Source organism: Bdellovibrio bacteriovorus (assembly GCF_025558485.1).
GTDB lineage: Bacteria > Bdellovibrionota > Bdellovibrionia > Bdellovibrionales > Bdellovibrionaceae > Bdellovibrio > Bdellovibrio bacteriovorus_G.
Genome location: NZ_CP102930.1, coordinates 2,980,840 through 3,095,536, shown reverse-complemented (window position 1 = coordinate 3,095,536; position 114,697 = coordinate 2,980,840). Strand labels below are relative to the sequence as shown.

The following is a 114,697-nucleotide window of genomic DNA, read 5'->3' as shown; positions in this document are numbered from 1 at the left end:
TCTTACCACGGCGGGACTTCATCTTCCGGCGAAGTGAAAGTGACTTTGGATCTGGCAAGCCCGATTGAAAACTGCCACGTGATTCTGGTGGAAGACATCGTGGACACCGGCCTGACCATGAACTATCTGAAAAATGCCATTCAGTCCCGCAAACCAAAAAGCCTGACAACAGTGTCCTTGCTGGAAAAGCCGGATGCTTTGAAAGTAAAATGCGACATAGACCACGTCGGCTTCAAAATCCAAAACGAGTTCGTGGTGGGTTACGGCTTGGATTATCAGGGTTACTACAGAAACCTGCCGTACATCGCGCAAGTTCAGAACTTCCAGTAATCCCCGTCCACACAGAAAATTAATAATAAAAAAACCCGCAAGTAAAACTGCGGTTTTTTTGTTTTAGAAATTACTTAGAGCCGCAGAAGACCGCAACAGTACACAGGTGCCCCCGCCAGCCCCGTCCATGTGTTCCCCTTCCGAGGTTCGCAGGCCCGTCTCCCAATCACTGGTCCATGGGCCTGATACACGCCGGAGGCCGCTTCAAAGATCTCTTAAAGTTGTTTCAACTGGAGAATGATCGTTAAAATCATAGCCAGAATAAGCAAAAGCTCTTTAGTAATCTTCAAAATGCGTCGATAACGCAAGTATTGGGGTTTGCGCATCGGACACCTCCTGTTATTTCGGACAGGAGATCCACCAAAAGCGAGATTGGCGAAGGCGAATCTCGCTTTTGCATTTTTAAAGCCACATCTAGAACGTACAGTTGATTTCGGCCAGGGCCTTTTCAGAGAAGATGCTTTTTACTGAATCCAAAGCGTAGCCCAAAGAAACCACTTTCAGATCCGGACTGACCTTCACCATCATCACCTGATAGTCCTGACCGGATGGTCCTTCAGACGGCAGCTTTTCTTTTTTGGTCAGGACACCTTTTTTATAAGTGATGCTTAAACCCGGGCGCACTTGCAGGACGCCCTCTTTCAAAGGCAGCTTGTCAGCAGGAATGCGGATCGAATCTGTGATGGATGTTTCCTTGTCCGAAGTCAAAGACACCACCACTTCATCGCGGCCTTTTAGATCTTTGCGGTTTTCAACAGAGTAATTACAGGAAGTGGCATCGGTTCCCAGAATATTGGAAAAGCCCAGAACTTCCGTGGTGGTTTTACTGACCACAGGTGCCGCCTGCACAATGATCGCAGAGAAAAGAACTGAGAAGAAAACGATGGCTGGCTTTTTCATAAAACTCCCACTGGCTCGTAAATCATAGAAACTGTGAGAGTATAGGGGCCCCGATTCCCCCTTTCCAGACGCAATAAACGGCCCTGCGGAAAGAGGGAAAGAGCTTTTGTTTTCGGCCACTTAGGCTTTTGCAAAACTTATCTGTCACCTTTTTATACAGCCTCTTAGCGCATCAGAATGCCGACTCCAAAAAGAACATACAAAGCCGACGACCCGTAATTGATCCACTTCATTGAAATCCTCTGCGTCAGCTTTTCACCAAAGACCACCGCCAAACCGTCCGCGAACATCATCCCCATTGTCGTGCCTAAAGTAACCAAAGTCAGACTTTGATATTTCGCCGCCAAAGCCACGGTGGAAAGCTGGGTTTTGTCGCCGATCTCTGCAAAGAAGAAAAGAACTGTCGTTGTCCAGAAAGCTCCCCACTTCATGTCGTTGGTGTCGGAATCATCTTTATCAGGAATTAAAATCCACAGAGCAAAACCAAAGAACGTCAGCGCCAGCGCCCAGCTAAGCCACTGACTGGGAACCGTGGCTGCGATCCATTCCCCCGCCCAGGCTGCCAAGGCATGATTCAACACGGTGGCAACGAAAATACCACCCATCACATGCCAGGGTTTTTTATATTTTGACGCCAAAACCAAAGCCAGTAATTGAGTCTTGTCGCCCATTTCCGTGGCGGCGACCAGTAAGAATGAATTGATGATTGCTTCCATGTGCCCTCGATACGGTTATGACCGCGGGGGCTGCTTCAAAAAAGAAAACGAGACCACACGGTGCTTGTTAAAAACACTCGTGTCAGTCTCGTCAACAGAGGATCTTGCGATCCTTTTGCGTTTAAACCGGAGCTCATCACTCAGTATGTCGGCCTAAACAAAATCCGGGAAGATTTTCGACTACTCCCTAACTACCCGGCCAACCTACGAAAGGCCCAAACGAAAGTCAAAAGATAACTTCCCCGCAGCATGATGTTGCAGTTGCCATGCTACAGCTTGGCGGCGGCGCCATTCGGCTTTATATAAAAACAATGAAGTCCTTTAAAAAACAAATGCTTATGGCTTTTCTTGCCGGTGTCCTGGCTTTGGCCGCCTTGGGAGCTGGCTTATGGTTTTCCCAACAAGGCCCCCGGATGGGTGGAGATTTTAGTTTAATTCACGAAGGTGCTGCGTGGACTTTTTCAGATCACGCCAAACCTTTGAATCTGCTGTACGTCGGCTATGCAAAGTGCCCGGATGTGTGCCCGATGGCTTTAAGTTTTTCCGCACAAGCCATCAAGCAACTTGATTCCAAGGACGCCGACCGCGTGCAGTTGATCTTTATCAGCGTCGATGCCAAAAACGACACCGCCGAATCCGTTTCCACTTACGCCAAACAGTTCAACCCTTCTTTTGTGGGCTTGACCGGAACCCAAGAGTCCATCGATCAGGCCATCAAGCTGTTCGGGGCCAGCTACATGGTGGAGCAAGATCCGAAATCCTATCTGGGATATTCCATTGCCCACACCGATCGCATTTTTATTTTAAATAAAAAAGGCATTGTCGTGGATTCCATTCCAAGTCCGCGCTCTGCTGATGAAATTGTTCAAAAAATTAAGGAGAACTTATGAAAATGACAGCACTGGCCGCTTTGGCCTTGGCCTTCAGTCCCGTGGCATTTGCCGCCAAAGAATCCAAAACCTCTTTGACCATCAATGAAGCCCGCATCTTTGCCCCCCTTAAAGGCAGCAACGCGACAGCAGGCTATGGCACATTCACCAACACCACAGACAAAGAAGTTTCTGTAGCCATTGAAAAAGTGGATCCGTTCAAAGCCGTGGAAATGCACGAGACTGTTGAAAAGGACGGTCGCATGGCTATGCAGAAAGTGGAAAAGCTGACCATCCCTGCAAAGGGATCTGTGGATCTAAAGCCGGGTGGAAACCACATCATGCTGTTTGACCCGAACCGTGAAGTGAAGGCTGAAGAAACTTTGAAAGTAACCTTTAAAGTAAACGGCAAAAGCGAGACTTATGATTTCAAAGTCATTCCTCGCGTAAAGCCGGAAGGGCATCATCATCACTAAATTCATGAAGTGATAAAATAAAGAAGGCGGAGCCGATACTCCGCCTTCTGTTTTTGGACTTAGCGCAGATCAAAGAGCAGGAACTCGGTTTCTTGCAACGCTTTCAGTTTTAGAACCTCTTCCTGTTCAACGGCCAGACCGTCACCGGATTTTAACACCTGACCATTGACCTCAAGTTCACCTTCCGCCAATTGCAGCCAGGCAGCGCGGCCTGGACGCAGCTTGAATTCCTGCGCATGACCTTCTGTGAATACGGAAGCGTACAGGTTCACGTCCTGATTGATCATTTGGCTGCCCTCACGACCGTCTTTGGAAACGATCAGCTTGAACTGATCCAGCTTCTGTTCACGGGTGAAGGACTGCTGGGTGTAGCCCGGTTTGGCCCCGGCCACGTCCGGCATGATCCAAATCTGGAACAACTGAAGTTCTTCGGTCGGGGACGGATTGTATTCACTGTGGCGCATGCCCGTTCCTGCGTGCATGGTCTGAATTTCCCCGGCCTTGATCTGACCGACATTGCCCAGACTGTCTTTATGTTCCACCGTTCCTTTCAGAACGTAGGTGATGATTTCCATATCACGGTGAGGATGCGTCGGGAATCCGGAGGCTTTCGCAATCCAGTCCTGATTGATCACACGCAAATCACGGAAACCCATAAATTTTGGATCGTAGTAGTCGGCAAACGAGAATGTGTGCATGGACTTCAGCCAGCCACCAAATTCCGCATAGCCTCTGTCGGCGGATTTACGTTGATACATCATAAAGAACTCCTCTCTTCGGGCGCTACGCCATTGTAGCTTTATTTTTGCGCCCGTACTGTTGCTTCTTTGCATAGTTGTTGGCGTCTGGAATAATCATACAAAATTAAATGATCTAAAAAAATTATAATTTTTCTATTAACATGATCTATTTTTTTGATATACTTTTCTGGTATGACGCTGGATCAACTGCAAGTCCTTAAAACTATTGTCTCTTCCGGAAGCTTCCGAGCCGCTTCCCAGGAATTGCATCGCGCGCAAAGTGCTGTCAGTTACTCCATGCGCACATTGGAAGACGAACTGGGTTTTAAATTGTTCAGCCGGGACCAGTATCGTCCGACATTGACCCCTCAGGGCCGGGCCTTCCTAAAGAAAGCCAGCGACCTGATCTTCCAGTTCGATGAACTGGGGGAAACTGCCGAATTTTTAAAAAGAGGACATGAACCGATCATCCGTCTGGCCGTCAGTGCGCTGTGGCCCCTCCCGAATTTGGTCGGCGCGCTGAAGGAATTCTCTTCACGCTTCCCCCAGACGGAGATCAAAATTATTCACGATGTTCTCAGTACAGATGAACAATTGCTGGAGGACCATGCCGATATTTCATTAGGCACGATCTTTAACGAAAAAGGACTCCTCATCACAGAGGAGCTTTTCACTGTGGACATGGTGATGGTCTGCGCTGCCAAACATCCTTTGGCAAAGCTGAAAAAACCCACCGCCGAGGATCTGAAGAAATATCCTCAAATTGTTCTTTCCAGCACGGTGAAAAGCTCCGACCGCTCGGGTGGAATCATCAATCCGGCAAACACGATCAGCGTTCAGGATTTACAGACCAAAAAGGTCTTTTTGGAAAGCGGACTGGGTTACGGCCGTATGCCGGATTTTGCAATTAAAGAGGAAATCAAGCGAAAATCCCTTGTGACGCTGGGACAAAAACCGATCACCCTGCACACAAGCATCGCCCGACACTCTGCAAAGGAGTTAGGCCCCTGCGGCAAATTCATCTGGAACTACTTTTCACGTGGACAAGGCAAGAAGCTAAAATAGAATGTCTAGCGACAAGGGACCGCCGCTTTTCCCAAAGCTGGCAACCGCAAGGAGGCAGAATGAAGCAGTATCACGATCTCATCAAAACAGTTCTTGAACAGGGTGTGAAAAAAGAAGACCGCACAGGCACAGGCACCATTTCCATGTTCGGCTACCAGATGCGCTACAATCTGCAGGAAGGCTTCCCTCTGCTAACCACCAAGAAACTTCATACACGCTCCATCTTCCACGAGCTGTTGTGGTTCCTTAAAGGTGAAACCAACATCAAATATCTTCACGACAACAAAGTGACTATCTGGGACGAGTGGGCCGATGAAAATGGCAATCTGGGTCCGGTGTACGGCAAACAATGGCGCTCATGGGAAACTGCCGACGGTCGCACGATTGACCAGATCACAAACGTGGTTGAACAGATCAAAAAGAATCCGAACTCCCGCCGTATGCTGGTGGTGGCGTTCAATCCCGGCGACGTGGATAAGATGGCGCTGCCACCTTGCCATGCTTTCTTCCAATTCTATGTAGCCAACGGAAAACTGTCCTGTCAGTTGTATCAGCGCAGTGCTGATATTTTCCTGGGTGTACCGTTCAATATCGCCAGCTATGCCCTGCTGACTCATATGATCGCGCAAGTTTGCGACCTTGAAGTGGGCGACTTTGTTCACACGCTGGGTGATGCACACTTGTACTTGAATCACTTGGAACAGGCCAAACTGCAAATCAGCCGCGACTTCCGCCCGCTGCCACAGTTGAAGCTGAATCCGGCAAAGAAAAATCTTTTCGATTTCACATATGAAGACATTGAAATCGTCGGCTACGATCCACACCCGGGCATCAAGGCCGAGGTGGCAGTATGATTCTGACTCATGTGGTGGCTTGCTCTGAAAACCGTGTTATCGGGACACAAGGGGGACTTCCCTGGAACTTACCCGAGGACATGAAGTTTTTCCGTGAGACCACCAAGGGTCACATCATGATCATGGGCAGAAAGACTTTTGATTCTTTCAACGGTCGCGCCCTGCCCAATCGTTATCACATTGTTATCACCCGCGATCCGTCCAAGCACAGTTTCCCTTCCACCGAATCAAGTCCGGTGGTGTTTGTTTCGTCGATCGAAGAAGCCGTCGAACATGCCAAACCCTTGACCGAAAAGTGGGGTGATGAAGTTTTCATTATCGGTGGTGGCGAGATCTACAAACAGGCCATGCCGATCACTGACAAAATCTATCTAACCCTGATCCATAAAGAGTTTCCGGGGGACACCTATTACCCTGAAATTGATCAAAAGGTTTTCACCCAGACACATCGTCGTGACGTGGAAACGCCCATTCCTTTTTCGTTTCTGACGTACTTGCGAAAGTAAGGTCCAGAATCAAGTCCCAATTTGAGAACGCACCATTTTGGACTCTACCAACACGATTTTTTCTCCGAGAATAAAGGTAAGCACTTTATCCCGGAGAGTGTCTGATGAGTTCAAAAACAGCCGCAAAACGCTATAGAACGAAAGAGATGGCCCACATCGAGGTCTATGGCCACATCGGGATCTTAGTGGCCAAGCTTCGCAATATCTCGCAAACCGGAGCTTTCCTGGAAGTGTCTCAAGGTGACTATGTCCCACAAAAAGGGGATTTGCTAAATCTCACAGTTAAGCTAGACACGGTCGAGCGCACCCACAATGTGGCCGCAGAAGTCATCTGGAGCAAGGGTTTGGGGCTTGGCATTTGCTTTATCCATAAAGACCAAATCCTCGAAAGAATGATGGCCAAAACCGGCAGCTTCTAATATGATCTCTGCTTAATGCAGATTCACACAAACCAAGATCTTAGCTCTGCCAACACTCTTCAGCTGCGCTCGCAGGCCGAGCACTATGTGGAGTTGCTTAAATCCGAAGATCTGCATTCTTTACTGAACGATTCCCAAATCAAAAGAATGAACTGGAAAATCCTGGGTGGCGGCAGCAACCTTGTTCTTCCGTTCAAAGTTCAGGGGTTGGTTTTAAAAGTCGCCAATCAGGGCTGGTCCTTGGTGAACGAAGACGCCGATCACTGGTTCGTCAAAGCACAAGCCGGAGATGTGTGGAATGACTTTGTCCAGTGGACCCTGACCCAAGGGTACTGGGGACTGGAAAATCTGTCGCTTATTCCGGGCACCGTGGGCGCAGCTCCGATTCAGAACATTGGCGCTTATGGTGTGGAAGTAAAAGACAGCCTGTGGGAAGTCACCTGTCTGGATCTGCAATCGGGCGAACAAAAAGTTTTCTCCAACAAAGAATGTCATTTTTCTTATCGTGATAGTTTCTTCAAGCAGGAAGGTGCAGGAAAATATCTGATCTGGGATGTGACCTTCCGCCTGCCAAAGAAAAACACTTTGCGGCTTGAATACGGGGACATCCGTAAAGAAGTCGAACGCCAGGGCTGGGAACTGGATGCTCGCAGTGTTTCCAAAGCTGTGATCAACATCCGCCAAAGCAAGCTCCCCGATCCAAAAGTGATCGGCAATGCCGGAAGCTTTTTCAAAAATCCCATCGTCACTGAAGAACTGCGTGATCGTTTGCTGACGACCTATCCAAATCTGGTCAGCTTCCCTTACGAACAAGGACGCTTTAAGCTGGCGGCAGGCTGGCTGATTGATCGCGCTGGCTGGAAGGGCAAAACCCTTGGCCCTGTGGGCATGTACGAAAAGCAGGCGCTGGTTCTGGTCAATCATGGCGGCGCCACCGCCGATGACGTATGGAAGCTTGCCCAGCAAGTCGCCCAGGATGTGAAAAGCCAGTTTGGCGTGGATATCGAGCCCGAGCCAATCCGCTGGTAGTCCCACTGGTGCCACTCTACGCCCATCAGTCAGGAACTAAGCATCCATTCCCCCTTAAAACAGCCTTAAATCCCGTTGCAGCTTTGGAATGCTTTTCGCAGTGAATTTCCGCGAATATCTTACCCGCCAAGAGGCGAAAGGAAGTTTCATGAAAAAACTGGTAATGACGACCTTGCTGTTGATCTCTGGAATTGCAAATGCCAAAAGCCTTTATGCCGTTAAAAGCATTGATTACGACGTCACTCGCGCACAAAAAGCCGGGGATGTTTTGTTCTGCGGTAATCTGGATAACGAACGCTCTGTGGTTTCCGGCTGCGTGAATTTAAATTTGATGGAAGACTACACAGTTCATGCCGCCAATGACGGCGCAGTGATTCTGACAGAAAAAGCCACGCAAATTGCAATCCCAGTGGGAAAAATCGTCGGTGGAAACTTCATTCTGGACGATATGGACAAGGGCTATCTGACTCGCGCTGAATCCAACGGCCGCTTGCGAGTGAATGTGCTGGTGCGCAACTCTGTTGTGTTCAATGATTCTTTCGGATGTTCCAGCCTGACGGACTGCAACTGGAATGTGCTACGCCAAAAAAGAAATCTGTCTTTGGAAGTGCGCATTGACGGCCGTCGTTTGGAGAAAATCAATCTGAACTAAGCCTGTTCCAACTTACAAAAACTCTTAAAAAAGGCTCCTCTTTACGATGGAGCCTTTTTTATTGCCTGAAGCTGGACCTAGGTCCGCCCGACTCTACCTAAGCCTTGTACCCTAACACTAAATCCTCTCACAATATGGTATCTGAGAATCTCAGACACCCAAGGAGGGGTTATGAAAATCACCAAGTGGCTGGGCCTTGTCGCCGTTGCAGCGATGGCACTTCTGCCAATTCAAAACGCACAATCCATCGACACGAACCAATACTGGATGAAAATTCGCGCCACCGATAAATTCCAACGCAGCCTGATCGCCAACACCGGCGCAACGATTGAAACCACACGCGAAGACTACGTGATTGCGATGGGCAGTCTGGAAGAAAAAAAGGCCGTTGAAGATCTGGGTCTTCTGGAGGTCAGCTTCCCTCTGACCGAAGCCATGGACTTCCCAGCCAAGGATTCTGCCTTTCATAACTATGCGGAAATGACGGATAAGCTAAGAACTCTGACGCAACAGCATTCCTCCATCGCGCAAATGAGTTCTATTGGCAAAACATTGGAAGGCCGGGACATCTGGGCCGTGCGCATTTCCGGTGACCTTACCAATGCCGACACCCTGCCAGCTGCCATCTTTATGGGTGGACACCACGCCCGCGAACATCTGTCCATCGAACTGCCACTTTATTATATCGAGTATCTGCTGACAGAATACACCAACGGCAACCCGCGCATCCAACGACTGGTGAATGGCCGTGACCTGCACTTTATCCCAATGGTGAACCCGGATGGTGCAGAATACGACATTTCCACTGGCAGCTATAAATCCTGGAGAAAAAATCGTCGTCAAAACAGCAATGGAACTTACGGCGTGGATTTGAACCGTAACTATGGTTACGGCTGGGGTGGCGGCGGTGCTAGCACAAGTCCAAACAGCGATACTTATCGTGGTCCGGCTGCGTTCAGCGAACTTGAAACTCAGGCGATCAAAAACTATGTGGAGGCGCACGAGAACATCACAAGTCTGCTTTCCTTCCACACATATTCTCAGTTGATTTTGTATCCTTGGGGTCATCAATATGAAGGCATTTCCAACACCCGTGACAAACAGGTTCACGAGGTGATGGCGCGCAAGATGGCGGAATGGAATGGCTACCACCCGCAACAGTCCTCCGAGCTGTATATTGCCAGTGGTGACACGACGGACTGGTCTTACGGTGAACACAAGATTATCTCTTTCACCTTTGAACTTGATCCGGCCAACAGCGGCTGGGGCGGTGGCGGCTTCTATCCGGGTGCCCAGGTGATTCCTGAAGTACAAAGAAAGAATCTGGAGCCCGTGCTTTACATGATCGAATATGCTGACAATCCTTACCGTGTACTGGATGGCAACGGACCGATCTTCAAGCCATAAGGACATCCAAAAAAGAATAAACTCTGAAAAGGACACTGGATGCAGTGTCCTTTTTTTGTATTTCAGCAAAACACCTCCAGCGAAGGTCCAAGTTCCGCAGAATTGGACTCTGTATTTTTACCGTACCGACTTCATGCTTGGTGTATGCCAAACATCAGTTATCAAATCATTCCGCTTCATCATGTGTGCGATTCCCAAAAAGAGCTTCTGAACGAAGTCTTCGGACTTTGGGAGGACACTTTCGGCAAAGTGCTAAATCGCGCCGGAGTCGAGCTGGATTACGACGACTTCTTTCGCTGCCATGCCGCCGGAGTTCTTTTATATAAAAATGAAGTGGTGGGATTTAATCTTTTCACCACTTTTGATCTGAATCTGCACGCCCACCGCAATCACAACTATTTCAAGGAACTAGATCCCCAGTTCGTGAAGTCCGTGACCAAACAAGGCAGCAAGATCATGACCATGGAATATTTCACGCTGTCGCCCTTGTGGCGCAAGCAATCACAGGAAATCCCCTGGGGCGAAATCTTAACCGGCCTGGGACTTTACTATATGGATCAGTCCCCGGCGGACATTGTTGTGGGAACCCCGCGTGTGGATCTGAAGGTGGATTCGATGTGTGAACGACTGGGGGCCAGCATTCAGGGGCATATTGAAAAAATGAACTACAAATGCGCCATTGCTGTCTTTGAGAAAAAAGATCAGCGCCATTTTACCAATCCCCTGACCCACCACTGGGTGAAGAAGCTCTGGGCCAAATATGCGCACAAGAAACAGGAACGAAGCCCTGCTTCACCTCCTCCATTCGAGATGACTCTTGCCGAAAGCCCGGCCTCCGCTTAAACTCTAGGCCACTTAACAAAATGCCGGAGGTATTTTCGTGGCCTATCACGTTCACAGCGACAAGCCGTTCTTTGACCTGATCATCGGTGATAAAACTTTTTCTTCTTGGTCCATGCGTGCGTGGCTGGTGGCCGTTCAATCCGGTTTGCCATTTAAGGAAATCAACATCACTCTGGATCAACCCGACACAGCAAAAAAAATTCTGAAGTATTCCCCGACGGGCAAAGTTCCGGCTTTGCGCAACGGTAAAATTGTGATCTGGGATTCCTTGGCGATTGCTGAATACATCAACGAACTTTCCCCGGAAGCACAGTTATGGCCTGAAGACATCGGTGCCCGTGCACTGGCGCGCAGCTATGCTGCAGAAATGCATTCCGGATTTGCATCCTTGCGCTCTCAACTTAGCATGGATCTGCAACACAAGGGCGACGTCAGACATCTGACCCCGGGAACCATCAAGGACATCGAACGCATTCTGGAAATGTGGAAGACGGCCCTGAAAGTCAGTGAGGGCCCTTACCTGTTTGGGGACTTCTGTATTGCCGATGCCTTCTTTGCCCCGGTGGTGTTCCGCTTCCTTTCCTACAATGTGCAGATCAAAGACAAAATGATCCGCCAGTATATGCGAAACATTCAGGACCACCATGGTGTTCAATTCTGGGTGGAAGACGCTTTAAAAGAAAAAGCCGCCCGTAAAGTCTTTTGACACTTACGTAAAGCTTTCAAAGCCCCCCGGCAGCCCCTTTACATAAAGACATGAAAAGGTGAACTTCTCAGACGATGAAGTTCACCTTTTTTGTTTTTCTGCTGACTGTTCTTTTGCTCCCGACCGCCCAGGCCGGACGTGCACTTGTGTTTATGAAGGATCGTAAGACCTTTGAAACAGCGCGATTGCCAGTTAAGATTCAAAAAAACCTTAACAACCTGAACACCTTCATCGTCGAAACCCAAAACGAATCCCAACTGCAAGCTCTTAAAAATCTGCCGGGCGTTTCCTATGTGGAAAAAGAGCACACCATTCCAGTCGCATTTAAACCTTTGCGGGCATCCCGGCTTGCCAATGTCGCCATCGAACGGCCCGAACGCACCTGGGGGCTGACCGCCATCAAAGCTCCGTATGCGTGGGAAAAGGCTGGCAAGGGCCAGAGCATTCGGGTGTTGGTGCTGGACACCGGCATTGATGCCAAACACCCTTCCTTGAAAGCAAACTTTGAAAAGGGCCGTGACTTTACCGGCCTCAGTAAGGGTGAGGACTTCACCGATCAAACAGGCCACGGAACTCATGTGGCAGGCACAGTGGCTGCGGCTGAAAATGCAGACGGTTTTTCCGGAGTGGCTCCACAGGCGAAAATTCTGGCCGGGCGGGTTTGCAGCGAAATGGGTTGTTCCAATGTCGGCATGGTCGAAGGCATCGACTGGGGCGTGAATGAAAAAGTTGATGTGATCAATATGTCCCTGGGTTCAATGGGGCCTCCGTCACCTGCGGAACAGGAGGCCATTCTGCGCGCGGATCGTGCGGGAATTTCCGTGGTGGCTGCCACAGGAAACTACGGCATTGATAAAGTTCTTTTCCCGGCGGCCTACCCTTCCGTGATTGCGGTTGGTGCCGTTGATCAGAACATGCAGATTGCAGGCTTTTCGCAATACGGTCCCGAGGTGTCTGTAGTGGCTCCGGGTGTCGAGGTGATTTCCACTTACCCCATGAACAAGGGCCGTAAAAGCACCCTGATCCTGACTGTCGGAAATGAACAACTGCGCAGTTCTATCGAGCTTTTTCAGGGCACCCCCCCCAACTGGCAGTCTGAAAACATGTCCGTCGTGGACTGTGGTTTGGGTCGCCCCGAAGATTTCACCGGCCGGGATTTAAGCGGAAAAATTGCACTGATTGCAAAAACTGACATGCCTTTCGCAGATCAGATCCGCTCGGCCATGAGAGCCGGTGCACGCCATGTCCTTATTCACAACGTGGATGACAAGTACGCAGACACCCGCCTGTTTGATCGCGAGAACACTTTGTTTGCCAGTGCTTATCTGATTGATCGCGCATTGGGCCTGCAGATTAAGACCTTGCTGACACAGAGAAAAAATCCCGCTGTGGCTTTACTGACAGTGACAACGAATTATTTTGAAACCTTTGGCACGTCGATGGCGTCCCCGCATGTTGCGGGTGTGGTTGCCCTGATTCGGGCCGCCAACAGGAACCTGACCCCGGCCCAAATCAAGGCGCTGCTGATGAAGACCGCCCTGCCCCTGACACCCAATCTTGAAAATAAGTTTGGTGCAGGACTGGTGGATGCCGAAGCCGCCGTGATTGAGGCGCAACGTCTTTTACCGTCCCCCTGAAGCTGGTGGATAGTAAGGCACTTCGACCACGGCTCTAAATCCATAACGGCCAGTGGCTGAAGTAACCAGATTTCGCAGGGCCGTAATCGTGCGTCCGCTTCTTCCAAGTACCATTGCCAGATTATCTCTTCCACATAAGACATGAAAAACGGTGGTTCGTTCTCCTTGCACAACTGAAACCGAAACATCGCTGGCATCATTCACGATCATCTTTAAAGTTTCTTCCAGCCAAATTTTTACAAGAGCATTCACTTCTTCCCTGCTGCCTTTTTTACAGGGAAAATCACTTGGCTTTTCTCCCATAAGCCCATCTCTACGCACTACAGGAATTTTGGGTACAGCCATGATCATCTCCTTCGGAAGGTTCCGGTTTCTTCAGCTTCAAACAGTTTCAGATTTTTTTTAAGACCGTCTGTTTGAAATCCAGACCCAAATTCAATTTTATCGTTCTGCCCAAAACAGCCCCTCGCTCCCCAAATGGGTCGCCAAGAATGTGCCTTCTGTCAATTTATGAGACAGTCACTTGCCTTCTTTATGCCCCTAATTGCATAAAGGCTTGGCGAGGGCCTTGCTAATCTGATGACAGGGTTCCTGAAGAGAGGTTTTGACGTATGTTGAAGTTCTTGTTGGCTGTTGCAGTGATGATTGGATTTGGAGTGTCCCAGGCTCAGGCTTCGGGTCTTTGCCAGGTTTCCAAGACCGCCAAGCTTGCCATGGACCAACGCGATGATTTGCGCTTAAAATGCCTAAAGCAAAAGAAACAACAGGTGTCTGTTACCCAGTGCCTTAACATCGCAGCAAACATGGAATATTCCACGAACGCTGAAGATGCACGGATGATTTGCCTTTATGACCTGCGCACGCGTCCTACTTTGAAGGAGTGCCACGCAATCACCAAGGCGATGGAGTTCCCGGATTCAGGGGATGAAGCTCGTTGGGAGTGCCTGCGTCACTTTAATAAGACGATCTCAAAGAAGCAGTGTAATAAGCTCGCCCAAAGTATGAGCTACCCGGCAAACGAGCAAAGGGCGCTCCAGTACTGCGATCAAGAGCTTCAGTAAAAATCTACGAATAAAGTCTCATATTTTTCTACAGTTTTTCTTTACAAACATTACGGGTTTGCAAAAAACCAGACTTGCCCACGCGTCCAGACGAACCTATTCTGTCCTCACGGGCCTCGGGTCCACAGAAAGGGTATTCGTTGATCATGATGTCATCTGAAGAAAAAACGAAGAAAACTAAGATTATTGTCAAAGCACCTACTCAAGAACGTTCTCGCCAAACAGTTGCGACTATCTTGGATGCCTGCTCTCGCCTGCTAGTTAGTGAAGGCTTTTATTCCATCACAACAGATAAAATCGCCAAAGAAGCCGGTGTCAGTATCGGGTCTTTGTATCAGTTCTTTGGCAACAAAGAATCCGTTGTTCAAGCTGTTGTTAAAAACATTCTTGAAGAAGACAAACGCATCTTCAGTGAAAAAATGCGCGCCATCTCTCCTCTTCCACCGGAACAACGCGTGAAAGGGATGATCGAGCTGGCTGTTGAAACCACTCGCCGTAACTCGGAACTTCGCTCTAAACTGACCACCATTCAGTACTATGTTGCCGAAGCTGCTTACATGTCCGAATCCATCCGCTTCTTCCAGGAGGTTGTCCGCTACAACCTTCCACAGATTCCGGGTCGTGATATGGAAAAGATCTCCTACATCATGGTTAATGCCTTTATCGGTCTGACCAATACCATGGCGATCGACAACCCGACAGCCATCCATGATGCTGCCATCGTTGAAGAGATCTATCAGCTCTTCCACAAGTATCTGGATATGGGTGCCACGGCACAAGCGCCTGCGGCGACTGTAAACCGCAGCAAAGGCGATTTCATCTAAGACCGTCTTTAGGAAAATAAAAAAGGGAGCTTGAAAGCTCCCTTTTTTTTATGTCCTGATTCCAATCCGGAACTTATTTTCGTTCCATCGCCACCATGCGGTCGCGACGAGCCAAAGAAATCAAAGCCACATTGTATTTGTCTTTAGGAACTGCAATCACGGTTTTCGCCGGGATTGGATGACCTTTGCGAGCCTTGAATGTCAGATGCGGATTGAAGATCTGTGCCTTGCGATCATCGCCATCAAACCAACTGACGATTTCCTTGTACTTTACAGCCACCGGTAATTTCAGGTCCTGAGCATCCAACGGCTTGGACCAGACCACAGAGCCGAAATACTTATTCGCATGTTTTTCCACTTCCAATGCCGCCAGGAAGCTGGCGTAGAAGTTACGGGATGCAAAACCAAAGCTCTTGCGCGAACGAACGTTGGCCACAAGCTCACCCAATTCACGGGTCTTGTAGTTTTCTGTCATCTTGCGCACACCTGTTGGGCCGTGATTGTAACCCGTCACTGCCAAAGGCCATGATTGCAACATGGAATAGTTCTGACGCAAAAGTTTTGCCGCCAGCTTAGTCGCTTCCATCGGATGGTTGCGCTTGTCCACAGTTGCAGAAATCATTTTATAAGGTTTTGCCGTGTAAGGCATGATCTGCCAAATACCGCTGGCCCCCACTTTAGAGCGTGCCATGATATTAAAGCTGCTTTCCACAAACGCCAGACGAGTCAGTTCCACCGGAACTTTGGCATCACGGAAGATTTTTTCCATGTCTTCAATATAGCGACCGGAATAGAAGATCGCATCCTGCATGCGGTCCTTTTGACCCAACTGAAAACGCAGACGGTCTTTTTCATCTTTGGAAAGTTTCAGACCGATGGCTTTTTTGACTTCATCAATCTTTTTCTGCTGGGCTCTTTCACCCACCAGACCTGTCAGGTCCACCACTTCATAAACGGTCTCCACATTTTCCGCATCGTGGATCACCCCCTGAGTGGTGGAATATTTTGTGTAGATATCAATCCAGAACTGAACCTGCTTTTCCATGCCCTTGGGAACGGAAAAAGCCTCGCCATGATAACCCAATGAAGCATCCTGATCGCTGAATACCGGCGCACGCCACGGACGGCTTTCCTCCGGATTCTTTCCCATAACCTGTGGAACGACCTTGGCGGCAAGATCCCCCTGAGCCATCGCCATCGGCGCACTCAAAAGAACTGCGTATAGAATTGAGACACTAAGTTTCGTCATGGAGGTCCACCTTCCACAGTTTTATTCGGCTTATTTTACAAGATAGATAAGTAAATTATCAAAAAACGAACGAATCTTCGTCTCATCCGTAGAACCATTGTAAACGAAAGAGAAAGTCACAACCCGGCCGTCCTCCAAACCCGCATAACCCGCCAATGAGACGACGCCAGTCAGGAATCCCGTTTTCGCACGCACCCAGCGTTCCGCCGGGGAATTTTTCATGCGTTTCTTGAGCGTGCCATCAACCCCCGCGATCGGCAAGGAGGTCAGGAACTCCGGCTGGACTCGGAAATCGTTGCGTAAATGCTGCAGGACCTTCCACATGGCAAATGATGACATCTTATTGTCCCGGGTCAGACCGGATGGTGACTGCAAATGATATTGATCAGCCGGAACGCCCAGACTTTGCATGTGCTCATTCAAAACCGCCACGCCATCCGCCAGTGCAGCACCTTTTGTTTTTTTCACGGCACCCAGATTCTTTGTCAGCATTTCTGCGACATAGTTGTTGGAAAACTTGTTCATGTCCGCCACGATCGACTCGATCGCCTTACTTTCCGATTCGGCGACCAGTTCGGCCTTCTCTGGTGTGACACCGTTCTTGATCTTTCCGGTGAGTGTGATTCCTCTCTGTGCCAGGAAAGATTTCAGATTGTATCCTGCCCAAAGGTCCGGCTGCGTGATGTTCTTAAAGACCACCACTTCCTTCAACCCCTGCCCAATACTGCCACCGACATGAATCACGTCACCGTCAAACTTCTTATCCTCCTGACGATCCGCCAGAAGCTTGTTCGCGGAACCGCTGACTGTTTTGGCCTTGTTCACCAGACGGATATAGTCATTTTCCGGATCAATCGACACATCCGCGCCATTGCCGACACCGTTGGGACGAACAAAAATATTCACAGAGTTCCAGTTAAAACTCATCGCCCCCACCGGCGCATCATAGGCACGGTCCACACGTTCTTTCTGGCGGCTCAGGTCATAGCGAACTTTGTCGAACAGGGAATCATCCACAATGATATCCCCTTCTATTTTCCTGATCTTCGCACGGATGAAGGCATTGACCAGAAACCACATATTCTCAGAGACAAACGACGGGTCCCCACCGCCTTTCAGGTAAAGGTTCCCCTTCAAGGTGCCATTCTTAACATCACCACTGGTCAGCAACTGAGTTTTGAATTTAAACCCCGGCGGAAAAGAAGCCAAAACAGCCGACGCTGTCGCCACCTTGGAAATAGAGGCCGGAATCATCACCTTCTGCCCGTTCACATCCAGAAGGGTCTTTAACTCCTCCCCTTCCCCAACCGTCGCATAAATCCCAACATCCTTCGTACTCACCCCAAACTTCTTAGCCAAAGCCTCAAACTCTTTCTGAACATCCGCAAACTTCTCATCCGCCTGAGCAGAAACTGCCACAAAAACAATCAAACAAACATTCAAAAAAAATCTCACGAAGCCTCCAAACCTCAAAGCAGGAAGAAAGCGCTTTTTCAACCGCTTTCTAGACGATGGTAATGAGAGGTTTTTTCGTTCGCAAGTCCTTGTGTGAATTGTTAGACTGAAGTGCATGAAAAAACGCGAATGGCTTATTGTAATTCTTCCTCTTCTGGCGACGTGGTCTTTGGACCGCCTCACAAAAATATGGGCCACCGGTATCACCCAGCTTAAATCTTTCGGTCCAGTGCACTTCGTTCTGCACCACAATCATGGTGCCATGTTGGGACTTTTTTCAGATCTTCCGTCAGTTTTGCGTATCGTGTCCCTGTCCACAGGGGGCGCGTTCCTTTTGGCGACCTATGCTTTGATTCAGTATCTGCTGCCTATCAAATCCCTGACCTTGCGTTCCGGACTGTCGATCCTGATCGGCGGGATCATCGGAAACGTCACCGATCGTATCGTCTGGGGCTATGTCGTCGATTTCATAGTTCTGGGTACACCGTCGCTGTCCAGTCCAGCCTTTAACGTCGCCGATGCTTTGCAGTGGCTGGGCTATGGTTTGATCGTCTATGCGATCATCCGCGAAGGCGAATTGCTGTGGCCGGAAAATAACGTGCGCAAGCAGTACTGGGTAAACATGCCCTTTCAGCTTAAGTATTGCTTCATCCTGATGGGCGTGGGTTTAAGTCTGACTTTGATCTGTTCGGTGTTTTCTTACACCTATATGCGCGTGACAATTCAGGAGTTGGTGGGGAACAACGCATTTTTATTGAATAAATTTCTGGTGCCGTTCATCATCACCTTCCTGATTATTTCAGTGGCCTTCTGTGCAATTCTGTTTGCAGTGGGACGCTTGATTTCCCACCGTATTGCCGGCCCTCTGTACGCCTTTGAAAGATTCCTGAATGAGGCATTGGAAGGAAAGAATAACGCCAACCTAAAATTGCGTGCCGGCGACGAATTCAAACATCTGGAAGAACTGGCAGAGGAAATCAACAAACGCCTGCACCAGATCAAGAAAGAACGCACCGTCAACGTTATCGAGTACTCTGAAGGCGAATAATCACATCACCCATGGCTTTGGCGCTGTCTTCGTCATGGGTCACCATCACGGTCGTTAAGTTGCGCGCCCGAATGACTTCCAGACACTGCTGCTGAACCTGTTCCCGCAAAGCCTTATCCAAACTGGAAAATGGTTCATCCATCAAAAGCACCTTGGGATCAGACGCAATCGCACGAGCAATGGCCACACGCTGCTGCTCTCCGCCAGAGATCTGATGCGGATAACGATTTTCATGCTGTTCAATACGGAAGTCCTGCAGAAGTTTTTTCAGCAACTGCTGTTTTTCGTCTTTGTTTTCACGGGTGCAGCCAAAAAGAATGTTCTTGGCAACAGTCAGATGAGGAAACAAAGCGTGTTGCTGAAATACCAACCCGATTTTTCGTTCTTGAGGAACCACAAAGGAAGCCCCTTCACCGGCAATCGCTTTTCCTCCGATCAGGATCTGACCGGATTGAGGTTCCAGGAAGCCTGCCATTAACTTCAACAATGTGGTCTTCCCACTGCCTGACGGCCCCAGCAAACAGGCGATCTTGCCCTCGGGAACTTCAAAAGAAACTCCGGCAACACCGCCGACCTTATAACGATAAGTTGCATTTTTAAGTTCAATGTTCGACATCACGCCACCTTAAACTGCGCTTTTGAATCCAGTGGAGCGCCACCACAGCCACGGTTGACATGGTAATCAGAACCAAAGAATACGGGGCCGCCTCGATATAGCGATCATCGCTGGAAAATTCAAACGCCGCCACCGCCAAAGTTTTCACATCAAAAGGACGAAGGATCAAAGTCGCCGGAAGCTCTTTGACCGTATCCAAAAACACCACAATAAATGCCGTACACAAAGACAGCATCATCAATGGGACATGCACACGAAAAATCGTGGCAAACTTGCCTTTCCCCAACGATGCCGCGGCCATGTCGATTTCTTCCGGAATGCGCAACATCCCGCTGTGTAAGGGACTGTAAGCCGTCGCCATAAAACGCACGGTGTAGGCAATCAAAAGACCAGCGATACTTCCGGTGATAATCCAAGTGGAACCGGTAAAATTACGAAGCCAGCCAAAAAGCATCATCAAACCCACCGCAACCACAGCTCCCGGAATGGCGTATCCCAGATTCGCCATCAGCGTCACCAGACGCAACCACTGGGCATGGAAACGTTCAGCACAAACCATGATAAACGCCACCAAGCAGGCCAGCACCCCTGTGAAAACACCCAGTCGAATGCTTTGCCACAGATAATCTGCCAAAGATTCCATGAAGGCCCAGGACGTGGAATAGAAGATCAGACGAATCAGGATAGCCACAGGCAAAACAAAGCCCGCAGTCACCGGCAGCAAACAGGCGATAAAGGCGGCAAAGTTGGAAACACCTTTTAAGGAAACTTTTTCCGCCGTCTGCTGTGCGCGCAAAGAACTGTAGCGCATTCCCCGGCGTCCCAGAGCTTCCACACCCATTAAAATAAAAACAAAAATCAAAAGCAACCCTGCCAGTCGCGCGGCGACCAGAGGCTCACTCATAAAGAACCAGCTGCGATAGATCCCGGCGCTGACGGTCTGTACTCCCAGCACGGACACCGTTCCAATGTCGGCGATGGCCTCCATCAAAGACAAAGCCACACCTGTGGCTATAAATGGTCGCGCCGCAGGCAAGGCGATTCTTCGGAAAATTTGCGCAGGATAAGCCCCCAAAGTCGCCGCCGCTTCCCACCACTCACGAGGTTGAGACAAGAAAGCCGTGCGCGCCAGAAGATAAACGTAAGGAGTCGTTGAAATACCCAGCACCCAGATGGCTCCCCCAAGACTGCGGAATTCCGGGAACCAGTAATCACCACGGGACCACTGCATCCATTCGCGCATCAGAGACTGCACAGGACCTGCGTATTCAAAAAGCCATCCATAAGAATAAGCGGAAATATAAGCCGGAACCGCCAAAGGAAGAATCATTCCCCATTCCAGCCAACGGCGGCCCGTGAATGAAAACTGTGACGTCAACCAAGCCGCCGTCACACCAAAAACAGAACAGATCGTGGCAACACCCAGACACAAACCAATGGTTTGCCACACATAGGAACTTAAAAGAGTTTCAATAACATGCTGCCAGCTTTCCGCCGTTTCAGGGGAAAAAGGCAACAGCCAGGCCGTTAGCACCAGCAACAGAGGTGCTATACACAAAGACGCAATAAGAACGGCCAGAAATCTCAGCACTGAAAATTACTTCCAGCCAGCCTTGTCTGCAATACGAGTCGCATCCTTGCTGTGAGTGGCCCAAACAGACAAGTTGGTGCCTTCATTTTTGAACGGCCCCCAGGCAGCCAGAACCGCATCAGCTTTCACCAGCGGATTCACCGGGAATTCTTTATTGGCAGCCGCATAGATGTTTTGCGCATGATCACCGCTTAGGAACTCAAGAAGCTTTTGTGCGTTCTTGACGTTTTTACTGGTTTTCAAAATACCACCACCGCTGATATTCACGTGCGCACCAGTCAAATCTCCTTTACCCGCTTTTTGATTCGGGAAGAAGATACCCACTTTCTGCGCCACCAATTTGTCTTCAGGAAGATCAGACGTCATCATACGACCATAGTAGTAGCTGTTCGCAATCGCCAGCTTCGCTTCGCCAGCCGCCACGGCCTTCAGCTGATCAGAATCCCCACCTTGCGGCTTACGAGCCAGATTCGCCACAAAACCATCCGCCCACTTCTGTGCATTCTTCGCACCGTGAACAGCCACGATATTTGCCAGCAAAGACTGATTGTAAGGGTGAGCTGAAGAGCGAGTCAGAATTTCACCTTTCCAGCGGGCGCTGGCAAGATCCTCGTAAGTGGAAAGATCTTCAGGCTTTACCTTTTCCTTGTTGTAGAAAATTGCGCGAACACGTTTGCTTAACGCAAACCATTGACTGTCCTTGTCGCGATAAATTGCGGGAACATTTTTTTCCAACACCGTGGATTTAACAGGAGCAAAAAGCCCCTTATCCTTGGCAATCGTCAAATTAGCGACATCCACCGTGATCAAAAGATCCGCCGGACTGGCAACGCCTTCAGATTCAAGACGCGCAATCAACTTCGGAGCATCATCAGAAAGAAATTTAACCGCGATCCCGGTTTCCTTGGTGAACTGGTCAAAGATCGGCTTGATAAGCTCTTCTTTACGCGCAGAATAAACAACGATCTCTTCCTTCACCGCATCCGCAGCCAAAGAAGAAGATGCAGAGAACACCCCTGCCAACAGCAAAATTGCATTCAAAATCAGTTTTGGTGACATGAAAGATCCTTTCAATTTTGAGGCAACCTATCCCAAGAGGCCCAGAGGCGCAAAAGAATGCCGGAAAATCAGGAAAATGAAAGGCTAAAGATAATCCCCAGATGGGTTTTATCCATCTCTCGGAAGCCTTCCTAAACCTCACATTATTTTCAGCCGCAATTCTTGGTATTTGTTACACCCTTCTTTGCTATCGCACCCGATCCTGACCGGGGTATTCAAGGGGTTTCGCTGGCTTTTCCAAAGGCCTGTGCTATACCGTTCGGCATGAATGAAACAAAACCTCTGAAGGCAGTCCTTGTCGGTATCCAAACATCCCGCACCACCTATGAAGAAACTCAGGAATCTTTGACGGAGCTTTCACGTCTGGTCACCACACTGGGCTATGAGGTCGTCGGGCAAATGTCCCAACGTCGTACTTCCACCAAAACGGCCACAGTCCTCGGGGACGGCAAGCTGATGGAACTGGCAGAGTGGACTGGTGGCACCGGAAAAGTTGCGCCTTCTTTCGTAAAGAAAAAACACAAGGCCGCCTTGAAATTTAGCAAAAACAAAGAGGATGAAGACGACGATCTTTTTGGTGACAACGTCGAGGAAATCTTTGACGAAGAACAAGGTGCTGAGGATCTGGATACTTCTGCTGACACGGCACCGAAGGAAACCGCCGAAGTGATTGTCTTTGACTGTGACCTGTCCCCTTCACAACTAAAACTTGTTGAAAGTGCCACAAGCGCCAAGGTTTTGGATCGCACGGGTGTGATCATTGAGATCTTCAGCCGCCATGCGCGCACGAAAGCTGCCCGTTCACAGGTCGAAATCGCCCGTCTTAAATACGTGGCCCCACGCATGCGCGAAGCCTTGGGGGATGATGATCGTCAGGGTGGTGGCGGTAAAGGTGCCGGGGAAACCAGCATCGAGCTGGATCGTCGTAAAATTCGTGACCGTATTAAAGAACTTAAGCAGGAACTGGCCGCTGTCTCCCAAGAACTTGACCAGCGCCGCGCCCGTCGTGATCAGGAAATCTCTGTCGCACTGGTGGGTTATACCAATGCCGGGAAGTCCTCTTTGATGCGTGCTTTGACAGGCAGTGAGGTCTTGGTGGCGGACAAACTATTTGCCACGCTGGATACCACCGTTCGTCTGTTGTATCCGGAAACTCGCCCCCGTATTCTGATTTCCGATACCGTTGGTTTCATCAAAAAACTTCCGCACGATCTGGTGGCTTCGTTTAAATCCACTTTGGATGAAGCAGCCAATGCTTCGCTGTTGCTTTACACCGTGGACTGCTCTGATCCCACCTTCAGGTCTCAGCTGGAGGTCACTCGCACAGTGTTGGCGGAAGTCGGCGCAGCTGATTTGCCAAGTCTATTGATTTTCAATAAACGCGACCGTCTAAGCACAGAACAGGAAGCTGAGCTGGCGAAAGAATTCCCAACAGCTCACTTTATGTCAGCAAAAAATCCTGACGACGTCACTGATCTGCGCGCCAAGCTGGTCAAACACTTTGAAGAGGAAATGATCGAGGAAGACGTTCTGATTCCTTACACCACTCAGGGTGCTATCGGGGAGATCCGCAGCAAAATGCGCGTGCTTTCAGAAAACTACGAAGGCAACGGTGTCGTGCTAAAAATCCGTGCACACAAACAGGATCTGGAACAGATGAAAGAACGCTTTGACCTGATCCCGGGCAAAAACAAAAAGAAAGCCAAACTAAGCTGGAATATCGACGAAGATTAAAGCCACAGGATCTGTGCGTCGCTGATTCTGTTTAAATAATATCTTTTGTGCGCCTGATCCTTGTGGCAGAAGGCGTACAGATAATCCCCGTCAGGATTACGAACAATGCCGATCGGCGTGACCCGGCGGGTTTCACCTTTGTTGGAACCACCTTCATAAGACATATCAACGTCTTTTTTGGTCTGAATAGCCTCAATCAAGGTTTTGATCTGAACAGAGGTCAGTGCGTTGATAGAATAATCTTTCCACATCAAGGACTTCCCCTGGCTTTTAATAGCACCAGCCAATGTCATCTGTGCGCCCATCTTTTCAAAACAAGCCAGCCCCACATGCAAACAAGCTTTGGCATCGTCATAGGCCCGGTGAGCCTGACCGCCGTCAATGCCCAGATGCTTCACCAAAGTTTGCAGCTTGTGATTGTCCACGCCGTGAATCCACTTTCTGGACAACAAGCTGGTGCATAATGCCGGTTCAGGCAAGGCCGGCAGAAATGCCTTTTCAAAATCAATTGCCATGAAACCCAAATCAAAAGGCGCATGGTGAGCCATGACGACGGCCCCTTTGAAAAACTCGTGGATTTCCTGAATCTTTTCAGAAATCAGTGGTGCTTCCTTAACCATGTCGTTGGTGATGCCATGAATGCCGATGATAAAATCACTCATCAGCTCGCGCGGTTTGAACAGGAACTGCAAACGGCCGACCTCTTCGCCCTTGTACCATTTCACGGCCCCGAACTCGACCACGTCAAATCCGACCGGATAAGCCCCGCTGGTTTCAGTATCAAAGGCAACGTATGTGTATTCATTTAATGGCAAATCAAGGTTCATAGCGGGCCAATCTACCCGTCCTTGGGCTTTTGGTCCAGTTCCCGTTGCAGGGTCCCTGCGAAAACTTTGTTTTTCCTGATTCTTTAAGTCACAATGAGACGAACTATCTATGCGAAGATACATTGCTTTTACCATTATTCTGTTGAGCACTTTGGGGGCCTTAACCTCCAAGGCAAGCACGTCCCCCACGTTCGATCTTTCCGGAGACGTGAGTCTGCTTTCCCATTATGTGGAATACGGCTTGTCGCAGTCAGATCACTCCCCGGCTCTGCAAGGGTCCTTCTGGTTTAACTTTGGTTCACAATTCCGTCTGGGTGTGTGGGGTTCCAACACCAACTACGAGCATGGTGACGATCATTTCAATCTGCGCCTGAATGCGGATATCAAAGTGGACTTTTCCCCCAATACCAATCTGGCTATTGGTTACAGTGAAAGCCAGTTTTACAATGGCGGCGATCACAACGGAAATATCCTAAGCCTGCACCTGCATTTGTGGAAATCTCGCATCATGTACGATGCCCTTTCCAATTGGGAAGCCAGCAAAGAACGCTCAGCGCGTTTTGCTTTTGGCAATACCATGGATGTTTTTGGCAACTGGAAATGGGATAACGAAGTCGGTTACAACACGCCGGAAGTGGATTCCATCAATCCTTACTTCGATGCCCGCACAGGGTTGGGACGAAAATGGGGTGTGATCTTCTTTGAAGGAGCTCTCACCGGAACCAGTGAAAGCTCTCAATTTGACGGTGCTGGGGATTACTTCTTTATTCTGTCTGCGAAGACGGAGCTGTAAAGCCCGCTTCCTCTTTCAGATCCTGATCCACTTGTTTTTGCAGATCCGGTTTTTCCGCTTTCTTGCGGTTGCTGATCTGATTTACAAAGCTATCATACACAGACATATCCACACGGGAAGGTCCAAATAGCGTATCCAGCTTACGGGGTTTTCTGCCGTCAGAAGTGATTTCCTTCTGGGCAATTTTCACACGGATAAAGCCCACCAGCTTGGCCGGGTCCACTTCACCGCGTTTTTCTTTGACGTTGATACCGCCGGAAACATTCACTGTGTTGCTTTCCAAAGAAGCCAGAATCTTGTTACGAACAATATCATAACGTTCCGCCGCCACTTTGTTGGCCGTCATCAGGCTGGCATCAGGAACCGCCTGCACAAACAAACCGGAGGTCAGTTTGATATTGGCATCCTTCAACCCGGTTGTAATGCCCTTGATTTTATCCATGACCTTCACAAAGTTTGCATTCGGAGTGGCCGAGCCACGTTCAAACAACATGTAATCAGGAATATCAAAGTCATAACCTTCCGGAGTTACCGTGACGTTCTTTGCAACATCATTCATCTGATCCGCCAGATATGCCGCCACCACTTTGGTGGAACCCATATCCAGCAAGTTCGGTGTCTTGTCTGCCGGCTCCATAAAACTTTGAAAAGCCTTCAAAGGTTCGTTCAGAATATCCAGAAAAAGTTTTTCAAGAGTGATTTCCGCACCGAAGTTCTGGAAGTTGTATTCAATAACAGACGGTGTGGAGAAATAATCAGAAACCGCTTTCTTGGTTTCTTCAGATTGCCCCACCAGCCACATAACCAGGAAGAACGCCATCAACGCCGTCATAAAGTCGGCCAAGGCCACCTTCCAGGAACCCCCGTGGTGACCGCCGCCCGATACGATAACTTTTTTGATGACTATCGTCTGTTTCTTTTCTGCCATAGTTTAGTTCCAGTCCAGTTGCGAGGGCCCCGCCCTCTCCGCATCCTCGGCGTGGCCGACCCAGCCGGTTACGCAGCTTTCTTAATTTCTTTTGTTGCCTTGTCGATCTCTTCAAAAGAAGGTCTTTCTTCCGGCATGATGGAACGACGTGCGTATTCCACACATACAATCGGTGGCGCACCTCTTTGCAAAGCCACCATCGCAGCTTTGATACACTGAAGGTATCGGCCTTCGGAATCGATATCAGCTCCCATCTTCGTTGCTGTCGGACCAATCAGACCGTAAGCTCCGAAAACCCCTAACATCGTTCCAACAAGGGCACCGGCAACCAAGGCACCGATCTTTTCAACCCCTTCAGTCAAGTGTCCCATCGTTTTTACGATACCCAAAACCGCGGCAACGATACCCAAACCCGGGAAACCGTCAGCCACTGTTTGCACGGCGTGAACCGCCATGTGTTCTTCGTGGTGAATCGCTTTAATATCCGCATCCAAAAGATCATCCACATCGTACGGTGACATCTCTGCTGACAAAGTGATTTTCATCGTGTCACACAGGAAGTGAACTGCGTGGTGATTGTGCATGAAGCTGGGATAAGCTTTAAAGATGTCGCTTTTATCCGGTTCCTCGATGTGTTTCTCAATCCCCTGCGGCCCTTCTTTTCTGAAGGCCTGGAAAAGCTGGAACATCATCTGCAACAGTTCCACATAATCCTGCTTCTGAGGTCCCTTGGCCGTCATGGCTTTGATACTCATCTTGAAACCGGCTTTGATAATCTTCATCGGGTTGGCAATGATGTACGCTCCCAATGCCGCGCCCCCGATAATCATTAATTCGAGCGGAGCCGCTTTGAGGATCACGGACATATGACCACCTGCTAACAGGAAGCCCCCGAAGACCATCACAAATACGACGATAATACCTACAAAACCCATAAGTTATGACCTCTCAGTTTCTCTATCGGAGCGAACTGTGTTAATATTGAGGCAGTCGCAAATAAACTTGCCCATGGTCCGGAGTCGGACTAAGACGGGTTTAGAGGAAAATCATGAGATTCAGCCTGTTTTACGTTGTAGTTCTAATTCTCTCTTTATTCGCAAGTCCTAAGTCCTGGGCCGCTGATCCAAACGACACCGATCCTTTGCTGGCAGAGACCAAAGTCCTTCCCTATGAATGGAGCCCCGGTCAGGGCGGCAGCATCGAAATCAAAATGAAACTGCCGGCTGGTTATCATGCTTACGAGGATAAGTTCAGCGTGGTGATTCTGGAACCGGACGGATTCAAGGTTGCACCGTTTAAGATCGAACCGCTGATCACATGGAATGATAAATTCTCGAAAAAAATGCGCTCTGGAATGGAAAACGAAGCGACCTTAACGGCGCATATTGAGGCACCTCACCGTTTTCTGAAACGTCATACAAAAATGAAAATGGAACTGACCTATCAGGCCTGCTCGGATCAGTTCTGTCTGTTTCCGACGGTAAAAGCTCTTGAGGTTCCCATTACCGTCACTCAAGTCGAAGGTGAATCGCAAATCATGGAAGCCGATGTGCAACCAACTGTTGCACCCACATCCTTCTTCGGCACCGATAATTTCCAGAAGTACCTAAGTTCCAGCATGTGGGCTGGATTGATCTTTGTATTCTTTGCGGGGATTTTCACCAGCTTCACTCCGTGCATCTTCCCGATGATTCCGATCACACTGGCGGTGCTGGGAAATCATTCCAACGAACGCACCCGTTTGCAAAATTTCTTCACCAGTTGCGTGTATGTTCTGGGTATCGCGACAACTTATTCCCTTCTGGGGCTGGTTGCGGCATCCAGTGGCGGCATCTTTGGTGCCAGCCTGGGGAATCCCTATGTGCTGTCTGTGATCTGCGTGATCTTCCTGGCGATGGCGCTTTCCATGTACGGTCTTTATGACCTGCAGGTCCCAGCATTCCTGCGCAACAAGTTCGGACGCGGCACTCAGAAAAAAGGCATCGTGGGTGTCTATCTGACCGGACTGTTCGCTGGTATCGTGGCCAGTCCCTGCGTAGGCCCGGTGCTTGTGGCGATTTTGACTTATGTAGCCTCCACTCAGAATAAAATGCTCGGATTCATTTACCTGTTCGTCTATGCCCTGGGCCTGGGATTGATCTTTATCGCCCTGGGACTTTTCAATCAGTTGGCGAAAGCTTTACCAAGATCCGGCGCTTGGATGAATGCTTTCAAATTTATTCTGGGCACACTGATGCTGTCAGCCTTCTATTATTATCTGGAACTGCTTCTGCCGGATCGTTGGTTTGATGGGGCTTTGGCAGTGGGTTTGATCGTTCTGGCCAGTGTATATGGAGCTTTCCTGACCACAAAAGGGAAGTCCACTTTACAGCACATCCAAAAAGGTCTGATGCAATCTGTTTTGGTTGTGGGTATCGGATACATGGTGATCGCTGCGTTTGATCTGCGCCCTTATATCCGCAGTCAGATGATGGGTACAGCCAGTATCAATCAGATTCAGAAACTGAACTGGCAGCCTTATTCGGAAGCCTTGCTGGCCCAGGCCGCAAAAGATCAAAAACCTGTTATCATCGACTTCTGGGCGGACTGGTGTGCCGCCTGCCACGAACTGGAAGAACAGACCTTCACCGATGCTCGCGTGCGCGCGCTGTCGGAAAAGTTCGTGATGCTGAAGTTCGACGCGACCAAGGATTCCGCTGAACTGAAAGAGCTGAAAAAGAAGTACAACATCCAGGGCCTGCCAACCGTGGTCTTTATCAATCCGCACGGCATGTGGATTGACGCTCTGACATTGACCCAGTTTGAAAAAGCTCCGGACTTTGTCAAGCGCATGGAAAAAGCAATTCAATAGACTTTCTACCGGGGTACTATGTCCTGGGTCATAATCGTAGCGGCCTCTTTGGGGTTATAATAAACCCATGTAAAGGAGGCCTTTATGTCTGTCTTTCAAAGAAACGAAGGCTCAATAGATCGAACTTTAAGAATTGTAGCGGGACTGATTCTGGTCAGTCTGGCTTTCATCGGCCCTGCGAATCCGTGGTTCCTGCTTGGTGCCATTCCTCTGGTGACAGGCTTGATCGGCTGGTGTCCTGCCTATCAAATCTTTGGCATGAACACCTGTCGTTATAAAAAGATCATGAAGATGTAGGCTGGGTTAAGCCCCCAGCACTTCATCACTTAAAATACGCACCTGGCTTTGCAGCTCTTGGGCACGATGCTCGATTTCCCCGGCAGTGGCGGCGATTTCTTCTGAAGACGCCGCATTGCTTTGGGATGCCTGATCCAGTTGATTCATGGCCTTGCTGATCTGAGAAATCCCCAACGACTGCTCGTTACTGGCCTGAGCAATTTCCTTATTCAGCGTCACCACTTTATTGACCGATGAAACAATACGCGACAACACCTGACCCGAGTTATCTGCAATCGTGCTGCCCTGTTCTGTGCGGGTGACACTTTCCTTGATAAGCCCGTTGATTTCCTTGGCAGCCGAGGCGGATCTTTGCGCCAGCGCACGCACGGCTTCAGCCACCACGGCAAAACCTTTCCCCTGCTCTCCGGCACGGGCAGCCTCCACAGCTGCGTTCAAGGCCAGCAAATTCGTCTGAAAGGCGATGTCATCAATGACATGAATGATCTCTTCAATTTTCTTGGAGTCCTGGGAAATCAAACGCATGCTTTGAATCAAGGCGCTGATTTCACCTTCACCCTCTTGCGCGACAGAAGAGGAATCATCAGCCAGATTGGATGCTTCCTTGGCATTTTCAGAGTTGCGACTGACCATGGAGGTCAGTTCCTCCAAAGAGGCCACGGTTTCTTCCAACGAAGCGGCCGCCTCGGTGGAGGACGTTGATAAAGCCTGTCCTGCCAAAGACAGCTGAGAAATCGCACCGGATACATTCTGACTGATAGAGGTCAGGGCCTCCACAACTCTGCCCACAGAGCCGGAAACACGATTGGCAATCAGGAACATGATCGCAAACAGAATCAACGAGGACCCCACAGCCATTCCCACAATCAAAGTGGCCTTTTGAGCCCGCTCTGTCTTTTGAATTTCATTGTTGGCTTTACTGACGGCCGTGTACATCTCGTAGATTTTTGTGATGGTGTGATCAATCTGAATCTGCAACACCTGCCAAGGGCCACCGTTATCCACCAGACTTAAAACGAAATCAAAATCCTGCGGAGTCCCCTTCAGCAAAGCCGCCCGAACCTGTGCGGTGTATTCCAGATACTTGGGATAATTGTCTTTCATCGCGCGAAAAGCCTCGGCCTCTCCATCGATGTAGCTTTGCTTCATGTATTCGTCCATCGCGGCCTTGTAGGATTCCACCGAGCGATCCAAAAGCCCCACGAAGTTCTGACGATTCTTTTCATTGTCTTTATTAGCCAAAGCCGCAAAGGTAAAGTACCCAATGTTGGCGCGGTTCAGATTGATCTGCCCCAGCAGGCGAATGTTCGGCACATACACTTCATAGGATTCATTCAGCATGTTTCCAATGCGCGAAAATCCCTGAAAGCTAATGACCGCTGTCAAAGACAACGCCACCAACGGCAAAAGTGAAACCCCCAGCAGCTTCCCGCGCAGTCCTTTAAATACAGAGCCGATATTCATGTGATTCCCTTTTAGAAGTTCCAAAGAAGTTTGGCCTGAGGCACATTTTCATTCAGACCGTCGATGCCGTACTTATTGCTCCAGTACTTGTATTCCAAACCGATTTTCAAAGGCACTTTCTGCGCTGTTTTCCGGCTCAGGTCATAAAGCACGTTCGCCTGAATATGGACGTTGTCTTTCAGGGTGTCCTCGGCCCCTGCCCAGTCCAAAAAACCCGAAAATTCAAACGGCACGGAATCCCCGCCAAAACGCTTCAGCCACACCACGGTGAACTGCCCGGTGTGACCATCAATGCCCATGGCATCGCGATACAGGAACTGCGTGGCCAGATAATCAAAACCGATGTCTTTCCATTCAAAAGTCACCCCCGCCAGATTCACCCGACGTGAGGGCCCTTGGGGGATTTCAAAATTCAATTGAAGCAAAACATCCTTAAGGAAGGATTCCGGTGGGGTAAAGACACCCATTTTTCCAAAACTGAAAGCGGGGGAAAACTCTCCGTAATAAGATGTGCTGCTTTCAGTATCCGGACTGGTGATATCGAAGAAAAAGAAATTGGTGCCATAGTCCCACTGGCTGAGATGCTCAAATGTCACCACGGTCGCAGAGTAGGAAATATCACCGGGCTTCTTATAAGAAGCCCCATGCAGGAACTGCATGTTGGTCTGGGACCAATTAGCGGCATAAGTTGTTGATGATAGAATCAGAACGCAAAATGTAATTATGTTTTTAAGCATGCCTAATTAGATTAGACATTCCATTGATTCCAAAACAACTCGCATTCACTTTTCCATTCGGAAGTACTGTTCGTAATTGGCAGGCCGGACAAAGGGCCTGTAATACAGACCCTTGTTTGCCGAAAGGACTAAAGACGCTTCAAGCGGGCGATTTCCATTTTGGCTTCATTCAAAGCAGCCTGGCTGGCGATCATCTGGGCTTCTTTTTCCGCCAGAAGTTTTTGCAGATGATTCATGCGAACTTCAAAACTTTTGATGACGTTGTTATGACGATCCACCATTTCCTGAACTTTCAGGTCAAAGCTTTTGCGTTCATTCACTCGCTGGTTCAGTTGCGTGATCTTTTGACCGGCTTCTGTGGCAAGGCCGTTATGGCTTTGCTCCAGACGGTTCAAAAGATGGTGCTGCTTTTCAAATTTAATGTTGGACGTTTTGATCAGCTCATTCACGGTCGCAACAACTTTGTTCAGTTGGTCCGCCAAAGCCTGGTTTTGAGCTTTCAGTTCAAAAATCTGGCGGTCTGTATTCAAGTAGCTGTTCGGAGCTGTCCCCATGGCAGAAACGCTGTCCATAGCGGAACTCTTGGCCACTTTCTTTTCCCCAAACAATTCTGGATTCAATTCTTTATGCATAATCGGGCCCCTCCGTAGGACTTAAAAAATTCTGCATTCCCAGTATATTTTCTCTGGACTAAAAATTCAAATGTTCATACTTTAGGGCCGACATACAGAGAGGGGAAAAATGCTAAAAGTTGGACAGCTTTTGAAGTTTGTTTCTGATTTAAATCCGCAGAACACTCCGACGCGTCTGTCTTTTTTCAATTTCCTTCGTGGTTTTCCTCATCCCGAAGACGTTCTGACTCCAGAATTGATCGAAATGTTCTTCAATTACTGCATGGATTACCCGCACTGGGCTTCCAATAAGCAGCAATTGGGACACGAAGTTCAGTTCCTTCTGGAAAACTTCAACGGTTTTTACCAGCAAAAATTCGACCTCTCCCCGATCCGCTTCCCGCAAACAATGCAGCTCATCGAGATCGAACATTTCTCCGACCTCGTTGACGCAGTGAGTTCATACATTAAGACCCAATGCGCCGAAGGTGAGAAGTTCCGCATCCTTCCGGACCAGAACAAACGGGCGGTGGCGATCGTCCTTCGTGATGACAAGTCCCTGGAAGTGCGCACTTTTGATCGCAAGTTCACAATCCGCAACGGTCTTTTGGAGCCTTTGCGCAAAGATCTGGTGCTTTATTACTCTCCGGAACTGGAACTAAGTTCCCAGCATACTCATAAAATTGAGGTGGCTCCTTACATCACGGCCCAGTTCCGTGTTCAAAACGACAAGGTCACGGGCTCCCTTTTAAGAGGTTATGTCTTCCAAAAGCTGCTTGAAATGAAGAACGAGCCGCTACAGGAACAAACCCGTCTTTTGTTCCCGATCAAGCGCCTGGAGCAGTTCTTTGTCGATCGTCGTACCGACCCTTACTATCAGGATCTGGTCAGCCAGTTGGAACGAACCTGCGCTTTAATTCAACAGGGTGATTCTGAAGCCCTGAAATGGTCGTCTATTGTCCTTTCCAAGGCGGAAACGGCCGTGGATAACGTGTTTTTGGGAGACAAGCTCATGACTCTGCTGGCTCGCGACCTTCGCCATGCCATTGCCGAGTACAACCGCAAGAATATCTCCTCTTCCGGCCTCAGTAGTGATATATTGATCGCTCAACAATTACCTGAGGCTGATGAAGAATGTCTGAAAATAACTCCGCTGAAAGAGTTCGACTTAATAAACTAATTGCTGACAGTGGCCTGGCATCCCGTCGTCATGCAGACCGCATGATCGAAGAGGGGCAAGTGACTGTAAACGGTAAACGCGTTTACGAGTTGGGTGTCAAAGTAGATCCTCAAAACGACCGTATTTTGGTTGACGGCAAGCCTTTGCGCAAACCTCTGACTCAGAAAATCTATGCCATTCTGAACAAACCCACAGGCGTGTTGACCACGATGGAAGATCCTTTGGATCGTCCGACCGTGGCCGAATACCTGGCAGATATTCCCGTGCGCGTATTCCCAGTGGGTCGTCTGGACTGGGATTCCGAAGGCATGCTGCTTTTGACCAATGATGGTGATTTCGCCAACAAGGTCATGCATCCGAAAGCGGAAGTAACCAAAACATATCTTGTAAAACTTAGCGGCAAACCGGAACCCGTGCAGCTGGATAAACTGCGCAAGGGTGTTTCCATCGTGGGCGGCCGCGTGTCTGCCCGTCACATTGAAAAAGTCAAAAAAACCGGCGAGAACAAATCTGAAAAATACGAATGGTACAAGATCGTGATCACGGAAGGTAAAAACCGTCAGATCCGCCAGATGTTCGCGAAGATCGGTTTTGATGTGATGAGACTTCAGCGCGTGGCAATCGGTCGCCTGCGTATGGGTGCCATCAAAACCGGTGAGCTGGCTTACCTGAATGAAGCCGCTGCTCAACGTGTGTTCCTTGCTGACGATCCGGAAGAAGTAAAAACAAAGCGCACCTACAAGGGGCGCACAGCTTCCATCAAAAAGACGGCAAAACCGGCTTCCAAAGTGAAGACTACCAAAAAACCAAGCAAATATAAAAACGGCCAAAGAGTTAAATAAGCCTTACTTATGAAAAATATAAACCCACGTCTTCGCGGAACTATTGAAATATCCCTGGCGAGCGTGGGTTTTGGCTTTTTAGGGGTCTTCGGAAAATGGGGCTTTGATTCCGGCTTGTCAGTCGGCGAGGTGCTTTCCTATCGCTTCACTCTGGCCGCGGTGTTGATGTGGATCGGCTTGCTGCTGTTCCGCCCCTCCTGGGTGCGCCTGAATCTGCGCCAGACCGTAATAGCGGCATTGCTGGGAATCTTTGGTTATGCCTTCTTTTCCACTTTGTACTTCACGGCCGTTCAGGGCCTCAGCGTCACCTTGGCGGCTCTGCTACTTTACACTTACCCGTTCTGGGTGAATATCTTTTCGCACTTCTTTACTGAAGACAAAATTTCCCGTCGCGAGGCTTTGTGTCTGCTCGCAGCCTCCGGTGGTTTGGTTCTGCTTTTATGGGGACATATCGAAGTTAAAAACATCTGGGCCATCGGTGCCGGGCTGGCTTCCGCCATCAGCTATGCGATCTATGTTTTACTTTCCGGACGCCTACAAAAAAATGTTCGGCCGATTTCCTCGTCCCTGTATGTAATTACCTTCGGTGCACTGGCGTTGTCGTTGTTTCATCATCCGCACTTTTCAGCGATTCAAAACCTTTCCAACATTCAGGCTTCCAGCATTTTAGGTCTGGCCTTGGTCTGCACGATCATCCCCCTGACCTTTGAACTGGCAGCACTGCAAAAACTAAAAAGCACCGAAGTCGCCTTACTGATGATGATTGAACCCATCACCGCAGCAATCATGGGAGCCGTCATCTTTAAAGAATCCCTAAGCCCCATTCAAATCCTGGGGGCACTGGTGATCGGTGCGGCTCTGGTCATCAACACGACTTCTCTCAAAACGAGACAAAGCTAAGTTTCAAACCGTTTTAAATACGCAATCTAGACCTTGTAAGCTCATGTTTTCTGTTAAAAATCCGACAAGATAAGCATGAGAGTCGGAACGTACCTGCTTAAAATTCTCGTACTCCTATGGACTGGAGTCGCCATCGCGGCTCCAAATTCTCTGACTTATCAAGGGCGCATCGTCAACAGTGACGGCAAAGGCCTTGAATACAGCAACGTCAGCTTCCTTTTTGAAATCACCAGCCCCAACGGGACCTGTGTCATCTATCGTGAACAGAAAAATGGTGTGAATCTGCAAAACTCCGGCGGGGTCTTTGATGTCCCTATCGGTTCCGGAACAAAAATGTTCCCGACAGACCCGCTGTTTACCTTGCTGGACGCCTTCAACAACACTCTGGAACACAACTGTGCCGGGGGCTCCAAGTATCAAGCCGTCTCTGGCGACATTCGTTTTCTGAAAGTTCAGTTCCATGATGGTTCCGGATGGAAAGTAATTTCTCCAGCGAATGAAATTCGCACTGTGCCTTACGCAGCTTATGCTAAATCCGCAGAAATGCTGGGTGCTAATGTCATTGATGATTTCTTCCTGAAAACTGATTTCCCAGTTTGCCCAGCCAACACGTTCCTGACCCGCACGGGCAGCACACTTTCCTGCGCCGGGATTTCAGGGGCCAATGGCGGCACTGTCACCAATGTCAGCTCTGCCAATCCCGCCCTGACCGTCACTGATGGCGCCACCACTCCTGTTTTAACCCTCAATGTAGGTCAAACGGCTGGTACCGTCGCGGCGGGGAATGATCCACGCTTCACGGATGCGCGGGCTCCGACAGGCGGTGCCAGTGGAGATTTATCCGGCAACTACCCTTCCCCCACTGTTGAAAAAATTCAAGGCGTGGCCGTTTCCGCCACACCTCCCACGGGAAATCAATTCCTGAAATATGTCGGTACAGAGTGGACCGCCTCTGCCATCAGCCAAAGTGATGTCAGTGGACTGTCTGCCACTTTGAACACCTACATGACTGATGCGGAGTTTAGCACGGCCGTAGCCAATGCGGGCTGTGCTGCTCACCAGACAATGTACTGGAATGCTGTAGGTGGCTTTACCTGTCAGTCCATCAATGTTTCTGTCGCAGGTGATATCGGTGGCACGATTGGCGCCACTTCTTTGAATAAAATCAAAGGTGTTCCTGTCGATACAACCGGTCTGAGCACAGGGCAGGTGCTGAAATATGACGGTAACAAATGGGCTCCGGCTGCGGACGAAGATGCCAATTCTGGCGGGACTGTCACTAACATCGCCACGGGCACCGGTTTAAGTGGAGGTCCGATCAACACCACCGGAACCATCTCGCTGGCCAACACGGCCGTGACTCCAAATTCTTACGGATCAACAACTCAAGTTGCGACCTTCACAGTGGATGCCCAAGGTCGTCTGACTGCTGCAGGGAACGCGGCCATTGCTTTCCCGGTAACAAGTGTTGCAGGGCGCACGGGTGCAATCACTTTGGATGCCAGCGACATTGCCAGTGCCGCTGGAAAGTATCTGACTTATCGTCCTAACAATTCCGCCTGCGGTGACGGGCAAGTTCTAAAATGGATTGGCGCGAACAACCGTTGGGAATGTGCCAACGATACTGACACTTCCTCTGGCGGGACTGTCACAAGTATCACCACAGGCACAGGTCTGACTGGTGGCACGATCAACACAACAGGAACCATTGCTCTGGCCAACACTGCTGTGACCCCCGGAACTTACACTCGCGCCACCATCACCGTGGATGCGCAAGGCCGCTTGACCTCCGCTGCCAGTGGCGCTGCCATCAACCTGGCTTCGGATATTACAGGCACCCTGCCAATTGCAAACGGAGGCACCGGTGCAACGACTGCACTGGGAGCGATCAATGCTCTTTCCCCTCTGACAGCAAAAGGGGACATTCTGGTTCGTGATGCGACTAACAACATCCGTCTGCCCGCAGGGGGCAACGGACAGGTTCTGACCGCCGACAGCGCAGTGACCGCGGGTGTGAAATGGGCCACACTGGGTGCCGACCCTGCCAACTTCACCGCCACTGTTCCTGTCAGTAAAGGGGGCACCGGTGTGACCTCCATAGTTGGGGATCGCCTGCTGGTGTCGAACACAACAGGTTCTGCGGTGATTCCATTCACGTGCGGTGCCACGCAGATGATCACATTTAATGCCTCGGGTGTGATGGGTTGTACGAATTTTGCTTCGGCAGGATTCTTTGCCAATGGTGGAAATTCGTTGTCCGCCAATGCCACACTGGGTACGAACGATGCCTACTCTTTAGGTTTTGAAACCACCGCCACCACCCGCATGACAATTCATAAAGACGGATACGTGGGGATTGGTCAGGCTCCGGACAATACCGCCGCACTGGCAGTCATGGCTCCTGCGACCACCAAGTCTGCCCTGGTACTGAATTCTCCGGCAGCGGGGAAGGTTGAAATGGACTTCCTTAGAAACGGCACTTGGATGGGTACATTCGGTTACGCCAATACTGCGACCTCAGATCTTTATCTGTCCAATGGCGCGGATGCGCATATTATTTTTGATACAAACAACCTCGAAAAAATGCGCATCACGAATGACGGTAAGGTCGGCATTGATGCCGAAAGCCCCGGCGCCCGTCTGCAAGTCGGCGAATGGAATGCCACTGCCAACTACAACGCGGTCTTCGTCGGCTCTTATCACAACACTTTAGGTCAGGCCCAATTCGTCGGAAACTGGAACAGCACTGGCTACTGGGGACTTGGTCCTGCCGCTAATCCGGCAAACAGCACGGTTATGATCGGCAATGCCAACACCCAAGGAGACTGGCGATCCACGCAGGACCTGAAACTGGTGGTGCCCGGTGGAATTGCCATCGGCAGCACTCTGCTGACCGGCCCCGAACGCGGATTCCACATGAAGGGAAATGGCGGCGGAAATGACGATCTGTACATTCAATCGCAAACCAGCTCCACCGGTGAAGGGGCTGTAATTGTGACCCGTGCCCGCGACAACGCAGGTGCCGCGGCGGCCGTACAAACAAATGACAGCTTGGGCTTCCTGTCCTTCCGGGGGCATGACGGAAGCACTTTTGCAGATAGCGCGAAAATTCACGCTTATGCTGCCAGTGATTTTGCGACTACCAAGTCATCAGTGATGACTTTCAACACTCTGGCAAGCAATAGCTTTGCAGAGCGCATGCGTATTCACTCCAATGGTTACATCGGTATTGGCTTGTCCAACCCAACATCTCGTTTGGAAATCGCCTCCACAGGTTATCTGTATTCCAGCGCTCCCCTTTCCATCGATAACGGCGTGGCAGGCGAAGCCTTCAGATTGGGGAACTCTACCGGAGGCAGTGGACGTGGTGATGCCTATATGCACATCTGCGATGCCTCCAGTTCCTCCACCTGTAATCTGTATATCATGCAAAAAAATGTGCATCGTATTTCGATCAACCCGTCTGGACAAGTCGGTATCAACACAGCTTCTGCTGCGCGCACCTTCTATGTGAATGGAACTTCCGGCGGTACGAATGCCTGGGAAAACTTGTCGGATGAACGCTTGAAGACTCATATCGAAGTCATTCCTGAATCCCTGCAAAAAATTCTTTCTTTGCGCGGGGTCACCTTCGACTGGCGTCATGAGGTTCGTCCCGATCTTAAATTCACAGAAAGAAAAGACATGGGTGTGATCGCTCAGGATGTTGAAAAGGTCTTCCCTGAAGCCGTCGATAAAGATGAGAAGGGTTTCCGTGCCGTGGCCTACACCAAACTGATTGGTCCCATGATTGAAGCCTTTAAAGAGCTTTATAAATCCATTGCAGGTGTAACAGCGGAAGTCGCTGCGCAAAAACGAGAAATCGCCTCTTTGAAGCAGGAAAATCAGGAACTGCGCGAAGCAGTTTGCGAAGTGAATCCCAAAGCCAAAGTCTGTCAGAAAAAGAAGTAAAATTCATTAAATCCCCGTAGGATTTCGGGGATTTAGCTCTATTTAATTCCCCAAACAACCGATAAGTAACACATGAGAAACGGAACGTGTCTTTTTGTATTACTCTCATGGCTTTGTGCTTTTATTGCACAGGCTTCTCCAAATTCCCTGACCTATCAGGGACGGATTATTAAATCCAATGGCCAGCCTTTGGAAAATAGCAGTGTCAGCTTCTTATTTGAAATCACCAGCCCCACTGGTGGTTGTGTTATTTATCGCGAACAAAAAGATGGCATCAACATGCTGAATTCATCCGGAGTTTTTGACGTACCTATTGGCTCCGGAACAAAACTTTTCCCAACCGATCCACTGTTCACTTTGCTGGATGCCTTTAGCAACAGTAAAACACACAACTGCTATGGCAATTCCACGTATCCGGCTCAGGCCGGTGACACCCGTCTATTGAAAGTGCAATTCCATGATGGCTCTGGCTGGAAAGTCATTTCTCCTTCCAATGAAATCCGCACGGTTCCCTACGCCGCCTACGCCCTTTCATCAGAAAAACTGGGACAGAATAAAGCGGAAGACTTCCTGTTACTGGACAATCTGCCACCTTGTGCGGATGGAACTTTTCTAAAATGGAATGGTACGGCCATGACCTGTGTCGGAGTTTCCGGCGCCAATGGTGGAACCGTTTCCAATGTCACTTCCGCCAATAACTACCTCACCATTGTGAATGGCACAACCACGCCACAACTGACTTTGCATGTCGGAAACACCGCCGATACGGTCGCTTCCGGAAATGATCCACGCCTTAGCGATCCCCGCACCCCTTCCGGTGGAGCCGCCGGTGATCTGGGTGGCACTTATCCCAATCCCACTGTGACCGCCCTGCAAGGGGTGGCCATTTCTGTGACCCCGCCCACCAATAATCATTTCTTAAAATTTACTGGTGCCGAATGGACCTCAGCGGCAATCAGCACCAGTGACGTCAGCGGACTTAGTGCCGCTTTGAATAGCTACATGAGCGATACGGAGTTTAACGCCGCCATTGCAAATGCAAATTGCTCTCCTCATCAGACGATGTACTGGAATACTGTCAGTGGATTTACCTGTCAGTCCATCAATGTTTCTGTCGCAGGTGATGTCAGCGGGACCATTGGTGCCGTGACGGTCAATAAAATCAAAGGCATCGCTGTGGACACCACTGGCTTAACTTCCGGTCAGGTCTTAAAGTACGACGGTGATAAATGGATTCCCGCTGTCGATAACGACGCCAACTCCGGAGGCACTGTCACCAACATCGCCACAGGTACAGGTCTTAGTGGTGGGCCCATCAACACCACGGGCACTATTTCACTGGCAAATACCACTGTCGCGGCTGGTGCTTATACGCGTGCGAATATCACCGTCGATGCGCAAGGTCGCCTGACAGCGGCATCCAATGGTTCTGCAATCAATCTGGCGTCTGATATAACTGGCACCCTGCCGGTCAGCAGCGGTGGCACAGGTGTGACTTCAATTACCGGAAATCGACTATTGGCTTCTGACGGGACTGGAGCAACTATTGTCCCGTTCACCTGTGCTGTTGGCCAGCTTGTGACCTTCAATGCCTCGGGAGTGATGGGCTGCACGACCTATTCTTCATCGGGTCTCTTCGCCAATGGTGGGAACTCGTTTGGTGCCGCCGCAGTTCTTGGAACCAACGATGCGCAATCTTTGACTTTTGAAACAGATGCCAATCCACGCATGACTATTCTGGCCGACGGAAAAGTGGGTATCAATACCGATGCGCCGGCAACCAATTTCCAGGTCAAAGGCGGTGCTGTTATTGGGGACCTGGCTCCATTCCCCGCCAACTTCAGTATCATCACAACCGAAGCGCTCAATGCAACGTTGCGCAACCATACCGAAACCACTGGTAATTATGTGGCAGCAGGTGCTTATCAACGCTTCAGTCCCGCGGCGAATTCAAATTTGTCCACGCACTCTCTTGTCACCATTGTCGTGCCAAATGTGCCTTCCGGCGTGACTGTTACCAGCACCAATGAAGCTTTACATTCCAATGCCACCCGCAACCGCTACATCGGCAATGTGGACTCAGGAACGGTGTCTTCTCTGACTTCCGGTCAGTTCGTCTATGGGCATGAAAACTATGTCGTCGGAAACACCCCGGCAACCACAGATGCATTCGGTATTCGCATTGTCCCGCATCTACAATCAGGCACTATTACCAGCATGTATGATCTGTTCCTGCAAGCCCCGACAACTGGTGGAGCTGTGAGCAATCGCTACAGTATCTATCAACAAAGTGGCACAGCTAAAAACTATCTCGCAGGGCCAACAGGTTTTAACACCCCAAGCCCTCTGGCAAATGTTCATATTGGCAGTTCCGGTACCGGTAACGCGGCTTATTCTTCATTCCAAATGGGCAGTGATGCAACCGTCACCAACAACTTCCATATTGTAAATGAATTCGGGGCCACTCGTCGCCTGAATTTCTATAAAGGCAATCTGGGTTCCGGACAGATGTTGATGTCTTTGGATGCCTCGGGCTTATTAACTCTGGGGGAATCCGGATCCAATGGCATGGGGATTTTAAGTCTGAAGCCCGGGACCGGGGATCATACTTACATTCAATTCTTTGCCCGCACCTCGGCGCCCACCGTGCGCAGTGGATACATTGGCGTTCCCACAGGGGGCAGTATTCTTATGAATATCGCCAATGAAATGGAAGGCGGCAGCCTTGAGTTCCTGACTAAAAATGGTGGCAACGTTTCATCAAAGATGAGTCTGTCGGCTGCCGGAAATCTGACAACGGTGGGCACCGTGAACGGAGCCTCGGACATTCGTTTGAAAAAAGACATTCAGGTGCTGGAAGGCAGTCTGGAAAAAATTCTGCAACTTAAGCCGTCTTCGTACCACTGGAAAGATCCCTATGCCGATCCCCGCCTGCAAATGGGTTTTATCGCGCAGGAACTGGAACAGGTTTATCCGCACGTGGTTGATCAAAATCAAAAGGGCATCAAGTCCGTTTCATATATGAATATGATCGCCCCGATCACCAGCGCCGTGCAGCAGCTTTACCATCAGTTCAAAGCACTGCTCACAAATCATGAAGAACGGATTTCCACTCTGGAAAAGCAGATGACCGTCTTACAAAAACAAAATGAGGATCTGCGCCAACAGAATGCAGATCTAATGAAATATATCCGGTCTCAGAATGAGAAAACTCAAAGAACTCCGGCTTCAAGCCGATAAGTACAGTGTGCGGAGGTTGCACATGAAATGGATCGTTCTGGCTTCACTATTGATTCTTGCCTCAGGATGCTCGATGGATGCATCGCTGGAGCAGATTTCTGAAAACTCCCCGATCAAGTTTCAAGATCCTGCTAAAACAACAGGTCTTGTTTCTGGTTCCACCCAGACAGGGACCGCCACAGGCGGTGGCGTGACCTACCATGTGCAAAGCACTGTGGGTAACTATATGTCCGGTATCGAACAAACCACTGCGGATAAAACCTACAAGGTCTATAGCTCTGTTCAGGGCGCCATTGTTTCCAACTAAGGACCTTTGGTATTACCAAGGTCCAGAACCCTTAAGTTTCAAAATAAGACAGCCGATAAAGAGTTCAGACAAACCATGGAAGGGTTTTCTTATGAAGTTCTTAATTGCATGCCTATTAGGATTTTCGACGTCATCATTTGCTGCAGACATGTCAGTAGTGGATGTGCGTAGAAATATCACGCTGTCCGAAGACGACACCGTTTACAAAGACTTCTACATCAATGTCACTGCGGGCTCTGGTTTAAAAAAGAATCTGGTCGTCACTGCGGTCAGAAAAATCAACGTGCGCGATGCCAGTGGCGCCAATGCCGTGGGCGAAATCATGGTTCCGGTGGGTCAGCTTAAAATTATTGCAGTTTATGACCGCGTGGCTGTGGCTCGCGAATTTACTCTGCTATCCCGTGACGAATTACCCATGCTAGAACAAATCGGCATTATGACCGGCGATCGCATTGATCTGGGCGGTTCCTTTATCGACAACTCCAAGCCCAAACGCCGCAAGGTTTCTGAGGCGGACACTCCCGCGGCGGCAACCTCCCCGACGGTGACGGTGGTTCAGACGCAAATTATCACGACCCCAAGCCCGACAGAGACTGCCAACCCTGTAGTTTCTGCAAACCCTGCGGCAACGGCTTCGACGGTGGTTCAGGCCTCCCTGCAAACCGCAGAAAAGCTTGAAAAATCGGTGGTTTCTGATAACACCACTCGGAATGAGTGACACAAATTCTTACTTCCGTATCCGCCTAAGTCAGGTTCCTGCTGAACTTGAAGACATTATCACAACACATTGCTTTGAATGTGGCGCCTCGGGCGTCACTGAAGCCTTGCCGTTCACACAGCCTGATCTGACTTATGATCCACAAATTCTGCATGTGCGCGCCCATGAACTGGATGTATTCTTCCCTGAACGCCCGGGTTGCAATTTCTTTGATGGCTTGATCGAACTTAACGAAGGCATCAAATGGAATATCTTTGAGGAAGAAACCAAAGACTGGCTGGAAGAATGGAAAAAAGGCTTTAAGCCTTTCAAACTTGTCGGGGACTTCTGGGTTGTTCCTTCCTGGCTGACTCCTCCGCCGGAATGCAAGCACCCGATTTATATTGATCCAGGCATGGCGTTTGGAACAGGAACTCATGCGACAACCCAGATGATGGCGTTCTTCATTCACAAGCTGGCTGAAAAGTACAAAGGCCAAATTGGTGATTGGACCATGCTGGATGTCGGCACTGGCACCGCGATCCTGGCAATGCTGGCTGAAATGGCCGGTATGGGGCTGGTCACAGGGATCGAGATTGATCCCGAGGCCCGCCGTGTAGCGCGTGAAAATATCAAGCTGAACAAAGTTGAACAAATCTCCATTCCGGAATCTTTGATTGAAGACATCCGTGAACAATTTGACGTTGTTGTTGCCAACATCATCGACGGCGTTCTGATCAATATCAAAAAAGACCTTATGCGCGTTCTGAAACCGGGTGGCCACATGCTGCTGACAGGTATTCTGGAAGAGCGCGACAATCATTTCTTTGAAAAATTCCTGGAAGGCTCCGGCCTGACTGTCATCCGTCGCCTGGAAAAAGATGAATGGGTTGGCTACTGGGTACAACAGTCATGAGACGTTACTGGATCGACAAAAAGGATCTCTTTCAAGATCAGGTGAACTTCACCGGAGACGTGTTTCATCATATCTTCGATGTTTGCCGTCAGGAAGTGGGTTCCAAATTTGAAGTGCTCACGGAAGACAGCAAGGCCTACTTCGTTGAAGTAACACAAGTTGGAAAAAAAACTGCCGCCGCACAGATTCTTGAAACCCGGGATATCCCGGCCCTGAAAGAACCTCACCTGCACTTGGTGCTTTCCCTGTCCCGTTTTCCAGTGATGGATGCGATTATGGAGAAAGCTGTGGAAATGGGCGTTTCCAGCATCCACCCGTTCTTTTCGGAATTTAGCTTCCTGAGAAAGGGCGAAAAGCTGTCCGACAATAAAACCGACCGCTGGGATAAAATCGTCAAATCCGCAACCCAACAAAGTGGCCGTGGCGATCTGATGAAAATTCATCCCGCCATCCCGTTTGAAAAGATCTCGGATTTAATTAACCAAAATGAGTCCGGTGTGGGTCTATTTGCTTATGAGGGTCCGGCGACTCTAAGCATCAAAGATTATGTCACCAAAGTTAAATCCGACCGTCCTCAAGGGATCAAAGACATCTGGATTATCGTGGGCAGCGAAGGCGGCTTCTCTCACCGCGAGGTTGAGGAATTCCAAAAACTAGGCCTTCATCCAGTGACCTTAGGGCCCCAAGTTTTGCGAGTTGAAACGGCTTGCATGACCTTGGTCTCCGTCCTAAAGTATGACTTTGATTTGATGTGTTGATTTAAGGAGAAGGCATGGATCCTTTTGAGGAATTTGAGTTTAAGCCCCTCACGGACGGTTTGGGTTTTCACAAGAAAAAACAATCCGGGTCCGCATCCACTCAGGATAAAACTGAGTCATTCTCTATCAGCCCGGTTCTTAAGGACCAAGGTCTGGAACTTATCGAAGAAGCTTCCACAGATCCTTTGCGTCCGCCTCTTCCACGCAAAAAAGCTTCTGCAATCCCGGCAGCTCCGGGTGCACTGACTGAAGTGGGGGGCGACGGGGCAGTCTCATCCACAGCTGTGGATGAAATCCTGAAAACCCTGCAAAAGAACCGTCGTTTGGATCTGGACAAAGCCCCGCAAAAAATCACGGGCACAGCAACCAAAGAAGAATTCAAAAAAACAACCTGGAGCTTCTCTGCAGCTTTGTTGGATGGAATGTTGGTTATCGCAGCCAGCCTTCTTTGTATGATTATTTTGCTGGTCATTACGAAAGTGGACCTGATTGGCAATCTGACAAATCCGGACGCTCAGGGTATGATTTATCTTTCCACATTCTGCCTGTTCGCTGGTGTGGCGTTTATCTATCTGACAGTGAACCGTATCTTTGTGGGCTGCACTCCGGGTGAGTGGGCTTTCGATCAAAGAATCGGCAAGCCGGAAGAACTGAACAAAGCCGCTTACTCCTTGAAAGTGGTTGCACGCAGCCTGCTGGTGATTGCAACTGGCTTCATCCTGATGCCGCTTTTGTCCGCTCTGTTTAATAAAGACTTCAACAAACATGTTCACATTTTTAAAGACTTCGCCGGTTCCGTGACTGGCGCCCAGTTGTTCAAGAAAGCTTAAAAGTTATGGGTCAGGTTTGCACATTCGACAACATCGAGGAAACTCTGGCCCCGGTTCGCGCTCAAGGCGGAAAAATCGTCTTCACAAATGGCTGCTTCGATCTTCTGCACGTAGGACACGTTCGCTACTTGCAAGAGGCGCAACGTCTGGGTGATGTTCTGGTTGTGGGGGTTAACTCCGACGCCAGTGTGAAGCGCCTTAAAGGCCCTACCCGTCCGGTGCAAATCGAAAACGACCGCGCAGAAATCCTGGCCGCTTTAGGCGCCGTGAATTTCGCAGTGATCTTCACCGAAGACACTCCGGAAAATCTGATCCATAAAGTAAAGCCAGACATCCTGGTCAAAGGCGGCGACTGGAAAATTGAATCCATCGTCGGCGCCCCGTTCGTCATGTCCTATGGTGGAAAGGTCATGTCCCTGCAATTCGTGGACGGAAAATCCACCACCAAACTAATAGAAAAAGCCCAAAAATAACTTCGTATAAATCTAGAAGCGGATTCCGATTTTCGTGCTATAGACGGAATCTGCATATCGATCGATTTGCATCGCCAGGAACATCTTGGCAATGTCGATGTTGATACCAAAGACCGCGTGATCTTCGATGATATCCTGAGTGACGGTATTCTGGTCAGCCGTAATGCCGTCTGCTCCACCAATGAAAGTTCCTGTGGCACGCACACGTCCTGCGCCGACATAAATAGCCAGACGATCCATTGCCACAGTGGCAATCAGATCCATTCCCATTGTGCTGACATTGATCAGATTGGAAAAGCTTGCGCCACCACCGTAAATCATGGCCGTCAGACTCAGTGGGAAAAAGCTGGCCTCATAAAAGCCCCAGCGCACTTGCGCACCATAGTTCTGCATCTTTTCACCCTGAATAGAGGGCGTGAAGTAAAACAGCGTATCAATGTTATAGTAAAGACCTTTACCCACGGTCAGGGTGTGAAAGTTAAACTCGCCTTTGTCTCCGGTTTTGCTTCCCAGACTGGCCAAATCTTCCACCGGAATAAATTCAGAGGAAACGCCGACTTCGATACCCGTATAACCACCCAATGGATAGGGATTATCCAAAATCTTGGAGGCCGAACCAAATCCTAAAATTTGCAAAGCGCGGGTCTGATCTTTGGCATCCAAGTTTCGTGGCAAATCCGTAGCCGCAAAGACCTGAGAGGTCGCCGCCACAAGAAGAATCAAAAGAATGTTTCGCCAGAAATGAAGAAAGCCCATAAATATGGGCTTATTCTCGTCGAAAACAGGCGGGCATGTCCAGTTTTAAAGAGCTGCCACTGCCGCAGTTTGGATTTGACTCAAAGCTGCAGAAGCCATGCCTGCGATTTCACTGTCCTGACTTTGTGCCAACTGTTGGAAGACCGGGATGAATTTCGCATAACCATCCACAGAGTTGATGACCACGTCACCACGGGAACCGCGGGGATCGTTCAAGTTTGTACCGGCTTTGGCTGCCACATAACCTTCCATCACCACTTGAGTTGCCGCAGTCACCAGTTCTGCATTATCACTTTTCAGAACTGACATCAGAATACCCATACGACCGGAAACCGCGTAGCTCAACATATAAGTATGCAGCTTGGTCTGAACTTCCGGAGCAAACTGATCGTAATACTGAGCCACCACCGCGAAGCTCTTTTCACTGTAAGTACCTTTCAGCGCTGCCAGTCCCAAATCCTGAGTTTCTGTTTTATTACTGCGAAGAAGCTCTGTCACAATCGTATAGAAAGTCTGATCGTCCACTTCTTTCGCGCTGTAGGCTGCAACCAGCTTATCCACGTTTTCTTTGCTTGGCTGAGCCTGCAACAACGCTCTCCACTGATCACCGGAAAGAGTGTTCTTGGTTTCTGTGTTTTCCGCTGTCTTTTTATTATTTGTTTCCTGTTGATAGTTCTGCTGACCGTTGCCATCACCCACAGTGATGTCGTCAGAATTCAAACCGGAAGCCGGAGCCGCGCCAACCACATTCACCTCCACAGAAGGCTTTTTGATTGGTGTCGGGGTTTTCTTGGAATCCGCTTTCTTTGCCACAGCTTTAGCCGGAGCCTGTTGTGGAGCCGCCGTTTTAGCGTCCACTTTTTTCGCATCGTCTTTCTTCTTCGCAAATGGATTCTTATAATCGCGGGAGATCTCACGGTCACCCAGATCAAACAACGCCGCCAAAATGGATTTCGGACGAGGCATCTCGTAAATCACTTCCATTTCACTGATGGCGTTTTGAACAGGGGACTTCAGCAGATAACCCATCCCGCCAATCATAAGAAGGGCAAAGCCTGCGATCGCGATTTCGAGTTTTTTATCTGTGAAGCTCATAAGGGCCTCCTGTTCTTACAAGGTGTAAGAGCAGTGCTTGTGCCACTTCATAACGAATATAAGGACCTTGGCATGCCCCAGCCTGAGACAGGGCCGAACAAGAGCACACCCCTGTCAGAATTTTCGACAATCAGCCCGGGCAGAACCCCGGACGGGGCCCAATGGAAGGGAACTGGCGGCAGGTGTCGGGGCGCTTCTCATAGACCGTGCACAAGCGTGTCTTAGAATCCAGATACAGGCAGTCCCTATTGGCCTTCTGGGAAAGCATAAAGAACTCTGTCCCGGAACGATACGAGACAATGATGCCCTCTTTCATCAAGCGCTTTGCTAATTTTTTTATGGAGGTTTGGGCCTCATCCTCGGTGGCAACACCAAGACGGATGAGGTCCGAAAGCTTGATTTCAACCGGCATTGTGCAGCAGCCACCGAAGCAGCCGTTGCACATGCCCGTTTTATAGGGCTTCCAGGTTGAGGGACGATCGATATCCGTTTTTCTCATGAACTTTTAAACTATGGCAGTCTTTTCTTAACCAGCTTACTGTTGTATCGCGCAGACATATCTGCGGGCTGAAGTAGTACAACACTGTAGCCACGGTTGTAAAGCTCACGCAGGAACTGAGGCATGATTTCCGCTGTTTTTCTTTGGATATCATGGAACAGAACCTGGCCACGGCCACGTTTTTCAAGCTCTGCGATTGTTGTGCGCAGAAGATTTTCATTCGTCTGGGCTCTCCAGTCATTACTGTCGATTGACCAGAAGAATTCGCCAGTGGAGTTCGTTTTCAGGAAGTTTTTAAGTTCCGGAGAAGCCTCACCATACGGGAATCGGAAGAAGGGATCGACCCAGCCGATAGCATCATAAACAGCCTGATGGCCGCCTTTGATTTCCGCCACCGCTTCATCAAACGTCAGGTTACGACCGTTGGTTTTGCGGCACGCCGAGCTGCTACCCAAACAAGCATGCGTTGTGGAATGCGTTCCGATGGAGTGACCATCTGCCGCCACACGCTTCACAATGTCCGGGTTGGCGCGAGCGGCCTTACCCATGTGGAAGAAGATCGCTTTGGCGTTCACTTCTTTGAAAGCGCGCAGGATCGCATCTGTGTACTGACCGTTTGGACCATCATCGAAAGTGATGATCACTTCTTTACGAACCACATCCCCGGTCACCGCAAAGTAACCCTTGGACGTGTCACGTTTTTGAATATTCGTCGGGAACTGGAAGTTATTGCTGGAAGAAACCGCCTTCAGGGCATGCCCCTGAACATCCAGGGTCTCACGCTCTTTATCGAAGTGAGCATCCACCTTCTGTAAAAGCTCCTCTTTACAAGAGCTGACCAGCGCACGGTTGTTTTCATCACGGATTTCATTTTCAAAGATGGTCAAAGACTGACCGTCCAGTTCGTTCAGCTCTTTGCACAGCTCTTCCTTCATGGATTCACGCTTGGTGGAATCAACCATGAAGTCGTGGCGCCAGTTGGCGAACAATGCCTCCGGGTTGGCTTCAGAGTTTTCCCATTCAACCAGAGACTTCGCCTCTTGGTTGACCGTCACTGCCTGACGAACACTGCTGCCAATCTGACTTCCACACCCCACCAGGGAAGTCGCAGATAAAAGAATCATGCCCCCGAAAACAAATTTCTTCATAGTCACCTACTGAGAAACGTCGGTCCCTTGACCGACATTAAGAACGTTCCAAGCCATCTTCTGCTGTTCGTCCTCGTTAACTTCATCCTTCTTGGTTTCCGGTTTCTTCAAACTAAACTTAATTTTTGAATTTTCGATAATCACCCGTGGGTCCACAGAATGATTGTCGAAAATAACCAGATTGCGGGACGCCTGCGCGGTCACCACATGTGGATTCCACAGGTAACGGAAATAGATCACCAGTGACCCGATAAACTGGCTCAATAGCAATGACAACAAGCCCAGACTTAAAAGTCCGATCTGTGGCAAAGTCGTTTCCCAACGCGCGCGCTCCAACACTTCAAAACGAGTGTCGATGGAAATTTTCATCGCATCCAATTTAGTCAAAGCCGTGCTTAATTCCTTATAACGGTTGAACTCCAGTTCTGACTTCTTCTTCAGGTCCTCCACCATTTGTGCGGCGAACGGAAGATCCTTCACTTCCTTTTTCAAACGCGCAATAGAAGCCTGCACCTGACCAAGTTTCCCCGCCAGGATGTTGTTTTCAATTTTCAATGCTTCGATACGACCGCCAACACCATAAAGGGCACTTTCCCTTTGCTTGCCACGTCCTGCCTGAAGGTAGTCGATCATTTTTTTATTTTCTGCCATTTTCAGTTTGATCTCGTTGGATCGAACCAAAAGGTCAGACACGTAATCACCCATTTTGTCTTTGGAAGCCAAAGGCAAAAGGTTTTCATCTTTATTCTGCATCTCAGCCAGCTGTTTCCCAAAGATCACCAGCTTTTGATCGGCATCGACCTTTTGTTTGGACATGAAATCCTCCACACGGTTGATTTCAGCCAGTTCCCGTTTTTTCAGCATGTCTGCTGCCAGCTCCGAAGCCGTGTTCGACAGGAACAACGACATGGATTTTACGGGGGTCACCGCGGCCACACGGATCTCGAAATCTGAATCCAGATTGATGCGAGTCCAAGCATTAAGCACTTGCAATAATTGAACCTTGTTTTCAGGATTTGCTTCCAGGTCCTTCAGATACTTCTCGCGGAAGATCTCAAATCCTTTACGTTCTTCCAGAGTGATTTCCTGGCTGTTTCCGCGCTCTTGAACCCGCTTTAAAAGGGTCTCATAGAACTCGCGGGTCTTCAGATATTCAATGTGCTTGGATAAGACACTGCTGCCCTTTTTTGACTCTTGCACAGACTTTGAAAGCCCATAGAACTGATTGGAAAACGCCTGCAGGGACGAGTTCTGAGAATCGTGAATAACAATCGTGGAATTGGCTACGAACGGAATTTTGATAACGTAAACAAGAACACTGATAGCAAACAGCACGGCCGTAAAGACGGCAAACATCCGCCAATGAGATAAGTACAGTTTGATAATTTCGCCTACCGTGAGTTCCGGTTCCATATGCTGATCACTCATATTTCCCCACCTTTTCATCTAACAGTCCGTAAGCATTCGTTGTGCCACCGATTTTAGGGCTTGGCCTGTGTTTAATGTGCAATGAGGATTAAGAGTTTGAAATTACTTCACGGCAGGGCGCCCAATTGACAACTTCCAAAGCAGTAAAACCGCCAGAATAAAAAGGCTGCCCACCAGAGGACCGAACGCGAGACTCATTCGAAAATGAGTGGTTTCGACCTTGTCCGTCAGGGCCCAGGTCAGAAGCTGTCCTGTAACAGCTAACGCCAGACCCCGAGAGATCTTGCCGACCATTTTCCACACACCGAAATACAGCCCCAGCTCGTCATGACCTGTGCGCTCTTCTTCGGCTTTCACAATATCAGTCAATAAGGACTCTAAAAGCACGGCAGAGCCCACCAGCATGCCGCCAACCAATGAGGCCCACAACAACGCCCACCCGACCTGAGCGACCGGCAGAATCGGGTATATGAAGCTGCTGACCATTCCCAGTAAAAACACCCCCCACATCAGGGCTCTGCGCTTGGGCACATAGCGGATCAGATACAGCCAGCCGGGAATTGACAGGGTGAAGGCCAGCAAAAACAGCAACAACACGGCGGTGATTTCCGTCTCGGAAAACTCCAGGGCCTCTCGATAAAAGTACAACGCCACTGATGAGTTGAAGGTCAGGCCGATATTTGCCACAAAGTACGCCAGCAAAAGAGGCGCAAAGTTTTTATTCCGCAAAGGTTGCCACATCGAAAACTTCGCCGCGGTTTTCCCCTCTGTCAAAGGACGATTGTATTTCAAAGCCGTCAGCCATGACACCAGGGTCCCAATTCCCAGCAGACCCACAATCATCCAGGCGGTTTGTGCGTAGGGCTTGGAGTCCCGGGCAATCAGAAAATATCCGGGCACAGCAATACCGAAGATGGCCCCTAAATTACCAAAGGCCAAACGCCAGCCAATCAGTCGGGAACGTTCCTCAGAATCCCGTGCAAGATCCCCCACCAAGGCGGAATACGGCACGCTTAAACAGGTGTAAGCCGTGTTCACCAAAAGAGAGAAAATCAGAAGATAAAAAAACTTCGACGTCATCGAAGCCATCGGAGGAGGATTCAAAAGTCCCATGATCGACACCGACAGAAACACCAGCCCCCAGGGCAGAAATGAATAGCGCTCTCCGCGGCGGGACCGCACCCGGTCTGAATAATAACCAATTAAAGGATCAATCAGTGCATCCCAGAAAATAGAAAGCCCCAAGGCCAAACCGGCCCACGAGGAACTAAGTCCCACTTCCTGAGTATAGAAAACCAGCAAATGCAGACGCAGGAAAATCTCAACGCAGTTGATTCCCAACTCTGCAAAGCCGTATCCAAAACCTTTCATTTCTTCCCTGTCCGGGAGACTGATGCCGCAATAAAACCAAAGACCATCCAATAAAGACGGTCGGCCATGCCTCCTATGGACAAGTGTATGTGATAGATGATCAGGATAGGAATATGGGACAGCAAATAGATCGCCACTTGCCGTTTGGAAATGTCAAAACTCAAAAGTGCCTTGAAAGAACCGACAACCATCAAAATCAGGGAAATGCCTGCCAACACAAGAAGTGGCCAGCCCCCGATCACCCCGGCAGAAATGAAGATATTGTGCGGGTCTTTCATGGCGTTGTAGTTGGAAACATCGACCTCATTGCCCGCTGCAAATTTGGAAAGCAGCCCATGCCCCAGCCAGGGTTCTTCCAAAAAGATCTGACTGCCCCGCTCGACTTCTTCCCAACGGGAGGCAATCCCATCCTGTGCTTCGCGATTACCCAAAGAACTTTGCCCCGTCGCAATTCCCCGCGCAAAATCATAGACCTGATTTCCGAAGAATAAAGTGAAGGTCACCAGCAAAGACAGAAATGCAAACTTAAAGATCCGGCCCTGATTAGTTGCGGTTTTATGCAGAACCATTGTCACAACAAAAGCCATCAAAGCAGCGGCTGCAGAAGAACGCGTTCCGGTCAGAATGATCGCCAGAAAACTTCCACCCAGCACCAGTGCGTCCCAAACCTTATGTTTCATTTTGCTGTCGTCAAGCAAGGTTCCCAATGAAAAAACAAAGGCCACAGTCGCACAAGTCACCATGTGGGGAATATGCTTAAAGACGCCGACAAAGCGTCCTCCCTTAAAAACAGCGCCCCCGGCCACCACCCACAAGACGAGTGATAGCAGCACCAAAACTCCGGACCACTTTTGCACAAAACGCAGAAAATCCCTGACATCCCAAAGACTGGGGATCAAAACACCGTAAACCACCACCATAAACAGCGACACGACCAAAGCGCCCACCTGCATAATGGGTGATTCTTCTGTGTTCACATAGCTGATCTGCAAAAGGGTCTGAATGATCAAAGTCAACATCAGCAAAAACACGAACAGTTTATAGAAGCCGCTTAAATGATGCCGATCCCGCACCTTCAGCCACAATAATGACAAAGGCAACCCTAACAACAGGCAAAGAAAGACATTCACATAAGGGTGAATCCCCTGCTGAAAGATCAGATAAGAAAAACTGTAGGGAACGGGAAGCAGAAAGCTTCCCAGGGAAATCTTGGAAATAAAAAGCAGGGCCACAAGGGCTTTGATCAGAAATAAAATTCGACCGTCGCGGGCCCCCACCATTTTTTACTTCCCGCTGTTTTTATCGATAAGAAGACCCGTTAGTACAATCCCCAAAACCACCGACACAATTGTGATCCCACGAGAAGCCTCATTGCTGATCCAAGGTGTGCGAGGAGGAACATAGACAAAGTCATCCTGTCCCAGCTTCAGATTTTTACCACCGCCGTATTTGATGATTTTTTCAGCATCGACTTCGTAAGCACCCTGATATTCGTTGATCGCTTTCATCTTAAGATCCGACCAGGATTTAGGCTCTGACTTGCGAACCAAAACTTCGGAAAGATCCCCACCATTAGTGGTCCCACCGGCCAGAGTCAGAAGCTTCAGCAGTTCAGTGTTTGCCGGAATGTAATAGATCCCTGGCTTATAGACAGCTCCCAGCAACTGCACACTGATCAGGGATTCTTTAGGGGAAGAGCGGAAGATATATTCAGAAGACTGTTGTGGTGGCTTGATGTCACTTAGCAAGCCCATGTCCTGTTGACCATAAGCAGGCCCCACGCAAGTCATCGTCATTAAAACAGCCATCGCAAATTGCAAAGACTTTTGGATACTCATTCTTACTCCCCCACATATCATGACTATTCAACACTGGACCTAAATCGAGAGGCTAGACTGATGTCAATAAATTTCGATGACTTGACTTCCGTCTGTGCCTCACAATGAAGTCTATGACGAACTCCGTTCCTGAGCACGAAAAACTTTTTGATGAGATCTGCAGCAAACTTAACGAGCTGGGCACCAATCCTGAAGAGGGTCTAGTCCCACCTCCACCAAAGTATGAACAAATGCAGGTTCAAATGAAAAAATTCCATTCAGACCTGAAAGGCAGCCAGGAAGAGCTTCGCGAGAAGATCAAATCCCTGGAGAACGTGTCTTACGGGGCTGAAACGTTGGACGCACAACTGCAACAATTGGCAAACCAACTGATTGCAGAGCGCTCGAACAACACCAAGCTGAGCGGTGATCTGGCGAAGTCTTTGGAATTAAGTCTTCAGCTGCAACTGGAGATTCAAGGCCTGAAAGCGCGCGCCTTGCAAATGCAAAGCGAAGAAAAGAAATACAGCCAGGCTTTGTTTGAAAAGAACAAACAACTGCAAAGAGACCTGGAACTGAATCAGGCCCTGAAAGACGAAACCGCGATGGAACTTATGAAAGCCAAAAGTGCTTTCGCCAAAGAACAAGAGCTTTGGGAAGAACAACGCGAACAGTTTGAAAAAGAAATCCACGGCCTGAAGGAAGAACGTCAGAACCTGCAAGAAAACGTCGAGGAATTGCAGGCCACAGTGGCTGAAAGAGACACAACGATTGCCTCCCTGAACGAAGAGATCGAAAAAATCTCCACCTCTTTCAGCGAAGTGGAAGCCTCTGCCCAGCAACAGAACGATGTTCTGAAAAACCTGATGTCCGTAGCCGAAACCAAGATCGTGGAAATGAAGCTGGCTTTGGATAAAAAAGCTCTGGAAGCCCAGGACTATTACAGTCACCTGCAACAGGCACTGACTCAGTTGGGTGTACTGAAGCAGGAAAATGGGGCTCTGAAAGAGTACGTGGCCAAGCTCAACTACTATCATCAACAGGCCCAGCAGGCTCAAATGACCGTGGCGCAAATGGCTCAGGTCGCGGCCGCTCAGGTTCAGGGTGGCAACTCGGTCCAGATGCAGGCGCAGCAACAAACAAGTGTCTAAATAAAAAAAGCCCGGTAAAAACCGGGCTTTTTTTTATTCTGTCACCGCATGAGGTGGCAGGCTTGGGAAGGCGCGGGAAGCCTGAACTTTCTTCGCCGCCTCACCCTTGATTCTGTAGTAAGGGATGTTGGTATTCACATCACCCAACCCGACTTTCTTAAACGGGTTTTCGGAATCATACCAGCTGTAATGGCCGGAGAAAAAGTCAAAGCGACCCAATCCCTTGATGCCACGGCCCTTGTCACGAATAACAAAGTAACCATTGTGCTTGCTGCCATCGGGAAGCTCCAGGCCCACAACCGCAGGGACGAAGATCACTTCGCCCGGTTTGTAGATCGTCAAATCCGCAGCCAGTGTATAGAATGGATCAAGACAACTGCTGTTCACTCCGTAGCCAAAGCGGCAGCCATCATCAGGAATTTCAAAGTAGCGATCCTGACCATCAAAGCGGCCAATGATATTGAAGGTGTGTGTTTTGCCTTTTTGAATGATCCCGCAAGAGCCTTGCAGAGCGCAGGCCGCCGCTGTTTTAGGGCATACTTTCAGAAGCGGCTTGCTGCCAGCACCATACAGTGTTCTTTTCGTGTCGGCTTTGCAGCCGTTCTTGTCTTCGTTAAGAATCACAAAGAAATAAACTGTCGGCTTCAAAACACCCGGGCCCACGATTTCACTGCGAGGCGCATTGGGGGTTTTGGATAGAACAGGTTCTTCCTTCTTCGGAGCTGGCTGTTCTGCTTTTTTGGGTTCTGCTTTGGGTTCTGTTTTTTCTTCAGCAACTTCGGAGGATTTCTCCGGGACTTTTTCCTCTGTCTCTTTGACAGGTTCGGCCTCTGTCTTTGCCGTACTGGACTTTGCCGGAGCCAAAACCCCTACCGGAGCAGTTGGTTTCGTGGCATTGGCGTCTTTCTTTTCCTTTACGGGCGCGATGGCCTCTTGCACGACTTCTTCATAAGTATCCATGGCCTCTTCATAGCCATAGTAACCGTTGCTGCCCATTTCGGCTTGTTGTGCAGGCCCTTGATTAACCTGCTGCCCGTAAGGCGAGCCCTGAGAATTCGCTTCAAATGAAGTCACACCAACATTCATATTTCCACAGGCAGCAAGCGCCAGCAGAGCGAAAATTAGTGTAGGTATTTTAATATGTTTCCCTGTCATATTTAAACTCCTAACCTAAAGACAAGGCCGACAATATCAATTCCATGGGAACTTGCGGGATAATTACGGAACGCTTGAAAAGATGAAAAATCCAGTGCCGAAAATAGTTACCTGTGAAATATGGTGCCATGCTACACTTGTAAGCCTATGAGCACAGACACTTATCTTTCCATCGACTTTGGGACCAGCAACTCTTTGGTCGGCGCCTATCATCAGGGAAAACGTTACGAAGCCCTCACGTTGGATAAAAAAGCCAGCGATCCCACCATGATGCGCACCCTGCTGTACTTCCCCAACCCGGATCTGTGTTACTACGGTTCAGAAGCCATCGAGCAATATATCGAACAGGACATGGAAGGCCGTCTGTTCAGATCTTTCAAATCGCATCTGCCGAATCAGAACTATCTGGGAACGGTTCTCGACAATCGCATCCTGACTTTGGAAAGCATGATCGGAACCTTCCTGCTGGAACTGAAAAAAAGAGCTGAACAAACTTTAGACACCTCGGTGGAAAAAGCCGTGATCGGCCGCCCGGCCCGCTATTCCATGGACTCGGTCGCTGATGGATTTGCTCTTCATCGCATGCAGAAGGCCGCGGCCTTTGCAGGATTTAAAGAAGTTCATTTTGTTCCAGAACCTTTGGCTGCCGCCTTTGACTATCGCCGTGAACTGACATCAGAAAAAATCGTCCTGATCGGTGACTTTGGCGGAGGAACTTCGGATTTCACACTGATCAAACTGCGCCCTTCTGGTTTTTCCAAAGAAGATGTTCTGGCGATTGATGGCTGCCCTTTGGCAGGCGATGCCCTGGACAGTGTGTTTATGAGTCACAAGCTGAACGAATACTTCGGCGCCAAGTCCCGCTATCGCCTGCCGATGGGAAGCAACGTGATGACCATGCCCAAGGGCGTGACCTTGCGTCTGAATCATCCGGCGCACATTGTTCACTTGAAAGAAAAGGACACCTACGAATTTATTCGCGAAGTAAAGAAGTGCTCTTTGACGGCGAAAGATGCCTCGGCAGTGGAAAGATTGTTTATTCTGATTGAAGATCAGCAGATCTTCCCATTCTTTGAAAACATCGAAAAGACCAAAAGAGCCCTGTCAAATTCTGAGGAAACTGACTTTGCCTTTGATTATCCGGGCCTGGAAATTCAAGAACGCTTTACCAGCCAGTTGTTTGTCGAATGGGCCGAGGATACACGTCAGAATATCTTTAGCTCTCTGGAGCAGTGCCTGAAAGATGCCAACGTGACAGCGGATCAAGTGGACTTAGTGTGCCTGACCGGAGGCACCGCCAAGGTTCCGTTTATCCAGAAAGAATTTGAAAAACGCTTCGGCACCCAACGATTGCAGACGCAGTCCCATTTCCACTCGGTTCTTTCTGGACTGACGGAGGCTGCTGGATTCGTCGCCAATGGGCAGCAAGTCGTTTAAAAGATTGGCTTCTTACCAGACGCAGTAATATGTTGCGCCCAAGAACTCACTTTTAGGCTGCATAATAGAACAAAAGTGAGTATTTCAACCCCGTGTTGAGAGGTGAAAAATGATTCAAGCATTCCGTATTCTAGGCTGGCTCGAAGGACTTTCTTTCCTGGCTCTTCTTTTGATCGCCATGCCGGTCAAATACATGGCTGGCAATCCCGCCATGGTCAAAGCCCTAGGCCCCATTCACGGCTTCCTGTTCATCGGCTACGTGCTGATGGCCAACTTCCTTGCCGGTGAATTGAACTGGCCAATGAAAACCAGACTTCTGGCTTTCGTGTCCTCTGTTCTGCCAGCAGGCACATTCTGGTTTGAACGCAAGTATCTGGATAAAAAAGAAGTCGCTTAATTAGGGATTAATATCTTCGCCTGTTAAAACAAATTGCAGCGGCGCCAGGAAGTCCAATCCCGTCTGTTCATAGGCCACTTTGATCAGTCGCGCGGATTGCAGACAGTTCAACTTCTTGAGCGCAGTTTTAGCAGGCTGGGAACAGTCATATTGCTCCACCGAGGCCATGTTGGATTCCAGGCCTGTCGCCTCATAGATTGCTTGAGACAATGAAATAACAGGTTTGTGACTCTTCTCCTGAAGATGAGCCAAGCCGATATAGATCAAAGAGCGCTGGCAACGACCACCGTACGCCTTGATCACCTGAGCAAACTGTCTGTTTCTTTCAGAAAGAATAATATCATCGCCCTTCAACAGAAGATCACGAGAGTCGCTTTCAGCCATCTGACGCTGCAGTTTCTGACTGAGCTTTCCTAATGGGCCGGAAAAATCCAAATCCGCCGCAATAATCTGAATGCCGGCTTCTTTCGCCTTTTGCATCAGCCCCGCTGTCAGTGACATATGTTTTTCAGAACCCGGATAGTACATGGACCCCAGATCTCTTTTCAGCAAAGACGCCTTGTAACTTAAGACAGCGTCAAAACCAACTCGGCCATCCTGGAAGTATCGATCCACCGCAGGCTGCATTCTGCGATCTTCTTCCAGGAAAAGGCAGTCAAAGCGCCCGTCAGCCGCTTTTAAGGTACTGAGCTTAAGACCCAGAGTGTCCCGCAACTCGGGACTATTATGATTCGTATCCGCAAGAATCAAAACCTTAGAATCGTTTCCGATAATCTCACGAATCTGCGACACCGTAGGACCGACAACAGCCTGAGCACGAGCCCCCACAGGGCTCAAAACAAGCCCCATAAGCACCGTCGAAATCAGCAAAGCCGTCCTCATCGCCATAGATCCACACCTCAAATAAGGCCTAGATTTGCAACATCCCTACCAACCCCAACAAGCCCTAATACTCCATAACCCAAAATCAGTGCTCAAAACCCAACCCAGTGCCATTTATCGGCGACACTCCCCCCCCTCAACCCAAAAAACAAGGCCGCTCAAAACGGCCCATATGCAAGGCGGAGGGGTCTGGCTGCCACGGAGGCGTGCTCCTAGCACGTCGGAGAGCAAGACAGTCCCCGACAACGCAGTCAGATGGGCCGTTTTCAGCGGCCGCTTAGTGGATATAGTGGACGTACATTTTTAGGTAGAAACCTTCTGGGAACTGCATCAACGTCGGATGATCCGCCGCATGTCCTCCGCGCAGAACGCTGCGAAGTTCGGCATAGTTTCTTAAAGAAGCCTTGCGAATGGCATCGCGGAATTCTTCTTCTTCCAACAAGCCAGAACATGAACAAGACGCCACAAAGCCGTTCTTTTTCACCAGACGGAAAGCGTGGGTGTTCATTTTCAAGTAAGCATGTTTTCCGATAGGAATGTCTTTTTTGGATTTAATAAACGCCGGTGGGTCTGCAATCACAATGTCGTAATGCGTGCTTGCCAGTTGAGTCAGCCCTTCGGACACATCCATTTCATGAACGACGACTTCAGCGCCTTCACGCTCGGCATTCTTTTTCGCAAATGCCAGAGCTGTTTTGGAAATATCCGCCAATGACACTTCCACTTCAAAGCCCAGAGACTTCAAGGCACGAGTGATCTGCGTGGACCAGTGACCGACATAGCAGCACAGATCCAAAACACGAATTTTACGCGGGGTTTGAGTTTTCGCCCAGTTTTTGAAAAGTCCCACAGCCAGGAAAATGTTATGAGTCTGATCCAGGAAGAATCCGGTTTTTTGACCTTCCACCAGATCACAGCTCATTTTCACAAGACCTTCATCGCCTGCGGCGTTCAGCAGGATTTCAACATCACGAAGATTCATTTCCGGAAGATCTTTGATCAGTCGCGGTTCTTCCACTTGCAGACCTTCCAATTTACGAACGCCCACGTCGTTGCGGATGACAACAGCGGTTTGTTCCCAGGAAAACTCGGACAGCCCCAAGGAATGAGCCTTTTCTGCCAAACCTTTAAAGAAGCCGTCCGCATCCTTCAAAGCCTCGTTCATTCCGGCAGTCACAAGCTGAGCCGCAAACAGTTGCGCCTTCTTGCCGTTTTGTTCAATGACGTAATAATCCAGAACCAATCCCGGGATAAAATCAGATTCACCGAAAGCCAAACGGAAACTGCCACGGAAGCCCGCCGCCTTGCGCACGCGCCAAGAGTTAAAGATCTTTTCATGCAGGAAATCAAAACTGGTGGGCTCTTTATCCTGACTGTTGAAACTTAAAGCACGGAAGGCGATCAAAGAATGAGGATTGCCGTAACCACGAGCCAGAAACTGTCCTTTGGAATCTTGAAGTTCCACCGGAGTCCCGGCGGGAAGACCTTTGGGGCTTGCGGAAAGTTCGTTGGAAAAAACCCAAGGATGTCCGCTGCGAATTCTTTTATCAGCACCCGGACGAAGACGCCACACTGTCATCATAAACTACTCACCCTCAACTGCGAAAACCACTAACTCGGTGATTTCTTTTTTTGAAAAATTATTATCGGACATCACCAGCAAACTGCGACGTCCATCGGAAAGCTTTGGCCCCCAGGACAAGGTTTCAAAGTTCTGCACTTTTTTATCCTTGCGCTTTTTCAGGTCCACTTCAAAATCCACCAGCAACTTTTTACTGACGCCAGTGAACTTGCCACCTTCCAGCTTAAGCAAACCCGAAACATCAGTGCCCTTGCTTAAATCCACTTCATACAAAGCCACGGTGTTGGCCCAGATCTTCTTTGGAAAAAGACGAACGCCTCTTTCCAAAACCAGCAGCTTTGTTTCACTGACGGCCAGAACTTCTGAAACCCCACGGAAGACTTCCTTGCCACCATGAGCGTCCGTCAAGGGCTCTACACGATAAGCATACTCATAAACGGGCTGGTAACCTTTTTCCGATTTCTCTTCGTACTTGAGAATTCGAATCCAGTCGCCTTTTTCCTCTTCGCCGATCACATAATCCTGAAAAAGAGAAGTTTCTACACTCGTAAAGGCATACTTACCATCCGCCGTGACAGACAGTCCTTCAAAAGCGGCATTGTTCTGAACACCCTTTTTCTGCTGCCCTGTGGATTCTGGCAGAAACTTGTCCGGCACAGGCAGATCTGCTTTCCACGCTCCCACGGCTGAGACCTGAAAAACTCTTGGCATTTCACGGGGTTTGGAATCGTTATTACCTTCAGAAGAAACCAGCAGATCCCCGGAAGGAAGGCCCGCCAGCCCCTCGGGATCTAAAGAAACCTTGCGCTCCCCTGTCACCGGAAGACCGGAAATAAAATGAACCTTCAAAGGTTTTAGTGTCACTGAAGAAGACGTCACTTTTAAATCGAACTCATAAAAACGCGGCTCGCCGATACGACCCTTGTCATCAGAAAGCGCCAGCAGCCTGCCGTCACGCCAGACGATACCGGAAAGACCACCGATGGTGGTCTTTTGAAATTCCGCGCCTGTTTTTATGGAAGTTTCCCCCACATAGCTCAGACTGAGAGCCTGAGCCTGTCCGCCCATGAATAAAATCAGCAGAGCGTGGGGCAGAAAAGACATACTAACTTCTCCAGCGAAGCTCAGTTTCTTTAACCGGATGGTTGAAGTCGCGCTTTTCCTGAAGATGATCATGATACTCTGTTTTCAAAGCGTAATACCACTTCGCCTGGGTATCGGCGTCCTTGATCAGCATCAAACTTGGATCATAGCGCAGACCATCTTGCTGTTTGGTCACAGCGTCCATGTCCTGTCCCAGGAAAGCCTTAGAGAAACTGTTAATCGCAGGCTTCAGAAGACTCAACCAAGGAATATCCCAATACGCCAACTGGGTCACACGCGTGTTGTTTTCATCCACCGGAGTCAGCGCCGTGTAAGAATAGAAATTACGAGGCCCCACTTCAATGTGCTCAACGCGAACACACGGCAAAGTGAATGTGATCTCAGTTGTTGGGGCTCCACCTAAAATCTTATAAGCCTTGGAATTTTTAGAAGGCTGATGGCGCACCATCTGGAAACCATAGTTCACCGGAGCAAACTTCTTTTTCTTTTCCAGCATGGTTTTTTCCGAACGCCAGAACCAGCTTTTGTGCACATAAGGCCCGTGCGCCGGGTCCATCAAACCAATCACCGCATGATCGACGTGACATGGGAAATTCACCACGTAAGTCAGCTTCGGCTTCACATCCGCCGGGAAGGCTTTCATCACCGGAATCGCGGGCGCTTTGGAAACATCATAGTCTTTATCCCCCACGAACACCCAGATCAGACCTTGAGCTTCGTGAACTGGATAAGAACGCACTTTGATTTTATTAGGATTTAAATCCTGATCCGGACACAGGGAAGGAATCTCTGTGCACATGCCTGTGCCGTCGAACTTCCAACCATGATAAGGACACTCGATTTGATCGTTCACAACACGGCCATAGCTTAAAGGAATGCCACGGTGAGGACAGATGTCGCGCATGGCGGAAGCTTTTCCTTTAGAGTCACGATAGAACACAACCGGCTCACCCATGATCTTGCGAGAAACGGCCTTATTTACAGCCAGCTCTGCACTTGGAAGTCCCACATACCAAACATTTTTTAAGAAACCACTGAACATAAAATCCTCACGTACAAACTAAAATCCGGCGCGTTTTTCCGCCAGCAGACAGGTGTTCTGCAAAAGCATCGCGATTGTCATCGGGCCGACTCCGCCCGGAACTGGCGTTGCGGCCTTCACCCAGCCATCCAATTCTTCAAAGCGAACATCGCCGCACAGCTTGCCACCCTGACCTGTGCCATGCATTCCCACGTCGATCACGATCGCCTCTTTTTTGAAGTCCTCTTTCCCCATAAAACGAGCTTTGCCCGCGGCCACGACAACGATGTCCGCCTGCCGAGTCATCTCTGACAGGTTCTGGGTTTTTGAGTGGCACAATGTGACTGTCGCATGAGCCTCTGTCAACATGTGCGCCATCGGTTTGCCAACAATATTGCTGCGCCCGACGACGACGGCATTGAGCCCTTGAACAGAAATTTGATAGTGCTTCAGAATCTGCATAACCCCAGCCGGGGTGCAGGGACTGACAAAGGGCTTTCCAGCAAAGAAGTACCCCAAAGAAACATAGGTCAGACCATCGGCATCTTTTTCCGGAGACACCAACTTCAAGACCTCATCGGAACTAAGATGTTTTGGCAGAGGAAACTGAACCAGAATCCCGTCCACTTCGGGGTCCGCATTGAGCTTTTTCAAGGCCTCATTCAACTGCGCCTGAGTCGTTGTCACTGGCATCATGTGAATCGTGGAGGTCATCCCCACTTTTTCGCAGGCGATTTTTTTGTTTTTTACATAGGTATGGCTGGCAGGGTCGTCACCAACAATGACCACCGACAAATGCGGGGCCCGGCCCGTTTTTTCTTTGAAGTTTGCAACCCTGGGAACGAGGGCAGAACGCACTTCCTTTGCGACTTCTTTTCCGTTAAGAATCAGCACCGAAAGACCTCCCCGTTTTTGGAGTCTTAAATCTCCGCTATTTCCCAAAGAAATTCAATAGTTATTCCCTATTTTCAAAGATCCTAACCAAGCCCTTACAATGCTCCTATCCATGGAAAATATCGCAATCTCCCCACTCCTCGGCAGCAGCGCTACGGCCGCAGGCTTTTTTTCTTGCTTCGGAGGCCCTCACCGTTGTACAAACCCTTTAAAACACTAGGGGATTTTCGAATGGCTGAAAAAGTTAAGCTCTCAAAAGACGGTAGTTCCATTGACTTCGTTCAATCTGACAGCCTTCCAACGTCTCTAAAAAAGTTCCGTCAAAGTCCTGAGATCGAGGGTTTCTATCGTTTTATCTTTGAAAACGACCTGCAAAAAGAAGCTTTCGATATTTTGGATCGTATTATCTTCCAGCGTAAGGCGAAAAAAGCCGGCGCGAAGAAAGAAGCTGCGGCCGCCGCTAAAGAAGAAAAAGCTGCTGCTAAAAAAGCCGAAGCTAAAGGTAAAAAGAAATAAGCTGCCAAAGTCCGGACCTTCCGGACTTTCTTTTTTGTTTTAAACGCTTTCAGACAACAACACATCTTTTGCTAAGGCCTCCTTCCCGGAGGTCTTATGAAAACCAAATCACTTCTTAAAAATAAAAAAGGTCAGGGACTGGTCGAATATCTGATCATCGTGGCCATCGTTGCTATTGGCAGCATTTCCGTCATCAAAGTTGTGGGCGCTAATATCGACGTGCAATTCGCCAATGTCGCACAGGCCCTGGGCGGCACTGACAGCCGCAAAAAGAACGCTCACGCCGTCACAGACAGCATGTACAAAAAACGTGATTTCAGTGATTTCTTCGAAGGCTCCGTTAACGATTCCAAAGCCAAAAAGTAGTTCGTATGAATCTGCTTAAAACCAATCAGGGGCAGGGACTGCTGGAATCCGTACTGATCCTGCCAGTTCTGTTTTTACTAGGAAGTATTCTGACACTCTTGCTGTACCGATCACTGGTTTTTTATGTGGCGGACTATCATCTGCATGAAGCTCTGCTTTGCGGTGCTTCGGAAAAAATTCATTTCTGTGAAGATCACTTCTTAAAACAAATGCACCAGATTCTTCCCTCTCAAACAGATGTATCCATTCAAATACAGACCTATCGGCCTTCCGGAAAAGTTGTCATTCAGTTAAATCCAACAATAAAGATCAGCAAAGAGCTGGCTCTGCCCCATTAGGAAACTTACAATGAGGCACTTCACATCCGAAAAAGGCTTTGCCGCAATTCTGGTGGTTTCCTTACTGCCCTGTCTGCTGGCCGGACTGTTTCTGGTCGCTGTCCTGATGAGCTTTATGCAAACCGATCTGGAGCTAAAACACCACTGCCGTTCAGGGGGACTGAGCGGGCAGGCCTCCGTTCGTCCGCTTTTGATGTCTCTGCTTGCGCTGAACCCCGTAGCCACAACTCTAAAAATCCAGGAAACAGCCGTGCTGGCAAAGCTGGCCGTCGCAGTCAGTTCTGGGAATGTCCCGGCTATCACCACATTAAAAGCTCAACTCGCCAAGATCAGACAAAAACGGCAGGAACTGGATCTACGCCAAAAACAACTGATTCAGCAAAGCAATCTGCTATTGGCCCGCAATCATGGCTCCACCGCTTTTGATATTCGCAGTCGCGCCCAGAATCTCAAGACACAGTTCTTCTTTCTGAATTTATCGCTGCGGGTGCTTCATGAAGAAGCTCCCCGTCTGGCTGTCCATCCGGACTCATCGGACGTGGCTCCGACTTACAGTCCCGAAGAGAGTTTTGAAACCCGTCAGGCTTTGGCGCATCGTTGGCAATACCGGCTCACACCGCGCGGGCCTTTGGCTTATTTTCTGGCTGGTTCATTTCAGTTTGATAAAGCCTGCGCAGTCACTTTAACCAAGGATGCTCGGGGATGGAAAACACTGATAACAAAGGGCAAATACTCATTGAAGTCTGTCTGGTGATGAGTCTGATTTTTTTAGTTTTCTTCGCAGCTCTTTCTCAGATCTCGGAACTCAAATCCGCACAACGCAAACACCAGTTCATCAAGGAGAAGTCTTATGTTTCAAAGGGCACTTTCCCAAATAAAAAATAATTGGCCTCTGACCGGGTTTATTGTCGTCGGACTGGTCGCATTTATCGCCGGTCCCAAATCTGAAAAAGAAGATGTTCTGCAAGCCCTTCCCTCTCCAGCATCTGTGGATACATATATTCCCCGAGGTTTCGTGTTAGTTCCTTTGGAAATCAGCAACGCCGAATCTTTGGCCTCGCTGGTGGGTGATATGGGCGGCGTGGTGGATCTTTACCTGGCCTCCAATGACCGTCAAAAAGGCGGACTGAAGGTGGGAAGTAAACTAAAACTTCTGCGAGCTCCGCTGAACCCGGAACAGTACGCCGTTCTGGTAAAAGACACCGAAAGCTCCCGGTTGCTTGGCTTTAATGGCCCGTTTTTAGCCGTTGTGCAGAACCCCGACGAAAAAGGCACCGAGGTCACCTCGTCAGCCTCGGCCCCGCGTTTAAAAGTGGACTATCAAAACTAAGGATGTGCCTGTGAAAAATCTTATTTTCTTTCTAAGTGTACTGTGGCCTGTCTTGGGGCAAGCTCAGGTTCTGATTCAGGGACCGGGTTCTTCCCCAAAAGAATTTGAAAGCTTTCTTAGTCTGAATCCCCGCGCCCAGTCGTTTCAAAGATTCGTTATCGAGGAAATGCAAAGTCAGCCGCAGCAGGAACAAAAAATCTTCGCTCTGGCTGATCTAATAGATATCGAAATTTCCTCCGGCTTGGAACAGCTGGATAAAATCAACCGCGAGGCGGCCCTGTCCACTCTTAGCCTGCAATTTCTTAAAGACCTTCTGGCACGCTGGCAGTCCGTCACCTCAGCAAACAAAGCCATGAAGACGGCCATCCATCAGCTTTCATGCAAAATGAATTTCTTATCCGGAGAAAACACAGCCTCTTCCGAATGCCCTCTGGAACCCGCGTCCTTAAGCGAACTGCGCACAAAAAATTCGTGGGCGGAAACACTGCTGGTGGAAAGCTCTGCTTACTCGTTGGAAGCTGGCAGTCGGCTGTTGCTTGTGGCCTCGGCACGCTATCATTTCACTTTGCTGTCGAATACTCACAACCCCGTCAGCTTCTATGGGACCTATGCGGAGCTCCTGTCACAAAATCTGAAAGCAGAACCCCTGGTATCAGGCTCCTGCAAAGGCTTTCATGCAGATATCGACAGTATGAATCTTTTAAATCAGGGTTCTGTTTTTTGGAACGCACAATGCGTGCGACGTTTGAACGAAGGACAGGATTCTGATCTGACAGGAAAAAGCTGGCTTCAGCGCAACAAAACCTGGCTGTACCCCACGGCGGCCCTGCTGTTTGGTGGTGGTATCTATGTCATGCGTGGCAAAAAGCTGGTGATTGATGCTTCGTCATTCCAGTGACAACGGACGTCCGTTGAAATTGATTTCCTTCACAACGCCATCTTCGATGATGGTGTAGGAATCTGCAAAGCTCTTATCCGGATGAGCATGAGCCACCGTCAAATCCCCCGTAAACTTGCGGATTCTGAAGTTCGGGCTTTCATCCAATGCAATCTTATTGCGCCAGAACGACGATGGTTCCACAGGACTGTCACAGCCAAAGGAAATCGGAATCTGCGCTGCTCGCAAGGCCTCCCACGGGAATGCATACGGATAAAGTTCTTTCAGCTTGTCCTGCAACCATACCCGGTCGCTAAGCCAGTGACAGGGTTGCAAATGACAGCGCACATGCAGGGGCTTCATCATCTGAATTGTTTCCGGGCGCAGTACTTGCGCATGTTCCATATTCAAACGGCCAACAGCACCTTGAGCAGAAATTTTGCGCGCTGTTTGCACGATGTGATGGGACGCTTCATCCCCGATGGCATGAACTGAAAATTCCAGTCCCGCAGCCCAGGTTTGCTTCATGATATTTTCAATATCTGCGATATCCCACAAAACCCGCCCCTGATTGCCTCCACGGATTCCATTATAGGGTTTGGACAGCAACGCTGTCTCTGATCCCAGTGATCCATCATAGAACACCTTGATACCTTTAGCGCGAAGCAAAGGACGCTCGTTCTGACGGGCATATTTCGCCAGATTTAGCATGGCTTCAAAATCATTCATGTCATGTGAGGTGAAGTTTTCCTCAATCGCCAATGTCAAATCACCGGCATCGGCCACTTCGCACAGCATGTTCCACAGGGATTCTGTGCAGCTCATGTCACGCACATGCGTGAATCCGGCCTTATTAAAAGTCCGGCAGGCTTGCAGAATGTGAGTGCGTTCTTGTTCCTTGGTAAACCCCGGAAGCTGGTCCCATGCACGCAGATGGTCTTTTTCCGTCAGGATGCCCGTTTCTGAAGTCAGATTCATTTCTTGCAATGCCAGTGAGTTCAACCAGCAACTGTGTCCATCCATACGTGCAAAGAAAACCGGAATGTCGGGAAAGACTTCATCAAGAAGATTCTTATGAGGCTGTTCATCCGCAGGCCATTTACGCTCGTCCCAGCCAAACCCCAGCAGCCAATGACGGCGGTAGTATCCGGGATTGGTGCGGGCAATATTCTGCAAAGCCTGCCTGGAGTTGATTTCCTCCAAACGCAGACCCGAGGCAAATTCGCCGGTGGCCAGAAAGTGAGTGTGACTGTCATACAGACGCGGAATTCTGAAAAGCATAAGGCCCTCTGTTTTAGCAGAGGGCCTTCGTTTATTTAACTGTTTTATTGAAATTATCGTGCAGAAGGGATTGGCGCAGTGCCTGTCCCCGTGCCATTTCCAATTGGCATTGGGATCGGGCTTGTTCCTGTACCACCACCGATTGGTGTTGGCACAATTCCGCCACCGATACCACCGATGCCGCCGCCGATTCCGATAGAGCCGCCTACGCCGCCCACACCGTATTGAACCTGCTGGATTCTATACAACAGACCGTAAAGTTCCTGCTGCAATCCTGCCACAACCTGCTGTCTTTGCATTTGTTGTTGCATGTAAGACTGCTGTTGCTGGATGTACTGTTGGTATTGCTGCATCTGCATTTGCATCATTTGCTGTTGCATTTGCATCATGCCCAAGCTGCCGGCCATGCCACCAGTCATGCCGGCCATACCACCCATCATTGCGCCCGGATAAGCGCCCATCATACCACCAGCAAGACCGCCCATTCCGACCATCGCGCCAGGGTAAGCACCCATCATACCAGCCATACTGCCGATCATGGAGCCAGGATATGCTCCCATCATGCCGCCGCCGATTCCACCAATCATTGAGCCTGGATAGCCGCCCATCATTCCGGCCATGCCACCCATCATTGAACCCGGATAAGCGCCCATCATGCCGCCCATTCCGGCCATACCGCCCATCATTGAACCCGGATAAGCGCCCATCATGCCACCCATTCCAGCCATACCGCCCATCATAGAGCCAGGGTATCCACCCATCATTGCTCCAGGATATGCTCCGATAATTCCGCTAGCCAATGCGCCCATGCCCATCATTCCACCTGGGTATGCGCCCATCATTCCGGCCATGCCACCCATCATTGAACCCGGATAAGCACCCATCATGGAGCCAGGATATGCTCCCATCATGCCGCCGCCGAAACCACCGATCATCGCGCCTGGGTAAGCACCCATCATGCCACCCATACCGCCCATAGGTCCGCCCATGCCCCAAGGACCGGCCATACCCCAAGGACCCATACCAGGCATGAAGATACCACCGCCCATGCCGCCCATACCAAGGCCAGCCATCGCATAAGGGTTCCCCCACATGCCATTGCCGTTCATACCTCCGTAAGGACCCATCATACCGTAAGCACCACCATTGTTACCCGCGCAACCGAATGCACCCGCACCGATACCACCGCCGATAGAGCCGTAGATACCGCTACCGCCGTTGATCATTTGACCAACACCAGTACCGATCGCACCCAAACCGTAACCATAGCCCATGGAAGCCCACGGGTCTGTCGGCCAACCGATGTTGGAGTTTGCGTCAGCAACCATTTGATTTGTTTTGTAACCCAGGAAAATAGAACCCAGCCCCAGAGCAACGTTACCAACAACAGAACCCCAGTTTGTTTCTGGCTTCTGATACTGATAGCCGGAACCGCTGGCGATACAGTCGATACAAACGCCACCTTCCAGCTGCTCACGACGTCTTTCACGTTGTTCGTCGGCATAGTCTTCTTTGGCAATTTTGATGTCTTCTTTTCTGTTTTCGATCAAAGCTTTCAAAGCGTCGATTTCACGAGTCACTTTGTTGCGATCCGCATAGCCTTTTCTAACGTCAGTCAGACCTTTTTTACAGTCTGCTGTTGTATGACGGCCTTTTTCACTTTGACGATAACGTGGGTTTTCGCAGACAGCCCCGGAAACGGAACCGTTTTTATTTGCGTCACACAGACGTGCCCATTCCTGAATTTGGAATCCGTACACTTCACGTGTTGCCGGAGCCTGAATGGAAGCATCGCCTTCCTGCCCTTGCGCGATGAACTCATCACCGCCGCCCAGGCCTTTATACTCTTTACAGTTCACGTTGTTGGAGATGTGTTCAAACATGAACTCTGTATAGTCGGAAGAAACAACTCCGTTCACAGCATCGCTGGATCGTTTAATTGCCCTGTCGATCTTCTTGAGTTCAGACTGTTTGGAGCGAAGCTGTTTTTGTGCCTCGCTGATTTCAGCCTGAGCTTCTTTGATTTCATCAAGATAGCTGGAGGACCCGGCGCCCGCGGAATAGTTATAAGGACATGCTTGCATGCCTCCGTACATTCCCGTACCCCACATTTGAGCTTGAGCACCACCTGCAATACTCATCACCAGTGTGACGGGAGCTGCAATGCGCATCCAAAACTTCATACACGATCTCCTGAAAAGGATAAAAAACTTCTATCGTCTCTATTATCGTCAGGAGTGGACTTGAACTTGACTCATTCTTGAGCAAAAGTATTGAAAGATTGTGAAACTAGACTGATGGCCAGCATAGTTTTCTGCAATTTTTCCGCATCGTCATCCATGACAACAAACCCGTACAAAATACTTTGCACAGATCTTTCCACAATCCTACACTAGCTTCTATGACTAAGCACACAATTCTTTGTGTAGATGATGAAATAGATAATGTGGATGCGCTTGAGAGGCTCTTTAGGAAGAAGTACACAGTACTAAAGGCCACCTCGGGAAAGGAAGCTCTTGCTGTTCTCGACGAACATCGAGGTCCTGTTGCACTTATCATCACGGATCAAAGAATGCCGGAGATGACCGGGGTGGAATTTTTGGAGAAAACTCTGGAGTCTCATCCTGAAACAGTTCGTATCCTGCTGACAGGATACACGGATCTTGAATCCGTCATCATGGCCGTGAACAAGGGGCAGATCTTCCGCTATCTGACAAAACCCTGGGACCCGACAGATCTTTCCAACACCGTGGAACATGCGATTGATCGCTTCGCCCTGGGACAGGAATTAAAACAAAAAAATCAGGAACTGGCGCGCGCACTGGATGACTTAAAAAGTTTGGATGTGGCGAAATCCAATTTCATGATTCTGATCAATCATGAATTAAAAACCCCACTGACTTCCATCTTAAGTTTTTCCTCCCTGTTGGCGGAATCCAAACTGAATGATGAAGACAAACTGATGGTGAATCGAATCACCAAAAGTGCCGACCGCCTGAAAACCCTGGTCGATGATGTCCTACTGGTGGTTCGCGCGGAAACCAACCAGCTTAAAATCGATATGCAGCAAGTGGCCTTCACGCAATTCGATGAATCACTTAACAAAGAAGTCACCGACCTGCTTGCAAAAAAACAGCAGAAGCTTGTCAGCAAGCTTGAACCGCTGTCTGTGAATGCCGACGTCCGCCTGATCAAACAGGTGATGTTGCGCCTGATTCACAATGCCGCAAAATTTGGAACCGATGGCAGCGAAATCCATGTTGAAAGCATGAAAAGCGGCAGTCACCTGCGCTTTGTGGTTTCCAATCTGGGGCCACAACTGCCCTCCTCTGTCGCCGACAAGATCCTGAAACCTTTTTATATCGATGAAGATGTCATGCACCATTCCACAGGCACGGGTCTGGGGCTGACAATCTGCCAATCCATTCTGAAATCTCACAAATCCACATTGCAGTTTAAAAACACTGCGCAAGGGGTGATGGTCTTCTTTGAACTGCCGCTGGCCTGATTGTCCGAACGGCGTCTTTCGTTTCCAAAACTGATGCAGTGATCACCTGCACGGGGTTTGCTGTAAAGCCCCGTGATGAAAACAGCTCTTCTTTTACTGACATTTTTATATGCTTCCCTGGCGTGGTCACAGACGGAACTGACCCTGGGCCTGGGCGAACAGGTTACGTTGACTGTCAAATCCACAGACCGAATTTGGATTCAGGATAGAAATATCCTGACCGCAGAAGGCCAGGGACACCGTCTGCAAATTCGCGGACGTCAGGAAGGTCAAACCACCTTCAAAATCGGAGCCGAGCTGTATTCGGTGCAAGTTCTGCATCCTTCCAAGAAGGCCTCATTCAGTGCGTTGCTGGCGCAATTAAAAAATCACATCGGCCTGAAAGCTTCCTTGAACGAGGGGGACTTACTAATTCAGGGACAGTTGTATCGCCTGCAAGACTGGGTGCGCCTGGCGGAATTCATGCAAAAAAGAAATCTGTCCTATCAGATGCGCGCGCGCATGAGCGCCTCCCTGCAACAGGAGGCTCAGGGATACTTTGAACAGCTCTTTCAGAAAGCCAAGCTGCCGCCGCAGACATTAATCTTTGACCCCTCACTGGAAATCCGGGTCAGCGCCAGCGATCTGGCCGTTAAGAAATACACGAAGCTTTTGACTTCCTACGGAGTGCAGGTTCTGCACGATGAAAGCAGTCTGGATATCGCCCCCACTATCAAAGTGCAAATCACCGTGGCGGAAATCAGAAAGAATCTGGCCATGAAATACGGACTGCAATGGCCCGAAGCCTATTCAGCACGACTGCTGCCCACAGGGGGATTTTCGCAGGACGAACTGCCCTTTAACTTCCGCGCCATGGAACAACAAGGACTGGGAAAAATTCTGGCAAGCCCCAACATTCTTTGCCGCAGCGGCAAAGAGGCCGAATTTCTGGCCGGTGGTGAGTTTCCCATCAAAATCATGAACTATAAAATTCAGGACATTGTCTGGAAGCGCTACGGGATTTTACTGCGCGTAAAACCCAAGGCCGATGCTGCAGGCCGGATGAGTCTGTCGATAGAAACCGAGGTTTCCACCATGGACAAAGCCACTGCCGTGGGCGATATTCCGGGCATCCTGACCAACCGGGTTTCCAGTCACTTTGACCTGACCCGTCCCCAGACAATTGCTCTTTCAGGTTTAATAAAAAACGAGGATGCCAAGGGGCATGAAGGCCTGCCGTTTCTGTCACGGTTGCCGGTGCTGGGCGCCCTGTTTTCCAGTAATGATTTCTTGGAAAATCGCACGGAATTGGTCATATTTGTCCGCCCGTCCATCGTACACGAGGGCGACGAACAAGCGGAAAGTCCGCAGCACTTGAAGTCCTACCGCGGAGGCCGCTTATGACTGCGGAGGCACGAAGTATTTATCAGCGCATTTATGAGGATATTCAACGCCTGCCTTTGAATGAGTTTTTGCTGGGAAATGACGACGACAACCTGCTGCGCTCTGAGCGGGTGGAAAACCTTGTAAAATCTCATACGCAAAATGCACCGGAAAAAATTCGTCAGCGTGTGCTTTCAGAATTTCACTCCTGGGGGCCTGTGGAGGATTTGTTGGCCGACGACAGTATCACGGAAGTTCTGATCAACGGTCCAACGGCCATATGGTTTGAACGACAGGGTCGTCTGCATCACCATCCTGACCATTTCTTTTCGGAACTGAGCTATCGTAATTTTCTGGATCGCATCAGTCATGCCGCCAATGCCCACATCACCACCGAATTTCCCTGTGCCGATGGCCGTTTTGGCGATTTTCGCCTTAGCCTTGTCGGGGCCGAACTGACGCAGACTCACCCCCATTTGACTTTACGCCGCCATCCGAAGAACCCGTGGACTTTTGCACGCTTGGCCGACCATCAATGGTGCACTCCGGATCAACTGAAGGCTTTCAGTAAACTGATTCTGGAGCGCCGGAATTTTCTGGTGGTCGGACCGACAGGTTCGGGAAAAACCTCGGTGCTGAATGCATTTTTAAATTTGCTGCCGGACTGTGAACGAGTCGTGGTGATCGAAGACACATCTGAGATCTCACTTCCCAACAAGGCCAGCATGAAGCTTTTAACCCGCGAAGATCCTCAGGGGGTTCTGCCTTCCGTGGAGCAGGGGCAGCTTGTACGCCGGTCCCTGCGTCTGCGACCGGATCGCTTGGTTATGGGTGAAGTGCGCGGTCCCGAAGCCAAGGATTTTTTAATGGCGCTGGCGACAGGTCACAGTGGCAGCTTTGGAACTCTTCATGCACAGGACGCGTCCCAAGCTTTGATCCGTCTGGAAATGCTGATCCAAATGGGAGCCCCCCAGTGGAGTCTGACCGCGATTCGCAGACTTATTCAGATGTCTTTGGACTATGTTGTGGTGGCTGAACGAAGCTCAACAGGACAGCGTCAATTGAAAGGTCTCTATCGCCTGTGTTCTTTGGAAGAAAATGGTTTTCTGCTGGAGAAAGAAATTTAAAAGCAAAAACCCGGACAGCGAGGGGCGCCGTCCGGGTTTCTTTTTAAGTCACTTTTGTGTTGTCCGATTGCGGGGTCAGAGGTGCCGGTTCCGCCCTTAAGTCTTTTTCAACAAAGAAAAGACCTTCGTTTTCGGTGGCCTTTGTGAAGGCTTCTTCAGACTTGGTCTGATCACCTTCGCGCGCCACTGATTTTGGATTGTTGAAGAATTTCTGATTCAAATCATCTATCACTTTCAGCTTTTTCACTTCCGCCGGATTCTTATAAACGGGAGAGGCTTCCGGCTCCGGAAGCTGACCGGTCGCCCGCAGTTCTTCCATCTGTTTGCTTAAGGTGATGCGATCCCCTAGAGAATTTTTCCCCATCGGACGCCCTAATGCCAAAGCACCGGGACGCGCAGGCTGGGATGCCGAAGTATCAATCGCTCTGGTCCGGGCCGTTGCCGGCAGGATTCCGCTGATTTTTTCCATTTCACACCTCCGTGTGTGCGTGCTTGAAGGCCATCCTGGTCTTCACTTCACAGGAAACGTATCGGAATCGAACGTTTAAACTTGAGACGCCAAAAGAATTTCTGGACCTACGTCCATGCAATAAAGTGCCAAGGGCTTGCCGGATGTCCCAGAAGCTTTTCACAGATGTTCTTCACACGAGGGTCATCCGCCCCTGACCAGAAAGTGCGGCCGATTAAAAAGCTTTGGGAAAAATCCATCCAGTTTTCAAACTTGCCTTCCACGATGGGAGCCAGCTTCAGGATCTCTGACCATGCCTGAATATCAGAAAGATAACCGGCCACAAAACTTAAACGCACCAGATGAATATAACGAGAAGCATCCCAGGCCAGAATGCCGGAGTCTTTTAGATATTTATTTGTACGCTGAACCCACAGAGCCAGTTTGCTGTAGTCGGCCTCGCTCATCTGCAAGTCCTGCCCGTCTTCCAAATCAAAGTTAAATATCTGGCGGAATTTTTCCATGGACACAGCATCAATACTGCCGTCCACGGGCAGCGAGGTTCTTAGAACATTAAACTTGGTACGATGACCTTGGGTGCGGATGTTTTCCAAAGTTCTTTGGCAGCTTTCGCGATCCACCACACTCCAGAACTCTTCAAGAATCCCAATGCAGTCGGCTTTGATCTCGGGACCGTAGTTCATATCCAAACGGAAGAAGTACTCACCGATCTCGTCCAAAACCTGCTCTTTCGTTTCCGGGGACATTTCCTGATCCTCTGCAAGATCATGTCCCAAAACCTGAAACAGCTCATCAAGAACTTGATTTTCTTCAATAAAAGGAGCCCCTAGCGACATCAACCTTCTTTCAAGATCAGTTTCGGGCAATATACGCTGCATAAGCTCCTCCTTCTTTTCAAAACCCAGCTCACCCTTTCATTCAATTACGTTTTCAATGCCTTTTCAATGTGTTAGTTTCTTCGCATGTTAAAGAAGCTTCTGATGGCTGCTGTGGCCCTTTTCTTTATTCTTGCCGGCTCTTTGATGCTGCTGATGGGTTATGTCTTTAATAACCCCGGCACAGTCTTTAACGCTTTCAATTCTGTGGCAGATCGTTTTCTGCAAGGCGAAGCTCACGAAGAAAATGAGGAATTTTTCCTGCAAGGCATGGATGAACTGCAACTTTCGTCACGCCGTGTGGAAATGGAAGTGCGAACCTACAAAGGCAGCACCCTCAAAGTCCGCCTGTCCGGGAAAGTTCCTCGTTTTGAAGAGGGGAAATACATCCTGCAAACAACGGAAAAAAATCGCCTGCAAATCACATTTCTGGAGCCACTGGCCAGTCACTGGATTCACATGAACGTCAATGGCCAGGAACTTAGCAAAACAACTGATTCACAGTTGAAAGCGGAAATCTATCTGCCGGAATCCTACAAGAATCAGATCAGTATTGAATCTCAAGAAGGGGCCGTGACTTTGCATCTTCCCAAGGACGCTCTGTATGAGATGGATTTGCAATCTGTACAGGGGGCGATCTCCAACAATCTGGAGCAGGCGGCCTCGGAAAAGGTGGAACCGCAGAATGTCGGACATATTCAAGTCCGCACCACGGTGGGCCCGATCACTGTTCAGCCTCAGGAATAAAAAAACCCGCTTTGATCTGCGGGTTTTTCTTTTTAGCTCTTCTTTGAATCTTCCAGATGTTTTTCGGCCATCGGACTTAAGCGAATTCCCACTTCCGCCAGCTGTTCACGGCTGACATCACTTGGACACTCGGACATCAAGTCTGTGGCTTTGGCTGTTTTCGGGAAGGCGATCACTTCACGAATCGCATCGGTTTCACACAAAAGCATAACCAGACGGTCCATGCCCCAGGCGATACCACCGTGCGGAGGCGTGCCGTACTTCAGCGCTTCCAGGAAGTAACCGAACTTATGCTGAGTTTCCGCTTCGCTCATACCCAACAAACGGAACATGCCCTGTTGGATTTCGTTACGATAAATACGGATACTTCCGCCGCCCATTTCGTAACCGTTACAAACAAGGTCATACGCTTTTGCCAGCATTTTGCCGTAAGCCGCTTCGTTGTTGTTGATCAGATCCTGAGCGAACTCATCCTTCGGGGATGTGAACGGATGGTGACGAGCCACCCAACGCTTTTCATCCGGAGAGTACTCAAGCAATGGGAAGTCCACAACCCACAGGAATTTGTACTTGCTGTTGTCGATCAGATTCAACTCACGACCCAAGTGCAGACGCAACGTGGATAGAGCCGCACAGGCCGTATCGAAATCATCCGCTACGATCAAAGCACAGTCCCCCGGTTCGCCACCGCAAGTTTTGAACATCTCTGCCAGCTTTTCAGGACTGAAGAATTTGGAAACCGAAGACGACAATGTGCCATCCGCTTCAGACTTGATCCACACAAGGCCCTTAGCGCCTGCGCGCTTTGCCATGTCTGTCAGCTTGTCCAGTTGACCACGGGAATAGCTGCCGCCTTTCGGAGCCGCGATACCACGAACGATCCCACCGCGAGCCAGAACATCGTCGAAGACTTTGAAACCAGAACCTGTCACTACAGATTTCAGATCCTTGATCTCCACACCGAAACGTGTGTCCGGTTTGTCGATACCGTATCTGTCCATGGCTTCCTGATATGTCATACGGGGAATGGCGCCGACATCCATGCCTTTGATCTCTTTCCAGATCATGCGCAACATCTTTTCGTTCATCTCCATGATGTCTTCCTGATCGATGTAAGACATCTCCATATCGATCTGGGAAAACTCGGGTTGACGGTCCGCGCGCAAATCTTCGTCGCGGAAGCAGCGGGCGATCTGGAAGTATCTGTCGTAACCGGAAATCATCAAAAGCTGCTTCAAAGTCTGCGGAGACTGGGGAAGCGCATAGAAATGCCCCGGATTCACGCGGGACGGAACAAGATAGTCACGCGCGCCTTCCGGAGTGGACTTGTAAAGAATCGGAGTTTCCACTTCAAGAAAACCATTGTCAGAAAGGAAACGACGAACCAACTGCGCCACTTTGTGACGGGTCATCAAGTGACCTGCCAGACGCGGAGAGCGCAAATCAAGATAGCGATATTTCAAACGCAGCATTTCGTTAACGTTGGTGTCGCTGACCTGGAATGGCGGAACGGCGGATTCATTCAGAATCTCGCAACGAACAGCTTCAACTTCAACTTCCCCGGTTTTGATTTTGGCATTTTTCATCCCGTCCGGGCGAGCGCGCACAACACCTTCGACAGCCAGAACAAATTCACCGCGCAGATTTTTTGCAGAAGCTGTTTCAGGTTTATTTGGGTCCAATACCACCTGAACGATGCCTTCACGGTCGCGCAAGTCGATGAAGACCAAACTTCCGTGGTCACGTCGAACGTCAACCCAACCCATCAATACAACTTTTTGTCCTGCCTGAGAAACGCTCAGACTTCCGCAATAATGTGTTCTTTTTAGCTCTTTAACAAACTTCATACATCTACCTTGTTCGTGGGCCCAGATTTACATATTGTGCCATTCCAGTCAAAAACCATATTCTTATAGCACCCATAACAAAATGAAAGTCCATCCGCCTCGACCCCCGGCATTCTGCTTCATTTGCAGTAAATTTCCCCTTATAATTTCATCACTGCAACCCATCCTTATGGCGGCTGCTCAAAGCGGCTCAGCTGCAAGGCAACGCAGTCGGATGGGCCGTTTTCAACAGCCGAGGAGAAGAAATGCCAAAGTTTACCATCGACCACCAAAGCAACCATTCCGCCGAAGAGGCTTACAAAAAAATTAAAGAATTCCTCTCGAACGATCAGGATATTCGACGCTTTGACCCAAAGATTCAGTGTTCTTTCGACGATGGAAGCAAATGCGCCAATCTCAAAGGGTCCCAATTTAAAGCTGATATGTCCGTTGCAGCAACTGGCGCAGGGAGCAAAGTCTCTGTCACGGTGGATCTCCCGTTGATGCTGACCCCCTTCAAAGGTAAAGTCACCGAGACCTTGCAAAGGAAACTGGCTAAATATCTTGGCTAAGCATTCATAATGGCAAAAACGAAGGCAAAAACCTCTTCCTCCAGCAAAACCGCAGCGGCGAAAAAAACAGCCTCCCCAAAGAAGGCTGCCAAGGCCCCTGCGCGCAAATCCGCCAAAGTGACAGTGGAATCCAAACCTGTCGTTGCGGAACTAGTTGAGGACGTTCAAGCCGACGATATTCGCCCTACTGAAGAAGCTGAAAAAGCCTACACCGTCCCCACGCCGGAAGAAGATATTCCCGAAGCCGAGGAAGACAGCAAAGCCCTGGCCGTGACGGATTCATCCAAAGCTCTGACTTCGGCAGACCCTTTGGTCATGTACCTGAACGAAATTCGCCGATACAAAGTCCTGACCCGCGAAGAGGAAATGGCTTTGGCGAAAAAATACTTTGAAAGCAAAGATCCCGAGGCGGCCCAGGCCCTGGTGAAAGCCAACCTGCGCTTCGTGGTGAAGATCGCGGCAGAATATTCCAAATTCGGGTCCAAAATGATTGATCTGATTCAGGAAGGCAATGTCGGCCTGATGCATGCGGTTCGCGAATTCAATCCCTACAAAGGCGCGCGCTTGATCACTTACGCGGTCTGGTGGATTCGCGGCTATATCCAGGAATTCCTAATGCGTCAGTATTCCATGGTGCGCATCGGAACAACCCAGAATCAGCGCAAGCTTTTCTATCAGCTGCAAAAAGAAAAAGACGCTCTGGACGCCATGGGTATTGAACCCAACGCCGCTTTGATCAGCAGCCGTTTGGGGATTCCCGAAGACGAAGTCCGCGACATGACCATGAGAATGTCCGGTCGCGATGTCAGTCTGGACCGCCCGGTCGATGAAGATTCCGGTACCAGCCTCGGGGATCTGCAACGCAATCAATCCGATCAGCCTTTGGATGAAGCATTGGCTCACAACGAGCAGTTGGAAATTTTAAAACAAAAGATCGAAGAAATCCGTCCCGAACTTTCTGAACGGGAAAAGATCATTCTGGATGAACGTATTTTGAATGACGATCCCCTGACTTTACAGGAGATCGGCGAAAAGCACGGCATCACCCGCGAGGCCGTCCGTCAGATGGAGGCCCGCCTGATGAAAAAAATCAAAGCCAAGATGGAAGAAGACTCCGAGGACTAATTAACGGAGCACTCCACGTCCTCGTAAATGCAGGACGACGTCTTCCTGCGGAGTCAGCTCAATTTCCAAGTCAGCACGATGTTGTCCCAGATTGCGGGGTTGGAAAAAGACCCGAATACGACATTGCTGGCCCCGGAACAGGATGCGCGGGCAATTGTCCCGGAAGCTGAAAGCACTGCTGCCAACCAGATCAAGATCATTGATATAAATGGGGATGTTTGTGTTATTGCGCAGATAGAAGTTGGCGCGGGCTTCCCGGAACAGTCGAACTCCACCGAAATTATAGTAATAATCCCGATCCTGAGTTTGCACCCCGTCACTCAGGATAATTTCGTGGTTTTCTTCATGGATACCTTCAAAAGACTCCTCTTGTGCCTGAACGGGTGAAGCGAGGAGAAGACCTAAGAAAAGACATGGCAGGATTTTCATAAGCACCTCCTAGAGACTCAAGTTTGAATCGGTGCTCGATAGACCGCAAAGGCATTTCCATCCATGAAACAAATTTCACCTGAAGACGTGGCGACAAACTGCCCCTGCGCCTGAGGCACAAAGCCCCTTATATTTTTTTGAGACGTGCACATAAAAAAAGACCCCTTCCTGCGAAGAGATCCTTTCTTGATCGAAGATAACCTTAGCCGCAATTAACGGCTTGTGTTTCTTCTATCGTTTCTATCTGCTTGAGGTCTTTGAGAATCTTTTGAACCCCTTTCAGATGAAGAAGAGCGGTCAGATCTTTCACTTCTGCTGCTTTCTTCTCTTTGGGATCTGTCTCGGGATGTGTCTGGTTGTTGTGGCCTGTTAGTTCTTTCTGTGCCCATTGGGTCCTCCTTGGCTTAATTATTATAAGCTTGGTTGCTTATATTCTCTTCCTAAAGCAAAGACCCTGCCATGAGTTGTTTGACATAACTGCCAGAAACGAAAAAACCTCCTGAGATATACATCTTCAGGAGGCCTCTGTTTAAAATCAAACTGTGTTAATTAAGCGATTTCCAATTCGCCTGCGCCAATGGTGGCTGCCAGCTTCGCCCGCAGACGGGCCACGGCTTGAGCATGCAACTGGGACACGCGGGATTCTGTCACACGCAGAACCTGACCGATCTCTTTCAAATTCAGGTCTTCGTAATAATACAAAGAAAGAACCAGACGCTGTCTTTCCGGCAATTCCTCAATCGCCTGAGCCACAACCTCTTTGATGTTCTTTACGTTCAATTGATTAAACGGACTGTTCGTGCGGGAACCTTCCAAAATATCCATGATGGATTTTTTGTCGGTGTTACTGAAGCTGGTCGCCTGATCAATCGGAAGCAGGCTGACCGGACGAACCTGATTTACCAGATCATGGAATTCATCAATGCTGACATTCAGGGCTTTTGCCACTTCTTCATCAGAAGGGGTGCGGCCCAGATCCGCTTCCAGTTGAACCATGGTCTTATCCAGCAATTTTGCTTTGTCACGAATAGAACGCGGCACCCAGTCCTGGGCACGCAATTCATCCAGAATCGCACCACGAATACGGAATTCCGCATAGGTTTTAAATTTATTGTCACGGGTGGAATCGTATTTCTCAATGGCATCCATCAAGCCAATAACGCCTGCGGAAATCAAATCATCCAGTTCGATGTTAGAGGGAAGTCTTACGGCAATTTTTTGAGCGATGAATTTAATCAACGGCGCATATTCTCTTATAAGGTCATCTTTCTGAGTGGGAGCGAGCTTACGTGGCTCTTCCTTATATTTCTTCAACAATGCCGCATTTTTCCCCATATTTTTCCCTCTTGAAGTCTATGTTATCAAACAGGCCGGTGCCCTAAAAGTCCAATTCTCACATAACTGTGGAGTCAGACCTTAAGCACTTCCTACAACCTGGTCCCAGAACATCTGCATGCCACCGGCGCTCTCAATCTGCTTGCAGGACTGTTCCACCTGATAACAGATTTGACGGATCGCCTTGGATGATTCGGCACCGATTTCATGTCTCACAATGAGACGCTGCATTTGATTTGCCTTACGCAGAACCACATCATTGGGAACTGAGCCCCAATAATCCAGACCTATGTAGAGGAATTTATTAACCACATCATTGAAGCGCTGATACAGGCCCAACCCCTCCTGTTCATCGCGCACTTGATTGCAGATGATCGAGAAGTGATTGACCTTGTACTGCTTGTGCAGAACTTTGATCAGCGCATAAGCATCGGCGAAACTTGCAGGGTCCGGCGTGATCACCACCGACACCGTTTGCGCCGCTGAATTCAGGAATAATACATTTTCGGCAATTCCCGGAGCAGTATCGATCAGCAAATAATCAAAGCCCAATGGCAGTGCGCTAACCGCCTCGACCATGGCTCTTCTTTCAAAATGATTCAGATGATTGAATTCCACGATGCCACTGCCACCCGGAATCAGGAAGACATCCTTGGACACTTCCATCAGAATATCGCGCATTTCCTTGCGACCGGCGATAATGTCGTGCAGATTTCCTGTCGGGCGAACACCGAACAGAATATCCACATTGGCCATGCCCAAATCCCCGTCCAGAATCAGAACTCTTTTGCCTTTTTGCGCCAGGGTCAGTGCCATATTCGCAACCAGAGTTGTTTTGCCCACCCCGCCTTTGCCGGAGGTGATGCTGATTGTACGGGTCCGCTGCATATTGAAAGAATTCATTTTACTCATACAGCTTCAGAATCCTGTTGTTTAAGTTGCGTGATACGGAAAATCAGATCCAACAAACGCTCTTTGGTCGCGAACTCAAAGTCTTCCGGAACCCGCGGACCAATGCCAAAGGAATGCAGTGGCACATCAAAGCGTTTCATAAAGTTGTAAATCGTTCCATGCTGGGTGGATTCATCCAAAGATGTGAAGATCACGTCTTTGTAACCCAGAACAGAATAGCGACGGCCCAGTTCCGTGCAGTCGCCGTCCTTGGCATTTGTGGAAAGGGTCAGGTGAATGTTCGGATTCAAAGCCGCAGGTGGCAGAAGGCTCTTAAGCATTTGAATCTCTTCATTGCTCTTTAAGCTCAGACCCGTGTAATCCACCAGTACGCAATCAACATTCGCCAGATAACGCATCAGATTTGTCCAATCCTGCTGCGTGCGAATCACAGAGAACGGCACATTCAGAATCTGTGCATAAATTTTCATTTGATCAGCCGCACCCACTTTGAAAGTGTCGGTCGTGAACAAGGCAATCTTTTTACCTTCACGCACCACCATGTTGCTGGCCATCTTGATCAACGCGGATGTTTTACCGCTGCCCGCCGGACCCACGAAACAGTGGATCTTACCCTGGCTTGGATTGGCTGCAATTTTCGTTGCATCCAAAACATGGCGAGCCACCCAGGCTTCAACCAAAGAGCGGTTCTTCAGTTTCAAAGCCGGCAATGTTTCCTGCGCCTGAGTCAGAATTTCTGCCGCAATTTCCGGCGCCATTCCTGCACCGGTCAGCTTGGAATAGACAAAGCTTAGATCGTAATTGATGCCATAATCCGCCCCGGGATGTGAGCCTGTAAAGGTCTGTGGCATCTGCTGGAATTGACTGATCACTTGTTTCAAGCTGGCAATTTCGCTCTTCAGAGCCTGAATTTCCGGGCTTTCAGGAGCCGGTACGACTTTGGCTGGTACCGCCACTTTCTTTGCCGTATTCCCACCGCGAGAGAAGATTTCATCCTGCTCCTGGAAGGCATTCAAAGCTCTTTGTGCAGCGGAACGCACTCGCTCCTCAGACACGCGGTTTTGACGATTCAATTCCTGCTCGTCTTCGATATCAATATAACGTCTTTGCGTGATCGGTTGTGCCTGCTGGGTCGGAGCTGCTTTTTGCACGTGCTTCGTGACCATCTTTTGGATCAGCTCTTTTTGCTGTCTTGCGGAGCTATTATTGAATTTAACCCGGTCCTGCTCACGCAGACGGGATTCGGCAAATTTCTTCTTTTGCAGAGTCTCCTCGGAAACGGCGGCGGTAATTTCCACGCTGCCTTCTCCGACCAGACCGAAGCTTTTATTATTGTCACGCGCCGAAAGGATGATGGCATCAGGACCCAACTGGGTCTTCACCATCTCCAGAGCTTCTTTCATGGTACGTGCTTCAAATTTCTTAACCTGCATGGCTCATCTCCACGAGTGCAACAGAGTTCACATCCGCATCCGAAGACAACTCATTGTGCGAAAGCACAACCAGTTGCGGGATAAAGCGGGACGTTAATTTATATAAATGACGACGTGAGGTCGGGCTGGTCAGCAGAATCGGCTGACTGGCCACTTCCGGATGGTTTTCCACGGTACGTGCAATTTCGTTGATCAAACGATGTGCCGTATTCGGGTCCATCACCAATTGCACCCCTTGCTCTGTTTGCAGCAAAGAGTTCGCAATCAATTCCTCAATATGAGGATGCAGGGTCATAACCGGGATATTGCCCATGTCGGTGGTGTACTTTGCAGTAATACCGCGAGCCAGAGCACGGCGAACCTGCTCTGTCAGCACTTCGATGTCTTTCGTGCGAGGAGCATCATCCGCCAAGGTCTCAAAGATCGTCAGAAGGTCACGAATGGACACTTGTTCCTTCAACAGGTTCTGAAGGACGCGCACGACAGATCCCAATGGCAGAAGGTCCGGAATAAGCTCTTCGACCACCTTGGGATGGGACTTCTTGAAGTTCTCAATAAGCGAGGACGCTTCCTGACGGCCTAGCAGTTCATGCGCATGAGTGCGAATAATTTCTGTCAAGTGCGTCGCCATAACTGTTGGCAGATCCACCACTGTGTATCCAGCCAGCTCAGCATCTTCTTTGCGTGCAGGCGAAATCCACAATGCATCCAAGCCAAATGCAGGTTCTTTCGTTGGAATACCTTCGATTCTTTCCGCCACATTGCCCGGGTCCATCGCCAGCAATGCTTCCGGACGAAGCGTGCCACCACCCACACGATTGCCTTTGATCATCAGGCGGTATTCGCCCGGCGAAAGCTGCAAGTTGTCGCGGATGTGAATGCTTGGAACCAAAATCCCCAGATCCAGCGCAAACTGTTTGCGGATACTGACGATGCGTTCAAGCAAGTCACCACTTTGGTCGGACTCAACAATATTGATAAGTCCATAGCCCACTTCCAGCTCGACCATGTCCAGCGGAAGCATCGTTTCGATATTTTCTTTTTTCGGCGCCGACAAAGCCGCATCGGATTGCCTCTTCGCGACTTCCGCCTGTTCCGCGCGGGCCTTTTTGATAATCCACGCAGTTGCACACAAAGCCCCACCCATAAACAGGAATGGCAATGTTGGAAGCCCCGGCACCAAACCCATCAGAATCAGAACGCCACCGGAAATCATGACTGCGCGAGGTTTTACGAACAACTGACCAGTGACTTCCTCACCGACGTCTTTGTCAGAATTGGAAGTACGAGTCACGATGATACCGGCCGCGGTAGAGATCACCAACGCCGGGATCTGGGAAAGCAAACCGTCACCAATCGTCAACATCGTGTAGTATTTGGCAGCCGTGCCAACATCCAGACCTTTTTGAATCACCCCAATGGCCAAGCCGCCGATAATATTGATCATCGTGATGATGATACCGGCAATGGCATCACCGCGAACGAACTTGGAGGCACCATCCATCGCACCGTAGAAGTCCGCTTCACCTTCAACCTGCTTACGACGCTTGCGCGCCTCGGCTTCAGTGATATGACCGGAGTTCAACTCCGCATCGATGGACATTTGCTTACCAGGCATCGCATCCAAGGTGAAGCGCGCTGCGACTTCCGCCACGCGCCCGGAACCCTTGGTGATAACCATGAAGTTGATGACCATCAGGATCAGGAACATCACAAAACCGATGACATAATTTCCACCGACCACGAAATTCGCAAAGGATGCGATCACATGACCCGCAGCCTGTTCACCTTCGTGTCCGTGAGTCAGGATCAAACGTGTTGTCGCCACGTTCAGGGCCAGACGGAACAAGGTCGTCATCAAAAGCAATGACGGGAAGGATGTGAAATCCAGGGCTCTGTCAGTATAGATACTGACCAAAAGGATCAGGATGCTGATTGCCAAAGAGAACGTCAGTGTCAAATCCAGCATCACCGCAGGCAGAGGAATGATCATCACCGCAAGGACTGCCAGCAGGCCCACGGCAATGAAAAGATCCGTATTCTTCGTGATCTTATCGAATCGTTTTAAGAACTGAAACAATTGATCCATCTATTATCTTCTCTTCCTACGCAAACGGTAAACGTACGAAAGCACTTCAGCCACAGCGACAAAAAGCTCCCGAGGAATAACTTGTCCAATTTTCAAGGTCTTAAAGATCGTGCGCGCCAGTGGTTTGTTTTCCACGATAGGCACGTTGTTCTCGCGCGCGATCTCTTTGATTTTTTCTGCAATGTGATCCGCCCCCATAGCCACGATTTGTGGAGCTGGCAGGTTATCAGAATACTTCAATACCACGGCGATATGCGTGGGATTGGTGATGACCACATCGGCTTTCGGGATTTCCGACATCATCCTCTTGCTCGCCATTTCACGCTGGATACGGCGAATGCGGGATTTGATCATCGGATCACCCTCACGTTGCTTGTGCTCTTCCTTGACCTCTTGCTTGGTCATCATCATTTTCTTTTCAAGATCATAGCGCTGATAGAAGTAGTCCGCACCGGCAATAACCAGCATCACACCACCGACACCACCCAGCAGCTTCACCACCACGACGCCCAGGTACGCGATGATCTGTTCGATGGAATAAGTCAGCATGTACGGCACCTGATTCACTTCACTGCGCAGAAGGAAATAAAGGATCAGAGCCACTGTGCCCATTTTTAAAATGGATTTCAAAGCTTCCACAACGGCACGCAGGCTGAAGATACGTTTAAAGCCTTCAGCCGGATTCAATTTTTCAAAATTAGGGGAAACCGCATCTTCGACCTGCAGGAAGCCAATTTGCACAATAGAGGAGGCCGCACCAATGATACCGGTGAACAGCAAAACGGGCGCGATCAGAATCATGGCCTTGATCCCGCAGTATTTGAAAGCTTCTGCAAAATTTCCTTCTCGCACCATCTTCACCATGTCATCCCCGAAGGAATGCTGGAAGATCTCAAAGATGTTCTGAAAGAAAAAGCGACCCAAAGCATACACGCCACCAGCCGCGGCCAGTAAAATTACTGCCGACGCCAGTTCCTTTGTATGTGCAACGTTCCCTTTTTTGCGAAACTCTTCCCGTCTCGCGTCCGTTGCTTCTTCGGACTTTTCGCCGTTATCCTCAGCCATCTCGTTCCTTCCTAGAACTTAAAAGCCTTACCCTATAAGTGTTTCATCACATCAAACAGTTTGCTAGCTGTGATTTCAACAACTCCATTCATTTCCATAATCAACAGAGGAAGACAGATGAAAACCACTGTCATTCCCATCATAATCGTCACTGGCATACTTGTGACCAGGACGTTGATCTGGGGCACGGCCCTGCCCAGAATACCCATCGCCAGATTCACGATCAAAATGGCCACCAGAACCGGGGCACACATCTTGATTGCCATTATCAAAACCGCCTGTCCAAAAACGGCGATTTCCGCAAACGGTCCAACATTTAAAGCCAAAGAACTTACCGGCACCAGTTCATAGCTTTGCGCGATTGCGGTCAAAAGCATGTGGTGGCCGTTGATCGCCAGAAACACCAGGGTGGCCATAGCGGAATAGAATTGCTCGACAACGCCCCCTTGAGAACCCATCATCGGATTGTAAATCTGAGCCGCGCTCAAACCCACGCTCATGGAAACCAGATCCCCTGTCATACTGACCACAAAGAAGAACAGTCGGGTTAAAAAACCCAGCGCCAATCCCACAATCAATTCCCGAACCGCCAAGCTGATGGTTTCACTGGAGATTAACGAGTAATCCACGCTCCCCACCTTGACCACCGGGAAGAGCACCATCGCCAGAATCAAGGACAGCAGAATCTTGATCGGCGCATTCACTAATGGGGAACCAAAGAACGAAGAGGACACGACATAGGCGATCATGCGCAGAAGAACCAGCGCAAAAAGAAGAATTTGAGCCTCTGTCAATGCACTCCAGTTCAGCACTCTATTCCCTCACCATCACGGCAATATTCTCAAACAAATTCACAGTATAAGTACTCATCACGTCCATCATCCAAGGGCCGGCCAGGATAAACACAGCCGCCACCACGATCATTTTCGGGATGAACGTCAAAGTCGCCTCATTGATCTGAGTCAGCGCCTGAAACACGCTCACGGCCAGACCCACAACCAATGTGCTGATCAAAAGCGGCGCCGCCAGCATGGCTGTGGTACGAAGCGCGTCCTGTCCCAGTCGAATCACCAATTCATCTGTCACTTTTCACCTCACCCGAAACTCTTAACCATGGAACCAATGAGCAATCCCCATCCATCCACAAGAACAAAGAGCATAATTTTAAACGGCAACGAAATGACCACCGGCGGAAGCATCATCATACCCATCGCCATCAACACGCTGGCTGCGACAATGTCGATCACCAGGAAAGGCAGGAAGATGATAAAGCCGATCTGGAACGCGGTTTTAAGTTCTGAAACCACAAAAGCCGGAACCAAAACCATCGTCGGAACATCCGCGCGGGTTTTAGGTTTGTCCACTTTGGAAAGCTTCAGGAACAACGCCAGATCTGAATCACGGGTTTGATGGAACATAAACTTGCGCAGTGGAGCCAGAGTGTTTTCCAACGCCTGTTCCTGCGAAATTTTTCCGGCCATATAAGGCTGGATGCCGTTGGTGTTCATTTCATTGAACGCCGGTTGCATCACGAAGAAAGTCAAAAACAAAGCCAGCCCCACCAGAAGCTGATTCGGTGGCATCTGCTGAACCCCCATCGCCTGTCTTAGGAAAGACAGCACGATGATAATGCGGGTGAAACCTGTCATCATGATCAGGATCGCCGGTGCCAAAGTCAGCACCGTCATAACCATGATCAATTTAACTGCATTCACAACTTCATTTGGGTTGTCTGTGGTTTTAAACCCCAGATTCATTGTTGGCAAAGTCACCTGAGCCAATGCACTTGAACTTGCGAAGAAGATCAAAGGCAAAAGAAGCAGACTCCAAAGAGTCCATTTATTCTTAATCACTGAAGAGACCTCATGCCTTTCAGGCGTTTGGAAACAATGTCCTTGATCCCACTGATCGCGAACTCTTCATCCAGATCCAGGTCTTTCGCAGCACGTTTGCGCGGCGCTGGCGCTTCTTCCGATTCGGACTCGTCAAAATCAGCATCCTTGGCGGACTGACCCAGCACCTTACCAAAACTTTGTGGGGCTTCTTCAGGAACCTCATCATCCAAAAGGGACAAGGACTTGATCATGGAGATATTATGATCCGTCACCCCGATCAGGATGGATTCACCTGCCACACGCACGATCGCCAGACTTTTCTTTGGCCCCAGATAATGCTGTTGCAAAACCTTGATCTGTGTCTGATGTTTCATCGCACGGGGAACTCTGTATTTTTTCAGGAAGAAGTAAGCCCCCGTACCCACGATACCCAACAAGGACAACGTGAACAGAATGCGAAACACTCCGCTGCCTTCGCTGGAAGCTGTCTTTTTATTATCCAGATTCAGAAGAATTTCGGACTCTTTGCGATTATCCGCCTTCGGCAGATCCTTGGCTTCCGCAGTCACTGTGGCGGAAAGCTCCTGAGATTCGGATTCTGTCGCTGCCACTGCTGTTTCCACAGCAGAAGCCTCACCCGCTGTTTCTGCGGCCTGAGCTGAAACTGACACAACAAAGACTAAAGATAGCAACCAACGCATTTTCATACCTCTTATCTGAGCTGTTCCACACGCTCAGCAGGGGAAATAATATCTGTCAAACGCACACCGAACTTTTCATTCACCACCACGGCTTCACCGCGGGCAATCAATTTATCGTTCACGTAAACTTCCATTGGCTCACCCGCCAATTTGCTCAGTTCGATCACGGAACCTTGAGTCAGGTTCAGCAGTTCACTGACCGGCATTTTGGTGCGCCCCAGTTCCACGGATACTTTCAATGGAATATCCAGAATCAAATTCAGATTTCTGTCTTTGTGTGCCGGCATCTCGCTGGAGGCTTTTTTACTGCCAGCCTCAGCCATTCCCGCGGCTTCGGCCACCAGCTGATCTGCCAGATTGTCCAATGTATCGTCGCTCATTCATCCCCCTACTTTTCCACCGGTCTGGTCACTTGGACAGCCACGGTTCCATGATGTATTCCGTAATAACCTTTAAACTTTCTAACACCTTCGACGGCCACGTCGAATTCCCCTGACGCATCCTGATCCAACGGAAGCACATCGCCCACCTTCAGGTTCATCAGATCACGCAATTTGATCTCGGTTTCCCCAAGGTTCACTTTGATTTCCATGTCTGTTTCCAAAAGCTGCTCCTGAATGATTGCCGTCCACAATTTTTTGTCGGTCTGATCTGTTTCAACCTGGAAGCCAGTTTGCAATTTTTGTTTGATCGGCTCGATCGTCGCGTAAGGAATCACGATTGAAATTGTGCCTGTCGCGTTTTCAAGCTCCACGTCAAAAGTGGAGGCAATCACCACATCTGTCGGAGGCACAATCCCCACGAACTGCGGATTCACCTCAGTACGCACAAAAGAGCAGCCGATCTTTTCAATGGAGGCCCAGGCCATTTCCATGTCATTGATCGCCAGCCCCACCACCTTTTGGACAATGGAAAGCTCAATTGGGGTGAAGTCTTTTCCGTCAATTTTTGTATAAGGACGATCCGCCCCACCAAAGAAGCTGTCCACCAGTGCGTAAGCGAGCTTACTCTCTATAACAAACAAAGCAGAACCGCGCAGATTACCGAAACGCAGGACACTCATGCAAGTTGGCATCGGCAGCGTATTGATGAACTCACCGAATTTTAAGAACTCTGTGGAGGTCAGAGTGATAGATGCAATCTTGCGAAGTGCCGAAGACAGGGACACGCGGAAGGCCCGCATGAATTTTTCGTAGATAACTTCCAACTGGGGAAGACGGCCACGAATAATACGGTCCTGACTGGTCAGGTCGTAAGATACGATCTTGCGCTCGTCCACCTTGCCGACATTCTGCGCTTCGGGCTTGGATGTTTCTGAAGAGGCCACATCCCCATCGGAGACCGCCGCCAACAGAGCATCCACTTCACTTTGTGAAAGAACCTGATTCATAGTCCTGCCTTAGTTATAGATAAACTCTGTGAAGAACACGTTTGAAATCTTCCCCTGCACCAGGAAAGAGTTGATGGTGTCCTTGATTTCACTTCTTAAACTGTCTTTACCTTCACGCGAGGAAACTTCCGCATAGGTCTTGCTGGAAAGGATAATAATAATGATATCGCGGATCTGGGCTTTACGCTTTTCCAGCTCTTCCATGACATGGGTGCCGGTCACTTCCAGTTCCATGTTCACCTTGGCCACCTGACGGCCCTTGGAGCCTGCCAGATTCACGATAAAGGTTTCAAGAGGGATCACCTTGCCGATGACTTCTTTTTCTTCAGTAGCCTCTTTATGTTGAGCTTCTGCCTCACCTTTAATGACATGTTCGATTTTAGGCTCTGCCGCCTCTTTTTTACGATTTGAATAGAGCATGAAGCCCACGCCTGCAACGACGAGCATATTAATGACCGCCAAGGCAATAAGTAGTATAGGCTTTTGTCCAGATCCCCCGCTCGGAGCCGACATTGCTTCCGATGCTGCCGCTTTTTCTTCAGCCACTTCATCCTCCATGATGAATGACCACGTAGTGGTCCTATCAAGATTGAAAGCAACAGAGATGCCAACAGGACCCAAGTCCTGTCAGTAAGACTGCGGTCCAACACATTTGATTTCAGGCAATTTTTGCCCCTGTGGTGAATGTTTGCCGGGTAGTAATTCTATGACAGTAGTCAAAGTTTTGGCGCAGAAATTTGACTATTTCGCCAAACAGGCGCCTGCTTAAAGTAAGTTAAATCCATTCAAGGAGGTACTTATGAACAAGGATATCTTCCAGGGAAAAATCAAAGAGATATCTGGCGAACTCCGTAAAAAATGGGGTGCCCTCACCGACGATGACATTCAAAAAACAAAAGGCAATTTGGAGGCCCTGAGCGGATTGGTTCAGCAAAAAATCGGCCTTACCAAAGAGGAAGCCTCCCGTCAGGTGAATGACTTCATGTCAGGGCTGGATAGAAAATTCGCCAGTGGCACGGAAAGAGCCGGCGACAAGGTGAACCAAAAAATCGACAACCTGAAAGATAAGCTGTCACACTAGAACATCCCGACTGTGGTCGAGGAAGGAGCATCTATGGACAAGCAAGCAATAGAAAACAAATTCGGGGACTTTTCCAGTGCCCTGAAACAGAAGTTTGCCGGTCTGAATTTGACCGATGAAGAAATCAAAAAAGCCCTGAAGAACCCTGACGATCTGGTGTCTCTGGTTTCCGCCAAAACCGGTATTTCCAGAGAAGAGGCCGACAAACGGGTTCATCAGGTTATGAGCACGGTCGGAATTGACGACGCCACCGTCAAAGGCTTCATGGAAAAATGGGGCGACAAAGTGGGCGATAAACTGGCTGACATCAAAAACAAACTCAGCCACTAAACCATTAGGTACGGACTTACTTTTGGTTGTGCAAAGGCGTTAGACGCATACGCACTACCAAAAGTAAGTCCGTACCTTTTTGAAGGCCTTTCTGCGGCACTTTTTTGTGTTTTCTTCCTGTCAAAAATCCTGACAGTTTCCATTCTGAGCCAGCCATAATATAACGGGTTTCTATTTAGTAGGAGACCCTATGAAGTTATATATGAATCTGTTGCTAGGTGGACTGATTTGCGCTGCGGGGCTGACAGCCCAGGCCCAATCCTCCGGAAATACCATCACAAAGAAAATCCTCAGCGCCGGAGTTCCTGCAGATGCGCTTTCCCGCCTGAATAAATTCATGTACGAAAATCGCGGCCGCAGCTTCAATCAGGACACTTATGTCTGTGAAGGTAAAGATCCTGCCAGTGTCCGCCCTTGTGAAGAAAATAAACGCAGCCGCAGCAGCAAAACAGTGACGCTGCATAATCCTCAGTATGTGGCGATCGTGGACTATTCAGCACCATCGACTCAGCGGCGTTTCTATTTCATCAATATGCGCACAGGTGATGTACAGAAATACTATACTTCCCATGGTATCGGCAGCGGTGAAGGCAATTACGCTTACAAATTCAGTAACACAAAAGACTCGCGCCAGACCTCTTTGGGTTTCTATCTGACAGGGGATATCTATTCAGGTTCTTACGGTAAGACCCTGCGCATGTATGGTCTGCAAAAATCCAATGACCAGGCTTATAACCGTGACATCGTGGTGCATGGCGCTTGGTATGTCGGTGAGGACTTTATCAATATGAAAAACCCCAAAACGGGGCAACCTTTTGGTCGCCTGGGTTTAAGCTGGGGATGCCCGGCCTTGTCCTTGTCCATGGCGGAAAAGCTGATTCCTTATCTGAAAGGTGGCAGTGTTATTTTTCACTACCACTCTTCCCTGCTGGATGAGGCTCAAAACGGCCGCTTGGTCGTTGGCAACAAACGGAACTAGTTCGTGACCTTTTAGTTGGTGCCTTCACTTAACCGAGGCACCAGCACTTTTTGCATCTCTGCCACCATCGCCGCATTTCCCGCCACAATTGAGTTTTTGTACGGAGTGTACTTGTCACCGCGATAAGTTTGCACAACGCCACCAGCTTCCTCCACCAGCAGAATACCCGCAGCCGCATCCCAAGGCTGGATGTTGCGTTCCCAATAGCCGTCAAACACGCCACGCGCCACCTGTGCAAGGTCGTAGGCCGCAGCCCCCGGGCGGCGAACCCCACGGCACTTGCGAACCATGTCGTCGAAAATACGCAGTTGTTCCGAGATCACGTGTTCGTGTTCAGAAACAAAACCTGTCGCCAACAGACCTTTTTTAAGCTCTGTATTTTTGCTGATGCTCAATGGACGTCCATTGACGAAAGCTCCCTGCCCGCGAATCGCAGTGTAGGTTTCTTTCAGGATCGGAACATCAATCACCGCCAACTGAATCTGACCGTCAATTTCCAACCCCAGACTGATGCAGAAAATCGGAAAGCGGTGAACATAGTTTGTGGTTCCATCCAGTGGGTCCAGTATCCAGCGCCCGTTTGGGCCGGCCTTGCTCCACGCGACGTTGGTCCCGGTTCCGTGAGATGCCGCAAAGGTTTCCTCGCCTAAAAATTCTATTTCCGGAAAATTTTTCTTAAGATGCTCTGCAATGACTCTTTCTGATTCTTTATCGGCTTCACTTACAAGACCTGCTTGGAATTTTTCTTCCACGTGCTCTAAGTTACCGAAATAATTGAGAAGCACTTCACGCCCCAGGCTCACAGCCTTGATAGCTTGACCTAAGACCTGCTTCCAATCCCTTGATTTTACGCTGTTTTCCACGCTTTCCCCTTTGGGCCGGACCCTTGGATGATTGACCAGTTTGGCGGATTAACGCTAACATGTTTGAAGGGCCAAAGGAAGGGCCCGAAACTTAAGCATTCAAGCGGGTTTAAAAATTATGAGGATTGAAAAAATGGGTTCTAAAATGGATGTCGTGGTAAAACTAACATTAGTTTTCTCTATCTCTTTGTTGTCTTTCTCTATCGGTATTTTTGCCGGCAAAAAGTATAGTGACAACCAACACGCTCTTTCCGCTCTAGAGCCGCAAAAGACTTCCCATACAGCTGAACGTGACGTGGCATCTGTGCCATCTCAGGAGCCTGCAACTGAAGGCAAAGTGGGCGCGATGACTGATGAAGAAATCGCCAAGCTTGCTGAAGAATTTGTTGCTGATGAAACAACTCCAATCGCAGCGGGTGAAGCAACAGCACCTGCAACTGAAGACCATCATGCTGATGTAGCTGAAAGCAAAACTGAAACAAACGTGGAACCAAAAGATCCACACAAACCAATGCCGATTAAAGCAGATAAAACTCCGGTGACTCAGAATCACGAACCATCCGAAGCCGCTAAAACTGTGGCTGCTGGCAAGTCCCCGGCATCTTTGGAAGCTGTCGATAAAAAAGTGGCTGCGAAAGAAGACCGTCTGCCGTCCTCGTTACCAAAAGACGTAGCGCAGTTCGCAGTGGGTAAATTCACTGTGCAAGTGGCTTCTTACGCTGACGAAGGTGAAGCGCAGAAAATGGCTTCTGACCTTAAAAACAAAGGCTACAGCGCCTTCTACGTTCCGGCGAATATCAAAGGCAAAACCTGGTTCCGCGTCAGTGTTGGTCAATTCGCCACACAAAAAGAAGCTCAAGCTTATCGTACAGAGCTTGTAACGAAAGCCAAAGTTGGCTCTGCAATTGTTCAGAAAATCACTGAATAGTTTTTAGTACCGCTTTTAAAATTCCTTAAAGAAGCCTCGCCACAAGCGGGGCTTTTTTATTTTATAAAGGCAGGACTAAGCCCAGGCGCAGGGCAACGCCAAAGACAGGATTGGGATCGAAGTCAGGGCCCATCAAAGCCCGCCCCTCCAAAGCCGCAGAAACACCGCCATAATGGCCGGTCATGAACAACTCAAGCCCGGCAGCAGCTCCGCCCATCACTTTCATTCCGGTCTTGTCACTGCGGGAGGAACCCATAAAGGTCGTAATCACTTCTTCCTCATAACCACCCACACCCGCGCCCAGATACACAATGCCGCGCATGTGTTCATCCGTCCCAGCCACCAGGTTGTAACGACCCCACATCAGCAGATCCTGATGTTTGCGTTCGACGGAAGATGTGCCATTGCCACTTTCATCAGAAAAGTGACTGTATTCAAACAGCACGCTGTAACGGCTGCGATGATAGCCCAGCCCGAAATTGACCGGCTGACGGCTTTCAAGATCCTGGGAATTGCCACGCTCGTAGCGCATTTCATAGGTCAACGGATACAGGGCCAGCAACGACACGGGGTCTTCGGCTTTGATCTTCATACGGGATTCCTGAGCCCCGGCGCCCCACGATACTGTCAGAATTAAAAATGCGATAAGAAGTTTCATTACATGACTTCCTGGGCACTGACTGTGTTGGCTTCAAGACTCAATCCATCCGCGTTCTTTTTGCAGGAATAGCGTGTGTTGGCTTCATCGGTGGAAACATTGATCACGCCAGCCAGAAACTCACATTCCGCCGGTTTCATTTCCGAAAGTTCTTTGGCAAAACTCATGACATACTTTTCAGCGCGATAGTACGGAGTTTCACTTTCAACCAGTTCCGTTTTCAGAGTGCTTAGGGTGCGCAGAATGACTTTGGCCACTTCTTTGCGAGCAACCAGGGATTCCAAGCCACGTTCTTTGGCTGAAACTTCCGTAAAGCTTTTCAGCATGCGGGAAAACTGCGTGCCGATAACATAAGCGTAACCTGTCACATAGCTTTCAAATTTTTTGGAGTCGCCAGCTTTGTAAAATACCTGAATGCTGTTTTTAACTGTGCCTGCACTTGGCAGTTCATAAGTCGCAAAAATCCCGTCCACGTTCATGGAGCGATTCATTTTTTCTTTCGGCAGCGACTGGGCGATGAAGTCAGGATTTCCGGTGTACATCCAGCCCCAGTAATCTGCCAGGCCTTCGTTCAAACCACGAAGCATGGCCTGACGATAGTATTTTTGCAAATCCGCCTCTTCCAGATCGGCGCCTTCGATGTCAGATGGCTTCAGACGGCCCCGTGCTGCCAGATTTTCAGCCACAATCGGAGCTCCAACGAAATCTTCCAGAGTGTGCGCGGTGGCTTTGGATTCTGCCGTGTTTTTAATAACAACTTTGTAGAACAGAGAATGGAAGTGTTCGTGCGCCAGAATACCGCCGTTGATTGCAATCGGAAGACCGGCTTGATTGTATGGCACCACCAGCATGGAATCCGTGTCACCGTCATAGTAGGCATTATTATTCTGCCCACCTTTAACACGAACGCCGACACCCACATCACGTGGCCAAGTGTTAATACCACCAGCCCCCAGTTCATCATCCAACTGGGCCAAACGCTGCGTGTGTGCATAGATTGCCACAAGCTGCTGGGTCATTTCGTTGGCAGGAATAAACTCGCCTTCTTGATTTTTGATAAAACGACTGACCGCCGGGCGGCCTGTAAGTTTACCCTTCACAATGCGAGGACTCATAAAGAAGCGGACAAATTTTCCGGAAACGGTTTGCAGATCTGTGATCCCACGCAAATCCACTGTTTGCAGAGCATAACCGGACTTGGAGTCCGACTGCGGAGCCAGAACCCGGACTGTCCCTTTTTCCTCGGCCGTTTCTGACTGAGGAGCGCAGGCACTCAATGTCCCTACAGCTAAAATTGTTGCGGTGATCCGGCTAAAAACGCGCTTCACAAAGTCCTCTCTAAGCTCTATAAACGGGAGGGTTCTCTCGCTCACTTGACCTATTGCGTTATAGTTATAGTGAAAAAACTCCAAAACCTCAATAAAAACTTAGAGATAGACAAACTTTGTCAGTCTCACTACAAGTTTGACAGCCCCCAGAACGCAGGTGAAGGAAGCCGCCATGGATGTACTTGATTTTGTTACAAAAAATCTGAACCCCGCCCAGAAGGATGCCGTTGAAACTCTGGAAGGCCCTTTGCTTATTCTTGCCGGTGCTGGTTCTGGCAAAACCCGGGTGCTGACCCATCGTATGGCCAATATCATCGGCCAAGGGGTCGCGGCCCCGGATGAGATCCTTTGCGTGACCTTCACCAATAAGGCTGCCAAAGAGATGGAACACCGTATTTACAAGATTCTGTCTGATATGGGTGCCATTGTTCATTCCCAGCTTTGGATCAGCACTTTCCACAGTTTCTGCGTGCGCGTTTTACGCCAGCATATCACTTTGCTCGACTACAAACCTTTCTTCGGAATCTATGATTCTTCCGATCAGCTGAGCCAGATCAAGAAGGTCATGACAGCTCTGGATATCAACGACAAGATGTATCCGGCCAAGAGTTTTCAAAGCCGTATTAGTAGCGCAAAGATGATGGGGCTTTCCCCGGAAGGACTGGAGAAATCCTCCAAACGCCTGATGGATCAAAAGACCGTGCAGGTTTACAAGGCCTATGAAAACGAGATGAAGAAGGCCAACAGTCTGGACTTCGATGATCTGCTGTTAAAGACCTACGACCTTTTCCGCATGTATCCGGATGTGTTGCAGATGTATCAGAAAAAGTTCCGCTACATCATGGTGGATGAATATCAGGACACCAATCACATTCAGTACCTGCTGGTGCAAATGCTGGCGTCTGCTCACCGCAATCTTTGTGTGGTCGGTGACGAGGATCAATCGATCTACAGTTGGCGTGGTGCGGATATTAAAAACATTCTGGATTTTGAAAAAGACTTCCGCGACGCCAAGGTGGTGAAGCTGGAGGAAAACTATCGTTCTTCCGCAAATATCGTGAATGGCGCCACGGCGGTTATTAAAAACAACTCGCAACGCAAAGACAAAACTCTTTTCACGTCCAATGATGCGGGTGATTTGATTCACGTGCGCGAGGAAAAAAACGAATACGAAGAAGGCCGCTTCGTGGCCAAGACCATTCAGTCCATGATGAACGAAGGCGAAGGGTCTTATAACGATTATGCGATCTTCTATCGCACCAATGCCCAGTCCCGCGTGTTGGAAGAACAGCTTCGTACCATGGGCATTCCATACCGTCTGGTCGGTGGTGTGCGCTTCTATGAGCGTATGGAGATCAAGGACATGCTTTCTTACATGAAGCTGTCCATCAATCCGGCGGACGATATTGCTTTGAAACGTATCATCAATGTTCCGGCCCGCGGTATCGGCAAAACCACTATCGAAAAAATTGAAGAATACGCAGCTCAAAAAAACATCAGCATGTTCGAGGCCGCTTTCAAAGCCTGTGACGAACGTATCTTCAATGCGGGAACAACCGGAAAAATCCGTCGCTTCCTGGAATTGATGACTGAGCTTCAGACGAATGCCAAAGACTTCAAACTGGTGGACTTCTACCACATCGTTCTGGATCGCACCGAATATCTGGCGGCCCTGAAGAAGGATGAATCCCCAGAAGCTCAGGCGCGTATTGAGAACTTGGAAGAATTGGACAATGCCATTGCTCAATTTGCCAAAGAGCGTGGAGAAGAATCCACCCTGACCAGCTTCCTTGAAGAGATGGCCCTGGTGAATGATGTGGATTCCTTGGATCAGGAACAGAACTCTGTCACGATGATGACTTTGCATATTTCCAAAGGTTTGGAATATCCCTATGTCTTTGTGGTGGGGTTGGAAGAAAACTTATTCCCAAGTGCTCGCAGTGCTGAAAGTGACAGCGAAGAAGACGTCGAGGAAGAACGCCGCCTGGCTTATGTCGGCATGACCCGCGCGCGCCAAAAACTGTGGCTGACTTATGCAAAAATGCGCCGTGTATGGGGGCAGGAACAATTCAATCCTCCTTCCAGATTTATCAAAGAAATCCCGCAGAACCTGATCGACTTTAAAACTTCAGCGGAAGCTCCCCGCTTCGTTTCCCGTTATGGCTCAAGTTCATACGATTCAGACTTTGGCGGTGGTGCTGGCAAATGGGGTAATACTGGCGGCGGAGGCTATGAGCGCAACAAGGCTCGCAGCCAAAGCTATGATGATGTGCAGGACTTCCCGGATTACGACGGTGATGGATCTTCTGGCAGCGCACCGTTTTCAAAAGGTATGCGCGTCAGACATCCCACCTTTGGTGTCGGCACTATTTATGCGACGGAGGGAACTGGCGAAAACTTCAAGGTCAGCGTCATGTTCACTGACAATACCGTTAAGAAGTTTGTCGTGAAATACGCCCGACTGGAGCGCGTCTAAGCGCGTTTTGTGTTGCCAAAAACTTGAATCCTGACAGACTTCTTTGGCGTACAAACTAAAGGAGTCTTTAATGAAAAAACTAATCGTGGCTTTGTGCCTTCTTTCCTCTTCCGTATCTTTTGCGGCTAGAAATGTTGCTTCTTATTCCGGAAAAACTGCCAGCATCAACCTGGGCATGTCCAGCTCTGCTTTGAACATCGGTGGCAGAATGGAATTCGACAACGATCAGGGTGCTTTGGGTGCTTACATCTTCCTGCAAACTGAAAAGAAAGATGCAGGCGTTCCACAAGTTCTGACTTTCGGTGCTCACTCCATGCTAAGACTTGTTGAATCCACAAATGCGACGGCTTATCTGGCTCCGGGTTTTGGTATCTCCATGATCAAAATGGACGGTATGGATGATAAAACCGTTGTGGGTCCAAGCTTCCGTTACGGCGGTCAGTTGAAACTTCCAAACGGCGCGGGTGCTTTGGGTCTTGAGCGCCTTGAAGCATGGAACTGGTTCGACAGTGACTCTGCCTCCAGCGTGGCGTTCACGTCTGTGGTTTATTCTTTCAATTTCTAATTGTCAGAATCTGATTTGAAAATAAAAAAGGGGATCTCAAACGAGATCCCCTTTTTCGTTAACGGAGTTTCGACTAGCCAATCAGCTTCAGCGCCAATTGATTTGCCTGATTTGCTTGCGACAGAACCGAAGTGCCTGCCTGCAATAAAATATTATTTCTAACCATCTCACTGGAAACCGCCGCCACGTCAGTGTCACGAATTCGACTGTTGGCCGCAGACAGGTTTTCCTGAGTCACGCCCAGATTATCCACCGTTGACGTCAGACGATTCTGCAAGGCTCCCAGATAAGCCCGGGTGCCACTGACATTTGTCTGCGCATCATCCAGTCTTTGCAATGCTGTTTGGGCTCCTTCTTTCGTGGAATAATCCAAACCTTCAAGCCCCAGTGCATCCAAAGTAGCGGCATGTTTTCCCGCCTCAAAAGAAATTCGGTCTGCAAAAGGATCGTTGCCGATGCCCACCTGAAAATCAAAATTCGGTGCCGAGCCATCCAAAAGCTTGGTTGTTCCCCATGTTGTGGACTTCGCAATTCTTTGCATTTCACTGGTCAACTGCTGCACCTCTTTGTTCAGCATACCACGCTCGGTTTCACCCACAGTATCGGATGCCGCCTGAATGCCCAGTTCGCGCAGACGCACGATGATGTTGCCAACTTCGTTCAAACCGCCTTCGGCCGTTTGAATCATCGAAATACCATCATTGGCATTACGCTGAGCCTGTGCCGCAGAACGAATCTGCGCCTTTAGGCCTTCAGAAATCGCCAGACCCGCAGCATCGTCCGCAGCCTTGTTAATACGACTTCCTGAAGCGAGTTTCGCCATCGAATCGTTAACGACCCTTTGCGCACCCACCAGGTTTCTTTGTGCATTGAGTGCCGCAATGTTGGTTGTTACTCTCATTCCCATTTCTTATCCCTCGATTGTTCCATACAAAACTTTTCGGGAGTTCAGCACAGTACTTCACAAGACTATTGAATGAATTTTACCAGTCGTTAACAATATCTCTCCTCTGCAAAGGGCCAAGTATTCCACGAAAATTTGTTTTCTTTCCCGGAAAAATACATCAACCTGTCTCATACCGAGAAGGAGTCTTTGATGAAATCTTTCATGCTAATGTCTGCGCTTGCGCTGACCTTGATATCTTGTGCATCCAAAACCACCAAAACCAAGACCGTCGATGAGGCCGGAGCCTTTATCGCAGGTTACATTGAAAGACACAATATTCCGGCGGCCTCCCTGGCCATTTCCCACAACGGACACATCGTGCTGCAAAAAGGATACGGATACGCTGATGTCGAAATGAAAATGGCACCAGCTCCGAACACGGTCTTCCGCATCGCCAGTGTAAGTAAACCCATCACGGCAGTGGCTGTCTTTAAGTTATTGGAAGATTCAGACAGGGATCTGCAAACAGCTTTGGACAAACCCGTCTTTGGAAAAAATGGATACCTGCCGCAATATAAAAAGATCAAGGACGCCCGTATTCTGAAAATCACTTTGCGGGACCTTCTTCAACATACAGGGGGCTGGAATTCTGAATCCTATGATCCACAGTACGATGTTTATCATATCGCGAAGAAGATGAAGACCGCCGTTCCTGCTTCCGGTGATACCGTGATTCGCTATGTGCTTCAGTATAAGAAATTAGACGTCGATCCGGGCAAAGAATATCACTACTCGAATCTGGGCTATAATATTCTGGCCCGCGTGATCGAATCGTTAAGTAAAATGCCTTACGAACAATACGTACAGGAAAAAATCTTTGCCCCCATTGGTATTGTGGATATGAAAATTGCCGGCAATACATTAAAAGACCGCCTGCCATTGGAAGCTCGCTATTACGATGACCCAAGATATCCGCAGCCTATCTCTGTTTTCGACAACAAAACCAAAGGACCACAGGCTTACAATGGCTTTGCCTTCCACACTATGGATGGCCATGGCGGCTGGCTGGCTACACCAACAGATCTGGTGAAATTTGCTGATGCCGTCACTCCGGGGGCTGGGAAAGTTCAGTTGCTAAAACCTGAAACCATCAAGGTGATGACAACGGCCAATCCGGCAACAGGAAATCCCACGGCCTCTTTGGGTTGGGTTTCCACTGAAGACGGAAAATCCATTGCACATGCCGGAGCTTTGGAAACCAGCACGCTTTCCTATTTGAATCGCCGTTCAGATGGAACCACCTGGGCTGTGATCTTCAATCGACTGCCAGTAAAGGATCTTGCTGATATTGGTGTTCTTGCCCAGGACCTGATGTCAGGAATGGATCAGGCTTTACATGATTTTAAGTGAGCCCACTCTGCTTCGTACAAAGAAGCATCAGGTTTGCGAATTTTTTCCGGAGCAGGGCTGATATACTCGGCCTTGACTCCATCCCACCCGACATAATGACGAGTGCGCCCTTCCTGCCCCACTTCAAAGTTCGGAACAAGATAAGTTTTGCCACCGCCATTGGGGATATCCAAGGACAGATTCGGCATTGCCAAACCTGACAAATGCCCCCACAGCTCTTTTTGGATTTCCAAAGAATCTTCCACAGAGGTTCGCAAATGATCCGTGCCTTGTGATGGGTCACACTGGAACATGTAATAAGGCTTCACACGCAAGTAAAGTAAACGACGGTTCAGGGCCTGCACCAGTGCCGGATGATTGTTAATTCCGTTTAGCAAAACCATCTGGTTCATCACGGGAATGCCGTTATCCACAAGTCTTTCCAGAGCTTCAACTGCCTCTGCGGTCAATTCCGCCGGATGATTGAAGTGGGACATCAGGAAAACAGGCTTATGCTTTTTTATAATCTGCACCAGGTCGTCCGTAATGCGCATCGGGCACACCACCGGCATACGTGAACCAATACGAATAATTTCGACATGTTCAATCGCACGCAGATCCGTTAGAACGCGATCCAGTTGCTTGTCACTGACTGTCAGCGGATCACCACCGGACAGAATCACCTCGCGCAAACCTGTGTGCGCACGAATATACGCCAAGGCCTGTTCGTATTCTTCAATGCGAATAAAGGCCTGTTCTTGCCCGGTGAAGTGTTTGCGTGTGCAGAAACGACAGTACACGCTGCAAATATCAGTGATCAGAAAAAGCACGCGATCTGAATAGCGGTGAATCAAACGTGGCGCCGCCTTATTCACACGCTCACCCAAAGGGTCCAGCATCTGCTGATCACCCTCTTCGATTTCAAAGCGGTGTGGCATCAGAATCTGGCGCAAGGACTGCCCGTCCGGACTCTGCCGGGCAAGACTTGCATAGTAAGGAGTCGTGCGAACATTGAAGAGTTCTTTCCCATCCACAAAAGCGGCTTTTTCGTCTTCGCTCAAATCGAAGTGAGCCGCAAAGTCGTCCTGTGTTTTAAGTGAATGACGAAGCTGCCAAGTCCAATTATTCCAATCGGATTCAGCTATGGATTCAGGGCGTGGGCTTCGTGGGAAATGAAACTTCATGGCTGTTTTATGAAGGAAATGGTCCTATTTAGCAAGAAGAAGGCCCCTATCCATGGCAAAAAGTGACTGAAAGGGGCTCTTTTGAGGTCTTTCTGCCCACATCCCCGTGGCTTGTTTAACTATCTGAAAATCCGCAGGTTTTTATCATTCTCAGGGTGGGACACCACAAGTTCTACAGCCCCCGCCCGACAAAGCGCCATTCTCAACATGAGAACCTTTAGATATTCCACGCGTTTAGGGCCTCTGGCACAGACACCCGGTTTTGGCCCGGCCTTCGCTTTACATCTGTGTAGATAAAAGGGACTGGATGTTCCCTTCACACAGGAGGACTTATGAAATTCACATACCCACAAAAGAAATGGGTTCTGACAACGGCCTTGTTGGCTGTTTTAGGTGTTAATGTATCTTTAAACTCTCACTCTGACGGGATTGCTTCTGCAGACTTCGCTTCCACAAGCGGTGATCTAATGGAAAGCAAGGTTTACACCGCTGATGGTGTCATGCCCGTTAAATACATTGATAATGGGGATGAGGAAGTCCTTGCCCTGGTTCCAAAGAAAACAACTGAAGGTAAAATCTGCGAAGGCAAATGCGGATACGACACCATTACTTTGAGTGTTAAAAACAAATCCGATATCGACTCTTTAAATGTGGAGCTGATGAAGCAACTTGCCAAAGACTCTGCGGCTACGAAAAAGAAAGTCGTAAAGAAAGAGGAAGTTGAAGAAGAGGATGCGGTTGAGGAAAAGGAAGAAGTTGTCGTAAAAAAGAAAATCGACTATTTCGCTAGCATCCGCAGAGATTGCGGTTCCAACGAAACTGATTCCGAAAAACTATCCTGTTACTCTGACCGCCTGCCAGATCTTCTTTCTGAGAAAAAGAAAATCACCACTGCTGACGCCAATCAGTTCTTCAGCAAGGAAGTCCAGCCAGCTCTGTTGCGTAATCTTTCCGATGCCAGACAGGCAGCTTACATTGCGTCCCTGAGACAGCAACTGGGCTACACGGTTCCAAACACTGAAGATAATAGAGCAGCCATCCTGGAAGCACAGGACAGCCTGGATAACACCTTGAATAATCTGGAATCATTTATCGCTAAGATTCCTTCCGGATTTGAAAGCATCCGTCAAAAGGTCTTTATTGCTCAGGCTGAAGTTCTAAAATATGAAGCGACACTGGCTCAGGAAACTGCGAACAAAGCCAAGACGGCAACAGACGTAAATCAAAAAGGTGCTTTACTTCAAGAAGCAGACTCCCGCCTTGTCGGAACTCGACTGTTGGCGGATCGCTTGGTCTATACAAGTAACCAAGGTCTTAGCGACGGTAGGTATGCTGACAAACTGACTCAGACCAATGTTAAATCCTATCAGGAATATCTGTCTCAAAATATCCTGACTGCGATGGGACTTCTGGGTGGAACTACAGCTTTGCCAGCTCAGGTGACTGTGCCAGGCATTGATTTGAGCGCTCGCTTGCAGACTCCAGGTCGCGGTGCGAATATCGGCACAATCCCGGGCGTAACTCCGGTACAAAACTCTCAGATTGGTGTGATTCCTCAACAAGGGACAACAACAGCTCCGACTGCAACGAATCCAGTTTCTTCCAGAACTGGTGCGACAACACTGTCAGCCCCTCTGACTACAAGCGGTGGCGTGTCTTTCGGTGCACCTCGCGATGCTACAGCAGAAGCTTTGCAAATGAGACAACAGATTCGCGGTCGTCAGTAATAACCACCACGAACGAATAACTGAAAAGATCCTCCGAAGGGCCCACGATGGGCCCTTTTTTCTTTTTAGCGCATCATCACACGCAGGCGAACGGGTTCACGCGGACGCAGAGTGGACAGGTACATTCTGACATAGCGGACTTTGGATTTTTGGAACATATCGGATTGCTGCATTCCGAAGCGATAGTCCCCTTCCAAACGCCAGGCAGGCAGAGACCAACCGTTTTCGGTGATCACCTCGGCTCGCTGAATGCGGGCCCCACCCGGGTTCATAACTTGAACCATGATTTCCTGATATTCGACTTTGCTTTTGCGCAGAACGATCTGTTGATACACAGGATAATCGGCAAAGATAGTTTCATAAGCAACCTCGGTCCAAGCCTGAGCGGACGAGACAAACCCCGAAACGACTAGAAATACCGCCGATAAAGCAAAACTTTTCATGAAGAGCCTCCTGAAATTCTGATCTTACAAAGATCCCGGAGGTTGTCTAGATTGTTTTAAGGCAAAAAAAATCCCGGGGGACTTTCGCCCCCCGGGCCCTGCTCACCACCAAACAAGATGTTTCAAGTAGTCATCAAGCTGTCGTACAAGTTGCAATCGTGCTGTAATCAAAAGCTGATGGCGGCTTTAGATGCAAATCCAAATGTAAACCCGTTATCCTCAAAAGCTGATGGCGGCTTTAGATGCAAATCCAAATGTAAACCCGTTATCCAGGTCTCCTCCTGCACCGGTGCCATTTTTCCATGCTTCACCCGGGAACAGAAGTCCGACCTGATTCACCCACTGAATTCTATCACTGTGTTTGTAAACCACGTCGATATCCCATTCTAGGCCCAGATCTTTTGAAGAATCAACAGAAGAATTTTGGGTTTGCATCAATTGTGCATACACCAACGTGTTACGAAGATCGATTCTTTCGGACCAAGCATAGTTCACGGACGGAGCAAAGTAGATCGTGTTGCTGATGGATTCATCATCGGCAGAATCACCGATACTTCTTGTACCATCTTTAACCACATTGGTATTCAGGAAATCCTGACCACCCAAACGGTGGTTGAAAAGAAGCATGGCCACGTCATAGTTGCGGTTGAAGGCATATCCACCAAAGTCATTGGAAGAATCATTCCCTGTCGCCATACCCAAACGCACTCTGTAGTCCCATTTGGATTCTTTAGCCGGAACATTGAATTCCATCGCCAGACCGTAGCCGTTCAAACCAATGTCTTTCGTGCCATTTGTCACACCTGTTTCCCCAGATTGGAAGCCGGCTTCAAACTTAAAGTCGAAAGAATCAAATCCACGACCCAATACAAAGTTCGTTCTTTGAATGTTCGTATTGGAGTTAGCACCATCTCCACCATAGGCCGCGATCTGAGCCGCAGAATAATTCACAGCCTCTTTCACACCCTTGGTAGTTTCCTGATAGATACCAAGAAGAGACTTGTTTTCTTCGCTTTCATATTGAAGCTGGAAACCCATAGTCGTTACAGAACCACCCTGACCGAAGCCCGTGGACTGCTTGCGACCCAAAGACGGCATAAAGAACCAGTCACCCACAACGATTTTGTAAGCAACCATGTCACGTGTATCATACCAGTGATCAAACATGCCCTTGCCAGAGCTGTAAGTCATACCCAAACCAAAATCAAACGGCGCGCGACCCACAATCAAAGCACCATATTCCTGATTCACAGTCAGATACAACTGGCTGACTTTAACATCTGTGGAGCCTTGATTATTGGTATTACCTTGCGCACCTGTGTTCAAACCCCAGATGTCACCCAATTGAGAATTTGGATAAGCCTGGCTGTTTAAAATATCAAAACGGGAAACAACATTCACACCGTCAGCCGCGACAACTTTCGGGCTCAGGTAAAGATAGTTGGTGCCGTAAGCTTTTCTTTCTGTCGGAGTCCCCAAAGACGGACGATCCACCTCGGTCCATTCAAAACGGTAGCCCCCGCTCCAGTCCAAAGACATCGCATGAGCCGCTGGGGACAAAAGTGCCACAGAAAGACCCAATGCTTTCAGAAGATTCTTGTTCAACATTTTCATTCCTTTACTTAGAGACCACGCCCATCACATCGCCTTCGCGCAGAATGATGAGGTCTTCGTTTTGAATTTTGATTTTAGTGCCCGCATATTCAGAAAACACGACTTTGTCGCCCACCTGAACATCCATCGGACGCAAATGGCCCTTTTTGCTGATATGACCACGTCCCGCCGCAACAACATATCCCTGCAAATTGCCGGAAGTGTCCGCTACGGAGTCAGGGATGTACAAACCACCCGCTGTCATTTTCTCGGCCCCGGAAACCTGAACAATCAAACGATCATCCAACGGAGTCACAAAATCACTAAGATCCAGCTTTTTTGCCGGAGCCGTGTCTTTAATCAAATGAGCCGTTGGCATAGCAACAGCCTTTGGAGCCGGGGTCTTCTTGACGGCCGCCTTCTTGGCTGGAGCTTTTTTAACGACAGCTTTTTTCGGCGCCACCTTCTTTGTCGCAACCTTCTTCACAGCCGCTTTTTTTGCAGGTTTTTTAGCCGCTGGCTTCTTGGCAACAGACTTCTTCGCTGCGGCCTTTTTGGGTGCCGCTTTTTTGGTTGCAGATGATTTTTTAACTGGAGCTTTTTTGGAAGGCGTCTTTTTAACGGCCTTTTTTACATTGGCTTTTTTTGCAGAAGATTTCTTCTTAGCCACAAACAATCCTTTCACAAAGGCAACTTAATGAAAAACATTTCAAAGGTTGTTCAGCAAGTGAGTTTCGTACTACGCTGTTATCTATGTTGCGATCACGATTAAAGACTATTTTATTGGCTTTTACAATCCTTCTGACGCTTGTAATCATCTGCGGGCTTGGGATTGGCGTCTATTCCTACTTTGCTCTGGAGAAGGAACTTGTCTCCAAACTGGAGTCCAAGAAGTTCATTGTTCCGACAGAATTCTATGCGGCTCCGCCCACGTTTCAGACACAAAGTTTGATTCAGATTTCTGACGTTGAAAAACAACTTCTGCGCCAGAACTACCGCCGCCGCGAGTTCGATCAAAGAATTCTTCCCGGGGATTACTTCATTGCCACTCGCGACCAGTGTGCCGCCCGCCTGCAAGTCGGGCTTGATGACAATCAGGAGGCCTGCATTGGCTGGGTCACTCAGGATACGGCGACGCAAAACAGTGACAGCTCTCTACAGATTCTGGTGATCCAGAAGGACCGCCTGATTTCGCGCATCTTTAAGGGTGCGCCGTTCGTTGAAGTCACCGAAGCGCTCAGCGAAGCCCCCCTTCTTGCCCAATATATCGGCAACGAACCGCTGATGCAGAGAACAGTCAGCCTGGGTGAAGTTCCCCCGATGTGCTCCAATGCCATCATGTCCATCGAAGACGCCCAATTTCTGGAACATGGCGGAGTCAGCATCAAAGGCATCTTCCGGGCTTTGGTAAAAAATATCACCACGGGCCGCAAAGCTCAGGGCGGCAGTACCATTACCCAACAGTTGGTAAAAAACTACTTCCTGACCAGCGAGCGCACCTTAAAAAGAAAATATCAGGAATTCATCATGTCCATTTTGCTGGAATCACGTTTCAGCAAAGACCAGATTCTGGAAACCTATCTGAACATCATTTATCTGGGACAAAATGGAGCTTTCCAGGTTCGTGGCTACGGAGCCGCCGCCCGCTATTACTTCGGCAAAGAACTGACAGATCTGAACATCAGCGAATGTGCCCTGATGGCCGCCATCGTCAACAGTCCGGGTTTGTACAATCCATTCAAAAAACCCGTCAATGCGGAACGCCGTCGTCATCTGGTTTTGGATAAGATGAAAGGCTTTGATTACATTTCCGATGAACAGTTCAACGAAGCTGACCGCCAGCCTTTGCCAAGTGCTCCGCGCAGTATTGCCTCTGAAACAGCACCGTACTATCTGGATGCTGTCCGTAAACAACTTAGCAGTCAGGGTCTGAATCCAGACGGGCTTAGAATCTACACCGCGTTGGATCTTGAAGCTCAGGAGGTTGCACAGGATTCCCTGCGCAATCATCTGGAAAATCTTGAAAAGTCCAACAAACACATTTCCGGACTGAAAGCCAAGGGCAATGTTCTGGAAGGCAGCGTTCTGGTCGGCAACAACAAAACCGGGCTGGTCAGCGTAGTGGTCGGCGGACGAAACTTCCGCATGACTCAGTTTAATCGTGCCATTGATGGACATCGCCAGATCGGCTCCATCATGAAGCCGTTCGTCTATCTGACCGCCTTGATGAACAATAACGCGGAAACCGGTCAGCCTTACACCCCCATCACCCTGCTGAACGATGAAAAGTTCACGTACAAATATGAAGGTCAAGCATGGTCACCGGACAACTATGGCAAAAAATATTTCGGCTCCGTTCCGATGTTCTATGCTTTGAAAAACTCTCTCAATGCAGCAACAGCTTCTTTGGGATTGGCTGTGGGACTGGGAAATATCATTGATGTGACTCACGCTATGGGTGTGACTTCCGAACTGAAATCTTTCCCAGCCATGACTTTAGGGGCCTTTGAAATGTATCCCCGTGAAGTCCTGCAAAGCTATATGAGTCTGGCGGCAATGGGACAAAAGCCGGCTCTTTCCTTTATTCGCCGTGCCCTGAATGCTGACGGGCAGGAAGTATTTATTCACGACCCGCGCCTCACACCCACGGTTGATCCGGTGGCAGTGGCAAGCCTTGTCAGCATGATGAAACAGACTGTTTTATCAGGAACGGCCCGTTCTATCACACTTAATGGTTTCTTTAATCCTGCTGCGGGTAAAACAGGAACCACCAGTGACAACAAGGATGCCTGGTTTGCAGGTTTCACCCCGTACATCACCACGGTTGTGTGGGTGGGGTACGACAACAACCTGCCGCACAAGCTGACTGGCTCCAACGGGGCTGTCCCGGTATGGACTCAGTTTATGAAAAAGATGGGCACCCGCTTCCCGGCCGATGATTTCCCTTGGCCGGAAAATACTGAAAAAATCACGCTGGATCAGCAAACGCTGGAATCCCTGAATGCCTACAAAGAAGGTGATCCTACGCAAGTGGAGCTCATTTTTGACAAGGCCAAAGCTCCGGACCTTTGAACGGAAGTTTTCTTTTTACAACCGGATCGAACTCCTTCCTCTGATAAGCTCTAAGGAGGGAGTTTACAAAAAAACCGGGTCCCCCATCTTGATTCTCTGCCTCTGAAGAACTCGCAAACAAAAACATTTCATGAACAGAATGCTGGCTGTTTTGTGCCTTGGATTTCTGGGTTTAACCGGTTGCAATCAACTTGGACTGGCTTTCCGCTGGGCTGACACTTATATCGCTTCAAAAGTTGATGACTATTTTGATATATCCTCAAAACAAAGTGCCTCTTTAAAAGACGGTATCAAGAAGGATCTGAACGAACTTAAATCAGATCTGCTTCCCCAATGGGTCGCCCGCTTTCGCAGCATCCAGTCCGAAGTTCAAAAAGGAAACCTGAATCCCGAACGCACGCAGTTCTATTTTGACCTGTTCATGAAGGATATTGAGCATATCAACGGCAGATTCTCTGACACCGCCAATGTGTTTATTTCCAACACCAACAATCAACAGTTGGACTTTTTCGCCAAAGCCTTCCAGAAGAAAACCCGGGAGGACCTTCAAAAGTTTCAAAAGACAGTGCAATACCAAAAAGAAATGCGTGGAAAATATCTGGAATACTTCAAGATGTTTCTGGGGTCCCTTAACAACGATCAGCAGAAAATGATCGAGGCGCATCTGGCGGAATCCCCCTTTCCCGGAGAACTAAAGGCCCGCAACAAAGTCCATATCATTTCATTATACCTTCAGGGGAACAAGTCGGCGGAGGCCCGCCGGGATTTTTTAAAGCAGTACTACAACGACCCGGCCGCACTTAATCTGCCCGAGTACCAGTCCGCCTATCAGAAATATCAGGGTCAGTTAAAAAAACTGGTGATACAAATGATGGCCACCATCACCGACAAACAGAAAAAGAATCTTATTGAAAACCTGAACGAAAAGACCGCTCAGCTCGAGCGCATTGCCAAAGCGGGATAAGCTCCCGCTTAGATTTTGATTTCCAGTCCTTCGTGGGCGAAATCCCACTCCACCTCTGGCAGAACGCCGCGGTTGGCAGAGGCAAAACGCTGACGGGATTCATAGTATTCCTTGGTCTGGCGTTTTAATTCCAGCACATGTTCAATACGCGCCCCCGGATCATGATGGGCAAACAGCACCTTCTGAATTCCTTCACGAAGTGCGATATCCAGCCCCACTTGCGCGGCACTGTGCCCCCAGTTGGCCTTTTCAGCCAGCTCCGGAAGAGTGTACTGAGCATCAAAATACATCAAATTCACATTCTGATAAAGCGGCAGATCCTCGCCCAGCTCTTCGCGGGTGATGCGAGTGCCTTCTGTATCCACACAATGAGCATAGGCTTTTCCACCGGCTTCCACCTTCAGACCCCAGCACGGATCAGGATGATCCAGCTTAAATGGCGTCAAAGTCATATCGTCCAGTTGCACGGGCTTGCGCGGCTCCATCACATGGAAGAAAATCTTGGCCTTCAAGGCTTCAAACGGCACCGGGAAATACGGACGGCAGAAGATTCCACGAATCAGCTTTTCCAGCTCCGGTTGCACGGCATAATAGTGCACTTCGCAGCCCGGAATAAAATGCGGAGTAAAGAACGGCAGCCCAATCACATGATCCCAATGGAAATGGGTCATAAAGATATGGAAAGGGCCTTTTGCACGTCCGGTGGTACCGGTCATGATCTGCTCACTTAAATTACGAATGCCACTGCCACCGTCCAAAATGATCTGACCTTTGGGGCTCTGGATTTCCACACAGGTTGTGGCAGCTCCATAGCCACCGATGTGCGGAGTTTCCAGGCTTTGAATGTAACGGGAGATCTGGGACGGATCACGATAGCCCGCAGAGAAGAAGTTTCTTAGAACTCCTTCTATGTGGTACGTCCAATCCGTCGGTGGAGGAGCAGAAGGCAATGAACCCCTTACGCCCCAAAATTTAATCGTGAGAGACATATATACACAACAGAATGAACTGTTTAGAAACACGAATCAAATACATATTATTTGGTCGGGCTTTTGTCGTAATTCACGATCACCCATTCAGACGATGGTTGGGCCTGACAAGTGCGAACAACTCGACTTCCCTCTTGGTCTTCAGTCGTTGACCCCTCTTCGATCACGGCTTCGCAGGTTCCGCAGTGACCTTCCATACAGGAGTACGGTGGATTCAGGTGGTTGATCAACGCAATATCCAAAAGACTGCGTCCAGCCTCCCCCTCAACCTCAATCTTATTTTCCCGGATTATGTAGGTAATCTTCATGTAAATATCACAGCATCCCCCTCTCGCGGGGACAATCTCTTTCTAGTGCTGGGCACAAATAGAACAAAACCCCTATGCCATAGAGTTTTTGCTTTGTGTTTTATGGGAATCTTTATTATCTCTCTTGCCGAACTGTAACCCGTTTTTCTATCGAACGGCCGTTTCAGTTGATTCATGGATGTAAAAGGAGAGCTTATGATGCTCAAAAAAAGTTTCCTGACGGTAATCTTGGCCGCGGGAGTTTCTGTTCTGACCGCAGTTCCTGCCTCCGCTGGCTGGGAGGTTTTAAAACCTGCCAATGCCTGGGAAAAGATCAAAAAAGAAGTCGCCAAACAGGAAATCAGCGGCAGCGTGACACTGGTCAATGCCGACATCATCAACGGGATTTCAACCTCTCTTCGCTACAAAATTGAATCCGAACCGTCCTATGTTGATGGCTACTACACCCGTATTGATAAATACATCATGGACTTTGGCGTCGATATCGGTGACCTGATCAACGATATGGACAGCCCGATCAGCTTTGGTATCAACAAAGGCACAGAGATCATCTTTGCCCGTCAGTTCAAAAGCCAAAAGGATTCGTTGCTAAGCCTGCCTTACACCATGAGAAACCTGCCGTTGACGGCGGAAAAAGCGATCACTCGCCTGGTTCCGGGTGACTTTGTGGCCTTTGAAGGAAAACTGAGTCTGGTTTTGTCTTTGGGGTATGACACGCTGAAAGGTTCCTTTGAGGCAGGGGCTTCGACTCATGCTTACCTTTCTGGAAACTTCATGGTTCACCTGTTCCGCATGGCCGACAACAAAATGCGCGTCAAGCTGATCGCTGTTCGTGGTGAGGGTGTTGGCGCCAATGTCGGTGTTGAAGTCGAAGACCTGGAAATCCTGGGTGTCAATCTGATCGATAACCGTATTGAAAAATGGTTGAACTTCGTTCCGTTGAAAGCCAGCACCGGTCTTGGCAAAAAAGACGTGATCATGCTGGATTACGTCTTTGATCTGGACAACGCTCAAGCGGTTCAGGCTTATGACAACCTGATGCAAAACAAAGTGATGTTCAAAGATGTTAAAATCCTGAATCCGACGGCATCACGTCAGGATCTTCAGAATCAACTTCTGGCGGATTTGACGGGTGTTGAAGCCATCACAATGGAAGATGCACAAATGCCAGCGCAGCAGCGCCGTATCGACCGTGTGTTCAAAGGCTCTTCAGAGGGTCTTTACAGAGATGCGAAAACTAAATTCAGCCTGAGCCTGCTCAAATTTGAAGCCGGTCGCGCTTATGGTGAAAACAAGGTCCT

Annotated in this window: 114 protein-coding genes (2 of these 114 running past the window's edge); 57 read left to right on the top strand and 57 right to left on the bottom strand. The window is 49.2% G+C overall.

All coding sequences use genetic code 11. From position 1 onward, the window contains the following. On the top strand, positions 1-330 hold the 3' portion of the coding sequence (hpt, locus tag EZJ49_RS15195; protein ID WP_262553099.1) for a hypoxanthine phosphoribosyltransferase. The gene continues 201 nt to the left of window position 1, outside the view; the window shows 330 of its 531 coding nt (coding positions 202-531); its start codon lies off the left edge, out of view; it ends in the stop codon at positions 328-330. A 414-nt stretch (positions 331-744) separates the two neighbouring features. Here hpt and EZJ49_RS15190 read toward each other — a convergent pair whose 3' ends face one another. Both EZJ49_RS15190 and EZJ49_RS15185 read right to left on the bottom strand, forming a co-directional pair. Next, positions 745-1,230 (bottom strand): hypothetical protein, encoded by a 486-nt coding sequence (locus EZJ49_RS15190; RefSeq protein ID WP_262553098.1) that lies wholly within the window; start codon positions 1,228-1,230, stop codon positions 745-747. Between the two features lie 164 nt (positions 1,231-1,394). After that, a complete protein-coding gene (locus EZJ49_RS15185; protein WP_262553097.1) occupies positions 1,395-1,946 on the bottom strand; it encodes a TMEM165/GDT1 family protein in 552 nt (183 codons plus the stop codon). A gap of 266 nt (positions 1,947-2,212) precedes the next feature. Between EZJ49_RS15185 and EZJ49_RS15180 the strand changes: the two genes are divergently transcribed. Further along, positions 2,213-2,836, top strand: coding sequence for an SCO family protein (locus tag EZJ49_RS15180; protein ID WP_262553096.1), 624 nt, complete (start codon positions 2,213-2,215; stop codon positions 2,834-2,836). Next, entirely contained in the window at positions 2,833-3,291 is a 459-nt protein-coding gene (locus EZJ49_RS15175; protein ID WP_262553095.1) for a copper chaperone PCu(A)C, read from the top strand. Before EZJ49_RS15180 ends, EZJ49_RS15175 begins: the two co-directional genes overlap by 4 nt. Positions 3,292-3,350: 59 nt before the next feature. Here EZJ49_RS15175 and EZJ49_RS15170 read toward each other — a convergent pair whose 3' ends face one another. Then, positions 3,351-4,052 (bottom strand): pirin family protein, encoded by a 702-nt coding sequence (locus EZJ49_RS15170; RefSeq protein ID WP_262553093.1) that lies wholly within the window; start codon positions 4,050-4,052, stop codon positions 3,351-3,353. A 153-nt stretch (positions 4,053-4,205) separates the two neighbouring features. On the opposite strand from EZJ49_RS15170, the gene EZJ49_RS15165 reads away from it, so the two are divergent. The 10 genes from EZJ49_RS15165 (at position 4,206) to EZJ49_RS15120 (ending at position 13,149) form a co-directional block, all read left to right on the top strand. Continuing rightward, positions 4,206-5,096 (top strand): LysR family transcriptional regulator, encoded by an 891-nt coding sequence (locus tag EZJ49_RS15165; protein WP_262553092.1) that lies wholly within the window; start codon positions 4,206-4,208, stop codon positions 5,094-5,096. A gap of 59 nt (positions 5,097-5,155) precedes the next feature. Next, on the top strand, positions 5,156-5,950 hold the full coding sequence (locus tag EZJ49_RS15160; protein WP_262553091.1) for a thymidylate synthase: 795 nt from the start codon (positions 5,156-5,158) through the stop codon (positions 5,948-5,950). Next, complete coding sequence (locus EZJ49_RS15155; RefSeq protein WP_262553090.1) at positions 5,947-6,456, top strand: dihydrofolate reductase; 510 nt, start codon at positions 5,947-5,949, stop codon at positions 6,454-6,456. Before EZJ49_RS15160 ends, EZJ49_RS15155 begins: the two co-directional genes overlap by 4 nt. A 104-nt stretch (positions 6,457-6,560) precedes the next feature. Continuing rightward, positions 6,561-6,875, top strand: a complete 315-nt coding sequence (locus tag EZJ49_RS15150) for a PilZ domain-containing protein (protein WP_262553089.1) — start codon at positions 6,561-6,563, stop codon at positions 6,873-6,875. A 15-nt stretch (positions 6,876-6,890) separates the two neighbouring features. Further along, complete coding sequence (gene murB, locus EZJ49_RS15145) at positions 6,891-7,904, top strand: UDP-N-acetylmuramate dehydrogenase (protein ID WP_262553088.1); 1,014 nt, start codon at positions 6,891-6,893, stop codon at positions 7,902-7,904. A 148-nt stretch (positions 7,905-8,052) separates the two neighbouring features. Next, positions 8,053-8,556, top strand: a complete 504-nt coding sequence (locus EZJ49_RS15140; RefSeq protein ID WP_262553087.1) for a hypothetical protein — start codon at positions 8,053-8,055, stop codon at positions 8,554-8,556. A gap of 171 nt (positions 8,557-8,727) precedes the next feature. Beyond that, on the top strand, positions 8,728-9,963 hold the full coding sequence (locus EZJ49_RS15135; protein WP_262553086.1) for a M14 family metallopeptidase: 1,236 nt from the start codon (positions 8,728-8,730) through the stop codon (positions 9,961-9,963). 144 nt (positions 9,964-10,107) lie between these two features. Further along, on the top strand, positions 10,108-10,806 hold the full coding sequence (locus EZJ49_RS15130; RefSeq protein ID WP_262553085.1) for a hypothetical protein: 699 nt from the start codon (positions 10,108-10,110) through the stop codon (positions 10,804-10,806). 37 nt (positions 10,807-10,843) lie between these two features. After that, the gene (locus tag EZJ49_RS15125; RefSeq protein WP_262553084.1) at positions 10,844-11,512 is read left to right on the top strand and encodes a glutathione S-transferase family protein; all 669 of its coding nucleotides are present in this window, start codon (positions 10,844-10,846) and stop codon (positions 11,510-11,512) included. Positions 11,513-11,586: 74 nt separating this feature from the next. Beyond that, the gene (locus EZJ49_RS15120; protein ID WP_262553083.1) at positions 11,587-13,149 is read left to right on the top strand and encodes a S8 family serine peptidase; all 1,563 of its coding nucleotides are present in this window, start codon (positions 11,587-11,589) and stop codon (positions 13,147-13,149) included. Here the strand turns inward: EZJ49_RS15120 and EZJ49_RS15115 are convergent. Further along, positions 13,135-13,494, bottom strand: coding sequence for a KH domain-containing protein (locus tag EZJ49_RS15115; protein ID WP_262553082.1), 360 nt, complete (start codon positions 13,492-13,494; stop codon positions 13,135-13,137). The two genes, EZJ49_RS15120 and EZJ49_RS15115, sit on opposite strands and share 15 nt — an antisense overlap. A gap of 266 nt (positions 13,495-13,760) precedes the next feature. Here EZJ49_RS15115 and EZJ49_RS15110 point away from each other — a divergent pair, with 266 nt between their 5' ends. After that, the gene (locus tag EZJ49_RS15110; RefSeq protein ID WP_262553081.1) at positions 13,761-14,210 is read left to right on the top strand and encodes a hypothetical protein; all 450 of its coding nucleotides are present in this window, start codon (positions 13,761-13,763) and stop codon (positions 14,208-14,210) included. Positions 14,211-14,356: 146 nt separating this feature from the next. Beyond that, positions 14,357-15,034 carry a TetR/AcrR family transcriptional regulator gene (locus EZJ49_RS15105; protein ID WP_262553080.1) on the top strand — a complete coding sequence of 226 codons (678 nt, stop codon included), beginning with the start codon at positions 14,357-14,359 and terminating at the stop codon, positions 15,032-15,034. A gap of 73 nt (positions 15,035-15,107) precedes the next feature. Here the strand turns inward: EZJ49_RS15105 and EZJ49_RS15100 are convergent, their stop codons facing one another. Both EZJ49_RS15100 and dacB read right to left on the bottom strand, forming a co-directional pair. After that, the gene (locus tag EZJ49_RS15100; RefSeq protein WP_262553079.1) at positions 15,108-16,283 is read right to left on the bottom strand and encodes a lytic transglycosylase domain-containing protein; all 1,176 of its coding nucleotides are present in this window, start codon (positions 16,281-16,283) and stop codon (positions 15,108-15,110) included. 30 nt (positions 16,284-16,313) lie between these two features. Continuing rightward, entirely contained in the window at positions 16,314-17,738 is a 1,425-nt protein-coding gene (dacB, locus tag EZJ49_RS15095) for a D-alanyl-D-alanine carboxypeptidase/D-alanyl-D-alanine-endopeptidase (protein ID WP_262553078.1), read from the bottom strand. A gap of 115 nt (positions 17,739-17,853) precedes the next feature. On the opposite strand from dacB, the gene EZJ49_RS15090 reads away from it, so the two are divergent. Further along, positions 17,854-18,786, top strand: a complete 933-nt coding sequence (locus tag EZJ49_RS15090) for a signal peptidase II (RefSeq protein WP_262553077.1) — start codon at positions 17,854-17,856, stop codon at positions 18,784-18,786. On the opposite strand, the gene EZJ49_RS15085 is transcribed toward EZJ49_RS15090, so the two are convergent. Genes EZJ49_RS15085 through EZJ49_RS15075 form a run of 3 tightly spaced genes read right to left on the bottom strand, consistent with a single transcriptional unit; the run spans position 18,761 to position 22,052 of the window. Continuing rightward, positions 18,761-19,402: an ABC transporter ATP-binding protein gene (locus tag EZJ49_RS15085; protein ID WP_262553076.1), complete on the bottom strand. Its 642-nt coding sequence runs from the start codon at positions 19,400-19,402 to the stop codon at positions 18,761-18,763. The two genes, EZJ49_RS15090 and EZJ49_RS15085, sit on opposite strands and share 26 nt — an antisense overlap. Then, positions 19,389-20,993, bottom strand: coding sequence for an ABC transporter permease (locus EZJ49_RS15080; protein ID WP_262553075.1), 1,605 nt, complete (start codon positions 20,991-20,993; stop codon positions 19,389-19,391). Before EZJ49_RS15080 ends, EZJ49_RS15085 begins: the two co-directional genes overlap by 14 nt. Before the next feature lie 6 nt (positions 20,994-20,999). Then, positions 21,000-22,052 (bottom strand): extracellular solute-binding protein, encoded by a 1,053-nt coding sequence (locus EZJ49_RS15075; protein WP_262553073.1) that lies wholly within the window; start codon positions 22,050-22,052, stop codon positions 21,000-21,002. 264 nt (positions 22,053-22,316) lie between these two features. Here EZJ49_RS15075 and hflX point away from each other — a divergent pair, with 264 nt between their 5' ends. Then, positions 22,317-23,786, top strand: a complete 1,470-nt coding sequence (hflX, locus tag EZJ49_RS15070; RefSeq protein ID WP_262553071.1) for a GTPase HflX — start codon at positions 22,317-22,319, stop codon at positions 23,784-23,786. On the opposite strand, the gene EZJ49_RS15065 is transcribed toward hflX, so the two are convergent. Beyond that, positions 23,783-24,613: an exonuclease domain-containing protein gene (locus EZJ49_RS15065; protein ID WP_262553070.1), complete on the bottom strand. Its 831-nt coding sequence runs from the start codon at positions 24,611-24,613 to the stop codon at positions 23,783-23,785. The genes hflX and EZJ49_RS15065 overlap by 4 nt on opposite strands. Before the next feature lie 109 nt (positions 24,614-24,722). Between EZJ49_RS15065 and EZJ49_RS15060 the strand changes: the two genes are divergently transcribed. Continuing rightward, positions 24,723-25,406, top strand: a complete 684-nt coding sequence (locus EZJ49_RS15060; protein ID WP_262553069.1) for a TorF family putative porin — start codon at positions 24,723-24,725, stop codon at positions 25,404-25,406. Here EZJ49_RS15060 and EZJ49_RS15055 read toward each other — a convergent pair. Further along, entirely contained in the window at positions 25,378-26,334 is a 957-nt protein-coding gene (locus tag EZJ49_RS15055; protein ID WP_262553068.1) for a flagellar motor protein MotB, read from the bottom strand. The genes EZJ49_RS15060 and EZJ49_RS15055 overlap by 29 nt on opposite strands. A 68-nt stretch (positions 26,335-26,402) precedes the next feature. Beyond that, entirely contained in the window at positions 26,403-27,269 is an 867-nt protein-coding gene (motA, locus tag EZJ49_RS15050; RefSeq protein ID WP_262553067.1) for a flagellar motor stator protein MotA, read from the bottom strand. Between the two features lie 113 nt (positions 27,270-27,382). On the opposite strand from motA, the gene EZJ49_RS15045 reads away from it, so the two are divergent. Both EZJ49_RS15045 and EZJ49_RS15040 read left to right on the top strand, forming a co-directional pair. Next, complete coding sequence (locus EZJ49_RS15045; protein WP_262553066.1) at positions 27,383-29,185, top strand: protein-disulfide reductase DsbD family protein; 1,803 nt, start codon at positions 27,383-27,385, stop codon at positions 29,183-29,185. A gap of 84 nt (positions 29,186-29,269) precedes the next feature. Further along, complete coding sequence (locus EZJ49_RS15040) at positions 29,270-29,482, top strand: DUF2892 domain-containing protein (protein WP_262553065.1); 213 nt, start codon at positions 29,270-29,272, stop codon at positions 29,480-29,482. Positions 29,483-29,488: 6 nt separating this feature from the next. Here EZJ49_RS15040 and EZJ49_RS15035 read toward each other — a convergent pair whose 3' ends face one another. The 3 genes from EZJ49_RS15035 to EZJ49_RS15025 all read right to left on the bottom strand — a co-directional run bounded on the left by EZJ49_RS15035 (position 29,489) and on the right by EZJ49_RS15025 (position 32,315). Further along, complete coding sequence (locus tag EZJ49_RS15035; protein WP_262553064.1) at positions 29,489-30,946, bottom strand: methyl-accepting chemotaxis protein; 1,458 nt, start codon at positions 30,944-30,946, stop codon at positions 29,489-29,491. An 11-nt stretch (positions 30,947-30,957) separates the two neighbouring features. Then, positions 30,958-31,683, bottom strand: a complete 726-nt coding sequence (locus EZJ49_RS15030; RefSeq protein ID WP_262553063.1) for a DUF5020 domain-containing protein — start codon at positions 31,681-31,683, stop codon at positions 30,958-30,960. A 128-nt stretch (positions 31,684-31,811) separates the two neighbouring features. Continuing rightward, entirely contained in the window at positions 31,812-32,315 is a 504-nt protein-coding gene (locus EZJ49_RS15025) for a hypothetical protein (protein WP_262553062.1), read from the bottom strand. A 109-nt stretch (positions 32,316-32,424) separates the two neighbouring features. Between EZJ49_RS15025 and EZJ49_RS15020 the strand changes: the two genes are divergently transcribed. The 11 genes from EZJ49_RS15020 to rfaE2 all read left to right on the top strand — a co-directional run bounded on the left by EZJ49_RS15020 (position 32,425) and on the right by rfaE2 (position 46,388). Next, complete coding sequence (locus EZJ49_RS15020; RefSeq protein ID WP_262553061.1) at positions 32,425-33,474, top strand: hypothetical protein; 1,050 nt, start codon at positions 32,425-32,427, stop codon at positions 33,472-33,474. Next, positions 33,429-34,316: a pseudouridine synthase gene (locus EZJ49_RS15015; protein WP_262553060.1), complete on the top strand. Its 888-nt coding sequence runs from the start codon at positions 33,429-33,431 to the stop codon at positions 34,314-34,316. The genes EZJ49_RS15020 and EZJ49_RS15015 overlap by 46 nt, the downstream gene beginning before the upstream one ends. 9 nt (positions 34,317-34,325) lie before the next feature. After that, positions 34,326-35,216: an EamA family transporter gene (locus EZJ49_RS15010; protein ID WP_262553059.1), complete on the top strand. Its 891-nt coding sequence runs from the start codon at positions 34,326-34,328 to the stop codon at positions 35,214-35,216. Between the two features lie 75 nt (positions 35,217-35,291). Continuing rightward, positions 35,292-39,167: a tail fiber domain-containing protein gene (locus EZJ49_RS15005; protein WP_262553058.1), complete on the top strand. Its 3,876-nt coding sequence runs from the start codon at positions 35,292-35,294 to the stop codon at positions 39,165-39,167. Between the two features lie 72 nt (positions 39,168-39,239). Then, a complete protein-coding gene (locus EZJ49_RS15000; protein WP_262553057.1) occupies positions 39,240-42,407 on the top strand; it encodes a tail fiber domain-containing protein in 3,168 nt (1,055 codons plus the stop codon). 22 nt (positions 42,408-42,429) lie between these two features. Beyond that, the gene (locus EZJ49_RS14995) at positions 42,430-42,714 is read left to right on the top strand and encodes a hypothetical protein (RefSeq protein ID WP_262553056.1); all 285 of its coding nucleotides are present in this window, start codon (positions 42,430-42,432) and stop codon (positions 42,712-42,714) included. Between the two features lie 148 nt (positions 42,715-42,862). Continuing rightward, positions 42,863-43,432 (top strand): hypothetical protein, encoded by a 570-nt coding sequence (locus EZJ49_RS14990; RefSeq protein ID WP_262553055.1) that lies wholly within the window; start codon positions 42,863-42,865, stop codon positions 43,430-43,432. Beyond that, a complete protein-coding gene (locus EZJ49_RS14985) occupies positions 43,425-44,327 on the top strand; it encodes a 50S ribosomal protein L11 methyltransferase (RefSeq protein WP_262553053.1) in 903 nt (300 codons plus the stop codon). The genes EZJ49_RS14990 and EZJ49_RS14985 overlap by 8 nt, the downstream gene beginning before the upstream one ends. Beyond that, positions 44,297-45,085, top strand: a complete 789-nt coding sequence (locus tag EZJ49_RS14980; protein WP_262553052.1) for an RsmE family RNA methyltransferase — start codon at positions 44,297-44,299, stop codon at positions 45,083-45,085. The genes EZJ49_RS14985 and EZJ49_RS14980 overlap by 31 nt, the downstream gene beginning before the upstream one ends. A 14-nt stretch (positions 45,086-45,099) precedes the next feature. Then, on the top strand, positions 45,100-45,915 hold the full coding sequence (locus tag EZJ49_RS14975) for an RDD family protein (protein ID WP_262553049.1): 816 nt from the start codon (positions 45,100-45,102) through the stop codon (positions 45,913-45,915). A 5-nt stretch (positions 45,916-45,920) separates the two neighbouring features. Further along, positions 45,921-46,388, top strand: coding sequence for a D-glycero-beta-D-manno-heptose 1-phosphate adenylyltransferase (rfaE2, locus tag EZJ49_RS14970; protein ID WP_262553048.1), 468 nt, complete (start codon positions 45,921-45,923; stop codon positions 46,386-46,388). A 12-nt stretch (positions 46,389-46,400) separates the two neighbouring features. Here the strand turns inward: rfaE2 and EZJ49_RS14965 are convergent, their stop codons facing one another. The 8 genes from EZJ49_RS14965 to EZJ49_RS14930 all read right to left on the bottom strand — a co-directional run bounded on the left by EZJ49_RS14965 (position 46,401) and on the right by EZJ49_RS14930 (position 54,523). After that, positions 46,401-47,144, bottom strand: a complete 744-nt coding sequence (locus EZJ49_RS14965) for a hypothetical protein (protein ID WP_262553047.1) — start codon at positions 47,142-47,144, stop codon at positions 46,401-46,403. Between the two features lie 45 nt (positions 47,145-47,189). Beyond that, positions 47,190-48,239, bottom strand: a complete 1,050-nt coding sequence (locus tag EZJ49_RS14960; protein ID WP_262553045.1) for a hypothetical protein — start codon at positions 48,237-48,239, stop codon at positions 47,190-47,192. A gap of 130 nt (positions 48,240-48,369) precedes the next feature. Then, positions 48,370-48,738, bottom strand: a complete 369-nt coding sequence (locus EZJ49_RS14955) for a YkgJ family cysteine cluster protein (protein ID WP_262553044.1) — start codon at positions 48,736-48,738, stop codon at positions 48,370-48,372. A gap of 11 nt (positions 48,739-48,749) precedes the next feature. After that, positions 48,750-49,886 carry a polysaccharide deacetylase family protein gene (locus EZJ49_RS14950; protein WP_262553043.1) on the bottom strand — a complete coding sequence of 379 codons (1,137 nt, stop codon included), beginning with the start codon at positions 49,884-49,886 and terminating at the stop codon, positions 48,750-48,752. A 6-nt stretch (positions 49,887-49,892) separates the two neighbouring features. After that, positions 49,893-51,314, bottom strand: coding sequence for a hypothetical protein (locus EZJ49_RS14945; RefSeq protein WP_262553042.1), 1,422 nt, complete (start codon positions 51,312-51,314; stop codon positions 49,893-49,895). A gap of 102 nt (positions 51,315-51,416) precedes the next feature. Beyond that, positions 51,417-52,685, bottom strand: coding sequence for an MFS transporter (locus tag EZJ49_RS14940; RefSeq protein WP_262553041.1), 1,269 nt, complete (start codon positions 52,683-52,685; stop codon positions 51,417-51,419). After that, positions 52,682-53,965, bottom strand: a complete 1,284-nt coding sequence (locus EZJ49_RS14935; protein WP_262553039.1) for an O-antigen ligase family protein — start codon at positions 53,963-53,965, stop codon at positions 52,682-52,684. The genes EZJ49_RS14940 and EZJ49_RS14935 overlap by 4 nt, the downstream gene beginning before the upstream one ends. 3 nt (positions 53,966-53,968) lie before the next feature. Further along, positions 53,969-54,523: an SLBB domain-containing protein gene (locus tag EZJ49_RS14930; protein WP_262553038.1), complete on the bottom strand. Its 555-nt coding sequence runs from the start codon at positions 54,521-54,523 to the stop codon at positions 53,969-53,971. A 113-nt stretch (positions 54,524-54,636) separates the two neighbouring features. Between EZJ49_RS14930 and EZJ49_RS14925 the strand changes: the two genes are divergently transcribed. Further along, positions 54,637-55,653, top strand: a complete 1,017-nt coding sequence (locus EZJ49_RS14925; RefSeq protein ID WP_262553037.1) for a hypothetical protein — start codon at positions 54,637-54,639, stop codon at positions 55,651-55,653. Positions 55,654-55,686: 33 nt separating this feature from the next. Here EZJ49_RS14925 and EZJ49_RS14920 read toward each other — a convergent pair whose 3' ends face one another. Next, positions 55,687-56,808 (bottom strand): 3D domain-containing protein, encoded by a 1,122-nt coding sequence (locus EZJ49_RS14920; protein ID WP_262553036.1) that lies wholly within the window; start codon positions 56,806-56,808, stop codon positions 55,687-55,689. A 147-nt stretch (positions 56,809-56,955) separates the two neighbouring features. Here EZJ49_RS14920 and EZJ49_RS14915 point away from each other — a divergent pair, with 147 nt between their 5' ends. Then, on the top strand, positions 56,956-58,245 hold the full coding sequence (locus EZJ49_RS14915) for an Hsp70 family protein (protein ID WP_262553035.1): 1,290 nt from the start codon (positions 56,956-56,958) through the stop codon (positions 58,243-58,245). Positions 58,246-58,354: 109 nt separating this feature from the next. Next, on the top strand, positions 58,355-58,642 hold the full coding sequence (locus EZJ49_RS14910) for a DUF3817 domain-containing protein (RefSeq protein ID WP_262553033.1): 288 nt from the start codon (positions 58,355-58,357) through the stop codon (positions 58,640-58,642). Here EZJ49_RS14910 and EZJ49_RS14905 read toward each other — a convergent pair whose 3' ends face one another. The 5 genes from EZJ49_RS14905 to folD all read right to left on the bottom strand — a co-directional run bounded on the left by EZJ49_RS14905 (position 58,643) and on the right by folD (position 64,125). Then, positions 58,643-59,530: a hypothetical protein gene (locus EZJ49_RS14905; protein ID WP_262553032.1), complete on the bottom strand. Its 888-nt coding sequence runs from the start codon at positions 59,528-59,530 to the stop codon at positions 58,643-58,645. It lies immediately after the preceding gene. 271 nt (positions 59,531-59,801) lie between these two features. Continuing rightward, on the bottom strand, positions 59,802-61,106 hold the full coding sequence (locus tag EZJ49_RS14900; RefSeq protein ID WP_262553031.1) for a class I SAM-dependent rRNA methyltransferase: 1,305 nt from the start codon (positions 61,104-61,106) through the stop codon (positions 59,802-59,804). 3 nt (positions 61,107-61,109) lie between these two features. Continuing rightward, positions 61,110-62,210, bottom strand: coding sequence for an esterase-like activity of phytase family protein (locus tag EZJ49_RS14895; protein ID WP_262553030.1), 1,101 nt, complete (start codon positions 62,208-62,210; stop codon positions 61,110-61,112). Between the two features lies 1 nt (position 62,211). Continuing rightward, positions 62,212-63,252 carry an aromatic ring-hydroxylating oxygenase subunit alpha gene (locus tag EZJ49_RS14890; protein ID WP_262553028.1) on the bottom strand — a complete coding sequence of 347 codons (1,041 nt, stop codon included), beginning with the start codon at positions 63,250-63,252 and terminating at the stop codon, positions 62,212-62,214. Between the two features lie 18 nt (positions 63,253-63,270). After that, complete coding sequence (gene folD, locus EZJ49_RS14885) at positions 63,271-64,125, bottom strand: bifunctional methylenetetrahydrofolate dehydrogenase/methenyltetrahydrofolate cyclohydrolase FolD (protein WP_262553027.1); 855 nt, start codon at positions 64,123-64,125, stop codon at positions 63,271-63,273. Between the two features lie 231 nt (positions 64,126-64,356). On the opposite strand from folD, the gene EZJ49_RS14880 reads away from it, so the two are divergent. From EZJ49_RS14880 to EZJ49_RS14855, 6 genes are all read left to right on the top strand, one after another. After that, positions 64,357-64,641, top strand: a complete 285-nt coding sequence (locus tag EZJ49_RS14880; protein ID WP_262553026.1) for a hypothetical protein — start codon at positions 64,357-64,359, stop codon at positions 64,639-64,641. A gap of 96 nt (positions 64,642-64,737) precedes the next feature. Continuing rightward, a complete protein-coding gene (locus tag EZJ49_RS14875; RefSeq protein ID WP_262553025.1) occupies positions 64,738-65,007 on the top strand; it encodes a Flp family type IVb pilin in 270 nt (89 codons plus the stop codon). Between the two features lie 5 nt (positions 65,008-65,012). Next, a complete protein-coding gene (locus EZJ49_RS14870; RefSeq protein ID WP_262553024.1) occupies positions 65,013-65,345 on the top strand; it encodes a hypothetical protein in 333 nt (110 codons plus the stop codon). Positions 65,346-65,355: 10 nt separating this feature from the next. Further along, the gene (locus EZJ49_RS14865) at positions 65,356-66,099 is read left to right on the top strand and encodes a hypothetical protein (RefSeq protein WP_262553023.1); all 744 of its coding nucleotides are present in this window, start codon (positions 65,356-65,358) and stop codon (positions 66,097-66,099) included. Positions 66,100-66,195: 96 nt separating this feature from the next. Next, positions 66,196-66,675 carry a hypothetical protein gene (locus EZJ49_RS14860; protein ID WP_262553022.1) on the top strand — a complete coding sequence of 160 codons (480 nt, stop codon included), beginning with the start codon at positions 66,196-66,198 and terminating at the stop codon, positions 66,673-66,675. A 10-nt stretch (positions 66,676-66,685) separates the two neighbouring features. Further along, positions 66,686-67,573, top strand: a complete 888-nt coding sequence (locus EZJ49_RS14855) for a hypothetical protein (protein ID WP_262553021.1) — start codon at positions 66,686-66,688, stop codon at positions 67,571-67,573. Here EZJ49_RS14855 and EZJ49_RS14850 read toward each other — a convergent pair. Both EZJ49_RS14850 and EZJ49_RS14845 read right to left on the bottom strand, forming a co-directional pair. Continuing rightward, positions 67,562-68,833 (bottom strand): amidohydrolase, encoded by a 1,272-nt coding sequence (locus EZJ49_RS14850; protein WP_262553020.1) that lies wholly within the window; start codon positions 68,831-68,833, stop codon positions 67,562-67,564. The two genes, EZJ49_RS14855 and EZJ49_RS14850, sit on opposite strands and share 12 nt — an antisense overlap. 53 nt (positions 68,834-68,886) lie before the next feature. Then, positions 68,887-71,016, bottom strand: a complete 2,130-nt coding sequence (locus EZJ49_RS14845) for a hypothetical protein (RefSeq protein WP_262553019.1) — start codon at positions 71,014-71,016, stop codon at positions 68,887-68,889. Between the two features lie 218 nt (positions 71,017-71,234). Here EZJ49_RS14845 and EZJ49_RS14840 point away from each other — a divergent pair, with 218 nt between their 5' ends. The 3 genes from EZJ49_RS14840 to EZJ49_RS14830 all read left to right on the top strand — a co-directional run bounded on the left by EZJ49_RS14840 (position 71,235) and on the right by EZJ49_RS14830 (position 74,830). Further along, positions 71,235-72,341, top strand: coding sequence for a hybrid sensor histidine kinase/response regulator (locus EZJ49_RS14840; RefSeq protein ID WP_262553017.1), 1,107 nt, complete (start codon positions 71,235-71,237; stop codon positions 72,339-72,341). Between the two features lie 75 nt (positions 72,342-72,416). After that, a complete protein-coding gene (locus EZJ49_RS14835; RefSeq protein ID WP_262553016.1) occupies positions 72,417-73,724 on the top strand; it encodes a pilus assembly protein in 1,308 nt (435 codons plus the stop codon). Then, the gene (locus tag EZJ49_RS14830) at positions 73,721-74,830 is read left to right on the top strand and encodes a CpaF family protein (RefSeq protein WP_262553015.1); all 1,110 of its coding nucleotides are present in this window, start codon (positions 73,721-73,723) and stop codon (positions 74,828-74,830) included. The genes EZJ49_RS14835 and EZJ49_RS14830 overlap by 4 nt, the downstream gene beginning before the upstream one ends. Positions 74,831-74,873: 43 nt before the next feature. Here the strand turns inward: EZJ49_RS14830 and EZJ49_RS14825 are convergent, their stop codons facing one another. Continuing rightward, positions 74,874-75,299 (bottom strand): hypothetical protein, encoded by a 426-nt coding sequence (locus EZJ49_RS14825; RefSeq protein WP_262553014.1) that lies wholly within the window; start codon positions 75,297-75,299, stop codon positions 74,874-74,876. A gap of 107 nt (positions 75,300-75,406) precedes the next feature. Then, positions 75,407-76,177 (bottom strand): DUF1266 domain-containing protein, encoded by a 771-nt coding sequence (locus EZJ49_RS14820; RefSeq protein ID WP_262553013.1) that lies wholly within the window; start codon positions 76,175-76,177, stop codon positions 75,407-75,409. 102 nt (positions 76,178-76,279) lie between these two features. Here EZJ49_RS14820 and EZJ49_RS14815 point away from each other — a divergent pair, with 102 nt between their 5' ends. After that, complete coding sequence (locus EZJ49_RS14815; RefSeq protein ID WP_262553011.1) at positions 76,280-76,921, top strand: hypothetical protein; 642 nt, start codon at positions 76,280-76,282, stop codon at positions 76,919-76,921. Between the two features lie 32 nt (positions 76,922-76,953). On the opposite strand, the gene aspS is transcribed toward EZJ49_RS14815, so the two are convergent. Beyond that, positions 76,954-78,768, bottom strand: a complete 1,815-nt coding sequence (aspS, locus tag EZJ49_RS14810) for an aspartate--tRNA ligase (protein WP_262553010.1) — start codon at positions 78,766-78,768, stop codon at positions 76,954-76,956. A gap of 245 nt (positions 78,769-79,013) precedes the next feature. Here aspS and EZJ49_RS14805 point away from each other — a divergent pair, with 245 nt between their 5' ends. Both EZJ49_RS14805 and EZJ49_RS14800 read left to right on the top strand, forming a co-directional pair. Beyond that, positions 79,014-79,319, top strand: a complete 306-nt coding sequence (locus EZJ49_RS14805; RefSeq protein ID WP_262553009.1) for a polyhydroxyalkanoic acid system family protein — start codon at positions 79,014-79,016, stop codon at positions 79,317-79,319. A gap of 9 nt (positions 79,320-79,328) precedes the next feature. Further along, entirely contained in the window at positions 79,329-80,444 is a 1,116-nt protein-coding gene (locus EZJ49_RS14800) for an RNA polymerase sigma factor RpoD/SigA (RefSeq protein WP_262553008.1), read from the top strand. Here the strand turns inward: EZJ49_RS14800 and EZJ49_RS14795 are convergent, their stop codons facing one another. The 13 genes from EZJ49_RS14795 to fliL form a co-directional block, all read right to left on the bottom strand. Continuing rightward, on the bottom strand, positions 80,445-80,873 hold the full coding sequence (locus EZJ49_RS14795; RefSeq protein ID WP_262553007.1) for a hypothetical protein: 429 nt from the start codon (positions 80,871-80,873) through the stop codon (positions 80,445-80,447). Between the two features lie 549 nt (positions 80,874-81,422). Continuing rightward, a complete protein-coding gene (locus EZJ49_RS14790) occupies positions 81,423-82,208 on the bottom strand; it encodes a FliA/WhiG family RNA polymerase sigma factor (protein WP_011165664.1) in 786 nt (261 codons plus the stop codon). Positions 82,209-82,289: 81 nt separating this feature from the next. Continuing rightward, complete coding sequence (locus EZJ49_RS14785) at positions 82,290-83,120, bottom strand: MinD/ParA family protein (RefSeq protein ID WP_262553006.1); 831 nt, start codon at positions 83,118-83,120, stop codon at positions 82,290-82,292. Continuing rightward, positions 83,117-84,553, bottom strand: coding sequence for a flagellar biosynthesis protein FlhF (gene flhF / locus EZJ49_RS14780; RefSeq protein WP_262553005.1), 1,437 nt, complete (start codon positions 84,551-84,553; stop codon positions 83,117-83,119). The genes EZJ49_RS14785 and flhF overlap by 4 nt, the downstream gene beginning before the upstream one ends. After that, positions 84,543-86,642 carry a flagellar biosynthesis protein FlhA gene (flhA, locus tag EZJ49_RS14775; RefSeq protein ID WP_262553004.1) on the bottom strand — a complete coding sequence of 700 codons (2,100 nt, stop codon included), beginning with the start codon at positions 86,640-86,642 and terminating at the stop codon, positions 84,543-84,545. Before flhA ends, flhF begins: the two co-directional genes overlap by 11 nt. Before the next feature lie 3 nt (positions 86,643-86,645). Beyond that, a complete protein-coding gene (gene flhB / locus EZJ49_RS14770) occupies positions 86,646-87,707 on the bottom strand; it encodes a flagellar biosynthesis protein FlhB (protein WP_262553003.1) in 1,062 nt (353 codons plus the stop codon). A gap of 32 nt (positions 87,708-87,739) precedes the next feature. Then, complete coding sequence (fliR, locus tag EZJ49_RS14765) at positions 87,740-88,519, bottom strand: flagellar biosynthetic protein FliR (protein WP_262553002.1); 780 nt, start codon at positions 88,517-88,519, stop codon at positions 87,740-87,742. A gap of 1 nt (position 88,520) precedes the next feature. Next, positions 88,521-88,793 carry a flagellar biosynthesis protein FliQ gene (fliQ, locus tag EZJ49_RS14760; protein ID WP_262553001.1) on the bottom strand — a complete coding sequence of 91 codons (273 nt, stop codon included), beginning with the start codon at positions 88,791-88,793 and terminating at the stop codon, positions 88,521-88,523. Positions 88,794-88,801: 8 nt separating this feature from the next. Further along, the gene (gene fliP, locus EZJ49_RS14755) at positions 88,802-89,560 is read right to left on the bottom strand and encodes a flagellar type III secretion system pore protein FliP (protein WP_262552999.1); all 759 of its coding nucleotides are present in this window, start codon (positions 89,558-89,560) and stop codon (positions 88,802-88,804) included. Next, positions 89,557-90,249 (bottom strand): flagellar biosynthetic protein FliO, encoded by a 693-nt coding sequence (fliO, locus tag EZJ49_RS14750; protein WP_262552998.1) that lies wholly within the window; start codon positions 90,247-90,249, stop codon positions 89,557-89,559. The genes fliP and fliO overlap by 4 nt, the downstream gene beginning before the upstream one ends. 5 nt (positions 90,250-90,254) lie before the next feature. Beyond that, complete coding sequence (fliN, locus tag EZJ49_RS14745; protein ID WP_262552996.1) at positions 90,255-90,623, bottom strand: flagellar motor switch protein FliN; 369 nt, start codon at positions 90,621-90,623, stop codon at positions 90,255-90,257. Between the two features lie 8 nt (positions 90,624-90,631). Next, on the bottom strand, positions 90,632-91,633 hold the full coding sequence (fliM, locus tag EZJ49_RS14740) for a flagellar motor switch protein FliM (protein WP_262552995.1): 1,002 nt from the start codon (positions 91,631-91,633) through the stop codon (positions 90,632-90,634). Between the two features lie 9 nt (positions 91,634-91,642). Further along, positions 91,643-92,179: a flagellar basal body-associated protein FliL gene (fliL, locus tag EZJ49_RS14735; RefSeq protein WP_262552994.1), complete on the bottom strand. Its 537-nt coding sequence runs from the start codon at positions 92,177-92,179 to the stop codon at positions 91,643-91,645. A 253-nt stretch (positions 92,180-92,432) separates the two neighbouring features. On the opposite strand from fliL, the gene EZJ49_RS14730 reads away from it, so the two are divergent. From EZJ49_RS14730 to EZJ49_RS14720, 3 genes are all read left to right on the top strand, one after another. Continuing rightward, entirely contained in the window at positions 92,433-92,714 is a 282-nt protein-coding gene (locus EZJ49_RS14730) for a CsbD family protein (protein ID WP_262552992.1), read from the top strand. A gap of 33 nt (positions 92,715-92,747) precedes the next feature. Continuing rightward, positions 92,748-93,044 (top strand): hypothetical protein, encoded by a 297-nt coding sequence (locus EZJ49_RS14725; RefSeq protein WP_262552990.1) that lies wholly within the window; start codon positions 92,748-92,750, stop codon positions 93,042-93,044. 190 nt (positions 93,045-93,234) lie between these two features. Next, positions 93,235-94,023, top strand: coding sequence for a murein L,D-transpeptidase catalytic domain family protein (locus tag EZJ49_RS14720; RefSeq protein WP_262552988.1), 789 nt, complete (start codon positions 93,235-93,237; stop codon positions 94,021-94,023). An 11-nt stretch (positions 94,024-94,034) separates the two neighbouring features. On the opposite strand, the gene EZJ49_RS14715 is transcribed toward EZJ49_RS14720, so the two are convergent. Beyond that, positions 94,035-94,886, bottom strand: coding sequence for an inositol monophosphatase family protein (locus EZJ49_RS14715; protein ID WP_262552987.1), 852 nt, complete (start codon positions 94,884-94,886; stop codon positions 94,035-94,037). Positions 94,887-95,019: 133 nt separating this feature from the next. On the opposite strand from EZJ49_RS14715, the gene EZJ49_RS14710 reads away from it, so the two are divergent. Further along, positions 95,020-95,814 carry an SPOR domain-containing protein gene (locus tag EZJ49_RS14710; protein ID WP_262552985.1) on the top strand — a complete coding sequence of 265 codons (795 nt, stop codon included), beginning with the start codon at positions 95,020-95,022 and terminating at the stop codon, positions 95,812-95,814. Positions 95,815-95,875: 61 nt separating this feature from the next. On the opposite strand, the gene EZJ49_RS14705 is transcribed toward EZJ49_RS14710, so the two are convergent. Together EZJ49_RS14705 and EZJ49_RS14700 are read right to left on the bottom strand one after the other, a co-directional pair. Then, the gene (locus EZJ49_RS14705) at positions 95,876-96,472 is read right to left on the bottom strand and encodes a hypothetical protein (RefSeq protein WP_262552984.1); all 597 of its coding nucleotides are present in this window, start codon (positions 96,470-96,472) and stop codon (positions 95,876-95,878) included. Then, positions 96,472-97,800 (bottom strand): hypothetical protein, encoded by a 1,329-nt coding sequence (locus EZJ49_RS14700; RefSeq protein ID WP_262552982.1) that lies wholly within the window; start codon positions 97,798-97,800, stop codon positions 96,472-96,474. Before EZJ49_RS14700 ends, EZJ49_RS14705 begins: the two co-directional genes overlap by 1 nt. Before the next feature lie 172 nt (positions 97,801-97,972). Here EZJ49_RS14700 and EZJ49_RS14695 point away from each other — a divergent pair, with 172 nt between their 5' ends. Both EZJ49_RS14695 and EZJ49_RS14690 read left to right on the top strand, forming a co-directional pair. After that, positions 97,973-100,276 (top strand): ATP-dependent helicase, encoded by a 2,304-nt coding sequence (locus EZJ49_RS14695; RefSeq protein WP_262552981.1) that lies wholly within the window; start codon positions 97,973-97,975, stop codon positions 100,274-100,276. Positions 100,277-100,346: 70 nt separating this feature from the next. Then, the gene (locus EZJ49_RS14690; RefSeq protein ID WP_262552980.1) at positions 100,347-100,841 is read left to right on the top strand and encodes a hypothetical protein; all 495 of its coding nucleotides are present in this window, start codon (positions 100,347-100,349) and stop codon (positions 100,839-100,841) included. Between the two features lie 73 nt (positions 100,842-100,914). On the opposite strand, the gene EZJ49_RS14685 is transcribed toward EZJ49_RS14690, so the two are convergent. After that, complete coding sequence (locus EZJ49_RS14685; protein ID WP_262552978.1) at positions 100,915-101,748, bottom strand: flagellin; 834 nt, start codon at positions 101,746-101,748, stop codon at positions 100,915-100,917. A 189-nt stretch (positions 101,749-101,937) separates the two neighbouring features. Here EZJ49_RS14685 and EZJ49_RS14680 point away from each other — a divergent pair, with 189 nt between their 5' ends. After that, entirely contained in the window at positions 101,938-103,137 is a 1,200-nt protein-coding gene (locus tag EZJ49_RS14680) for a serine hydrolase domain-containing protein (protein ID WP_262552977.1), read from the top strand. Here the strand turns inward: EZJ49_RS14680 and EZJ49_RS14675 are convergent. Then, a complete protein-coding gene (locus EZJ49_RS14675; protein ID WP_262552976.1) occupies positions 103,113-104,300 on the bottom strand; it encodes a KamA family radical SAM protein in 1,188 nt (395 codons plus the stop codon). The genes EZJ49_RS14680 and EZJ49_RS14675 overlap by 25 nt on opposite strands. Positions 104,301-104,632: 332 nt before the next feature. Between EZJ49_RS14675 and EZJ49_RS14670 the strand changes: the two genes are divergently transcribed. Next, positions 104,633-106,027, top strand: coding sequence for a hypothetical protein (locus tag EZJ49_RS14670; RefSeq protein ID WP_262552974.1), 1,395 nt, complete (start codon positions 104,633-104,635; stop codon positions 106,025-106,027). A gap of 65 nt (positions 106,028-106,092) precedes the next feature. Here EZJ49_RS14670 and EZJ49_RS14665 read toward each other — a convergent pair whose 3' ends face one another. From EZJ49_RS14665 to EZJ49_RS14655, 3 genes are all read right to left on the bottom strand, one after another. After that, complete coding sequence (locus tag EZJ49_RS14665; RefSeq protein ID WP_262552973.1) at positions 106,093-106,470, bottom strand: hypothetical protein; 378 nt, start codon at positions 106,468-106,470, stop codon at positions 106,093-106,095. A 219-nt stretch (positions 106,471-106,689) separates the two neighbouring features. Beyond that, a complete protein-coding gene (locus EZJ49_RS14660) occupies positions 106,690-108,078 on the bottom strand; it encodes an alginate export family protein (protein WP_262552972.1) in 1,389 nt (462 codons plus the stop codon). Positions 108,079-108,088: 10 nt separating this feature from the next. Next, positions 108,089-108,733: a co-chaperone GroES gene (locus tag EZJ49_RS14655; RefSeq protein ID WP_262552970.1), complete on the bottom strand. Its 645-nt coding sequence runs from the start codon at positions 108,731-108,733 to the stop codon at positions 108,089-108,091. Positions 108,734-108,846: 113 nt separating this feature from the next. Between EZJ49_RS14655 and EZJ49_RS14650 the strand changes: the two genes are divergently transcribed. Both EZJ49_RS14650 and EZJ49_RS14645 read left to right on the top strand, forming a co-directional pair. Continuing rightward, positions 108,847-111,135, top strand: coding sequence for a transglycosylase domain-containing protein (locus tag EZJ49_RS14650; protein WP_262552968.1), 2,289 nt, complete (start codon positions 108,847-108,849; stop codon positions 111,133-111,135). A 130-nt stretch (positions 111,136-111,265) separates the two neighbouring features. Next, a complete protein-coding gene (locus EZJ49_RS14645; RefSeq protein ID WP_262552967.1) occupies positions 111,266-112,099 on the top strand; it encodes a DUF6279 family lipoprotein in 834 nt (277 codons plus the stop codon). 8 nt (positions 112,100-112,107) lie between these two features. Here the strand turns inward: EZJ49_RS14645 and EZJ49_RS14640 are convergent, their stop codons facing one another. Both EZJ49_RS14640 and EZJ49_RS14635 read right to left on the bottom strand, forming a co-directional pair. Next, complete coding sequence (locus tag EZJ49_RS14640) at positions 112,108-113,049, bottom strand: MBL fold metallo-hydrolase (RefSeq protein ID WP_262552965.1); 942 nt, start codon at positions 113,047-113,049, stop codon at positions 112,108-112,110. 86 nt (positions 113,050-113,135) lie between these two features. Further along, positions 113,136-113,396, bottom strand: coding sequence for a 2Fe-2S iron-sulfur cluster binding domain-containing protein (locus EZJ49_RS14635; protein WP_262552963.1), 261 nt, complete (start codon positions 113,394-113,396; stop codon positions 113,136-113,138). A gap of 195 nt (positions 113,397-113,591) precedes the next feature. Between EZJ49_RS14635 and EZJ49_RS14630 the strand changes: the two genes are divergently transcribed. After that, positions 113,592-114,697, top strand: the 5' portion of a protein-coding gene (locus EZJ49_RS14630; RefSeq protein ID WP_262552962.1) for a hypothetical protein. It continues 868 nt past the right edge of the window; only the first 1,106 of its 1,974 coding nucleotides appear in the window; the start codon lies at positions 113,592-113,594; the stop codon falls past the right edge of the window.

Excerpts from the sequence above, each read along its gene's own strand:
- EZJ49_RS14725 (WP_262552990.1), top strand. The coding sequence starts at position 92,748 with ATGGACAAGCAAGCAATAGAAAACAAATTCGGGGACTTTTCCAGTGCC.
- EZJ49_RS15175 (WP_262553095.1), top strand. The coding sequence starts at position 2,833 with ATGAAAATGACAGCACTGGCCGCTTTGGCCTTGGCCTTCAGTCCCGTG.
- EZJ49_RS15120 (WP_262553083.1), top strand. The coding sequence starts at position 11,587 with ATGAAGTTCACCTTTTTTGTTTTTCTGCTGACTGTTCTTTTGCTCCCG.
- EZJ49_RS15110 (WP_262553081.1), top strand. The coding sequence starts at position 13,761 with ATGTTGAAGTTCTTGTTGGCTGTTGCAGTGATGATTGGATTTGGAGTG.
- EZJ49_RS15005 (WP_262553058.1), top strand. The coding sequence starts at position 35,292 with ATGAGAGTCGGAACGTACCTGCTTAAAATTCTCGTACTCCTATGGACT.
- EZJ49_RS15075 (WP_262553073.1), bottom strand. The coding sequence starts at position 22,052 with ATGTCACCAAAACTGATTTTGAATGCAATTTTGCTGTTGGCAGGGGTG.
- EZJ49_RS15185 (WP_262553097.1), bottom strand. The coding sequence starts at position 1,946 with ATGGAAGCAATCATCAATTCATTCTTACTGGTCGCCGCCACGGAAATG.
- EZJ49_RS14825 (WP_262553014.1), bottom strand. The coding sequence starts at position 75,299 with ATGGAAAAAATCAGCGGAATCCTGCCGGCAACGGCCCGGACCAGAGCG.
- EZJ49_RS14830 (WP_262553015.1), top strand. The coding sequence starts at position 73,721 with ATGACTGCGGAGGCACGAAGTATTTATCAGCGCATTTATGAGGATATT.
- EZJ49_RS15100 (WP_262553079.1), bottom strand. The coding sequence starts at position 16,283 with ATGACGAAACTTAGTGTCTCAATTCTATACGCAGTTCTTTTGAGTGCG.
- EZJ49_RS14950 (WP_262553043.1), bottom strand. The coding sequence starts at position 49,886 with ATGAAGAAATTTGTTTTCGGGGGCATGATTCTTTTATCTGCGACTTCC.
- EZJ49_RS14800 (WP_262553008.1), top strand. The coding sequence starts at position 79,329 with ATGGCAAAAACGAAGGCAAAAACCTCTTCCTCCAGCAAAACCGCAGCG.
- EZJ49_RS14915 (WP_262553035.1), top strand. The coding sequence starts at position 56,956 with ATGAGCACAGACACTTATCTTTCCATCGACTTTGGGACCAGCAACTCT.
- EZJ49_RS14675 (WP_262552976.1), bottom strand. The coding sequence starts at position 104,300 with ATGAAGTTTCATTTCCCACGAAGCCCACGCCCTGAATCCATAGCTGAA.
- EZJ49_RS14920 (WP_262553036.1), bottom strand. The coding sequence starts at position 56,808 with ATGACAGGGAAACATATTAAAATACCTACACTAATTTTCGCTCTGCTG.
- EZJ49_RS15055 (WP_262553068.1), bottom strand. The coding sequence starts at position 26,334 with ATGGCAGAAAAGAAACAGACGATAGTCATCAAAAAAGTTATCGTATCG.
- EZJ49_RS14910 (WP_262553033.1), top strand. The coding sequence starts at position 58,355 with ATGATTCAAGCATTCCGTATTCTAGGCTGGCTCGAAGGACTTTCTTTC.
- EZJ49_RS14955 (WP_262553044.1), bottom strand. The coding sequence starts at position 48,738 with ATGAGAAAAACGGATATCGATCGTCCCTCAACCTGGAAGCCCTATAAA.
- EZJ49_RS14890 (WP_262553028.1), bottom strand. The coding sequence starts at position 63,252 with ATGTTCAGTGGTTTCTTAAAAAATGTTTGGTATGTGGGACTTCCAAGT.
- fliM (WP_262552995.1), bottom strand. The coding sequence starts at position 91,633 with ATGAATCAGGTTCTTTCACAAAGTGAAGTGGATGCTCTGTTGGCGGCG.
- EZJ49_RS14670 (WP_262552974.1), top strand. The coding sequence starts at position 104,633 with ATGAAATTCACATACCCACAAAAGAAATGGGTTCTGACAACGGCCTTG.
- EZJ49_RS14665 (WP_262552973.1), bottom strand. The coding sequence starts at position 106,470 with ATGAAAAGTTTTGCTTTATCGGCGGTATTTCTAGTCGTTTCGGGGTTT.
- fliO (WP_262552998.1), bottom strand. The coding sequence starts at position 90,249 with ATGAAAATGCGTTGGTTGCTATCTTTAGTCTTTGTTGTGTCAGTTTCA.
- EZJ49_RS15015 (WP_262553060.1), top strand. The coding sequence starts at position 33,429 with ATGTCTGAAAATAACTCCGCTGAAAGAGTTCGACTTAATAAACTAATT.
- EZJ49_RS15065 (WP_262553070.1), bottom strand. The coding sequence starts at position 24,613 with ATGAACCTTGATTTGCCATTAAATGAATACACATACGTTGCCTTTGAT.
- EZJ49_RS15155 (WP_262553090.1), top strand. The coding sequence starts at position 5,947 with ATGATTCTGACTCATGTGGTGGCTTGCTCTGAAAACCGTGTTATCGGG.
- EZJ49_RS14905 (WP_262553032.1), bottom strand. The coding sequence starts at position 59,530 with ATGGCGATGAGGACGGCTTTGCTGATTTCGACGGTGCTTATGGGGCTT.
- EZJ49_RS14850 (WP_262553020.1), bottom strand. The coding sequence starts at position 68,833 with ATGCTTTTCAGAATTCCGCGTCTGTATGACAGTCACACTCACTTTCTG.
- EZJ49_RS15040 (WP_262553065.1), top strand. The coding sequence starts at position 29,270 with ATGTCTGTCTTTCAAAGAAACGAAGGCTCAATAGATCGAACTTTAAGA.
- EZJ49_RS14860 (WP_262553022.1), top strand. The coding sequence starts at position 66,196 with ATGTTTCAAAGGGCACTTTCCCAAATAAAAAATAATTGGCCTCTGACC.
- EZJ49_RS15105 (WP_262553080.1), top strand. The coding sequence starts at position 14,357 with ATGATGTCATCTGAAGAAAAAACGAAGAAAACTAAGATTATTGTCAAA.
- EZJ49_RS14785 (WP_262553006.1), bottom strand. The coding sequence starts at position 83,120 with ATGAGTAAAATGAATTCTTTCAATATGCAGCGGACCCGTACAATCAGC.
- EZJ49_RS14730 (WP_262552992.1), top strand. The coding sequence starts at position 92,433 with ATGAACAAGGATATCTTCCAGGGAAAAATCAAAGAGATATCTGGCGAA.
- EZJ49_RS14895 (WP_262553030.1), bottom strand. The coding sequence starts at position 62,210 with ATGTCTTTTCTGCCCCACGCTCTGCTGATTTTATTCATGGGCGGACAG.
- EZJ49_RS15140 (WP_262553087.1), top strand. The coding sequence starts at position 8,053 with ATGAAAAAACTGGTAATGACGACCTTGCTGTTGATCTCTGGAATTGCA.
- motA (WP_262553067.1), bottom strand. The coding sequence starts at position 27,269 with ATGGGTTTTGTAGGTATTATCGTCGTATTTGTGATGGTCTTCGGGGGC.
- EZJ49_RS15130 (WP_262553085.1), top strand. The coding sequence starts at position 10,108 with ATGCCAAACATCAGTTATCAAATCATTCCGCTTCATCATGTGTGCGAT.
- EZJ49_RS14635 (WP_262552963.1), bottom strand. The coding sequence starts at position 113,396 with ATGAAGATTACCTACATAATCCGGGAAAATAAGATTGAGGTTGAGGGG.
- hflX (WP_262553071.1), top strand. The coding sequence starts at position 22,317 with ATGAATGAAACAAAACCTCTGAAGGCAGTCCTTGTCGGTATCCAAACA.
- EZJ49_RS14645 (WP_262552967.1), top strand. The coding sequence starts at position 111,266 with ATGAACAGAATGCTGGCTGTTTTGTGCCTTGGATTTCTGGGTTTAACC.
- EZJ49_RS15060 (WP_262553069.1), top strand. The coding sequence starts at position 24,723 with ATGCGAAGATACATTGCTTTTACCATTATTCTGTTGAGCACTTTGGGG.
- EZJ49_RS14965 (WP_262553047.1), bottom strand. The coding sequence starts at position 47,144 with ATGGGCTTTCTTCATTTCTGGCGAAACATTCTTTTGATTCTTCTTGTG.
- EZJ49_RS14805 (WP_262553009.1), top strand. The coding sequence starts at position 79,014 with ATGCCAAAGTTTACCATCGACCACCAAAGCAACCATTCCGCCGAAGAG.
- EZJ49_RS15190 (WP_262553098.1), bottom strand. The coding sequence starts at position 1,230 with ATGAAAAAGCCAGCCATCGTTTTCTTCTCAGTTCTTTTCTCTGCGATC.
- aspS (WP_262553010.1), bottom strand. The coding sequence starts at position 78,768 with ATGAAGTTTGTTAAAGAGCTAAAAAGAACACATTATTGCGGAAGTCTG.
- EZJ49_RS14935 (WP_262553039.1), bottom strand. The coding sequence starts at position 53,965 with ATGGTGGGGGCCCGCGACGGTCGAATTTTATTTCTGATCAAAGCCCTT.
- EZJ49_RS14880 (WP_262553026.1), top strand. The coding sequence starts at position 64,357 with ATGGCTGAAAAAGTTAAGCTCTCAAAAGACGGTAGTTCCATTGACTTC.
- EZJ49_RS14945 (WP_262553042.1), bottom strand. The coding sequence starts at position 51,314 with ATGAGTGATCAGCATATGGAACCGGAACTCACGGTAGGCGAAATTATC.
- EZJ49_RS14695 (WP_262552981.1), top strand. The coding sequence starts at position 97,973 with ATGGATGTACTTGATTTTGTTACAAAAAATCTGAACCCCGCCCAGAAG.
- EZJ49_RS14995 (WP_262553056.1), top strand. The coding sequence starts at position 42,430 with ATGAAATGGATCGTTCTGGCTTCACTATTGATTCTTGCCTCAGGATGC.
- EZJ49_RS14845 (WP_262553019.1), bottom strand. The coding sequence starts at position 71,016 with ATGAAGTTTTGGATGCGCATTGCAGCTCCCGTCACACTGGTGATGAGT.
- EZJ49_RS15115 (WP_262553082.1), bottom strand. The coding sequence starts at position 13,494 with ATGGCTGTACCCAAAATTCCTGTAGTGCGTAGAGATGGGCTTATGGGA.
- EZJ49_RS15030 (WP_262553063.1), bottom strand. The coding sequence starts at position 31,683 with ATGCTTAAAAACATAATTACATTTTGCGTTCTGATTCTATCATCAACA.
- fliN (WP_262552996.1), bottom strand. The coding sequence starts at position 90,623 with ATGAGCGACGATACATTGGACAATCTGGCAGATCAGCTGGTGGCCGAA.
- EZJ49_RS14990 (WP_262553055.1), top strand. The coding sequence starts at position 42,863 with ATGTCAGTAGTGGATGTGCGTAGAAATATCACGCTGTCCGAAGACGAC.
- EZJ49_RS15090 (WP_262553077.1), top strand. The coding sequence starts at position 17,854 with ATGAAAAAACGCGAATGGCTTATTGTAATTCTTCCTCTTCTGGCGACG.
- EZJ49_RS14980 (WP_262553052.1), top strand. The coding sequence starts at position 44,297 with ATGGGTTGGCTACTGGGTACAACAGTCATGAGACGTTACTGGATCGAC.
- EZJ49_RS14960 (WP_262553045.1), bottom strand. The coding sequence starts at position 48,239 with ATGAGCTTCACAGATAAAAAACTCGAAATCGCGATCGCAGGCTTTGCC.
- EZJ49_RS14875 (WP_262553025.1), top strand. The coding sequence starts at position 64,738 with ATGAAAACCAAATCACTTCTTAAAAATAAAAAAGGTCAGGGACTGGTC.
- EZJ49_RS14690 (WP_262552980.1), top strand. The coding sequence starts at position 100,347 with ATGAAAAAACTAATCGTGGCTTTGTGCCTTCTTTCCTCTTCCGTATCT.
- EZJ49_RS14900 (WP_262553031.1), bottom strand. The coding sequence starts at position 61,106 with ATGATGACAGTGTGGCGTCTTCGTCCGGGTGCTGATAAAAGAATTCGC.
- EZJ49_RS15135 (WP_262553086.1), top strand. The coding sequence starts at position 8,728 with ATGAAAATCACCAAGTGGCTGGGCCTTGTCGCCGTTGCAGCGATGGCA.
- EZJ49_RS15150 (WP_262553089.1), top strand. The coding sequence starts at position 6,561 with ATGAGTTCAAAAACAGCCGCAAAACGCTATAGAACGAAAGAGATGGCC.
- EZJ49_RS15045 (WP_262553066.1), top strand. The coding sequence starts at position 27,383 with ATGAGATTCAGCCTGTTTTACGTTGTAGTTCTAATTCTCTCTTTATTC.
- EZJ49_RS15000 (WP_262553057.1), top strand. The coding sequence starts at position 39,240 with ATGAGAAACGGAACGTGTCTTTTTGTATTACTCTCATGGCTTTGTGCT.
- EZJ49_RS14930 (WP_262553038.1), bottom strand. The coding sequence starts at position 54,523 with ATGAGTATCCAAAAGTCTTTGCAATTTGCGATGGCTGTTTTAATGACG.
- EZJ49_RS14925 (WP_262553037.1), top strand. The coding sequence starts at position 54,637 with ATGACGAACTCCGTTCCTGAGCACGAAAAACTTTTTGATGAGATCTGC.
- EZJ49_RS14940 (WP_262553041.1), bottom strand. The coding sequence starts at position 52,685 with ATGAAAGGTTTTGGATACGGCTTTGCAGAGTTGGGAATCAACTGCGTT.
- EZJ49_RS15035 (WP_262553064.1), bottom strand. The coding sequence starts at position 30,946 with ATGAATATCGGCTCTGTATTTAAAGGACTGCGCGGGAAGCTGCTGGGG.
- EZJ49_RS15025 (WP_262553062.1), bottom strand. The coding sequence starts at position 32,315 with ATGCATAAAGAATTGAATCCAGAATTGTTTGGGGAAAAGAAAGTGGCC.
- flhB (WP_262553003.1), bottom strand. The coding sequence starts at position 87,707 with ATGGCTGAGGATAACGGCGAAAAGTCCGAAGAAGCAACGGACGCGAGA.
- EZJ49_RS14660 (WP_262552972.1), bottom strand. The coding sequence starts at position 108,078 with ATGTTGAACAAGAATCTTCTGAAAGCATTGGGTCTTTCTGTGGCACTT.
- EZJ49_RS14795 (WP_262553007.1), bottom strand. The coding sequence starts at position 80,873 with ATGAAAATCCTGCCATGTCTTTTCTTAGGTCTTCTCCTCGCTTCACCC.
- EZJ49_RS14870 (WP_262553024.1), top strand. The coding sequence starts at position 65,013 with ATGAATCTGCTTAAAACCAATCAGGGGCAGGGACTGCTGGAATCCGTA.
- EZJ49_RS15170 (WP_262553093.1), bottom strand. The coding sequence starts at position 4,052 with ATGATGTATCAACGTAAATCCGCCGACAGAGGCTATGCGGAATTTGGT.
- rfaE2 (WP_262553048.1), top strand. The coding sequence starts at position 45,921 with ATGGGTCAGGTTTGCACATTCGACAACATCGAGGAAACTCTGGCCCCG.
- EZJ49_RS14720 (WP_262552988.1), top strand. The coding sequence starts at position 93,235 with ATGAAGTTATATATGAATCTGTTGCTAGGTGGACTGATTTGCGCTGCG.
- EZJ49_RS15180 (WP_262553096.1), top strand. The coding sequence starts at position 2,213 with ATGCTACAGCTTGGCGGCGGCGCCATTCGGCTTTATATAAAAACAATG.
- EZJ49_RS14840 (WP_262553017.1), top strand. The coding sequence starts at position 71,235 with ATGACTAAGCACACAATTCTTTGTGTAGATGATGAAATAGATAATGTG.
- EZJ49_RS15085 (WP_262553076.1), bottom strand. The coding sequence starts at position 19,402 with ATGTCGAACATTGAACTTAAAAATGCAACTTATCGTTATAAGGTCGGC.
- flhF (WP_262553005.1), bottom strand. The coding sequence starts at position 84,553 with ATGCAGGTTAAGAAATTTGAAGCACGTACCATGAAAGAAGCTCTGGAG.
- EZJ49_RS15160 (WP_262553091.1), top strand. The coding sequence starts at position 5,156 with ATGAAGCAGTATCACGATCTCATCAAAACAGTTCTTGAACAGGGTGTG.
- EZJ49_RS14790 (WP_011165664.1), bottom strand. The coding sequence starts at position 82,208 with ATGGGGAAAAATGCGGCATTGTTGAAGAAATATAAGGAAGAGCCACGT.
- flhA (WP_262553004.1), bottom strand. The coding sequence starts at position 86,642 with ATGGATCAATTGTTTCAGTTCTTAAAACGATTCGATAAGATCACGAAG.
- EZJ49_RS14680 (WP_262552977.1), top strand. The coding sequence starts at position 101,938 with ATGAAATCTTTCATGCTAATGTCTGCGCTTGCGCTGACCTTGATATCT.
- EZJ49_RS14975 (WP_262553049.1), top strand. The coding sequence starts at position 45,100 with ATGGATCCTTTTGAGGAATTTGAGTTTAAGCCCCTCACGGACGGTTTG.
- murB (WP_262553088.1), top strand. The coding sequence starts at position 6,891 with ATGCAGATTCACACAAACCAAGATCTTAGCTCTGCCAACACTCTTCAG.
- EZJ49_RS14685 (WP_262552978.1), bottom strand. The coding sequence starts at position 101,748 with ATGGGAATGAGAGTAACAACCAACATTGCGGCACTCAATGCACAAAGA.
- EZJ49_RS14865 (WP_262553023.1), top strand. The coding sequence starts at position 65,356 with ATGAGGCACTTCACATCCGAAAAAGGCTTTGCCGCAATTCTGGTGGTT.
- EZJ49_RS15020 (WP_262553061.1), top strand. The coding sequence starts at position 32,425 with ATGCTAAAAGTTGGACAGCTTTTGAAGTTTGTTTCTGATTTAAATCCG.
- EZJ49_RS14820 (WP_262553013.1), bottom strand. The coding sequence starts at position 76,177 with ATGCAGCGTATATTGCCCGAAACTGATCTTGAAAGAAGGTTGATGTCG.
- EZJ49_RS14835 (WP_262553016.1), top strand. The coding sequence starts at position 72,417 with ATGAAAACAGCTCTTCTTTTACTGACATTTTTATATGCTTCCCTGGCG.
- EZJ49_RS14815 (WP_262553011.1), top strand. The coding sequence starts at position 76,280 with ATGGCTGCTGTGGCCCTTTTCTTTATTCTTGCCGGCTCTTTGATGCTG.
- EZJ49_RS14710 (WP_262552985.1), top strand. The coding sequence starts at position 95,020 with ATGGGTTCTAAAATGGATGTCGTGGTAAAACTAACATTAGTTTTCTCT.
- EZJ49_RS15010 (WP_262553059.1), top strand. The coding sequence starts at position 34,326 with ATGAAAAATATAAACCCACGTCTTCGCGGAACTATTGAAATATCCCTG.
- EZJ49_RS14705 (WP_262552984.1), bottom strand. The coding sequence starts at position 96,472 with ATGAAACTTCTTATCGCATTTTTAATTCTGACAGTATCGTGGGGCGCC.
- EZJ49_RS14985 (WP_262553053.1), top strand. The coding sequence starts at position 43,425 with ATGAGTGACACAAATTCTTACTTCCGTATCCGCCTAAGTCAGGTTCCT.